The following is a 115,343-nucleotide window of genomic DNA, read 5'->3' as shown; positions in this document are numbered from 1 at the left end:
ACCGCCGAGGGCCACCCAGCGGCCCTGGGCATAGCGATCCGCCCATCGCCGCACCGAACGTGCGACCATCTCCATGGCGTTGACCGACAGCCTCATGTGGGTCAGCGGATCGGCGCGATGCGGGTCGGCACCATGCTGGGAGATGATGATCTCTGGGGCGAAGCGTTGGAGCAGCGGCGGGATGATGCCATGAACCGCGCGCAGCCATTCCCGATCTGTGATGTCTTTTTCCACGGCCACATTGACCGCGGTGCCCAGGGCCTGCGGTCCCCCGATATCCCCAGCGAAGCCGGTGCCGGGGAAAAGATAGAGCCCCGATTCGTGGACTGAGATCGTCAGCACCCGCGGATCATCCCAAAACATCTGCTCCACCCCATCGCCGTGGTGGGCATCGACGTCCACATAGGCCACCCGCTGGGCGCCATGGCGCAGCAGCCACTCAATGGCCGCGGCGGCGTCGTTAAGCATGCAAAAACCAGAAATTCCTCGGCGCTGCGCGTGGTGCAGGCCGCCGGCAATATTGACCGCCCGTGTGCAGTGGCCCTCCCACACCAGCTGCGCAGCGGTGGTCGAGGCGGCCACGATATCGAGCGCCACCTCATGGATTCCGGCGGCGAGAGGATTGTCCTCGGTGCCCCAGCCATAGGCGGGATTGGGGGTGAGCTGGCCGAGCGCCGCCAGATAGTCGGGGTCATGGATCCGGCGCGCCTGTTCGCGGTGCTGCGGCAGCGGAACGGCGGTATCGCAGAGCGGCAGAACGCCAAGATAGTCCGCCAGCTCCACGGCCAGCCGAACCCGGTCTGGGCCCATGGGGTGCTCGCGCCCAAAGCTATAGCTATACAGCGTTTCCGAGTGCAGCAACACAGGTCGGGACATGACGCATCACATCGCTCGAATCAGGGGATCGCGGGAGCGGGACTGTGGCTGCACCACCACGCGCGCGCCCACCACCTGGGCACCGTGGGGGCTGGCGATCACTGGCGTGAGCTCGATCTCCGCGACGCTGGCCAGATCGTCCTTCAACTGGGCGAGCTGCACAATAATGCGCTGCAGCGCGCTGAGGTCGGCCGCCTCGGTGCCGCGATAGCCGGTGAGCAGTGGGGCAGTGGCAAGGTGAGTGATCATGGCGCGGGCCTCTGTCTCGCTCAGGGGAGGGGTGCACCAGCGACGATCCTCATTCAGCACCGCCGCGGCCGAGGTCAGCCCCAGCGAGATCATCGGGCCCAGCACGGGGTTTTCGATACCGCGCACATTCACTGCAGTGCCGGTGGACACCGTCGGCTGCACCACCGGGTGCAGGGCCTGGACGGCCTCCTCGGCGGTGGCGGCCAGCCCCAGCTCCACGCCCAGCTGGCCGAGCGCATCCCAAGCGCGGCGCAAGGAGGCGAGATCGTTGATCGCGCGGTGAATGGTGTGTAGCTCCGGGCGGCCGCGTACCTGGGCGGCGGTGGCTTTCAGCACCACATTCCAGCCGAAGCCCTCGGCGGCGGAGTGGGCCTCATCCACTGTGCGGGCCGGCTCCCAGCGCACCAGCTCAATGCCATAGCAGGACAAGAGCTCCGCACAGTCCTCATCGCTGAGTGCCCCGCCCTCCGGAGCGGCCGCGAGCGCGCGCTCGATCACGGAGGTGGCACGTCCGCGATCGAACCCGGCGCTATCCGGCTGCTCATAACGCTGCTTCGCCTTGATCTCGGCGGTCTCCACGATCACCCCGAGTGCTTCGAGGGCATCGGCATAGTTCCGGAAGAGCGGCACCCCAGAGCATCCAGTTTCCGCAGAGAGGTGAGCGAGACGCTCATCGAAGCCCACCACGGCGGCAAGGAGCGGAATAGCGGCGTCGGCGGCCAGAGCGTGCAGCTGCGGCAGTACGGGGGCGATGATCGGCTCGCTGATCTCTACTGCGGCACACAGCACCGCATTGCAGTCGCTACGGAGGGCCTCTGCGGTGGCGGCGACCAGTCCCGCCACTGGTTCCCCGCGTACGGTGACCGCCTCGGCCACCAGCCCGAAACGGCCTGCGGCCTGGGCCATCTGCTCGCTCAAGCCCGCCGAGTTGGAGATCACCGTCACCCGGCGACCGCCCGGCGCCGGTTGGGAGGAGAGGATGCGCGCAATATCGAACATCGTGTCGCGCCGGGAGACCGCCATCGCCCCGGTGCGGCGAATGACCTCATCGAAGGCGGCGGCAGGGGCGTGCACCTCGGAGTCCTGCGCCGCGGGGTCGTGGGCCGCGGCGGCGGGCAGTGCCGAGCGCAGCGCACGGGAGGGGCTAAACACCACCACATGTTTATCCACGGCGAGGCGGCGGAGCAGCCGGAAGAACTTACGCGGGTTACCGATGGCGTCGAGGCTTAATAGCGCGATGGAGGTAGCCTCATCGGCGCTCCAATACTGGATCACGTCATTGCCGGTGACATCCGCGAAAGCGCCGGAGGCGAGAAAAGAACTGATGCCGATCTTCAGCTCCACTGCGCGGGCGAGAGCCAGGGTGGCCACCCCGGCGGACTGGGTGAATAGTCCCACCGGCCCGCGCTGTGGGAGCGGTGCCGGGGTGGCGTTGAGACTCACCTCGGGGTCAGTATTGATCAGCCCGAGCGAGGCCGGCCCGAGGGCACGTATGCCGCGGGCGCGGGCCGCACTCAGCACGTGGCGGGCATCCTCGCTACTCAAGGAGGGATTCTCCCCCCGCGCCAGCACTACGATGCCCGTTGCCTCTTTCGCCGCGGCAGTGGCCAAGAGCGCGTCAAAGCTTTCTTGCTCATAGTGGGCCACCACCAGATCGATGGGGCCAGGAATGGCAGCGAGCAGCTCGGGGGCTGCGGGAGCCGCCGGGGCTGGATCCTCCGCCGCCGGTGCGGGGGCGTGCACCGGCCCCGTGCTCACATGCACCTGCCCGCGGAAATGCGAGGAGAAGATGCGGCTAATGAAGGCCTGCATTCTGTCGCTATCGCCCACCACCGCTACGGAGCGTGGGCGCAGCAGCCGCGAAATCGCGGCCGCCTCGGATTTATGCTCGCGTTGCAGCATCACCTCGCGGGAACGGTCGGTGGGGTCGATCTGAAAATCGACGGTGATAAAACCGTCCTCCAGTTCAGGGCGAACCTCATAGCCGGCGCGGCGAAAGACGTGCACCATCGCGCGGTTCTGGGTGAGCATCTCCGCAAAGAAGCGCTCCACCTTATTATCGCGGCCCGCTTGTGCCAGATGCTCGAGCAAAATATTGGCCGCCCCCTTGCCTTGGGCGTCGTCCTGAACCAGGAAGGACACATCGGCCACGCGCTGGGGCAGGAGCTTGTCCACCACCCCGTAGTGGGCGGTGGCGATGATCTGCTCGCGCATGGTGAGCACCAGCGTGACCGTATCGCGGTGGTCCACCTGCACCCAGGAGTCCAAATCGCTCTCGCTGAGAGTGGGGTGGGCGCTAAAGAACCGCAAGTATTTCGAGGCATCGGAGACGCGCGTATAAAACTCCACCAGCAGCGGGCGGTCGCTGTCGCGTACCGCGCGGACAGTGGCCACGCTGCCGTCATAGAGGATCACATCCGCGTCCCAGGCGGCGGTGCTATCCGCGCCACGGGAGGGCTGTGCTGCGGGGGCGCTGTGGGGGCTCATAGTTTCACTCTAGCGAAGTAAAAGTATTCTGAGTCACACTTTGCCGGGGCCGGCGGCGGCGCGGATAGCGGGGCGCTGCCATCGCGCGGAGCGCTGGGCTGAGTCCGTGGTGAAAGGCGAAGGACTCGGTGGGTGGCGCTAGCTCTAGCCGTTGCATACAGGCGGCGAGCAGCTCGGCGGTGGCGCGCGCATCAGCAAGCGCGGTGTGCGCGGCGGCATTGTTAATGCCGGCCATCTCCAAGAGCGTGCGCAGGCTTCGCGAAGGAGAGCTGGGATAAGCCGCACGCCCGAGTACGCAGGTATCGAGGTAGTGGCAGCGGAGTGGTGCGAATTCCACCTCCACCGCCGCAAACTCGCGGCGCAAAAAACGCAGATCAAAGGGGGCATTATGGGCGACGAGCACCCGCTGATCGAGCAGCTCGGCCAGCTCGGCGGCTACCTCGGCGAAGCGCGGGGCATCGCGCACATCGGCGGCGCTAATGCCATGGATCGCCGTGGTGGGAATGGCGCAGCCCGGCTGCACGAGGCTTTCCCATTCCCGCAGGATCGTCCCCCGCGCATCGCTGATGACTACCCCGATTTCCACCACCCGATCGCGCTCGCCCAGCCCGGTGGTCTCCAGATCAACCACGGCGAATTCCACATCCGCAGCGGGGCGCGGGGCCGGGTTGGCGGCGGGCATGACTGATCTCCTGAAGCGTTCGGTAGCGGGTCGATATCTGTGAGTGTAGGCCCCGGGGCAGACAGCGTCCGCTCTTGGGCGCACGGGTGTGCGAGGGCCGGTGGGGGTGTGGGGCTGCAAGCGTCGATAAGCGAAGGAACGCTGAGCATATTTGACTTCTACAGCGACAAGGGGATAGGTTAAGCAGTCGAAGTTTGAGCGGCTCGCCTCATCGGCGGGTCGCGACAAGTTTCACCGAAGACCGTCGGTCATCCGCCCAGCCTGGGCGGGTCGAAGGTGCTGAAGTGATTCAGCCGGCCCACGCAGGAGACACTTGGAATCATGCCTTTCAGTAGTGAAAGGGATATGCCCTGTGCTCTTGCACGGGGCTTTCTGCATCTGTGGGAAGCCTCGGCGGAAACGACACAAGACATATTGAGGAAGGAGGCGAAGTAATGGCTAACCCGAAGAACGCATCGGATCTTGCGGAGCTCAAGGCTCGCTTTGAGAACGCAGACTCCATTTTCGTCAGTGAGTACCGCGGCCTGTCCGTGGCTCAGATGACTGAACTGCGTCGTTCGCTCGGCGAAGATGTCCAGTACTCCGTCGCCAAGAACACCCTGATGAAGCTGGCTCTTAAGGATGCCGGCGTCGAGGGCCTCGACGATGTTTTCACCGGACCCACCGCAGTCGCCTTCGTTAAGGGCGAGGCAGTTGACGCTGCCAAGGCGATGAAGAAGTTCGGCGAAGACAACAAGGCTTTCGTCATCAAGGGCGGCTTCATGGACGGTGACGCGCTCAATGCTGAGCAGGTCTCCGCTATCGCTGACCTGGACAACCGCGAGGTCACCCTCGCGAAGCTGGCCGGCGCCATGAAGGGCAGCTTGGCAAAGGCCGCTGGCCTGTTCAACGCTCCCGCTTCTCAGGTGGCTCGACTCGCTGTCGCGCTGCAGGAGAAGAAGGAAGACTAACCCTGAACTTTTGCAGCTTGTCGACGCCATCCCGGCGGCGAGATACCGCGAAAGTACACACTCATTACACCTAGATTCACCTCGGCGGCCGCGCACTGGCGCCACCGCTGGGGAGGAACACTACCGAAAGGATTGCCATCATGGCTAAGCTCACCAAGGACGAGCTCATTGAAGCTTTCAAGGAAATGACCCTCATCGAGCTCTCCGAGTTCGTTAAGGAATTCGAAGAGGTCTTCGACGTCACCGCTGCTGCTCCGGTTGCTGCTGTTGCTGCTGCTCCGGGCGCTGAGGGTGCCGCTGCTGCTGAGGAGAAGGACGAGTTCGACGTCGTTCTCGAGGACGCTGGCTCCAAGAAGATCGGCGTTATTAAGGCTGTCCGCGAGATCGTCTCCGGCCTGGGCCTGAAGGAAGCCAAGGAGCTCGTTGAGTCCGCTCCGAAGGCTATCATCGAGGGCGCTAACAAGGACGACGCTGAGGCTGCCAAGACCAAGCTCGAGGATGCCGGCGCTAAGGTCTCCCTCAAGTAAGGTCATTTCCTTTTCTCCGCTGCCGCCGCGCGTGGCAGCGTGAGAAGGTACATGCCTAAAAACCTCCCCGCACTGTAGGTGCTGGGGAGGTTTTTGCTGTGCCCGAGGGCCTGCGGCTAGCGCTCCACGGCGTGCAGCGTGGCGGTGTCACTGATGAGCGGGGCCGCGAGATTCGGCACCGGGGAGTTGATGATCTCCATGGTGTTCGGGGTGACCTTCAGATACACCTGATGGAACTGCTCATCGCCCAGATAGTCCCGCAGGAAGCGCGCCAGGGCGGGATCGTTGGCCGCGGCGCTGCGGGTGGCCTCGGGCACCTCAAAGGCGGCCATATAGTTGCGCGGCACAGCCTGCACCAGGCCTGCTGGGCGTGGCCCAAACTCGCCCTCGATGGGCAAGGTGCGCATACTCAGCGCCGAGCCGAGACGGCCATCGATAGTGTGCAGCACGAGGGGATAGCGGCGCCCGTTGATCTGCAGGTCCACCTCGCGGGAGGGCGAGGCATAAGCAAACTCATCTACCTCCAGGCGGGCGGCGTCGCTGAGCGATCCCGCATAGGAGAAGGGCGAGGCAGGGGCGAGAGTCTCGTGGGAGCGATCATAGGAGGAGTTCTCCAGCAGCGTGCCCTGCAAGGGCGCGTCGGTGGGGGTGAACTCCCACTCGCTGGCGCGCAGCTGCTTATGCCAGTAGCCGGTGCGGCCTGCGTGGCGGCCCTCGACCCGCAATTCCCGCTGCGCCGAACCAGCGGCGGTGGAGTGGATAGAGATGCGGTCGGTGATCTCGCCGGGGATATGCGGCTGCTGGGCCCAGTCCTCGGCCGGCAGCCCAATCGGGGCGGTGCGAGGATCCAGCCGGTGGCGCAGCGCATCGGGCGCGGCGGGGCGAGCATCCTCGCCCCACGTGTAGCGGAACTGGGCCGGATCGGAGCCGTTGATATCAAAATCCGACAGGCGAGTGTACATATCGCCATACTTATTGGTGACAAAGATGACCGAGCCGCCAGCACTGATGCTGTGCACGCGGAAACGCGAGTTCAGTGGGGTGCCCACCTCATAGGAGTAGTCGCGGGCCAGCCACGGATCGAGGGTGTAGATCCGCGAGCCATCCTCGCTCAGCGCCACCACCTGGGTGACCTTCGCCAAAGAGATCGGCTGCTGCTTGCCATCGGGGGTGTCATACCAGCGGTCGGTGTGGGTGCCGATCACGCTCAGCGCCCAGCGGCCCGGTTCCGTGGTGGGGGAGCGGTGCCCCTTCCCCAGCCAGACCGGCCCGCCCCACGCCCGGATCCAGCCCCAGCGGCTGGGGCTGGATAAGAGATTAGACAGGGTGTACATCCACCCCGCGTCATCAAGGGCCACTAGCGCATCTTCGTTGAGCGAGATGCCCACGATTTCCCCACGCAGGCAGTCGGGAGTAGGCAGCTGCCGCCAGACCGGATCGCCCACATGGCGCACGGCAAGCTCGCCGTGGCGCAGCGCCACCTCCACCTTGTCATTAAAGCCCTGGGTATTATCGCGCAGCACCACCTGCTCGGGAAGTCCTGCAGGATCGGCCACCGGCAAGTCCTCATAGCCCTCATCACCGAAATCCGGCGGCACCAGCCCCAAGGGGAACTGCCCATAGCCCTGGGCCGGATTACCCAGATGCGGCACACAGGCACGGGGGCCAGCCGAGTCGGGAAGAACCGGCTGCGGGCTATCGCCCACGGCCTGGGCGGTGGCGGTAGCGGTGGGTACGAGCGCGAGCGTGGCGCAGAGGGTGAGCAGGCGGCGGCGCAGTGTCGAGGTCATGGGAACAACTCCTTGGTCGCGAGCGGCGCGGATGGTGGGCGCAGGGCGCAGGGCTAGCCGATATTCTCCCGCTGCACATCGTGCAGCTCGGAGTCAGACGCCAAGCCCTCACCGGTGTAGATGGCCTGGGTGCGCTCCGAATTGCTCAGCACGTACTCGCTGAAGGAGAGCACCAGACCGCCGTACACGTTGTGCTCCGGGGCATCCACGAAGGTGCCATGGAAGGCATTGTTCACGGTGGCGCGCCACTTGGGGCCGCGGGCATTGGTGTAGAGCAACTCAGAGATCGGGTGGGCCACCAGGGTCTCGTGCTCGGCGAAGAGCACCAGCGCGGGCTTGGTGGTGGGCTCGGAGGCGAGCCCGAAATCCGCGGGGCCGGGGTTGACGGCGGTCACGCCACGAACGGCGAAGTTCTCATCGCCCACGGCGTGCATCGCCGGCCCGAGGCTTTCGGCCACGCGCATCACAGCGCCGCCGCCGGCCGAGTGGCCGACGAGCACGGTGCGGGAGGTGTCAATCTTGCCCTGCAGCGGGCCCGGGCTGGTGGTGGCGTCGATCGCGGCGGTGGCGGCCAGCTCCACTTGGTAGCCGAACCAGTTGATCCAGGTGTAGCCGATGGCCACCACATAGCCGTGGCTGGCGTAGAGCTCGGCTTGGCGAGAAACCATGCCCGGCTCGGCGCCGATGCCGGGGGAGAGCACGATCAACGGTGCGGGATCAGACTCGGCGATGTCTGCCGGGTAGACCAGCTGGGAGCCGATGGGGGATTCCGGTCCAGAGGGCCAGGTGCCATAGCAGGGCGCCTCCGAGTTCGCGCCGTTCTGGTAGCGCAATATCGAGTTGTAGAACACATAAAAAGCGTCGGTGCACTGCCGCGCTACCGTGGTGGCGGCCACCTCGTGGGGGCCGCGCTGACCAAAGGTGCTGCGGATCGCGCCGGGAGCCTCGTTATAGGGGGCGGTGAGCCGCAGCCCAGTGAGGCCGGCCTCGCGCAGCGGCTCCGGCACGAAGGGCGGCGCGATGTCCTCCGGCAGATCCGGCCAGCCGGAAGTGGAGGAGCTTACTTCTGGGGCCGGAGGAAGCAGCGGGGCGGCGACGGCGTGCTGGGGCAGCAGCAGGGCAGTGGTGGATACCAGCGCGAGTGCGGCGCCGCGGCGAGAGATAGGGGCCATGGGATCCAGCTTTCTATGTCGATGAAAAATAGATGAACGCTATAGAAGAGAATCCTAAGTGCGTTGCGGGTCACATAGAAGAGCTCTGACGGAACCGTAGGTAGTTTTCACCAAGAAGGGGGTATGGCGCGGTGGGCGGTGCGCGCCCCGGATATAGCAGCGCCGGCCGCCCCAGTATTCGGGGTGACCGGTGCTCAGGGCAGCGCGGGGCGCAGCCTAAAACTCCTCATAGACTGCGGGGTCTTGGGCTTTACGACGCCCATCCGCCCGGCCCAGCGCCGTGATGGACTCTACCTCGGCCGCATCCAAGGTGATCTCCAGAGCGGCCAGGTTCTCCTGCTGCCGCTGCAGGGAACTGGCCTTCGGAATGGCGAGTGCGCCGATGGCGCGATGCCAGGCGAGAACGACCTGCGCCGGGGTCGCATCATGGGCGCGGGCGATCTCTGTCAGCACCGGTTCCTCGAGTACCTCGCCGCGGTTGAGCGGGCTCCACGACTGGGTGATGATGCCGCGCTCGCGGTGATAGGCGCGGGCCTCGACCTGGGGAAAGTAGGGGTGCAATTCGATCTGGTTCACTGCGGGAAGCTCGCCGGTGGCGGCTTCTACCTGCTCGAGGTGCTCCGGCAGGAAATTGCACACGCCGATGTGGCGAATGAGTCCCTTATCCCGCGCGGCCATGAGCCCGCGGTAGGCGTCGATAAACAGCCCCTGCGAGGGATTGGGCCAGTGGATCAAATACAGATCAATAAAGTTCCGTCCCAAGCGATAGAGGGACTCTTCCACGCAGGTGACGGCGTCGCTGTGATAGCGCCCCGGCAGCTTGGAGGTAATGAGCAGCTCCGAGCGAGTGGCGCTGCCATCTGCACGCAGCGCGGTGCGCACCGCCCTGCCCACGGTGCCCTCATTCTCGTAGTTATAGGCGCTGTCTACGAGCCGATACCCCGCAGAGATAGCGGAGCGAATGGACTCCACTCCCGCCGCGCCTTTGAGCTTATAGGTGCCCAAGCCCTGCACGGGCAGCCGTAGTCCAGAATGTGATCGAAAGGTATCCATGGCGCCAGCCTACCGACAGCTAGACGGGGCGGCTCTTGGAGCGGCGAGCCGAGATCACAGCAAAGACCACCAAAGCAAGCGTGATCCACAGGGCATAGCGATTGATCTGATCCACCACCCCGATCACCTGCTCGCCATAGCGGATACCGATATAGGCAAAGATGCTGTTGCGTACCAGCACGCCGGCGGCGTTGACCGCCAGAATCATGCGGAAGGATACTCCGCGGATGGTGGCCAAAAGATTCGCGATGAGGCGAATCGGCATGAAGGGAATATAGGAGATAAAGATCGCGCCCAGCAGCAGGGGAGGACTCAGCCGCCCCAGACGGTCCAACCAGGTGCGCATCCGTGGCGACTGTTCCACCACCATGGCGAGGTATTCGCGGCCCCACCAGCGGCCAATCATCCACCACAGGGGGATGGAGCGCAGCCCGCCCACCAGGGCGCACACCACGATCACCCACGCGGCAGTGCCACCCACGGTGGACTGGGCGCCGCCAATAATCGCGGAGGTATAGCCGCCCACGAGCAGCGCATAAGGGAGCGGATTGTTGAGCAGCCACACCCGAAGCGGGATCATCGCCAGGCTCAGCATCATATCCGCGAAGAGATAGACAAAAAGCCACTTATCGCGCGTCGTCGGCGAGGCAATAAACGCCGGGGTGGGCGGGGTCGAGCTCTCGTCGTCCGAGTCGCCGGGGCCGGCGCTGCTGGGGGCGGCGGCGCTATCGGGCTGCTGCTGGGCGGCGTGATCGGCGCGCGCCTGCTCCTCAGGGTGCTGAGGCTGGTGCTGAGGATGGGGATCAGACACGGCGCAGAAAACGTCCTTCCATACAACGAGGTCAGTGGCAATAGTGGGAGGAAAACGAGCGCTTCGGGCGGCGGCGCTCAGATACTAGGGCAAGCCTACAAGATGGCCCGGACACCGCCTGGTTCAGACACTGCCGCCGTGCGCATGGCCGCGGTGCTCTCCTCGCCTTCGGAGCAGGAGGGGAGAGGGCCCCGTGCCTGAGATAGCCGGGGTGGTGCGCTGCGCATGCGCCTCGGTCCCACTGCGCAAAGGGCGGCGGCTACACTCTTTAGGCATGCTGCCAAAGTCTCGCATCGCCGCCTCCCTTGTTCTCGGGTTGGCCGCCGCCCTCATCGCGGCGGGGCTCTTTTTGCCGCGCGCACTGCACACCGATTCCCGCATCGCCCTCGACACGGGCCCGGTGACGTGGACGCTTCGCGATGACACGGCACAGTCACGGCTGCTCAGCTCGCCCGAGGGACGGGTACTGGATGCGCCGGTGACCAAGCAGGTGCACTTTGAGTTCGTAGATCCCGCCGATGCGGACACCGTCACCGTCAAAGCCGGCTCGACGCTCATGCGCGAGTCCCGCCAGGCGGACCAAGACCGCCTGATCACCGCCGATATCACCAGCTATCGCATGAACCGGCTCACGGGGCTCGCGAGCTCCCCTGCCACCGTGGCGGATCAAATGGCCAGCCCCACCCGCAGCTTTGATATCGGCGGCCAGTGGCTCAAGTTCGAGCCCAACCCCGCCAATCACGGCCTGGAATTCTATGACTCCACCCTGCGCCGCTCTTTTCCTCTGGAGTTTGTGGAGAACTCCGAGATCGCCGGCCGTGAGGTGAAGGTCTATCACCAGTACATCGAGCCGCAGAACGTGGCGCAGTCCTACCCCGGAATCTTCAACACCGCACGGCTGCAGGATGACTCGGCCGGCTATCTCTACCACGAGGTCGATCGCCGGATCTCTGTGGACGTCGAGAGCGGCTTGGTGCTCAATATCGAGGAGAATATTAACGACTTCTACGCCGACGCCAAGCGGGAAAAACCCGAGTTGGTGCTGGTGGGAGAGTTCCGCATGAGCGAGGAGAACCAGCAGGCACTCGCTGCCGCCGCGGAGCACACGCGCGGTGGACAGGGTATTCGGATCGCGGGCTGGGTGCTGCTAGGATGCGGTGAAGCTCTGGCGCTCCTAGCGCTCATCGGGGTATTTATCGGCGGACGCCGGGCGCGCCGGGAACAGGCGGGCCGTGAGGAGGTCGGCACCGGCGCGTGAGATTTTCACGCTGCCACCTCGATCCACTCCGATGTTTATACAGGCCGCCTGCGGCGTGAATGCCAGTCTCAGCACTGCTGTCCCATTCGCCTCATCGCCCACGGCCTTTACAAGCGTGCAGCTGTGGTATAAGCTGATTCTTTGCGCTGGAATCCGTCGACCCCAGATTTTCACGAGACCTTGTTTAAATGGTTTGGAAAAACCGAATTGACAAGGTCGTTTAGTGCTATCGCGGCCGGTTGGGCGAGGTTCCTATAGCAGACCGAAATGCTCAAAGTTAGCGGCGGCTCGGGGCTAGGCATTGGTGTGTGTCCCACTATTAACACACTGAAGCACATCCCTGTAGTTGTCGCGTGAGGTGCTGGAAGGACGCATCTTGGCAGTCTCCCGCCAGACCAAGTCAGTGGCCGAAATCCCCGGAGCTCCGAAGCGATATTCATTCGCGAAAATTCAGGAGCCCATCGCGCTGCCGGGTCTACTCGACCTACAGCTCGAATCCTTTGCTTGGCTTATTGGCACGCCCGAGTGGCGCGCCCGTCAACAGGCCGAGGCACCCGAGGGTGCCCGTATTACCAGTGGTCTTGAGGACATCCTGGAAGAGTTGTCCCCGATTCAGGACTACTCCGGCAACATGTCTTTGTCGCTCTCGGAGCCGCGCTTCGAGGACGTGAAGAACACCGTTGATGAGTCCAAGGATAAGGACATCAACTACTCCGCTCCGCTGTATGTGACAGCCGAGTTCATTAACAATGAAACGCAGGAGATCAAGTCCCAGACGGTCTTCATCGGCGACTTCCCGATGATGACCGACCGTGGCACGTTCATCGTCAACGGCACCGAGCGTGTCGTGGTCTCGCAGCTCGTGCGTTCTCCCGGTGTGTACTTCGATCGCACCATCGATAAGTCCACCGAGCGTCCCCTGCACTCGGTGAAGGTTATTCCTTCCCGTGGCGCATGGCTCGAGTTCGACGTGGATAAGCGCGATAGCGTCGGCGTGCGTATCGACCGTAAGCGTCGTCAGCCCGTCACCGTGCTGCTCAAGGCCCTTGGTTGGACCACCGAGCAGATCACGGAGCGCTTCGGTTTCTCCGAGCTGATTATGTCCACCTTGGAGAATGACACTGTCTCCAACACCGATGAGGCACTGCTGGAGATCTACCGCAAGCAGCGCCCGGGCGAGCAGCCGACCCGCGATCTCGCGCAGTCCCTGCTGGACAATAGCTTCTTCAAGCCCAAGCGTTATGACTTGGCCAAGGTGGGCCGCTACAAGGTCAACCGCAAGCTCGGCCTCACCGGTGCTGATGAGCGCACGATGACCCTCACCGAAGAGGACATCGCCACCACCATCGAGTACCTGGTGCGCCTGCACGCCGGCGAGACCTCCATGGTCTCCCCGGACGGCGTGGAGATCCCGATCGATACCGACGATATCGACCACTTCGGTAACCGTCGTCTGCGTACCGTTGGCGAGCTCATCCAGAACCAGGTCCGCGTGGGCCTGTCCCGTATGGAGCGCGTGGTCCGCGAGCGCATGACCACCCAGGACGCGGAGTCCATCACTCCGACCTCCCTGATCAACGTGCGCCCCGTGTCGGCTGCCATCCGCGAGTTCTTTGGCACCTCTCAGCTCTCGCAGTTCATGGACCAGAACAACTCCCTGTCTGGTCTGACCCACAAGCGTCGTCTCTCCGCGCTCGGCCCGGGTGGTCTGTCCCGTGAACGCGCCGGCATTGAGGTGCGCGACGTGCACCCGTCTCACTATGGCCGTATGTGCCCGATTGAGACCCCTGAGGGCCCGAACATCGGTCTGATCGGTTCGCTCTCCTGCTATGCCCGCGTGAACCACTTCGGCTTCATCGAAACCCCCTACCGCAAGGTGGAGGACGGCAAGCTCACCGACGAAATCGTTTACCTCACCGCCGATGAAGAGGATCGCGCCGCCGTGGCGCAGGCCTCTCTCCGCGTGGATGAGGAGGGCACGATTCTCGACTCCCGCATCGAGGTGCGCGTGAAGGACGGCGACATTGAGGTCGTGGGTCCTGAGGGCGTGGACTACATGGATATCTCCCCGCGCCAGATGGTGTCGGTGGCGACCGCCATGATTCCCTTCCTCGAGCACGACGACGCCAACCGTGCCCTCATGGGTGCGAACATGCAGCGTCAGGCTGTGCCGCTGGTGCGTTCCGAGTCCGCCTATGTGGGCACCGGTATGGAGCTGCGCGCCGCCTATGACGCCGGCGACCTGGTGATCAACAACAAGGCCGGCGTGGTCGAGAACGTCTGCGCCGACTTCATCACCGTGATGGCTGATGACGGCACCCGCGAGACCTACATGCTGCGCAAGTTCGAGCGCACCAACCAGGGCACCTGCTACAACCAGCGCCCCTTGGTGAACCTCGGGCAGCGTGTGGAAGAAGGCGAAGTGCTGGCCGACGGCCCCGGCACCCACGAGGGCGAAATGGCCCTCGGCCGCAACCTGCTGGTTGCGTTCATGCCGTGGGAAGGCCACAACTACGAGGACGCCATCATCCTCAACCAGCGTCTGGTGGAAGAGGACGTTTTGACCTCGATCCACATCGAGGAGCACGAGATCGATGCCCGCGACACCAAGCTCGGTGCCGAGGAGATCACTCGCGAGATCCCGAACGTCTCTGAGGATGTGCTCAAGGACCTCGACGAGCGCGGTATCGTGCGCATCGGCGCCGATGTCCGCGACGGCGACATCCTGGTGGGCAAGGTCACCCCGAAGGGTGAAACCGAGCTGACCCCGGAGGAGCGCCTGCTGCGCGCCATCTTCGGTGAGAAGGCCCGCGAGGTGCGCGACACCTCCATGAAGGTGCCGCACGGTGAAACCGGCAAGGTTATCGGCGTGCGTCGCTTCTCCCGCGAGGACGACGACGATCTCTCCCCGGGCGTGAATGAGATGATCCGCGTGTACGTGGCTCAGAAGCGCAAGATCCAGGACGGCGATAAGCTCGCCGGCCGCCACGGTAACAAGGGCGTGGTGGGCAAGATCCTGCCCGCCGAGGACATGCCCTTCATGGCCGATGGCACCCCGGTGGACATCATCCTGAACACCCACGGTGTGCCCCGTCGTATGAACATTGGTCAGGTGCTCGAGGTGCACTTGGGCTGGCTGGCAGCCGCTGGTTGGAAGATCGACCCCGAGGACGAGAAGAACGCCCAGCTGCTCAAGACTCTCCCCGAGGAGCTGTACGACGTTCCCGCCAACTCGCTCACCGCGACCCCGGTGTTCGACGGCGCCTCCAACGAGGAGCTGGCTGGTCTGCTGGCCAACTCGCGCCCGAACCGCGATGGCGATGTACTCATCGACGGCGACGGCAAGGCTCGACTCTTCGATGGTCGTTCCGGCGAGCCCTTCCAGCACCCGATCTCGGTCGGCTACATGTACATGCTGAAGCTGCACCACCTGGTGGATGAGAAGATCCACGCCCGCTCCACCGGCCCGTACTCCATGATCACCCAGCAGCCGCTGGGCGGTAAGGCACAGTTCGGTGGCCAGCGCTTCGGTGAGATGGAGGTGTGGGCTATGCAGGCCTATGGCGCCGCCTACACCCTGCAGGAGCTGCTCACCATCAAGTCCGATGACGTGGTGGGTCGTGTGAAGGTCTACGAGGCGATCGTCAAGGGCGATAACATCCCCGATCCTGGCATCCCCGAGTCCTTCAAGGTGCTGCTCAAGGAGCTGCAGTCGCTGTGCCTGAACGTGGAGGTTCTCTCCGCCGATGGCACTCCGATGGAGCTGGGCACTACCGACGATGATGAGTTCGATCAGGCCGGTGCCTCCCTGGGCATCAACCTTTCTCGCGACGAGCGCTCGGACGACATCGCCTAAAAATACGGTGCTTTCATTCCCACCAGCTCCGGCGCGGCCACAGGCCACGCCGCGAGCTCGGGGAATAAGCGCAAGAAACTGACACTTCAAGTTCTTTACAAAAACTACGACACCCCACCACCGCGTGGGGGAAAGGGAGTTTGCGTGCTCGACGTCAACTTCTTCGACGAGCTCCGTATTGGTCTGGCCACCGCCGACGATATCCGTCGTTGGTCCAAAGGCGAGGTCAAGAAGCCGGAGACCATTAACTACCGCACCCTCAAGCCGGAAAAGGACGGCCTCTTCTGTGAGCGCATCTTCGGTCCTACCCGCGACTGGGAGTGCGCCTGCGGCAAGTACAAGCGCGTCCGCTACAAGGGCATCATCTGTGAGCGCTGCGGCGTTGAGGTGACCAAGTCCAAGGTGCGCCGCGAGCGTATGGGCCACATTGAGCTGGCCGCGCCCGTGACTCACATCTGGTACTTCAAGGGCGTTCCCTCTCGCCTGGGCTACCTTCTGGACCTCGCTCCGAAGGACCTGGAGCGCATTATTTACTTCGCTGCCAACATCATCACCTCGGTGGACGATGAGGCACGCCACGCCGACCTGACCACTCTGGAAGCTGAGATGCTGCTGGAGAAGAAGGACGTGGAGGCCGATGCCGAGTCTGAGATCGCTGAGCGCGCTCAGAAGATGGAAGAGGACCTCGCGGAGCTGGAAGAGGCCGGTGCGAAAGCCGATGCCCGCCGCAAGGTGCAGAATGCTGCCGAGAAGGAAATGCAGCATATCCGCGAGAAGGCCGAGCGGGAGATCGATCGTCTCGACGAGATCTGGCAGACCTTCACCAAGCTGGCCCCGAAGCAGATGATCATCGACGAGACCATCTACGAAGAGCTCGTCGATCGCTACGAGGATTACTTCACCGGCGGTATGGGCGCCGAGGCCATCCAGACCCTCGTGCGTAACTTCGACCTCGACGCCGAGGCCGAGAGCCTCCGCGAGATCATCAATAACGGCAAGGGCCAGAAGAAGATGCGTGCCCTCAAGCGCCTGAAGGTGGTTGCCGCCTTCCAGCGCTCGGGTAACGATCCGGCTGGCATGGTGCTCGACTGCATCCCGGTGATCCCGCCGGAGCTGCGCCCGATGGTGCAGCTCGACGGTGGCCGCTTCGCCACCTCGGATCTCAACGACCTCTACCGTCGTGTGATCAACCGCAATAACCGCCTCAAGCGCATGATCGATCTCGGCGCGCCCGAGATCATCGTGAACAACGAGAAGCGCATGTTGCAGGAGTCCGTGGACGCGCTCTTCGACAACGGCCGTCGTGGCCGCCCCGTCACCGGCCCGGGCAACCGTCCGCTGAAGTCTCTGTCTGACCTGCTCAAGGGCAAGCAGGGCCGCTTCCGTCAGAACCTGCTGGGTAAGCGCGTGGACTACTCCGGTCGTTCCGTGATTATCGTTGGTCCGCAGCTGAAGCTGCACGAGTGTGGTCTGCCGAAGCTCATGGCCTTGGAGCTGTTCAAGCCCTTCGTGATGAAGCGTCTGGTGGAGCACGACTACGCCCAAAACATCAAGTCCGCGAAGCGCATGGTGGAGCGCCAGCGCCCCGAGGTGTGGGATGTGCTGGAAGAGGCCATCTCCGAGCACCCGGTGATGCTTAACCGCGCCCCCACCCTGCACCGCCTGGGTATTCAGGCCTTCGAGCCAGTGCTCGTCGAGGGTAAGGCTATTCAGCTGCACCCGCTGGCCTGTGAGGCCTTCAACGCCGACTTCGACGGTGACCAGATGGCTGTGCACCTGCCGCTGTCCGCCGAGGCTCAGGCCGAGGCCCGCATCCTGATGCTCGCCTCGAATAACATCCTGTCCCCGGCCTCCGGTAAGCCGCTGGCTATGCCGCGTCTGGACATGGTGACCGGCCTGTACTACCTGACCCTGGAGAAGACCCCGGATCAGCTCGGTGGCGAAGGCGCCTACAGCGCTGCCACCGAGGATGGCCCCGAGCAGGGCGTGTACTCCTCCTACGCGGAGGCCATCATGGCCCGCGACCGTGGCGTATTGGGGCTGCAGGCCCCGATCAAGGTGCGTATCTCGCACCTGCGCCCGACCGCCGAGGTCGAGGCGGAGCACTTCCCCGATGGCTGGCAGCCCGGCCAGGTGTGGACCGCCCACACCACGCTGGGACGCATCATGTTCAACGAGCTGCTGCCGTGGAACTACCCGTACCTTGAGGGCATCATGGTGCGTAAGGGTGGCGGCCAGGACAAGATCATGCTCGGCGATGTGATTAACGATCTCGCTGCCAAGTACCCCATGATCACCGTGGCCCAGACCATGGACAAGATGAAGGACGCTGGTTTCTACTGGGCAACCCGCTCCGGTGTGACCATCACCATGTCCGACGTGCTGGTGCTTCCGAACAAGCACGAGATTCTCGAGCGCTACGAGGCCTCGGCCCGAGAGATCGAGAAGAAGTACTGGGAGAAGGGTGCTCTCACCCCGCGTGAGCGCTACGACCGTCTGGTGGAGCTGTGGAAGGACGCCACCGACACCGTGGGTCAGGCCGTGGAGGACCTCTACCCGGACGAGAACCCGATTCCGATGATCGTGAAGTCGGGCGCCGCCGGTAACATGCGTCAGATCTGGACCCTGGCCGGTATGAAGGGCATGGTTGTGAACTCGAAGGGTGACTACATCACCCGCCCGATCAAGACCTCCTTCCGTGAGGGCCTGTCGGTGCTCGAGTACTTCAACAACTCCCACGGTTCCCGTAAGGGCCTGGCCGATACCGCGCTGCGTACCGCCGACTCGGGTTACCTGACCCGTCGTCTGGTGGACGTCGCCCAGGATGTGATTGTGCGCGAGGATGACTGCGAGACCCGCCAGGGTATTCGCGTGGCCATCTCCGAGCCGGTCACCGATGCTGCCGGCGAGATCACCGGCTACACCCCGGATCCGCTCAACGAGACCAGCGTGTATGGCCGCGTGCTCGCCGCCGATGCCACCACCGACGAGGGCGAGGTTGTGCTGCCCGCCGGTACCTACATCGGCGAAGAGGAAGTGACTACCCTCATCGATGGCGGCATCCAGGTCATCAAGCTGCGTTCGGTGCTCACCTGTGAAACTCCGGCCGGCGTCTGCGCCAAGTGCTATGGCAAGTCCATGGCCACCGGTAAGCAGGTGGAGATCGGCGAGGCTGTCGGTATTATCGCCGCCCAGTCGATTGGTGAGCCCGGTACCCAGCTGACCATGCGTACCTTCCACCAGGGTGGTGTCGGTGGCGACATCACCGGCGGTCTGCCCCGTGTGCAGGAGCTCTTCGAGGCCCGTGTGCCGAAGAACCGTGCTCCAATCGCCTCGGTGGCTGGTTCCGTCAAGCTGGAAGACACCGGTAACTTCTACACCCTCACCATCGTGCCGGACGACGGCTCCGATGATGTGGTCTACGAGAAGCTCTCCAAGCGTCAGGGCCTGGCCCAGGTGCGCGTACCCATGGAGTCCAACCCGCAGTCCACCATCGAGCGCACCCTGCGCGAAGGTGACCGAGTGGAAGTGGGTCAGCGCCTGCTCCGCGGCCCGGCCGATCCGCACGATGTGCTCGAGCACCTCGGCCGACGCGGCGTCGAAAAGCACCTTATTGATGAGGTGCAGGCGGTGTACCGCACCCAGGGTGTGGCGATCCACGATAAGCACATCGAGATCATCATCCGCCAGATGCTGCGCCGCGGCACCGTGATCGAGTCCGGCTCCACCGAGTTCCTTCCCGGTACCTTGGTGGACCTCTCCGAGGCGAAGGCTGCCAACCTCGAGGCCCGCAAGTCGGGCGGCGAGGCCGCACAGCTCCGCAGCGAGATCATGGGTATCACCAAGGCCTCGCTGGCTACCGAGTCGTGGCTGTCCGCCGCGTCCTTCCAGGAGACCACCCGTGTGCTCACCGATGCCGCTATTAATAAGCGCTCGGACAAGCTCATTGGCCTCAAGGAGAACGTGATCATCGGTAAGCTGATCCCGGCCGGCACCGGTATTTCGCGCTACCGCAACATTGCGGTCAAGCCCACCGAAGCCGCCAGCAGCCCGGCGTACTCGATCTCGCCCTTCGGCGATGCGATCTACGATCCGGACGGAAGCTACCAGGAGTTCACCGGCGCCAATGTGCCGCTGGAGGATACGAACTACCACGCCTAGTTCGGCCCTCGGTCTGCATCAGTACACAGCCCTTCTACCTTTCATCACCGTCACCTAGTTCGGCGGGGAGCGGCTCCTCAAAGTGGGAGAGGAGCCCTCCCATCACCGCTGAGTATGAGGACGGCCGGAATGGGTAGGAGGGCTGTTCTGTGTGTTACGACACCTACGGTCTAAGCTAGTGCCGAACCCGGAGCACACAGACAAGGTGAGATATGAGAATTTTATGGCCGTTGCGCGGCGGAATGGCGGTGATCGCGGCGTGCGCCCTCGCCGGCTGCACCATCGGTATGGACCCCGACAGCCCCGTCACAGAGTCCAGTTCTTCGAGTTCACGGCCCTCCTCCTCATCCACTCGCGCCGAGGTTCCGCGCATCGATCATGCAGCGCTTGACGACGCTGTCTCGCAGCTAGAGAAACGCTATGGCCCCGTGGGTATCGCCGTCGATGGCGAGGTGCATGGCAGCCTCACCACGGGAGCCGCATGGTCCACCTCCAAGGTGGCCATCGCCATTGCCGCCGAGCGCGCCGGTGTGGCTGATCCGAGTGTGGTGGAGGCAGCTATCGCGGTCTCGGACAATGCCGCGGCAGAGATTCTGTGGAATGCCATCGGCGGTGGGGAAGAAGCGGCCCTCGCGGCCAACGAGGTGCTGCGCGATGGCGGCGATACCGAGACCGATTACAACGCCTTCCACCAGGGCCAATTCACCCCTTATGGCCAGACCGAGTGGGCGTTGAAGGATCAGGTGCGTTTCGGTGCCAGCCTGCCCACCCTGGAAGGGGCAGAAACCACCTACGAGGCCATGGGTGATAGTGCTGAGCACCAGCCCTATGGGCTTGCCGTCCTGCCCGAACCGCGTTTCAAGGGCGGCTGGGGCCCCGATGATGCTGGGCGCTATCTCGTGCGCCAATTCGGGATCGTGCTGGGCCCCGATAACCAGGACCTGCCGATCGCCATCATGGCCGAGCCTAAGGATGGCAGCTATGAATCCGGGCAAGAGGCGCTCACGGCGCTTGCTCGGGAGCTCAAAGATAGCGCGCACACCAAGAGCTAAGCCGCGGAATTACTCCTCGATGGGAAGCGGTGCTCAGCGATTCTGCAGGTGGGGCGCTTGATTGTGGGATGGGTGTGAACTATACTTGCCCAAGCTTGAAAAAGATTTTTTGGGCGGCTTGCCATACAGTGCCTGTGTGCTGCAAGAACCATCCCTGACACACCACCCAGTAGGCCAGCGAGAGCGGCTGACTGGGTTTGCCGTGTCTTGATTATTGGCTCTTTCATCGCCGGGTTGCGATGGCAAGGAAAAAATAAAGAGAACACCCGAAGACTGCGTAGAGGGCACAGTGGGCGCAAGCCCGCAGTGTTCACTGAGGGACTGCTAGGCGGACGCCTCCTGCGGCCGCCGGTGATGTCCTTGTGGAGTAGCTCCAGCACCATAGCCTCACCATGGGAATCCAGGTAGCTGTCTATTCGACGCGCTAGTCAGATACAGAAAGAAGTTCATGCCAACTATTCAGCAGCTGGTCCGCAAGGGCCGACATGATAAGACCGCAAAGGTGAAGACCGCGGCTCTTAAGGGCTCTCCGCAGCGCCGTGGCGTGTGCACCCGTGTGTACACCGTCACCCCGAAGAAGCCGAACTCCGCACTTCGTAAGGTCGCCCGTGTGCGTCTGACCTCCGGTATCGAGGTGTCCGCCTACATTCCGGGCGAGGGCCACAACCTGCAGGAGCACTCCATGGTGCTCGTGCGTGGTGGTCGTGTGAAGGACCTCCCCGGTGTTCGTTACAAGATCGTGCGCGGCGCACTTGACACCCAGGGTGTGAAGGACCGCAAGCAGGCACGTTCCCGCTACGGTGCGAAGAAGGAGAAGTAAAATATGCGTAAGGGCAAGGCACCTGTACGTCCTGTAGTTAAGGACCCGATTTACAACTCCGAGCTCGTCACCCAGCTGATCAACAAGGTTCTGCTGGACGGCAAGAAGTCCACCGCTGAGCGCATCGTCTACAGCGCTCTCGAGATCTGCAAGGAAAAGACCGGCACCGATCCGGTGGGCACCTTGGAGAAGGCTGTTGGAAACATCAAGCCCGACCTCGAGGTTCGTTCCCGCCGCGTGGGTGGCGCCACCTACCAGGTTCCGGTCGAGGTTCGTCCCGGCCGTGCAACCACTCTCGCGCTCCGCTGGATGGTGACCTTCACCCGTCAGCGCCGCGAGCACACCATGGTTGATCGTCTCGCTAATGAGATCCTCGACGCCGCAAACGGCCTCGGTGCTTCCGTGAAGCGCCGCGAGGACACCCACAAGATGGCTGAAGCTAACCGCGCATTCGCCCACTACCGCTGGTAGTGTCATTTTTCGTGTCCTGCTTGATGGGCGCCCCACTGGGAGATGCTTGGCATCTCACTGGTGGGGGCGAGCCCGAACAGCACGGGCGATGAGCCGCCATAGAGATGGCGTCGACTAGCTAACGGGCGATACGCTCGCGCGGATAGCTGAGAATGAGACAACTGTATCCACTCAGGGCGCCATTTGGCGGCCTACACCAACCAACAATTGGGGATTTACTGTGGCACAAGAAGTGCTTAAGGATCTAAAGAAGGTCCGCAATATCGGCATCATGGCCCACATCGATGCCGGTAAGACCACCACCACCGAACGTATTCTGTTCTACACCGGTATTAACCGTAAGGTCGGCGAGACCCACGACGGTGCCTCCACCACCGACTGGATGGAGCAGGAGAAGGAACGCGGCATCACCATTACCTCCGCAGCAGTGACCTGCTTCTGGGAGGGTAACCAGATCAACATCATCGACACCCCGGGTCACGTTGACTTCACCGTTGAGGTGGAGCGCTCCCTGCGCGTGCTCGATGGCGCTGTTGCTGTCTTCGACGGCAAGGAAGGCGTTGAGCCGCAGTCCGAGCAGGTGTGGCGTCAGGCTGCAAAGTATGACGTTCCGCGTATCTGCTTCGTGAACAAGATGGACAAGATGGGTGCGGACTTCTACTTCACCGTCCAGACCATCGTGGACCGCCTGAACGCGAAGCCGCTCGTTATGCAGCTCCCGATCGGTGCTGAGGACGACTTCGACGGCGTCGTCGACCTGCTCGAGATGAAGGCCCTCACCTGGCGTGGCAAGACCGATATCGGTACCGAAGCCACCGTCGAGGAGATCCCGGCCGATCTGCAGGAGAAGGCCGAGGAGTACCGCGAGAAGCTGCTCGAGGCCGTGGCTGAGTCCGACGAAGAGCTCATGGAGAAGTACTTCGGCGGCGAAGAGCTGACCATGGACGAGATCAAGGGCGCCATCCGCAAGATGACCGTCAACTCCGAGATCTACCCCGTGTACTGCGGTACCGCCTACCGCAACAAGGGTGTCCAGCCGCTGCTCGACGCTGTTGTGGACTTCCTGCCGAACCCGCTCGACGTGGGCGAGGTCGTGGGCCACAAGGTGGGCGAGGAAGAGGTCAAGCTGACCCGCAGGCCCTCCGACGATGCCCCGCTGTCCGCTCTTGCCTTCAAGATCGCAGCGCACCCGTTCTTCGGTAAGCTCACCTTCATCCGCGTGTACTCCGGTACCGCCGAGCCGGGCGAGCAGGTCCTGAACTCCACCAAGGACCGCAAGGAGCGCGTGGGCAAGATGTTCCAGATGCACGCCAACAAGGAGAACCCTGTTGAGAAGGCACACGCTGGTAACATCTACGCCTTCATTGGCCTGAAGGAGACCACCACTGGTGACACTCTCTGTAACGCCAATGACCCGATCATCCTCGAGTCCATGGACTTCCCGGATCCCGTGATCCAGGTGGCCATCGAGCCGAAGTCCAAGGCCGACCAGGAGAAGCTGGGTACCGCTATCCAGAAGCTGGCCGAAGAGGACCCGACCTTCACCGTGAACCTGGACGAGGAGTCCGGCCAGACCGTCATCGGCGGTATGGGCGAGCTGCACCTCGACGTCCTGGTGGACCGCATGAAGCGCGAGTTCAAGGTTGAGGCCAACGTGGGTGCCCCGCAGGTGGCGTACCGCGAGACCATCCGCAAGCCCGTGGAGAAGCTCGAGTACACCCACAAGAAGCAGACCGGTGGTTCCGGTCAGTTCGCGAAGGTCATCATCTCCATCGAGCCCTACGCACCCGATGCAGAGGAGCTCGAAGAGGGCGAGTCCGCAACCTACGCATTCGACAACCAGGTCACTGGTGGCCGCATCCCGAAGGAGTACATCCCCTCCGTGGACGCCGGTATCCAGGACGCTATGCAGTACGGCTTCCTCGCTGGCTTCCCGCTGGTGAACATCAAGGCCACCCTGCTCGACGGCCAGTACCACGAGGTTGACTCCTCTGAGATGGCCTTCAAGCTCGCCGGTTCCCAGGCGCTGAAGGAAGCTGTTGCCAAGGCAAAGCCGGCACTGCTCGAGCCGCTGATGGCCGTCGAGGTCATCACCCCCGAGGAGTACATGGGCGAGGTTATTGGCGATATCAACTCCCGCCGTGGCCAGGTTCAGTCCATGGACGACCGCTCCGGCGCGAAGGTTGTCAAGGCCCTCGTTCCGCTGTCCCAGATGTTCGGTTACGTCGGTGACCTGCGTTCGAAGACTCAGGGTCGTGCTAACTACACGATGATCTTCGATTCCTACGCAGAGGTTCCCACCAACGTGGCGCAGGACATCATCGCCGAGCGCACCGGCGCCTAAGCTCCGGCTGTGCCCTGGTTTCCAGCTAGGTTTATGCCAGACCTAGCCGGGAACTGCGGGTAACGGCCCGCTGAGCGGGCACTCTATCCATGAGAGACCCGTTGAGCAGGCCGTTACCTGCGTTGGCCCACACGCACCCATATCCTTATCCATCAGGGACGAAGGACGATGGTGGCGATGGGCCGGAATGGAAGTGAGGATGGTTTGAAATCTGCCATCACCACACCTATTATCATGTAACTGGCAATAAATGACCCGCTATATCTTCTTCAGCGAGATGCAACCGCATTGAGCCAATGAGGAAATAGCAAACAACTTGTGGCTGCGAGAGTCGTAGCCACCGCGAAGTCCAGGAGGACACAGAAGTGGCAAAGGCTAAGTTCGAGCGTAACAAGCCGCACGTAAACATCGGTACTATCGGTCACGTCGACCACGGTAAGACCACCACCACCGCAGCTATCACCAAGGTTCTGGCAGAGAAGTTCCCGGAGCTGAACGAGGCTTCCGCTTTCGAGGCGATTGACAACGCCCCCGAGGAGCGCGAGCGCGGTATTACCATTAACGTTTCTCACGTTGAGTACGAGACCGAGAAGCGCCACTACGCACACGTGGACGCCCCGGGCCACGCCGACTACATCAAGAACATGATTACCGGCGCTGCTCAGATGGACGGCGCAATCCTCGTGGTTGCCGCTACTGACGGCCCCATGCCGCAGACCCGTGAGCACGTGCTGCTCGCTCGCCAGGTTGGCGTGCCCTCCATCCTCGTTGCACTGAACAAGTGCGACATGGTGGATGACGAGGAAATCGTCGAGCTCGTCGAGATGGAGGTCCGCGAGCTGCTGGCCGACCAGGAGTACGACGAGGAAGCACCGATCGTTCACATCTCCGCTCTGAAGGCTCTCGAGGGCGACCAGAAGTGGGTTGACTCCGTTGCTGAGCTCATGCAGGCTTGCGATGACTTCATCCCGGATCCGGTCCGCGAGACCGACAAGCCCTTCCTGATGCCGATCGAGGACATCTTCACCATCACCGGCCGCGGCACCGTGGTTACCGGTCGTGTGGAGCGCGGCAAGCTCGAGGTCAACGACGAGGTCGAGATCCTGGGTATCCGCGAGAAGTCCCAGAAGACCACCGTCACCGGTATCGAGATGTTCCGCAAGATGATGGACTACACCGAGGCTGGCGACAACTGTGGTCTGCTTCTGCGTGGTACCAAGCGCGAGGACGTCGAGCGTGGCCAGATTGTGGCCAAGCCGGGCGCCTACACCCCCCACACCCAGTTCGAGGGTTCCGTCTACGTCCTGTCCAAGGACGAGGGCGGCCGCCACACCCCGTTCTTCGACAACTACCGTCCGCAGTTCTACTTCCGCACCACCGACGTTACCGGTGTCGTGAAGCTTCCCGACGGTGTCGAGATGGTTATGCCTGGCGACAACGTTGACATGTCCGTCGAGCTGATCCAGCCCGTCGCCATGGACGAGGGTCTGCGCTTCGCTATCCGTGAGGGTGGCCGCACCGTGGGCGCTGGTCGCGTTACCAAGATCATCAAGTAATGATCCTCGCCTCCTAGCCGGCACATAGCTGCTCGCTAGAGCGAACTAATCCCCCTAGGTTCTCCTAGGGGGATTTTTCATGCCCGGACGCCGCCGCTCGCACCAGCGCAGCAGTCACGTGCCCCGCGCACCATCCTGTGGCGCGGTGCCAGTGTGGACACGGCAGAGGGAGATGGCCCAGCACGCCCATGCAGCCGCCACGGGGTATCTCAGCGCCGCTGAGTGGTTGCTGGTGGTTCCCAGGGGTCACCACGAGAGAGAAATACGCAGAGAGCATCGCCCACGCGCATGTGCGGCGGACCATGCCCCCACACCATCGCGGCTGCGCGGCGCACAGGCGCAGCCTCGCGGCGGGCACTGTGACGCAAGGGGAGTACGCACTGCACGCGCGGGCCGCCGCAGCTGCGGTGTGCGGGCCAGAGACGCAGCAGCGCCCCTGCTCGCCGTAGCGAGAGGGGCGCTGGTGGTACAACACCACCATCTGAGGAAGCCCGAGGGCTCCTAGACGGTGCTATTGGTGGAGATGCGGCGCTGATTCGGCAGCATCTCTAGGATGTAGCGGATCGCGATCTTGGTTTCCGGCAGAGCCTCGTCGAGGCTGTGGCGGATGGAGTCGAGCTCCGGGAGCAGGCCGCTGTGGAGCGAGGCCGGCTTCGCCAGGATCGTGAACTGCATGGTGGGCTCGGAGCGATCGAAGTACACCTTGGTGCGGACGCGCTCCACGCCGTCGATGGTCTCGATGGAGTCTGCGGCGGCATCGGCGAGGTCAGCGACCTCGACGCTAATGCGACCGTGCAGATCCTCGGTACCGCCGAGTCCCGTGCCGGCAGCCTCTACCGAATCCCGGGAGGCAGTGCCTCGGGAGAAACGATGGGTGCGCAGGTTGGCGATGATCAGCGGCAATCCGATGAGGACGGCCACGGCGATGGTCACGGCCAGACCGATGATCCAGCCGGTGCCCTCCACGGCGTCGGGCCAATTGGGGATGTCCAGCCATGCGAAGATGTCTTGGGCCCACTGGGCGTCGAAAAGCGCACCGATAAACGGGGCAGCGAAGGCGCCGAGGAGCAGAGCTACGAGGAACACCACGAGACGGTCAATAAAAGAAAGGCGGGTAGTCATCTAGCTTTCCTTTCCGTCGTTGTGAGTGGTGATCTTCAGCTTCATGGAGGAGGAGAGGGCATGAACGTGCTTCTCCTCTTCCGCGCGCAGCTTGTCCAGCATGGCTTCGTCGGCGAAGTCAGTCTGTACCTGCACGCCTGCCTTCTTCTTCCGCACGGTGCTCTCTGCGGCGCGCACCCCAGGAATGCTGAGGGCGGTGGCGGTGAGCAGGCGGGCGAAGTCCACGCGACGAATATGCAGGGTGGTATCACCGTAGCTGTATTCGAGGTGCGTGGTGGAGCGCGGCTTGAATGCGATAAACAGCAGGATCAGGGCAAGTGCGGCGCACGCCCCGGCGACTGCAAACATCCACGTGGCCCACTGATCGACATCGCGCAGATAATTCAGCACGGGTTCGATCCAGCTGCTCTGGTTGGTATCGGAGAGCAGGACCCAAAGTTCCCGGCCGGCGATAGCGCCGGCGGCGACGAGGAGCAGGCCGATGAAGATCGCTACTCCGCGGGCTGCGGGTTGTGCTTTCATCGTGCGGACCTCCTCTGCTGGGGATTGGGCTGGTACACCGCAGTGGGATTAACCACAGGACGGATGGTGGGCTTTTGCGGGTTACGACGCGGCTCGATAAGACGCGGACGCTTCGGCGCGCTCGGGCGGTAAGGCTCGATCGGCTTCGGCGCACGCACCTCCACCACGGGCACGCGGCGGGCCTGCACTGGTGTCAGTGCGGCGCGCTTCGGAGCGCTGGGGTGGAAGGGCTCGGTCGGCTGCGGGCGCTGCGCCGGACGCACGGGCACCGTGTTCACTCGCACCGGAGTGATATCGGGGCGCGGGCGGACACGCGGCGAGTGCGGGGTGGCGCGTTTCGGCGCCTGTACCGGCACCGCGGTGATGCTCTTGGGAGCTTTCACCACGATCGGCTCCTGGCGCTGCGGCGCGCGTACCGGACGCGGCTCGGCGCTGCGATTGACCTCGATGGGCTGCAGCGGGGAACGCTCAGCTACCTCGATCTCAGCGAGCGCAGCACTGTGCTTATCGACGCTCACCTCGCGGCCTTTTACGCCGGGGTAATAGTCAGCGGTGGTGATGGCGGTCAGCTTTTCGGGGCGGCGATTCACCAGCTCCACGGGGGTGGGGATGGGATCGTAGTGGCGTAGCTCCTCGAGAGAGAGTCGCTGTTCGCCACGGACCACGGTGCCAACAACCACGGAGACTGATTCACACTCGTAGTCGAGATAGGTCTTCACCGCGCCGGCGATAGCGCGGCGGGCCATCTCTGCCACAGAGGTCACTGGGGCAGGGAAGGAGCAGGCGATGAAGGCCTCCACAGAGACGGTGCGGTACTCGTTGTCCACGAGGGCGTCGATACGCGGGAAGCTGCGGCGGCCGAGCCGCTCGAGCTTCACTGTGCCGGGGACAGCGTTCAGCGCTTCGAGGATGATCGTGCGAGTGACGCGTTCGTCGATGCTGGTGCGGCCGCGGCCATCAGTAGTACTGGGGGCCGTCACGTGCTATCCCCTTCCGCGATTGTTCACGGAGTCGAATGCGCGTCGCAGGTCGATCTCGCCACCGAAGTGGGACCCGAGGACGCCGCCGAGGGCGCCCAGCGCGAGCGCAAGGAAGAAACCGCCGAAGCCGCCGACAATGCCAGCGAAGGCAAGCGCGAGGCCAATGACGATTCCGAGTTGAAATTTACTCATGGAATGTGTCCTTGAAGTCTAGAAATGATGTGGGGTCCACGCCCTGGGAAGGGGTGAACCCGCTACGCGGCGACGTCGGCGATGGTGACATCGATAGCGCCAGAAACATAAGGGGATGCAACCTCGCGGCACCGTTGTGCCACGCCCTGTAGATCAGAGAGGGCATCCTGGGTGACCACGAGATGGATCTCCAGTCGCTGGTCGCCATTATCGGACGTGCGCTGAGCCAAACCCGGGTAACGAACACCGGGATAAAGAAGCGCAATCTGCCCGTATCGCCCGGAGTGGAGGGAGTCAACCCCGTCCACTCCGAGGAGAGCATCGCTCAGTTCTGCCGCGTGTGTCTGGTCAAGACGATGCGGTGTATGAGACATATGGTTATGAACGCTGATGAGGCTGTTCGCAGTCGCGTTTAGTTGACGCGAGGAGCGGCGGACTCTTCCTCGTCCTCGTTCTCGTCCTTGGGGAGGTTGACGTCGTGAACCACAACGTTGACCTCGGTGACCTTCAGGCCGGTCATGGACTCGATAGCGTCGATAACGTTCTGGCGGATAGCCTCAGCCAGCTCGTGGATGGCTACGCCGTACTCGGCGATGATGGCGACGTCGGCAGCAGCCTCGGTCTCGCCAACCTCAACGTCCACGCCCTGGCGAACGTCGGTGCCAGCGTTGAAGGAGTCGCGCAGAGCGCCAACCATACGAGCAGCGCCGCCGCCCAGGTCGTGCACACCGGAGACCTCACGGGCAGCGATGCCAGCGATCTTGGCGACGACGACGTCGTCGATGCTGGTGCGGCCGCGCTGGGTGTCCAAAACGGAATCCTTCTTGACGTCGATGTCGGTGCCGGTCTTCTTCTCGTTCTCAGCCATGAGAAATTCTCCTTTGTATAAAGTATCGAAAATTCTATGCCGGATCCTTTCTCACCAGAGAATCAATCCTTCGGTGAGACGGCCCAGTATGCAGGGCCGACGGTGTTCGGCATGCGTGCGGACTTAATAATTAAGGCCGCCCTCGCCATCTTAGACCTACCCTGCTGGTTTGGCACCCTTCGCTAGGTATCAGTTCAGTAACGAAGAAAAATAGGCGAAAAAAGAACGCCTTTTACACCTCATATCGCTATTCTTCAATGTTCTTAGTGGAATTCTGTGCGGTTTACCCACATCCGAACGACACGGGATAAACACAACGAAACCCCCGACCATCGCAGGGATGATCGGGGGCGAGGTACGCGGTCGCGCGGCGCTATTTAGCCAAACAGCGGGAAATGGCTCGGGTCCGAGAAGGAATTGACGAGCAGGATGGTGCCGCCGGACAGGGCGCCAATGACGTGGCGCTTTCCGTCCGGGCCGGCCACGTGCAGCGGGCCGCCGGAGTCGCCCTGGATGGTGGGCACAATGGCCACCACGGTGGAGGACTCGGGATCGGAGTAGACGATCACGCCACAGGTACGGCCCAAGGAGCCGCCTTCCTGGCAGACGGTACGGCCGACGAGATCAGGAGTGATGGCCTGCGGCTCGCCGAGCTCCCACGGGGAGTTCCATGCATCGTAGAAGGGATTGCCCTTGACCAGCTCGCTCAGGATGGGGCGGTGGTGCGAATAGGAGTGGATAGTGGTGGTGTCATAGTCCACGTCAGCGGCGAGTGGGAATACCGCAACGTCTTCTACCTGCGGGGGAAGAAGCTCGTTATTGTGGCCGTAGAAGGTCTTGAGCTCAGCCAATTCGGCGTCGGTAGCGAGCACCTGGTTATCGCCGGCGGAGCGCACGGAGACGACATCGGCTTCCTCGAAGCAGTGGCCAGCAGTGACGCCCCAGGCGCGGCCGTTGTTGTCGTGGCGAATATCGGTGAGGGTACAGCCATAGGTGCCATCGGCGGTGTCCATCAAAATAGAATCACCGGCGTGGGTGGTGGCGCTGGCGGCAGGAGCGAAAACGGCGGCTGCGGCCATGATGCCGGCGGCAACAGTGGCGAAAAGGGAGGAGGGCTTCATTAATTTCATTCTGTTCGTTAGCGCCGTGCCGGGCGACCACGTCCCGAGGGGCGTGGGGTGATGTCGCCCTGGAGGGCACGAAGGCACGGCGGAATAGGTAGACGGTCGCGCGCCGCGATGTAGACGGCACATAAGCTGAAACGCGCGCGGGGTACGAAGCGTTACATCGCCCAGTGTTCATAGCTTCTCGGGCGGGGCGTGAGGGCGAGGGGAGGGCGGCGTCGATAAGCGTGCCGCGGAGCGGAAAAGTAGCAACTACTTGCGCTTATCGGGAGCTCTGTGTTTTAATACTTGAGTTGCCTTAACACGGCGGCGCCTCAAAACTGCCCTCTAGCAGGGTGGATAGAGGTTGGCCGACGCTGGTAGGGCAAGCATGAACCACCTTCTGTCGCATCTTCGGATGCGGCCGTAGAGATGGAGTCCGCGCACAAGGTTGCGCGGAGACCGGATCGCGAAGAAGGGGCATGGTAAGTAAACAGCGGCAGTATGGAAACCGGATGAACAATCCCTTCCAGCTTGGATAACTACGGTCATCGTCTCGCTCTCATCCAGTGTGAACTAGGGGGAAGCGGAACTAGCACGTAGGGATACAAAGCACTGGGCGTGATGTTTGCATCATGCACCCAACTTTCTTTCCTACTTTGTGAGAAACCGACAAGTAACACTGGCGTTGCGACCAGCCCCAACTGACCGGCCGGACAACGTTATAGAGAACATGAAAGCGATTCCCACCACTCGAATTCGATGTGGGACAAGCGAGGAAGAGGATTAGCGTGGCGGGACAAAAAATCCGCATTCGGCTCAAGGCCTATGACCATGAGGCGATCGATGCGTCTGCACGCAAGATCGTGGAGACGGTCACCCGCACAGGCGCCCGTGTTGTCGGCCCTGTGCCACTGCCCACTGAAAAGAACGTGTACGCCGTTATTCGTTCTCCCCACAAGTACAAGGACTCTCGCGAGCACTTCGAGATGCGCACGCATAAGCGCCTGATCGATATCCTCGACCCGACGCCGAAGACGGTTGATGCCCTCATGCGCATCGATCTGCCGGCCAGCGTCGACGTGAACATTCAGTGATCGACGAAACTTTTTGGCACGGAGAATAGATAATGAGTGAACAAGAGATCAAGGGCATTCTGGGTACCAAGCTCGGCATGACCCAGGTCTTCGACGAGGAGAACCGCGTTGTACCGGTGACCGTCGTCGAGGCTGGGCCCTGCGTGGTTACCCAGATCCGAACCGTTGAAACCGATGGCTACAACGCCATCCAGATCGCCTATGGCGACATCGACCCTCGCAAGGTGAACAAGCCTGGCGCTGGTCACTTCAAGAAAGCTGGCGTTACCCCTCGCCGCCACCTCACCGAGATTCGTCTCGACGATGTGAGCGGATATGAGGTCGGCCAGGACGTGACCGTGGAGATCTTCGAAGGCATTGACTTCGTGGATGTCACCGGCACCTCCAAGGGCCACGGCTTCGCCGGCGGTATGAAGCGTCACGGCTTTGCTGGCCAGGGCGCAGCCCACGGTAACCAGGCCGCTCACCGCCGCGTCGGTGGCATCGGTGCCTGCGCTACCCCGGGTCGCGTTTTCAAGGGCAAGCGTATGGCTGGACGCATGGGTAACAACCGCGTCACCACCCAGAACCTGAAGGTTCAGAAGATCGACGCCGATTCCAACCTGTTGCTCATCAAGGGTGCTATCCCTGGTGTACGCGGTGGAATCGTAACCGTTAAGACCGCAGTGAAGGGCGGTGCACACGCATGACCAATCTCAAGCTTGACGTCCACACCGCTGACGGTGGCACCGACGGCCAGGTTGAGCTGCCCGCATCCATTTTCGACCAGGACGCCAGCATTGCGCTGATGCACCAGGTTGTGAATGCACAGCTCTCCGCCAAGCGTCAGGGCACTCACTCCACCAAGACCCGCGGCGAAGTCCGCGGCGGTGGTAAGAAGCCGTGGCGCCAGAAGGGCACCGGCCGTGCTCGCCAGGGTTCCATCCGTGCTCCGCACTGGACCGGTGGCGGCATTGTCCACGGCCCCAAGCCGCGTAACTACGCTCAGCGCACCCCGAAGAAGATGATCGCCGCCGCTCTGCGTGGCGCTCTCTCGGACCGCGCTCGTCACGACCGCATCCACGTGGTCTCCGAGCTCGTGCCGGGCCAGGTGCCTTCCACCAAGAAGGCCAAGGGCTTCCTCGAGCGTCTCACCGACCGTCGTCAGATTCTGGTTGTCGTGACTCGCGAGGACATCACCGCGCGCAAGTCCGTCAACAACCTGCCGCACGTTCGTACCCTCGTCGCCGATCAGCTCAACACCTACGATGTGTTGTACTCCGACGACGTCGTCTTCTCGGTTGAGGCACTGAACGCCTTCGTGACCCGCGCACAGCGCGTCGAGAAGGAGGAGAAGTAATGGCTAAGATCGCCAATCCCCGCGACATCATCATCGCTCCGGTTGTCTCCGAGAAGTCGTATGAGTTGATGGAGCAGAACACCTACACCTTCCTGGTGGACCCCCGCGCCAACAAGCGCGCTATCGGTCACGCCATCGAGGAGATCTTCGGTGTCAAGGTGGCTCGCGTCAACACCGCCAACCGTGAGGGTAAGCGCAAGCGCACCCGCACCGGCGGCTACGGCCAGCGCAAGGCAACCAAGCGCGCCTACGTGACTCTGCGCGAAGGCAGCGACGCAATCGACATCTTCGGCGGTTCGGCCGCGTAACCCGCGAGTCGAGACATTAAGGACTGAGAAAGTATGGCTATTCGTAAGTACAAGCCGACTACGCCGGGTCGCCGTCAGAGCTCTGTCTCCCAGTTCGAGGAAATCACTCGTTCCACCCCGGAGAAGTCTCTGCTGCGCCCGCTGAGCAAGACCGGTGGCCGTAACGTACACGGTCACATCACCGTTCGCCACAAGGGCGGCGGACACAAGCGTCGTTACCGCGTGATTGATTTCCGCCGTAACGACAAGGACGGTATTCCGGCCAAGGTCGCTCACATCGAGTACGACCCGAACCGTACCGCCAACATCGCTCTGCTTCACTACGCCGATGGCGAGAAGCGCTACATCGTGGCGCCGAAGAACCTGAAGCAGCACGCGATCGTTGAATCCGGCCCCCATGCTGATATCAAGCCCGGCAACAACCTGCCGCTGCGCAACATCCCGACCGGTACCACCATTCACTGCGTGGAACTGAAGCCGGGCGCTGGTGCCAAGCTGGCTCGTTCTGCTGGTGCCTCGATCCAGCTGCTCGGTAAGGAAGGAAAGTACGCCGTGCTGCGTATGCCCTCCTCCGAGATCCGCCGCGTGGATGTGCGCTGCCGCGCCACCATCGGCGAGGTCGGAAACCAGGATCAGATCAACATCCGCTGGGGCAAGGCTGGCCGTATGCGCTGGAAGGGCGTACGTCCTACCGTCCGCGGTGTCGTGATGAACCCGGTTGACCACCCGCACGGTGGTGGTGAAGGCCGCACCTCTGGTGGTCGCCACCCTGTGTCGCCTTGGGGTAAGAAGGAAGTTCGTACCCGCAAGCCGAACCGTTACAGCAACGACATGATCGTTCGCCGTCGTCGTTCCAACAAGAAGCGTTAAGAGGAGGGAATTTAGATGCCACGTAGCCTCAAGAAGGGCCCGTTCGTCGATGAGCACCTCCTCAACAAGGTGGATGTTCAGAACGAAAACGGTACCAAGAAGGTAATCAAGACCTGGTCTCGTCGTTCCACCATTCTTCCCGATTTCATCGGTCACACTTTCGCCGTCCATGACGGTCGCAAGCACGTGCCGGTGTTCGTGGATGATTCCATGGTGGGCCACAAGCTAGGCGAGTTCGCACCGACCAAGACCTTCAAGGGTCACGTCAAGGATGACAAGAAGGGACGTAGGTAAGCGATGAGTGACCAAATCACTACCGCCCGCGCTACCGCGCGCTTCGTCCGGGTCTCCCCGATGAAGGCACGTCGTGTCGTGGACCTGGTCCGCGGCAAGTCCGTGTCCGAAGCACTCGCGATCCTGAAGTACGCCCCCCAGGGCGCTTCCGATCCGGTCGCGAAGGTCGTTGCTTCCGCTGCGGCTAACGCAGAAAACAACTTTGGTCTGGACCCGAAGACCCTGGTTATCTCCCAGGCATGGGCAGACGAAGGCCCGACCATGCGCCGGATCCGTCCGCGCGCCCAGGGTCGTGCTTTCCAAGTTCGCAAGCGCACCAGCCACATCACTGTGGTTGTCGAGAGCCAGAAGGAAGGTGCCTAAGCATGGGCCAGAAAATCCATCCCCACGGCCTCCGGCTGGGTATCACTTCTGACTGGAAGTCCCACTGGTACGCCGACAAGAACTATGCAGACTACCTCGCTGAGGACATCAAGATCCGCGAGTTCCTCTCCAAGGGTCTTGACCGCGCTGGTATCGCCGATGTTGTCATCGAGCGCACCCGCGATCGCGTCCGCGTCGACATTCACACCGCCCGCCCCGGCATCGTGATCGGCCGTCGTGGTTCCGAGGCCGACCGCATCCGCGGCCAGCTGGAGAAGCTGACCGGCAAGCAGGTCGCCCTCAACATCCTCGAGGTCAAGAACATCGACGCTAACGCTCAGCTGGTGGCTCAGTCCATCGCCGAGCAGCTCGCTAACCGCGTTGCTTTCCGTCGTGCTATGCGCAAGGCCATCCAGTCCGCGATGCGCCAGCCGCACGTCAAGGGCATCAAGGTGCAGTGCGCCGGTCGTCTCGGCGGTGCCGAGATGTCCCGCACCGAGCGCTACCACGAGGGTCGCGTTCCGCTGCACACCCTGCGCGCCGAGATCGACTACGGCACCTACGAGGCCCACACCACCTTCGGCCGCATCGGCGTGAAGGTGTGGATCTACAAGGGTGACGTCGTCGGTGGCAAGCGCGAGTCCGAGCTCAACGCACCGCAGGCCCGTCGTGGCCGCGGCGACCGTCGCGAGCGTCCGCGCCGCGGTGGCCAGCGCCGTCAGCGCGCAGAGAAGAAGGAGGGCTAAACCTCATGCTTATTCCCAAGCGCGTGAAGTACCGTCGCCAGCACCGCCCGCACCGTCGCGGTATGGCCAAGGGCGGCACTCGCGTAACCTTCGGTGACTACGGAATCCAGGCTCTCGAGCCGGCCTACGTCACCAACCGTCAGATTGAGGCCGCACGTATTGCCATCAACCGCCACGTCAAGCGTGGTGGCAAGGTGTGGATCAACATCTTCCCGGATCGCCCCCTGACCCAGAAGCCGCTCGGCGTGCGTATGGGTTCCGGTAAGGGCCCCGTGGAGAAGTGGGTCGCCAACGTCAAGCCGGGTCGCATCCTCTTCGAGATGAGCTACCCGAACGAGGCAGTTGCCCTGGAGGCACTGCGTCGCGCTGGTCAAAAACTGCCCATGAAGTTCCGCATCGTTAGGAAGGAGGACCAGTTCTAATGGCTACCGGTACCCCTGCACACGAATTGCGTGAGCTTTCCGCAGAAGAACTGACCACCAAGCTGAACGAGGCCAAGGAAGAGCTGTTCAACCTGCGCTTCCAGTTGGCTACCGGTCAGCTGACCAACAACCGCCGCCTGCGCACGGTCAAGCGCGACATCGCCCGCATTTACACGGTTATCCGCGAGCGTGAGCTGGGCCTGTCCGTGGTTCCGGGAGCTGAGGCTTAACAATGAGTGAGGCAAACGTGAACAAGAAGGAAAAGGGCGCTCAGAAGGTCCGTCTCGGCTACGTGGTTTCTGACAAGATGCAGAAGACCATCGTGGTGGAGCTCGAGGACCGCAAGCAGCACGCCCTCTACGGCAAGACCATCCGCACCAACTCCAAGGTGAAGGCACACGATGAGAACGAGATCGCCGGCATCGGCGACCGCGTCCGCATCGAAGAGTGCCGCCCGCTGTCCAAGGACAAGCACTACCGTCTCGTCGAGATCGTCGAGAAGGCCCGCTAAACCTGTAGCGGCATAAGAAAAACCGGCCCCGCCTTTCGAGGTGGTGGCCGGTTTTTTGCGCTTATCGACGCCACCCTCCCCGGCACCAGACCTCGCCGCCCAGGGCACCCCACGTGACGCGCGCCACCTCAAGCCCGCGCGCGATTAGCGTACCCTAACCGTGAAATGCACTCGCCCTCGTGGTGAATCTGAAAAGTGATTATTGCCACGTGGGCGATGTGAGTGTGGTGGACCGCCTCCCCATACTGAACAGCACAGCCCGCAGCGTGGTGGGCCTAACGTGCTAGGAGGCGCAATGCTTGAGAACTTTATCAACAATCGTTTCGTGTCAGCGGAGACCTCCGAGGCTTTTGACCTCATCAGTCCCGTGACCGAGGAGGTGCTTGGGCAGTCGCCGATCTCGGGCCAGCAGGATATCGATGCTGCGGTGTCCGCGGCCGAGGCGGCCTTTAGCCAGTGGAGCCGCACTACTCCCAGCGAGCGGCAACGCTACCTGCTGCAGATCGCCGATGCTATCGAAGAGAACTCTCGCCACCTGGCAGAGGTGCAATCCCGCGAAACCGGCCAGCTCATTCACATGATCGAGGCCGAGGAGTGCCAGGTGGGCGCCGACCAGGTCCGCTTTTTCGCCGGCGCCGCTCGGACGCTGTCGGGGTTCGCGCAAAGCGAGTACATGGAGGGACACACCTCCTCGATCCGCCGCGAGCCGCTGGGCGTGGTGGCCCAGGTAGCGCCGTGGAACTACCCGCTGATGATGGGACTGTGGAAGATCATTCCCGCCATCGCCGCCGGCAATACGGTGGTATTCAAACCGAGCGATACCACCCCTTCCTCCACTGTGGCGCTCGCGAAGATCCTCGCAGATATTCTGCCGGATGGTGTCGTCAATATCGTTCTCGGCGATGCCTCCACCGGTGCGGCGTTGGTGGCGCACCCGACGGTGCGGATGTGTGCGATCACCGGCTCGGTTCCGGCCGGGCGCGCCGTGGGGCGCAGCGCCGGGGAGAACCTCAAGCGCTCGCACCTCGAGCTGGGTGGCAAAGCCCCAGTGATCGTCTGTGCTGATGCCGATCTCGCCGCTGCTGCCGAAGGTATCGCCCAAGCCGGCTTCTTCAACGGCGGCCAGGATTGTACTGCCGCCACCCGGGTGCTGGTCGAGGCGAGCGTGGAGGAAGAATTCACGTCCTTGCTGGTGGAGCAGGCCGAGAAGTTGCGGCCGGGCGCACCGGAGGACACCGAGGCCTTCTATGGCGCGCTCAACAATCCCCGCCATTTCGAGAAAGTACTGGGTGTGCTCAACGACCTTCCCGAGCACGCCCACATCGCCACCGGCGGGGAGCGCGTGGGCAGCACGGGGTTCTATCTGGCCCCCACCGTGATTACGGGGCTGCGGCAATCGGATCACGCCATCCAGGAGGAGAGCTTCGGCCCGATTCTCACGGTGCAGCCCTTCGCCGATATCGATGAGGCGCTCACCTTGGCCAATGACGTCTCCTATGGTCTGGCCTCCAGCGTCTGGACGAGCAATGTGCGGGTCTCGGATCGCGCCAGCCGCGAGCTGGACTTCGGATGTGTCTGGATCAACTGCCATATCCCGCTGGTGGCAGAGATGCCCCATGGCGGCTTCAAGGACTCCGGCTATGGCAAGGACCTCTCCCTCTACGGCTTGGAGGAATACACCCGTATCAAGCACGTCATGAGCGCCCACTAGTGGCTCATCGCCGCGGCGTACGACGCCGTATCCACGGGCTGTATCCACGGCCCTCCTTATTAGGGGCGCTATCCCGTCCCCCTGCGTTATCGAAGGAGTTTCATCATGTCTGAGCACCGCACTGTCGATGTTGCGATCATTGGCGCCGGTCCTGCCGGCTTGTCCGCTGCACATCGTCTCACCCAGGCCGGCCACAGCGTGGCCGTTCTCGAGGCCCGCGACCGAGTGGGCGGGCGCACCCGCTCTGATGTCATGGATGGCGGCTGGTTCGAGATCGGCGGCCAGTGGGTGTCGCCGGATCAAACCGAGCTGCTCGCCACCCTCGATGAACTCGGCTTGGAGACGTTTCAACGCTACCGCGAGGGCGAGAACATCTACCTCGGCCCCGATGGCGAGGTGAAGCGCTATACGGGCGATCTCTTCCCGTGCGCCGAATCCACGCAGCGCGAGATCCTCCGCCTTATCGCGCTCATGGATGAGCACGTCTCCGACATGGATCCGGCCCGGCCCTGGGAGCATCCGCGCGCCGAGGAGTGGGACAATGTGACCTTCCAGCACTGGCTGGAGCAGCAGTCCGATGATGAGGAGGCGCGCAAGAACATCGGCCTCTTCATTGCCGGCGGCATGCTCACCAAACCGGCCCACACCTTCTCCGCGCTGCAGGCGCTGCACATGGCCGCCTCGGCGGGCTCGTTCAGCAATTTGGTGGATGAGGACTTCATCCTCGACGCCCGCGTGGTGGGCGGTATGCAGAAGGTGTCTCTCACCCTCGCCGAGCGGATTGGCTCGGAGAATATCCTGCTCGGCACCCCGGTGCGCACCATCGAGCGCAGTGATGAGGGCGTGGTGGTCTATGGCGATAACGACACCGTGGTGGAGGCCGCCTATGCCATTCTTGCGATCCCGCCGAATCTCTACAATCGCATCTCCTATGTGCCGGAGATGCCCCGCACCCAGCACATCATGCACCAGCACCAGTCCATGGGTTTGGTGATTAAGGTGCACGCCACCTACGCCACTCCCTTTTGGCGCGACAAGGGCCTCTCGGGCACCTGTTTCTCCTCGGAGCATCTGGTGCAGGAGATCTACGACAACACCAATCACGGCGATGCCCGCGGCACCCTCGTGGGGTTCATCATCGATACCCGCGCGGAGGAGATGTTCGCGCTGCCCGAGGAGGAGCGCAAGCGCACCATTCTCGACGCCATGGCCGTGATGCTCGGCGAGGAGGCCCGCGAGCCCGAGTCCTTCTACCTCTCCGATTGGGGCGCCGAGGAATGGACCCGCGGCGCCTATGCCTGCTCCTACGATATGGGCGGGCTCTTCCGCTGGGGGAAGTACAACGAGGAACCAGTCGGGCGCATGTACTTCGCCTGCTCGGATATTGCCGGCGCGGGCTACCAGCACGTCGATGGCGCGATCCGCATGGGGCATAAGGTTGCGGCCACGCTCCACGATCTGCTCGAGGAGTGATTATGCGATGTGTTGTCGGCTATGAAGCCACCCCGCAAGGGCTCGACGCGTTGAACTTGGGCATCGATGTGGCCCAGTCCCTCGATGCCGAGCTCACCATCGTGCTCGTATTGCGCCGCCACGATGTGTTTAGCCACGAATACCCGCCCACCGGCGATGCCCACGACATTCTGCTCAACCAAGGGTTCCGCTGGCTCAAAGAAGCGCTTGCCCTCGTGCCCGAGGACGTGCGCACCTGCGCCCGTCTCTATTCGGGGGCCACGACCGCCGCAGGTCTCAGCCGTGCCGCCGAGGAACTCGAGGCGGATCTGCTGTGCGTGGGTGGGGCGTCCTCCAGCCCGCTGAAGCGGCACAAGCTGGGAACCGTGGCCACGGACTTGCTCTTTGGCTCGCCGGTGCCGGTGGCCTTGGCGCCGCGAGGCTATCGCCGCCACCCGCTCAGCCGCATTACCTGCGCGGTGGGCACCCGTCCCGGCTCGGGCAGTCTCGTCGAAACAGGGCTGCTCACGGCGCGCCGGGCCGAGGTGCCGCTGCGGCTGCTGGCGCTGCTGGGGGTCAATCACGATGAAGCCCGAGAGTCCTTCGCTCAGGAGAACGCCCAACGGGTGCTCGATGATGCACGGGTGACCCTCGGCATCGCCACCCGCGCGGTGCCGGTGGCGATTGAGATGGGCAAGAGCAGCGAGATCACCAACGCGGTGGACACCGTGGAGTGGTGCGAGGGGGATCTGCTGTGTGTGGGCTCCTCGCGGGTGGAGCAATCCCGCTCCGTGTTCGCCGGCTCCATCACCATGCGCATCCTCAAGCACCTGACGGTGCCGATGATCATTGTGCCTCGCGGCCATCGCGTGCGCTTTGCGGTGGAGGAGGGGAGGACATCATGAGCGAGACTCCCTCTCTGTCCGTATCCAAGGGGCTGAGCTCCGGCACCGTCGGCATCATCGGTGCTGCGGTGATTGGTATCTCCTGTATCGCCCCGGCGTACACCCTCTCGGGAGCGTTGGGGCCCACCGCCAGCGAGGTCGGCGAACACATGCCGGCCGTGCTCTTGGTGGGCTTTGTGCCCATGCTTTTGGTGGCCATCGGCTATCGCCAGCTCAATGAATCGATGCCGGACTCGGGAACCACGTTCACCTGGGCCACCCGCGCCTTCGGCCCGGTCATCGGTTGGCTGGGTGGCTGGGGATTATTGGCCGCCACCATCTTGGTGCTGTCCAACCTCGCGGGTATTGCGGTGGACTTCTTCTACCTGCTGCTTTCCCAGGTATTTCTCCGCCCCGAGCTGGCGGCGCTAAAAGATAATGTGCTGGTCAATATTCTTACCTGCTTGGTGTTTATCGTTATCGCTTCTGCCATCTCCTATCGTGGTCTCGATACCACCAAGACCATCCAGTATGTGCTGGTGGCCGTGCAGATCGGGGTGTTGCTGCTCTTTTCTGGGATGGCGCTATACAAGGCAGAAACAGGCAGCGCTTTCGATAGCACCCCCTTTAGTTGGGAGTGGCTCAATCCCTTCGGGGTGAGCTCCTTCTCGGCCTTCGCCGCAGGTATTGCGCTGTCGGTGTTTATCTACTGGGGCTGGGATGTGGTGCTTACCATGAGTGAGGAGACCCAGGGATCCAATTCCACCCCGGGCAAGGCAGCCACCGCCACCATCTTGGTGATCGTCGTGCTTTATCAAATCATCGCGATTTCCACGCTGCGCTATTCCGGTCCGGGTAGCGGCGAGTTCGGTTTGGGCAATGAGACGATTCAGGAGAATATTTTTGCCGAGCTGGCTGGTCCGGTGATGGGGCCGGTGGCGATCCTCATGTCTATCGCGGTGCTCGGGTCCTCGGCGGCCTCGCTGCAATCTACCTTCATTGGCCCCGCCCGTACCATGCTGGCCATGGGGTTCTATGGGGCGCTGCCGCAGCGTTTCGCGCAGGTGACGCCCAAGTACCAGTCCCCGGGTTTCGCCACGATCGTGGCCGCGGTGGTCTCCTTTGGTTTCTATGCGATCATGCGCGTCATCAGCGAGGCCGTGCTGTGGGATACCATCACGGCGCTGGGCATGATGGTCTGCTTCTACTACGGGGTGACGGCCTTCGCCTGCGTGTGGTACTTCCGCCACCAGTCCTTGCAGAGCTGGTCCACGGCGCTTACCCAGTTTTTGGCGCCCCTCATCGGCGGCGCGTTGCTGCTCATTTTCTTCTTCCAGACCTCCCACGACGCCATGGATCCCGCCTATGGCTCGGGATCGGAAATCTTCGGCATGGGCCTGGTGTTCGTGCTCGGAATCACCATTTTGGTGCTGGGCGTGCTGGTCATGGCGCTGACATGGTGGCGCAATCCCGCCTTCTTCCGCAGCGAGGGGCTGAAGCGGGGCCTGCCGAGCGATGAGATGGTCACCGTCGATGATGTCCTCGACCTCGATCCCTACTAAAGGGACTCGCGCGCTTATCGACGCCGCCCTCCCCGTCCCCCTAGCGCATGGGCCGGGGAGGGCGTGGCGGTGATGCGGCCTATTGCCAGGCCTCCGGAACGAGGTGCAGCAGCAGCGCGATACTGAAAAGGAAGGCGGCCATGTAGACCACAACGATGGTGCCTTGGATCAGTGGATGCGCCTGCCAGGTGGTCTGCCATGCGGCGGGCTTATCGCCGTGGGTGCGGGCGATATTGAGTAAGAGCACCGGCACGATCGACATGATTGCCCCGGCGAAGCCGCCGGCATAGCTGAGCGCACTGACGAAGCCGCCGAAGCCCGCCAGAGAGATAAGTAGTGGCGGGAGCACGGTGATGCCGACGGCGGCGACGCGCTGCCAGCCATATTCCGGCCAGTGGGCGATATTGAGCACATTGCGCATTGTGGTGAAGCCGATGGCCAAAAAGGAGGTCAGCATAGCTAGCAGGGCAAAGACATTGGCCAGCAGGTAGGCGACGTCGCCAAGCTTCTCGCCCCAGGCGAGGGTGACCACCTCGGTGACATCGCCGCCGAGCAACCCGAGCGCGGCGAAGGGCACGAGCGTGAGGGTGAAACCGGTGATGCACATGCCGGCAACAATGGCGTGCGGAATGGCGGAGGGGTTATCCTCGGCGAGCCCGCGCGCCAGCTCGGGCACCACGTACTGGGCGAGGAAGGTAAATACCGCCAGGTTCATGATCGGCACAATGTAGTAGGGGCGCAGGATCCACAGATTGTTGAGATCAATGCCAGGGCCGAAGAAGGTCCAGCCGCAGAGGATGGCGATGATGGCGGCCATGCCGGTGGTGATCGCGCCCTCGGCGATGCCCGTGGCGTGCAGTCCCTTCCACATCACCACCGAGCCGAGGAGGAAAAATAGCAGCGTGCCGAGGGTGGGGGAGATGTCGAGGAGATTGTGCAGGAGCCGGCCCGAGCCGGCGGCGTAGGCGATCAGTGCGCCGATGCCGTTGATAAGAATGGCACTAAACACCAGCCAGCGGCCGAGATTGCCGAGGTATTTCTCGGCGAGGCCGGAGAGCTGCAGCGGCTCTTGGGTGCGCAGCGATACCTCGGCCACATAGAGCATGGAAATGGTGGTGAGAGTGCCGGCGATGAGCAGCGCGATCACGAGCGCTAAGAACCCACCATTTTTGCCGGCATAGGGCAGAGAGAGGATGCCGGCACCGATATTGGTGCCGAAAATCAGCGCCACCCCTTGGAGCGGGGTGATGCGGTGTTCTCTCTCCGCGGTGGTGCGAGTCTGTGTGCTCATAGATCACTCCTTAAGAAGATCGAAAAGGTATATGGGCCTAAGAGAAACCGCACTAGGTGCCCGCGTGGGGCCTCTGGTGCGGTGTATGTGGGGCGCTGGTACGCGCCCCGGGCTGGTGGGGGCAATAAAGGGGCTAGGAACGGGTGCGGATTTCGGCGGCGAGAATCTCCAAGCCCTCGCGGAGCAGCGCCTCGCTGATCACGAGGGAGGGCAGCAGGCGAATGACATTGCCGTCGATGCCGCAGGAGAGAATGAGAATGCCCTGTTCCTTGCAGGCGGCAGCCACCTCACTGGTGAGCGCACCAAGGGGCTGGCCGTCACTGGTAGCCAGCTCGATGGCGATCATCGCGCCGCGGCCGCGGACCTCAGCTACGGTGTCGAGCTCGGTGAGGGGCTCCAGGACCTCGCGGATGATGCGTTCCATCTCCCGGGCGCGCCCCGCGAGATCGTGCTCCTCCATCTCGCCGATGGCGGCCAGCGCGGCGTCGCAGGCGATGGGGTTACCGCCATAGGTACCGCCAAGCCCGCCGACCACGGGCGCGTCCATCATCTCGGCGCGACCGGTCACAGCCGAAAGCGGCAAACCGCCGGCCATGGCCTTGGCCATGGCCACGAGATCCGGCACCACCTGCTCTTCCTCGCAGGCGAACCAGTGGCCCGTGCGGCAGAAGCCGGCTTGGATCTCATCGGCCACGAAGACCACATTGTTCTCCCGGCACCACGCCTGTAGGGCGGGCAAGAAGCCGCGAGCCGGCTCGATGAAGCCTCCTTCGCCCTGGATCGGCTCGATCACTACGCAAGCGAGGTTCTCGGTGCCGATCTCCTGCTCCATCATGGTGGTGGCGCGGGCCGCGGCGGCAGCCCCATCGAGGCCATCGCGCAGCGGATAGGACATCGGGGCGCGATACACCTCGGAGGCGAAGGGGCCGAATCCCGTTTTATAGGGCTTGTTCTTAGCGGTCATCGCCATGGTGAGATTGGTGCGGCCATGGTAGCCGTGGTCGAAGACAACCACGGCGTTCTTCCGGGTGTGGGCGCGGGCGATCTTCACCGCGTTTTCCACAGCCTCGGCGCCGGAATTGAGCAGCACCGACTTTTTCTGGTGCTCGCCTGGGGTGAGCTCGGCCAGCTTCTCGCACACGGCTACATAGGACTCATAGGGCGAGACCATGAAGCTGGTGTGGGTGAAGTGGGTGGCCGACTCGGCCACCGCCTCCGCCACCTTCGTATTGGAGGCGCCCACCGAGGTGACGGCGATGCCAGAGGCAAAGTCGATAAAAGAATTGCCGTCGGCGTCGACAAGCACACCGCCATCAGCGTCCACGACGAAGCCGGGAAGTCCCGGGGACAACGCGCGGGCCACCGCAGCTTCGCGACGCTCACTCAAGGCAGCAGAACGCGGCCCCGGCAGGCTAGTACGCACGGCGCGTTCCTGGGGGAGGCGATAGGTGAAATCGTGCATGGGCAACTCCTTTGAGCGTGGTGGGGGACGATGAAAGCGTGATGCGTGGGGCGCGAACCCACTATTGACTGTGACCTATATCGCGCTCACGCCGATAGCCTTGAGTATGCACCCCGCGCCCACCAAAGAAATATCGCCATCTAGTCCAAAAAATTTATATAGATTGGACGCCATGGCGAATCCTGTGCGTGCGGCAGAACCGGCGCTGGCCGGCACCGCAACCTCCCCGTTGACTACTGACTGGCTGCTGCAACGGCAGAGCCTCGAACTCACCCCACACAACGGGTGGAGCACCCAATTTTTAGATATTCAGACCAATGAGCTGAAGAAACCCGCCGATTTCATCATCGCCAACTCCATCATTCTCACCCTCGGAATGTCCTTCACGGATACCCCAGAAGCGCTGGGCGACTATGTGGATACCCTCGTCCACGCGGGTGCGGTGGCCATCGGCTTTGGCACGGGCTATGCCTTTGAGACAGTGCCGCAGCCGCTTCTCGACGCAGCGGAGCGGCACCGTATCCCCGTCTTTGAGGTTCCCCCGCACATCCCTTTTATCTCGGTGATCCATGCGGTGCACAAGGAGCAGGCGCGCCGGGCCGCCCAAGGGGAGCGCTGGCAGCAGCGCGTGCAGCAGCAGCTCAATAAGGATGCCGTCAGCGGTGATGTGCACCGGCTTCTCGGCAGCGCCTCGGCCTCGCTGCAGGCGGCCATCGCGATTGCGGATAATGACGCCCGGGTGCTGGTGAATGTGCCCTTCGATGGCATTGACGCGGGGGAGCTTGTGGTGGCCGATATTGCGGCCGGCCACCGCCACTCGCGGGCTGGGCGGACAGGAGAACTGGTGCACCTTACCCAGCGGCTTTCTGAACAGGGAGATCGCGTGAACCTAATGATGGTGGTGCGGCGCAGCAGCTTCCACACCCGGGAGCGCAGTGTGCTCCAGCACTGCGGCGGTCTGGCGGATATCTTATTGCAGCGTCCCACCTTCCTGCGGGCCGCCCGCTCGGAGATGAACTCGCTGGCGCTGGCGCTGCTGCTCGGCATCGACCAAGAGGGCTCCTCGGTGGCGCATGCCATGCGCCATGCCGTGGATTCCCAGGGCCGGGTTCGCGCCGTGGTGGTGCGCGCGGATGATCCCGCAGCCCTGATGGCGGCGCGTACCACGCTCGACTCACGGCTACAGGCCCATTCCCGGGCGCTCTTTAGCCTGCCGCTGGAGACGGACATGCAGCTCTTCCTCTTTCGCGGCTCCCGCGATGATCACGACATTGTGGAACACTTTGGCCCAGAGGCGCGCGAGGTAGCGATCGCCATGGGAGCGGCTATCCGGTGGAATGAGCTCAGCCGCGAGCATGTGGCCGAGTTGATGCGCCGCGCCCGGGCGACAGCCACCGGCGCGCATGTGGGCCCCTTCAATGTAAAAGCCTCCTGGCTGCATCGGCCCGAAGTGCTCAGCGCCTTGCAGGCCCGCGGCGCGGAAACCTTCGATGTGCTCAGCGCCGCCGATGAGCGCGACGGCACGGAATATGCCCGCACCCTCGAGCTGTACCTACGACTCGGTGGGCATATTGGAGACACCGCGGCGGCGCTGGGGGCGCATCGCCACACCGTGCGCAGCCGGCTCGCGCATATCAGCGAGACGTGCAACGTCGATCTCTCCGATGCCGTGATCCGAGCCGAGTTGCTTTTTGTGGTGATTGCGCGGGACTAGGGGCTCTCATCTGCTATCCGCCGCGCTGCCATAGCTATAGAAACCGCCCCGCAGCAGCTGTGCCTGCGGGGCGGTGGTGAGTATTGCGGAGAACTACTTAGGGGTGGCCTCGGCCAGGGGCTCCTGAATGTTGTCGAGGGCATAGTTCAGGCTGAGCACAGTCTGCCAGCCGAAGGCTTTTTCAAGCTCGCCTTCGAGGTACACACTGTGGCCATTTTTCACCGCGTCAATATTGTCAAAGAGTGACTCCTCGGTGACGGATTCCTTGCCATTCGGGGCGTAGGAGAGCTGGTCCCAGATGATGACATCGGCCTCGTTGAGGACGTCCACGTTTTCTGGAGAGATGGAGGCGTTGAAAGAATCTCCCGCTATCTCGTCAATAGAGGAAGGAATAACAAACCCGAGTTCTTCGAAGAATCGGCTACGAGGATCCTGAGAGGAGAAGGCATAGAGCTTGTCACCTTTCCAGATTGCCACAATCGCCTTCTTGCCCTTCCATTCCGGACGTGCAGCATCGCTGAAACGCTTCTCGAGTTTTTGCACCATCTCCTCGGCTTCGGCGCCCTTTCCGACCGCCTGCCCGATCTCTTGAGTGGTGACCTGCCACGGCTGCTGGTAGTCGGGGTACTCCCCCTTCTGAGCGATCACTGGAGCGATGACCGAGAGCTTGTCGTACATCTCTTGGTCAATGCCTGAGTAGGTGGCGACGATCAGGTCAGGTTTTGCCTCTGCCACCTTCTCCACATTGATTTCTTTGCCCGTGAGCATCTCGGTCTCGCCATCGGCACGGTCGGAGGCCCACTCGCCGGCAATTTCTCCTTCCGGAGCCATGCCCTCCCATTCGCGAATCAGAACAGGGGTGATACCGAATGCGAGGAGCGCATCTTGGTCGGTATAGCCCACCGACACCACCCGCTGTGGGGCCTCATTGACGATGCTTTCTCCGAACTTGTGCTCGATGGTGACGGGGAACGCCGAGGCATCGGCGACAGCGTCGGAGCTTTCCGAGGAGCTCGAGGGGGCATCAATGGTTTCCCCAGCGCATGCGCTGAGGGTGCTGATAGCGAGGAGAGCCGCGAGGCCTCCCATAAGGGTCTTCTTCATAGTGCGGTCCTTTCCAAGGACTAGGTTGAGGGGAGGTGGTCTGTTCACCAGCGCGGTGCGTCGGGAACAACGAGGGGACTGCCGGTGGCGGGATCATCAATCACGAGCGCATCGAGATTGAAGACATCTTTCACCATCGCGGGGGTCACGATCTCCCCCGGTGGGCCGGCAGCCCGTATCTCTCCGTCGTTCACCACGATGAGATGGTCTGAGTAACGAGCCGCGAGGTTAAGATCATGCAGCACCATCACGATGGTTGTGCCCGCATCGCGCAGGCGAGCCACCAAATTGAGAACGTCGATCGAATGGGTGAGATCGAGGTAGGTGGTTGGTTCGTCGAGGAAAATCATGGATGTTTCTTGGGCGAGCACCATGGAAATCCATACGCGCTGCCGTTGCCCACCCGATAGCGAATCCAAGCGACGATCAGCCAGCTCTACGCAGTGCGTGAGCTCGAGAGCTTTATCCACATGCTCGGCATCATCATCGGACCATTGGCGTATCCATGACTGGTGCGGATGGCGCCCGCGCGCCACCAAATCGGAGACGACCACGCCTTCCGGGGCAATAGGAGATTGCGGTAACACAGCAATGGTGCGGGCGAGGGTTTTGCGCGGCAGCGTCCGCAGGTCTTTGCCGTCGAGCTCGATCGCGCCGGTGGAGGGGATGAGGCGCGAGAGTGCTTTCAACAGTGTCGATTTGCCGCAGCCATTAGGGCCGATGATGGTGGTTATGCCGGAGCCAATGCTGAGATCGACGCCCTTGAGCACGTCGGTGCGTCCATAGGATGCATGAAGGGCGCGCGCGATAAGGCGAGTCATAGGCCAACCTTTCGGCTTTGGTGGATGAGGATATAGATGAGGAAGATGCCGCCAATCGTGGAGGTCACCAGCCCCACCGGCAGTTCCCTGGGCAACAAGCGGGTGATGATGTCTGCGAGAAGAAGTAATGCGGATCCGGTAGCCGCCGAGGCGTAGAGCGGCGGGGTGGGGCGTCTACTCAGTCTTAAGGCCACTTGTGGTGCGACGAAGGCGATAAAGCCAATCGGGCCGGCAGCAGATACCGCCACAGCGGTCAGCGCTACCGCAAGACCGAGAAGGCCGGCGTGAGCGGGACCTAAACGTAGGCCGAGAGCCATAGCCGTGGTGTCACCCAAGGCTAAGGCCGACAAGGTGAATGTCGCCCATGCCAGTGCAGGGACAATAACGATGATGAGCACGAAGAGAGGGAGGCTGCGTTGCCAGCTGGCGTTAGCGATGGATCCCGACAGCCATAGTTGTGCGGTGGCGGCATCGCGAATATGCGCCCGCACCAAGAGGAGACGAATATAGGCGTGGAGCAGGGCGGAGATCACAATGCCATAGAGCACCAAGCGGTAGGTATCGATGCCGCGCTTCCATGCCAACATCCACATTGCGAGAGCAGTGATCACAGCGCCACACAACGCGGCCAGGGGAATACCTGCCTCAGCGAGCCACATAACCAGGGCATTCGAGCTACTGGATCCCAGGGTGATGACAGTGACAGCGGCGGCAGATGCGCCCGAAGTGATTCCTAGGATATCGGGACTAGCTAGGGGATTGCGCGTGACGTTCTGGAAGATCGCGCCAGCGATACCAAGGGCAGCTCCCGCTGCTACTCCTGTGAGGGCTCGGGGTAGGCGCCAGCCAAACACCACAGCCTGCTCAATCTCTCGGCCAGGGGCGCCGCTGAGAAGCTGAAGGACGCGCCACGGTGACAGGGAATAATCCCCTTCTCCGATGGAGATAGCCACGAGAAGGACGGTAACCACCGTGAGTACGAGCGACATGAGGAACACCCACGGCCGCCACCGAACGCGCATCGGCCAGATACTGATGCTTGTCATAGTCGTGACACCTTCTTTCTAGCCATGATGGCGATGAAGAAGGGCGCCCCGACAAAAGCGAGAACGATACCGACTTCCAGTTCTCCCGGCCGGGCGATTACTCGCCCGACTACATCCGCGCTGAGGAGCAAAACGGCACCACAGAGCGCGGAATAGGGGATGATCCAGCGATAGTCGGGACCCGTGATGGTCCGTGCAATGTGCGGAACGATGAGCGCTGCGAAACCTATAGGTCCGGCAACTGATGTAGCTACGCCGGCAAGCAGGGCGATGAGTACCATGCCGATAGCGCGGGACCGCTCCGGATTAGCTCCGAGTGCTCGAGCGGCGTCATCGCCCAAGTTCAGCAGGTTGAGGGTGGGGCCGATAGCGCTGGCGGCAAAGGCCAGAAGCACCAGAATGGGCGCCGCGGTGGTCACAAAATCCATGCTCCGCCCGGCGATGGAGCCTACTGTCCAGAGCCGCAGCACATTAAGGTGAGCGTCGCTGAAAAGCACCATGGAACCGGTGATGGAGTTCAGCACTGCGGATAACGCGGCGCCACCCAAGATGAGCGTGAGGGGGTTGATGCGCCCACCGCCGAGCGCCGCCACCGTGAAAATAGCGAGCGTGGCCAGTCCGGCGCCCACAAAAGCCCATCCAGCGGTTGCATAGATGGACTGAGGTCCTAGCACCGCGAAGCTGAGGACTACGGCGAGAGACGCTCCCGGTGAGATACCAAGAATTCCGGGGTCGGCGAGCGGATTGCGGGTAAGCCCTTGGATGATGGCGCCAGCGGCGCCGAGCGCGAGGCCTACGGCTATACCTAAGAGGGTGCGGGGAGCCCGTAGTTCACGAATAACTTGAGCATCGATGGGATCCACTCCTGAAGGAACGCCCCTTCCTCCGAGCCATGCCTGGAGGGAATCGCTAACGGCTGCGAAGGGGATCGTGCGGGCGCCGAAAAACAGGCTCGTCACCACACTGGCGAGGAGCAGGAGCCCCAGGAAGCCGAGTCCCGCGAGTCGTCGCAGTCGCATACACATGATCCTTAGGTAGAGCCACACTAAGCGAAAATATTAGCGTAGGGATACCTTAATGAGCTAAGGGTAGGCTAGTCAAAGGATAAGAGTCTTTTTGCTGATGGGCTATGGGTGCTGAGGCGGGCGAGCTACGCCTCGTGTGGTGGGTCATTCTCGCGCTCGCAACCAGTATGGCCGGCGCTCCCTGCCCAGCGGACCGCCTTGGTCGACTGAGTCGCTATGTCTATAGAGCCTGTGCAGTATCCGGTGAAATTAATGGACGTCTATTTGTGAATGTCTAGAAGTATCACAGGGTTTCTCATTAGAAATCTGAGAGTGGCGCCTAGATGGGGAAAGGGGTCTGTTCAGGCTCGTGAAATGTCGATAGCATGGTGGAACAGTTCAGTAGCGCTCGTTCTTAGATGGCCGTGCGGACATTCGCGGGGCTCCTCGCGGATATATCCAAAGCTATCTATATATAAATGTGAGAAAGGGTTTTTATGGCTCGGACACATAGACAACAAGATATATTTCCCATTACCCTGCGCGACCTCGAGGTGGTGCAGGTTCGTGATATTACGCCCAATCTCCGGCGCATCACTCTCGCTGGTGAGCAGCTCCAGGCCTTTGCCGGGTATGGCGTAGATAATCCGGAATTCATCAGTACGGGTTTTGATGATGACGTCCGATTGGTCTTTCCCCACCCTGTCACCGGCGATCGTCCCTATCCGCCGCCACTGGGTAATGGAGCCCTTGATTGGACGGAAGAAGTAAAGAACCTCTTCCGCACATATACCGTGCGCCGATTCGATAAAGGGGCGGGCACCGTTGATATCGATTTCGCCCGCCACCACGATGGTCTCGCTGAGGCTTTTAGTGCCAAGGCGACTATTGGCGACAAAGTATATGTGGTGGGCCCGAAGAGATGTGCCGCGCTGCCGACACACACGGACTGGCTTCTCCTCTGCGGCGATCACACCGCGCTGCCGGCTATCTCCCGGTGCCTTGAAGAGCTGCCGCAGGGGCATCGAGTGATTGCGGTGATTGAGGTTGCTGAACGCTCGGACATTATGACGCTTCCGAGCGATGCCGATGCAGACATCCACTGGGCCGTGGTTGCGGAAGGGGAGTCCTTCGCGGATCTGGCTCTTAGCCTGCGAGATAGCCTGCCTGAAGGCGAAGGCTTTGTGTGGGCGGCCGGGGAAGCCGGTGCTCTGAAGCAGATTCGCGGCCTCGCGAAGGAGCTGGGCGTGGGGCGAGAGAACACCGAGATTGTCGGCTATTGGCGGGAGCACACATCCACCGTGGCCGAGGATGGCACGCCGCTCAACACGCTCATGGCTATACGAGAAAAGCTTTTGGGAATGAGCAATCTTCTTCCCATCTTTGCAGCGCAGGCCGCCCTCCGTTCGGGTGTGCTGGCGCGGCTGTGCGAACTCACAGATGGTGCTACCCCAGCGCAGATCACTGAGTCCGGCTGCGAACTTGATGCGCATGCCGCACAGCGCTTGCTCCGTTATCTGTCCACTACCGGCCTTATTATCGAGCAGGATGGGCGCTTCGCTCTGAGTCCCGAGCTTGCAGAGGTGGTGGATTATGAAATTATGAGTTATCTCCTGGTCAAGGACTTTAAGCCTGAAGTTATGGGACTGGGGGAGGCGTTGCGCGGTGGACAGTCTCGCGGTGCATCTCCCGCAGCCGCCGGCGCCCAGCGTCATCCGCTGGATAGCTCCACCGCGCCGTGGACAGCGCCCGCCGTGGCGGCCGCGATCTCTCCGCAGCGCACGCTCAGTATCGGCGGTCCCGATGCAGAGGTCTATGCCGCCGAGATCGCGAGCCGCACGGGCGTGGCCGTCACGGTCGTTGTCGGCGATGAGCGCGAGCTGGACCAGCGCGCTCAGGCTGGGCAGGGCGAGCCCGAGCAGGCAGGCATCACCCGTGCTGCGACATGGCAGGGGGATAGCGCGATGGTCATTACTCCCTGCGCGCAGGGTCCGATCGAGCAGCTCGGGGAGCTGCTGGAGCGCATCGCGGCGGCAGGAATCTCCACGTGTTGGATCGTGGAGGAGCTCATGGTCACGCACAGAATCCATGCGGAAGCATGCGAAAACGATTTGCAGCGGCTCTGCGAGAGCGGAGGCTGCGTTCCCACCCAAGAGGAGATGACGGCCGTGGCCACAGACGCGGGGTGGCGAGTCGATGCGGTCCAGCCGGCCGGCTGGGGCATGCAGCTGCTCACCTTGAGCCGTTAAACCGCCGCCCCCACAGCCCCTCAACACACAGCACCGCCCCGCTGGATATTCGGCAGCGGGGCGGTGTTGGTGTTTTTAGAAATCGGGCGATTCAGGCAGGATCTGGCCGCCATCGACCACAATGCCCTGGCCGGTGATATAGCGGGCGGCATCGCTGGCGAGGAAGGCGACGGTGTGGCCGATGTCCTCGGGGGTGCCGAGGAATCCCAGCGGCACGGTGGCTTCCATGTCCGCGATGTACTTCTCGCCCATCTCCTTCAGGCCCGGGGTGAGAATATTGCCGGGAAGCACGGCGTTGACGGTGATGGACTGCGGTGCCAGCTCGATGGCGGCGCTACGCACAAAGCCCATCTGGGCGGCCTTGGTGGCGCCATAGTGGGACCACAGCGGATAGCCGGTGTAGTTACCCGTGATCGAGGAGGTAATCACCACGCGCCCCGCACCGGAGGCCGCGAGCAGCGGGGTAGCGGCCTGCACCATGTGGATGGTGCCTTTGACGTTGACGTCGAAGATGAGGTCAATGTCCTCATCGCTCATCTCCGCAATGGAGGATTGTGGATAGATGCCGGCATTGCTGGCCAGGATGTCCAGGCTGTCGAAGCTCTCGAGGAGCTGGGTGCAGGCCGCGGCGTCGCGCACATCGAGGACATGTGCCTCAAACTCGGAGGCGGCGCACTCCTCCTCGGTCAGGCCGGTGACGATCACGTGGGCGCCTTGGGCGGCGAGGGCGCGGGCGATTCCCGCCCCAATGCCGAGGGTGCCGCCACTAACGAGTGCAGTCTTGCCATTCAAGGTATTCGGTGAGGTACTCATACTTCTTCAGTGTAAGTATTTTCGTTAAGAATGGAACCCCCTCCTGAGCGCGTGGGCGGGGCACGCTTATCGACGCCACCCTGGGGCCTCTGTGCGCATCTGAGAGGGGGTGTGAACGCCTCGATGGGGTTACACAACTCAGGCCCCTGTAATACGAATCGAGGCTCTAATGTACACCCCTTCGCAGTTTATAATATGCACCACCCTGAATAGTGGTGAAAAGTTTTGTGGTCCCCATTGAGAATAGGTCGCTCTAATCTGCGCTATTGTTGTTTTTTGGAGCGGGAGTTCCATGCTGAAGGGCTATACGCAGGAAAAATGCTGCATGTTCAACAATCTGTCCAGCGCAGCACGGCTAGCCTTACAGTTTCTGGTGACGCGTTGTGACGTGTCCCCGTGAGTGCGTAGAGAAGAAAGGCGACGTTTTATGCCGACAGGGACTGGCGATATTGACGCTGCAATCTTGGATGCTGCGCGCCAGAGTGTGCTCGAGGAGGGTCTCGAACGCACCACAATGTCTGGTGTGGCGCGCCGGGCCGGCATTTCTCGGCCCACTCTCTACGCCCGCTATAAGGCCCTGTCGGATCTGACCACCACACTGCTCACCGAGGAGCTGTTGAGTGTGGTCTCCGCACTCAATCCGGCCCCGGAGACCGTGGAGGATCTCATCGCCGCGCTTGTGGCCTCCGCTGAGCAGGCCTCCGCCAGTGAGCTGCTGGAGGCGGTGCTGCGTGCGGACTACTCCCACGCCTATACCTTCACTATTGAGCGCCTCGGCAGTGGCCAGCTGCGCATTGTCGCCCTGCTGGAGAAGATCATCCAACGCATCCAAACCGCCGATGAGGTTCGCCTCGGCATTGGTGGGCGCGGCGCCGCCTCCGATGTGCCGTGCATCTCTGCCCGTGATCCGCGGGTATTGGCGCTGGTGAGCTACGGCATGGTGCGCCATGTTGCCGTCACCTCCACGCTCGCCGATAACGCCCTCGAGGGGCTATCGACTTGGCAGGAGGAGCTGGCCCGCAGTCTGCGCGGCTACCTGGTGGATCCCGAGCCGCAGCATCAGCGGGCTCGCCGCGCTTAACCCGCCCTGCAGTGTAAGCCCCGCGGGTGCGGGTGGGGTGGCTGCGAGTGGGCGTCGACAAGCATCTGCGTGTGGCAAGAAAAATTTGGTGCACACGGTGGGCATGTGGTTGAATATTCGGGTTGCAACCGTCACGCGACGGCATACATTCGGTGCGTTCCGAGCCGGATGGTCGTTCCCCGCTCGCTAGGGCGGGTAGTAGTGGTTGTACGCAGAAAGACATAGACCGTGCGTGTACAGGACGGAAATCTGACACGCGTTATATCCAGGTCAGGAGAGACCCACTGTGATTCAACAAGAATCGCGTCTGAAGGTCGCCGACAACTCTGGTGCACGAGAGATTCTCTGCATCCGTGTGCTCGGCGGTTCCACCCGACGCTTCGCAGGAATCGGCGACGTCATTGTCGCCACCGTCAAGGAAGCTGCTCCGAATGGCAACGTGAAGTCTGGCGAGATCGTCAAGGCTGTCATCGTTCGTGCCAAGAAGGAGACCCGTCGCCCGGACGGCTCGTACATCAAGTTCGATGAGAACGCTGCAGTGATCATCAAGAACGACAACGAGCCCCGCGGTACCCGCATCTTCGGCCCCGTTGCTCGTGAGCTGCGCGACAAGAAGTTCATGAAGATTGTTTCTCTCGCTCCGGAGGTGATCTAAGACTATGAAGATCCATAAGGGCGATAACGTCATCGTGATCTCTGGTCCGGATAAGGGCGCTAAGGGCAAGGTCATTCAGGCTTTCCCGAAGCGGAACAAGGTCCTCGTCGAGGGCGTCAACCGCATCAAGAAGCACGTCGTCAACTCCGCACCCGAAGCTGGTGCTGAGTCCGGCGGAATTGTCACCCAGGAGGCCCCCATCCACGTGTCCAACGTGATGGTGCTCGACTCCGATGGCAACCCGACCCGCGTTGGCTACCGCTTCGACGAGAACGGCAAGAAGGTTCGTATCTCCAAGCGCAACGGGAAGGACATCTAACAATGGAGAACTACACCCCGCGTCTGAAGACCCGTTACCGCGAGGACATCAAGCAGAAGCTGGCTGAGGAGTTCAACCACTCCAACGTCATGGAGATCCCCGGCCTGACCAAGATCGTGGTCAACATGGGTGTGGGCGACGCCGCCCGCGACTCCAAGATGATCAACGGTGCTCTCGAGGACCTCACCGCTATCACCGGCCAGAAGCCGCAGATCCGTCGCGCCAAGAAGTCCATCGCGAACTTCAAGCTGCGTGAGGGCATGCCCATCGGCGCCCGCGTCACCCTGCGTGGCGACCGCATGTGGGAGTTCCTGGATCGTCTGCTGACCGTGGCTCTGCCGCGTATTCGTGACTTCCGTGGTCTGTCTGACCAGCAGTTCGATGGTCACGGCAACTACACCTTCGGTCTCACCGAGCAGTCCATGTTCTACGAGATCGACGTGGACAAGATCGACCGTCCGCGCGGTATGGACATCACCGTGGTCACCACCGCCACCAACAACGAGGAAGGCCGCGCCCTGCTGCGCCACCTGGGCTTCCCGTTCAAGGACAAGGATGGCAAGATGCAGCGCCCCTAAGGCGTTCATCGCTCGGCGCCGGCTAGTGAGTAGTCGCTAGGCAGCGCTGGGCATCTGTCTCAAGATTAGAAACCCGCCCCTTCTTTCCGGATCCGTTCCGGGGAAGGGGCGGGTTTTCTCTATGTCTATCGTCGTTATGGCTGTGGCTGGGGGCGGGTATTAAAGACCAGCGCCATGGCGATGAGAGAGACGGGCAGGGCCAGGATGGGCCAGATATAGATCGCGCCCACCACGTTTTTGCTGATGATAAGCAGTGCGCCAATCCAGGTGCTGATGGTGCCGAGCGCCGCGATGCTCAGTGCCACGCGCTGGGTGAAGTTCCAGCGGTAATAGCACACCGCGGCCACGAATCCGGCCCCGAGAACGAGCAGCAGGATTGTGATGGGAAGGGTGAAAGCGAGCATGCCCAAGGCGGCGAGCGCGACGTAGCCCATCATGAGGAAATAGGCGATGGGTGGCGCAGGCGTGGGGGAGGGGTGCAGCAGCCCGCCGCGGGGAGCTCGCCGTCCTGTGCTGCGGGTGGCTCCTGGCCCCCAGAGCTCCGCCCACGTGCCGAGCAGCGAGCCGCCGCAGGCCAAGGCGGCTACCAGTATGCCTATCCAGACGTCGTAGATGCGTTCGGTGGCCACGATGGTGATGCCCGCTGCGACAAAAAGCGAGAAACGGGCGAGCGGCGGGAAGGTGGGGACCAGCGCGGCGTGAATAACCATCGCCAGCCCGCAGAGCACACAGAGCACCGCCGAGCCATCCGAGTAACCCTCCTTGAGGGCCATAATCGCTAAAAAGAGCACACCGGCAGTGATACTCAGGGCTCCCGTGGACAGCCCGATGGCGGGAATATCTTTGGTCCTTTGATACGTCATACCTTCAGCTTAACGATCCGCCGCCAACGGGGATGCGATGATTAATCGCTATCGATGCGGCGGTAGCATACACACTGTGCCTACGTGCGCGGGGAAGCTCGCGTCGTTAAGCGATGCAAGGAAGGGGACCACCGCCACCGTGTCCGACGAGGATCTGCCCGCCCGCTCACTCGCCCACCCTGGCGCGCACTCGCAGCGCTATCCCTATTACTCCGGCCCCTTGGGGGTGGTGTGTGACCGGCATGATCCGCACGCGGGGGCGGATTTTTATCTCTGGGCACCGACCGCGCGTTCGGTGAGTCTGCAGCTGGCGCCGCCGCAGCAGCCGCGCCGCAGCCCGGCTGCGGGTGCGTCCTCGGCTGCGCGTGTGGCCGCGGCCGAGCCGGCAGTCTATGCCCTGAAGCGCGGTGCGCACGGTAGCTGGCACTGCCGGGTAGATAGCGATGTGTGGGGCTGGGACTACCACTATGTGCTGGAGTTCGCCGATTACAGCACCACCGCGGTGGATCCCTATGCCACCGCGGTCACGGCCAATGGGGTGCGCGGTGTCGTGCTGGATCCGGCCCATCTGCTGCCTGCGGTGCAGCGGGCTCCCTCCTTCGGGGCGCTCGAGGATGCGGTGATCTACGAAGCACATATTCGGGATCTCACGATCGGCGCGGATAACGGCATCACCCACAAGGGAAAGTTCTTGGGCCTGACAGAGGAAGGCACCCGCACCGCGGCGGGTTATCCTTCGGGCCTGGATTATCTCTGCTCGCTGGGGGTGACGCATGTTCAGCTCCTGCCGGTGAGCGATTTCGCTACCGTCGATGAAACTGCGGACCTCGGTTTCAATGCCCAATACAACTGGGGCTATGATCCGGCGCACTATAACGTCCCCGAGGGCAGTTATTCCACCGATCCCACTGACCCCGCGGCCAGGATAGGCGAATTCCGTGCACTCGTGGACGCCCTGCACGCCCGTGGCCTGCGGGTAGTGATGGATGTGGTGTACAACCACGTCTACGATGCGACACAGCATCCTTTGCAGCGCACGGTTCCCGGCTACTTCTTCCGCACGGACGCCGAGGGGCAGCTGAGCGATGGGTCCTTCTGCGGCAATGAGACGGCCTCGGAGCGATCCATGATGCGCCGCTATATTGTGGATTCCTTGTGCTATTGGGCCAGCACCTATGGCGTCGACGGTTTCCGGCTGGATCTGATGGGGCTGCACGATGTCGCCACCATCAGGGCGGTGCGCGCCGCACTGGATGCGATCGATCCCGGCATCGTGCTGCTGGGGGAGGGCTGGGAGATGGGCAATCATCCGCCCGAGTCGCTCGGCGCGAATCAAAATAACGCGCGGCTGCTGCCGCGGGTGGCGATGTTCAATGACACCTTCCGCGATGTGATCAAAGGCGGGGTGTTTCACGCGGACTCTCGTGGATTCATCTCCGGTGGCGGCGGGGGACAGACGCTTATCGACGCCCACCTGGGTGCCCGCACCACCCGCACGTATCTCAGCGCGGCCCAATCGGTGGTGTACAACGAGGCGCACGACAACCTCACCATGTATGACAAACTCCTGGCCACCGGGGTCAGTGATCCGGCCCGGCGGCATGCCCTCGCCACCGAGATTCAGCTGCTCTCCCGCGGGGTGATGTTCCTGCATGCCGGGCAGGAATTCTGCCGCACCAAGCACGGGGTGGAGAACTCCTATAAATCCCCGGATACGATCAACGTCTTCGACTATGACCGCGCCGCTGGCTTCCCGAATATGGGGCATGTTGTGCGAGATATGCTGCGGTTGCGGCGCGAGCACTCCTGGCTACGAGAAAGCGACTATGCCCAGATCGCGGCCCGCACCACGGTGCTGCACTGCGGCGAGGAGCGTCTGGCCTATGTGGTTCGCGGCGCCTTCGGCGAGCACGCCGCCCTGGTGCTCATCAACGGCTCCGAGGAGGCGTGGGCCCCCGCGGCGGAATGGGGCTTGGGCGAGGTGGTGACGCTGCATCTGCATGACCACAGCGTGCGGCGCCAGGCGGTGCGCGCGGATTCAGTAGCGGAGCTGAGCATCCCGCGCCTGAGCGTGACCCTGGCGGAGCTGCAAGAACAAGCGCAGCCCTGGCCGGTGGGGCAGTGGCGGCGCTAGCCGGAATTCACCCCCGCTGCGTAACGGTGAGTTTAAGGAAGGTTAACGCGGCGTAAAACCTTGGAGGAGCATAAGAGAATACGGTGAAAACCCAGCTCAGTTGGGGAATTGTCCTGTTAGCCTCAGCCGAGTGAAACGCCGACACTTTCTCGCATTAACCTCCGCCACGGGCCTTGCCGCGGTGGCGCCCCGCAGCCGCGCTGTTGCGAGCGAACCCGCCCCACCCGAGGGCTATTTTCAGCACTCAGTCGCCTCCGGTGATCCGCTGCCCCATGCGGTCATCATCTGGACGCGGCTGACCCCCACCGCCGAGTCCCTGCCTGGCTCAGGGCTAGGGCCTGCCGCCGAGGTGTCCTGGGAGGTGGCCAGCGATGAGGCTTTTCGCCACATCGTCGCCACCGGCGTGGCCCATACCAGCGCGGAGCGAGACCACACCATCTCGGTCGACGTCTCTGGTCTACACCCAGCCACCGAGTACTACTATCGTTTCGCCTACCGTGAGGCACATTCTCCCATCGGCCGCACCCGCACAGCGCCCGCAGCAGGGGCGATGGATCCCGTGCGCTTCGCGGTGTGTTCCTGCTCCAACTACGAGGCCGGCTATTTCCGCGGCTACCGGCACATCGCCGAGCGCACTGACCTCGAATTTGTGCTGCATTTAGGTGACTACACCTATGAGTATGAAACCGGCGGCTACACCGGCGCCTTCGATACCGTGGTGCGCCGCGTACAGCCGCCGCACCGCACCACCAGCCTGCAGGATTTCCGCATTCGGCAGGGGCACTATAAAAAGGACCCCGATCTCGCGGCCGTGCACGCTCGGCTGCCCATGATCTGCATCTGGGACGATCACGAGTTCGCCGATAATGCCTATAAGGATGGCCAGGGCGGCGGCGCACCGGAGTTCGGCGAGGAGTATCAGCAGCTGCGCCGCAACGGCATGCAGGCCTATTACGAGTGGATGCCGGTGCGCACCCACGACGGCCGCGAGACGATCTACCGCAGTTTCTCCTATGGCAGCCTTTTCGACCTCATCGTTCCGGACCTGCGCACCTTTCGCGACGCCGCGCTCGTGCACTCTGGAGACAATAAGGATCGCAGCGACCCTCTCTTCTGGGCCCACGCGAATGATTCCGAACGCTCCATGCTGGGACGAGAGCAGTTCGAGTGGTTTAGCGAGCAGCTGGCCAATTCCACCGCCCGCTGGCAGGTGGTGGGCAATGAGGTGATGATCGCCCCCATGACGCTGCCCACCGGGCTCGATCCCCTGCTGCGCTCTTTCCTGCAAAAACAGGTGGGGCTGCCCGAAGAGGGCGTGGCGCTCAATACTGACCAATGGGACGGCTTCATGGCGGAGCGACAGCGCCTTGTCGATAGCATCGTCGGCGCGGGCGGCCGCAACGTGGTCTTTCTTACCGGAGACATCCACAGCAGCTGGGCCAATGATGTGCCGCTCGATCCCCAAGGCTACCGCGATGGCAACCGCCGAGCGGCGGCGACGGAATTCGTCACCACCTCCATCAGCGCGGCCGGCGCCTATGACACAGTGAGTCAGAAGCTCCCGCAGCACGAGGTAGTGAAAAACATGATGCGCGCCGGGGAAACCACGCTCACCGCGATTAATCCCTGGTTTAAGCACATCGACTTCTCCCGGCACGGCTATATGGCCGTAGAGATCACCCCGGACTATGCCCACGCCGACTGGGTCCTAGGCGATAGCGTGCTCGAGCCGGACGCACCGCTCTGGGTGGAGATGAGCTACCGCACCTATGCGGGCAACCCAGGGGCCCAGCCCCATCCCCACGCCCTCGCCTAGGCGAGAGCACCAGCACATACCTCCGCGCCCCCGTGTGGGCGGCGCGGCCACACTGAAATGTTCTAAGGAGAAAAACACTCATGGTCAATCCTCGTCGAGGTCGTGTCCTTAGCCTCGCCGCCGCCCTCGGAAGTGTCATGATGATTGCCGCCCCGCTCGCTCAGGCGGAGGTAGCAGAGCCGAGCCCGCAGCCTTTCGCGGCCAGCGACTACGTGGGATATATCTCCGATATCAGCTCCTATCCCGGTGGGGTGTACCTGCAGCCAGTCGCGGGATTCTGGGATCTCGAGCGCAACCACCCCGAGGTGATGCAGGACAACCTCGCGCGCACCATCGCCATCAATAACGCCGCCGCCGATGACCCCGAGCTCATCGCCGCCGCCCAAGAAGGGGCGCTCGCCGACAAAAGAGGACTGCTGCCGGTGGTCACGGACGCGCTCGGGCCGACGCTTGCCCAGCATGTGCGCGAGGCACTCGCGGCGGGCCGGCTACCCAAAACGGAGATGCTCCTCGGGCGCGGCTGGCTGGCGCGCGCCGGCGGCCCCGCTAGCTCCACCTTCGCCGAGAAGGCAGCCTTCGGCTATGACCGCCCCTTTAAAGTGGCTCCCGAGCGGATCAACCGCTACAACCCCGAGGGCGAGAACCTCTATAAAGACAGTAAATCCTTCCCCTCGGGGCACACCAACCAGGCCACGTGGACCACTACTCTGCTGGCCTATATGCTGCCCGAATTTGCCCCGCAGCTCATCGCCCGCGGTGCCGAATCCGGCTATCACCGCGTGGTGCTCGGGGTGCACTATCCCCTCGACGTGATCGGCGGGCGCATCACCGGCACGGCCGCGGCCGCAGACCGGCTCAATGATCCACGCATGCGCGCAGCCCTCGATGCGGCCGCCGCGGAATTGCGGGCGGAGCTGGAGTGGCGCTGCCAGTCCAGCCTCTCCGCATGCGCTGCGGACCTCGCCCCCAGCGCGGCGATGGTAGATACCTATACTGAGCGCCTCGACTATGGTTTCGCACCCGTGGCCACCACCACGGCCCCAATGATCGTTCCCGCGGCCGCACCGGTACTGCTGAGCTCCATATTCCCCGAGCTCACCTGGCAGCAGCGCGCCGAGGTGCTGCGCCAGACCGCCGCTGCTGCCGGCGCCCCGCTGGACGATCAGTCCGCCGCCGGGTCCTGGCAACGCCTCAACCTTGCCCGGGCCGCCGCCGCGACAGTGCACGTCCATGACGATGGCTCGGTGAGCGTCGAGGGATAACCCCAGCGATGTCAAGGGTGCACCCATTATTTCTCTAGCTGATAATAGAGAACATCTAAGGTAGGGGGTACCTAGGGTGCTCTCGCTTGCCGCCCGCCCCGGCACGGACTCCGTATCGCGTCGGGGCTATGCTCGTGTCCAGACCAGCGGTGCCGTCTCGGGGTAGTGAGCTCCGACGCCGCGGGGAGCGAAAGGAGGGGGACGTGGACCGCGATCCCACGCGTATCCCGATCATCCTCGAAGAGCTGCGCCGTACCTGGGAGGCCCAGCCGGAGATGCCTTTCGCCCACCTGCTGCTGGGCTTAAACACCCATGGTGTCAGCGCCACGAGCACCGATGAGGAAGTGGTGCAGGCGCTGCGGGCGGTACGCGGCTCGCGCCTGTCCGCGCTGCCCTCGGAGCTCGCGGCCACCGATCGCTTTGTGCTGCGCTTCGCCGACCACCCGCGGCTGCTTAGCCTGCGTGGCAACACGGTAGTCAGCTGGCAACGGCAGAGCTCCGGGCGCGCTTCTCGACGCTCCGCTGCCGGCCCGGGACACGCCGACACCACCCCGCGCACCCCGCTGCGGCCATCGGTGTGGACGCTCTCCGAGGTGCGCCGCGCCGAGGTATCCATGCCACTCGTGCTGCTCGACACCGAAGGCGTGAGCCACCGCTTGGGTGTGATTGAGCGTATTGAGCGCCTCGCAGACATCGAGCGCAGCCCCGAGGGCCTGCACCGCAGTGAGCGCGGTGAGGGCTATTGGTGCATCGATGTGGAGGATGATGTGCGGCTGCAGCTGGGCCGCGAGCTGGTGGAGTTTCGCCGCGGGCGGCGCACGAGCTCAACGCGCAGCTATCGCTGGGAGCAGGTGCTCGAGTGCAGCCCCGGTGCCCCGTTGCGGGTGCGCACCGCGGGCGGAGAGATACGTCAGTTCGGTGCTGTCGTCACGTGGGTGCAAATAAAGGATCAGTAGGAGATACCAATGCGAGCACAACCGGTTTTTTATTATGACGGCGACTGCGGTTTTTGCCAAGCCTGCGCGCTCAAGCTCGCCCAGCTGGCCCCGCAGGTCGCGGTGGAGCCGGCCAGCCCCAGCGATGAGGGACTGGCACGTGTCGTGCGCGCGGAAATCACCGACCACGCCCTCTACACCACCGGCTTGCGGCTCTATCGCGGGAACGCCGCTATTGGCATGGCCCTGCGCCAGCACGGGCGCAGCCTCGGTGTCCGCACCCTCGGGCTTGCGTGTCTGCTGCCTGGGGCGGGGATCGTGTATCGCTGGGTGGCGCGCAACCGCCGCCATATCTCGCGGCTGCTGCGCCTGCGCTAAAACGCGCTAGTTCATCCCGACCTTCTTGGCGGAATCCTCCCACAGCCGGGCGGCGGTCCGGCTATCTCGGCCCTTCGGCGGCAGCGGGAAGCGGCGATTGCGCACATAGTAGCCACCAGGCTCTACGCCCTCGCCGAAGGGTGTTTCTGCGAGATACACCATGCGCGTGGCCGAGGTCTCCGGGGTATCCATCACCTTGGGTGCGAGGCGACTGTTATAGAACGCCCCCATGAGATTGCTGGCGTCGCGGGCAAAGGAGGTAGACACCACACCGGGGTGGAGCGACAGCCCAGTGATGCCGCGATCGCCTAAGCGGTTGTTGATCTCGGCGCAGAACAAGGTGGTGGCCAGCTTGGAATCTGGATAGGCCTTACGCCACGAGTAGTCTTCTGTGTGCATGAGGTTAGAGAAATCCACCTTGCCCACGAGCGCGGCGATAGAGGAGGTGCCCACCACCCGTCCTTCCCCGGCCGCGAGCTGCGGCACTAAGAGATTGGTGAGCAGGAAGGGGGCGAGGTGATTGAGCTGATAGGTGCGCTCATAGCCATCGGCGCTGAGCCCATAGTGCTGGAACATGCCACCCGCATTGTTCATGAGCACATCGATGCTGTCCCAGTGGCCGGCAATATCCGCGGCGAGACGGCGCACCTGGTCGAGCTCAAGATAATCCGCCAAAAAGTAGGTGCAGTCCAGCTGGGTGGCCAGCCGGATTGTTTTCTCCTCGTTGCGGCCCACGATCAGCACCCGGTGGCCACGCTCCACGAGCTGGCGGGCGGTGGCCGCCCCCACCCCATCACTGGCACCGGTAATCACAATATTTTTCATGTCCTCTAGCCTAGCGGGATGCAGTGGCTGCGGGATGGCGTCGATAAGCGAAAAAATCCCCGCCGAGGCGGGGAGAGACGCTATGAGGAGGGCGTAGTCGGGGTATTGGAGGCGATAATCTGCTCCGCCTCATCCGAATCGGAATCGATGTCCACCTCGGTGAGGATCTCGGAGATGAACTCCTTTTCCGGAATATTGGAGTTATAGGCGATCGAGCGCAGCTCCCGGGCCTCGGTGCGGGTGAGCTTCTCATCGGAGGTGACCCGCTTGCCCAGCAGCTCGCGGGCGCGGCGGCGCAGCTCCGTCTCCGACTCGAGCTCGCCGCGGTGCTTCCACCAGGCCCAGCCGATGATGATCATGATGAGGATGCCCATATAGCCCAGAATCGGGTAAATCCAGCCGATCAGGTTGGAGAAGCCGATGAAGCTGAGCACGAAACCGATGAGCACGGCAATGCAATAGGCCTTGTAGAAGTTCTGCGGCTTGTTCTTGGTCACGCGTTTGGCGAAGGCGTAGAACATACTGATCGCCGTGTTGTAGATCATGCCGTAGATGGCGAAGGTCATGATGAAGCCCAGCGTCGGGTGGATGTCATTGATCATCGCCAGGGTAGGCATGTCCGTTTCCATGACGGTGTCCACGGACATGTACATCGAACCCACCAGCACCGCCAGCAGGAAGAGGAACACGAAACCGCCCACGATGCCGCCGATACCCACCTCGCGGGAATCGAGGAAGTTACCGCCGATCACGATGGCCATCGACACCACCACGATCACCTGCAGGCCCAGGTTATTGAGCGCGGAAATCCACCAATTGGGCAGCGTGGTGGGGATCTGGGTGGCCTGCTCGTGCAGCGTCGAGAAGTCCGGGTTGGAGTGGAAAATCGTCCACAGGGTGGCGGTACTGATCAACACGATGATGAAAGGGGTGATGGCGCCGATGACGATGGTCACCTTATCCACGTCCAATAATCCTGTGAGCAGCACCAGAATGAGCATCGATATCGCGCCCACCCACACCGGCCAGCCGAATTGCTGCTCGAGATTCGCGCCGGCGCCAGCGAACATGGCGAAGCCGATACAAAACAGGGTGATCATGGTGGCACCATCCAAGATCTTGGAGGTGACCGGGCCAGAGATCGCGTCGAAGACGTTGGTGTGCTCCTTCGCGCGGTGATAACTGCCCAGCTGCAAAATGGTGACACCGGCAATCATCATCGCCAAGGAAGCCAAAACAGCCCCCAAGATGCCCCAGTTACCGAAGGCCACATAGTATTGCAGCGCCTCGCGGCCCGAGGCGAAACTGGCTCCCACCAGCACGCCAATGAAGGCCATGGCGATTTCAAGTGAGCGGCGAATCATCGTTTCTTCTCCTTTATTCAATAATGAAGCACTATCGGGCAGTGTCTTCTCTCCGCGCGGCACTGCTGCGGCGCGGGTGGCCCCGCCGCGGTGGCGGGGCGAGGACATGTGCCTTCCCATTCATCTCACGCTGTGGCCGGACGGGCGTGCTGCTTCCTGCCCGTGCGCGGCGCGGGGCCCGCTGGTGTGCACAGGCCCTGCGGCGCCGTGAGACCTTGCGGCGGCGTGAGGCCCTGCGGTGGCGTGAGGCCCTGCGGTGGCTGCCGCCTCGTGGACGCGAGGCCTCGCTGGCACAACGACACGATCGCGTTGCCGGCAGCGCCGAGGCGCTGCGTGCTGCGCCCTAGCGATCCTGGAAGGACCGAAAACACAAGCAGGGCGGAGGTAGAGAGCCGCGGGCAGCGTCCTTGTGGGTGGCACCGTGCTGGGTGGGCCGGCCGCTCGCGGCGGTCGCCTTGCAGCAGCGTACAGCCTTATACGCAGATCCCATACGGCCGTCGCTCGGTGCCAGCGTCCATGACATAGAGTAGTGCCCCGCGCCCAGCAACGAGGGCAGCGGGGGTAGGGGTGTGCGGGATGAATCGCGGCGGCAGGGGATCAGGAACTGATCAGGGTGTGATGTGCCCGCCCTGCGGCGCGCGGAGCGAGAGCAGAGTCAGCAGCTAGCTCTCTGTGTTCACCGCGGCCAGCTCGCCGGAGTAGAGGTTGAAGCGATCGCCCCGGTCAAACCCCACGAGCAGCAGCCCGGTGGCGCGGGCGAGGTCCACTGCCAGACTGGTGGCGGCCGATACGGCGACCAGTCCCGAGCACCCAGCCAGCACGGTTTTTTGTACCAGCTCGAAGGAGGCGCGCGAACTCATCACCATGATGTGCCCGGCGAGGGGAAACTCCATGCCGGCCAGCAGCGCCGCCCCGATCACCTTGTCGCAGGCATTGTGCCGGCCCACGTCCTCGCGGATAAACAGCGGCGTGCCATCGGGGGCGAAGAGCCCGGCGGCATGAATGCCCCCGGTTTTCTCAAAGGCTTTTTGCTCGGTGCGCAGCGCCTCCGGCAGCGCGGCGATAAGCCGGGGGTGCGGGGCGATGGGGGTGATGGGATAGCGGGCGGCGCGGGTGATCTCCTGAATGGAGTTGGTGCCGCACACCCCGCAGGCGCTGGTCATGGTGCCCAGCCGGGGCCGCAGCGGCAGCACGCTGCTTAAGGAGCACTCCAGCACGTTATAGGTGTTGGCGCCGTCTTCTCCGGTGGCCCCAGCGCAGTAGCGGGCTTCCTTCACATCCTCCGCGCTGCTAATGAGCCCTTCGCTGTAGAGAAAGCCGTGCATCCACTCGATATCGTTGCCGGCGGTGCGCATGGTGGTGGTGTAGGTGGTCCCGCCGACGCGCAGCTCGAGGGGTTCTTCTACCGCCACCGCATCGCTACGCTCGTTCATAAAGATCTCATCGTCGCGCAGCACCACCCGAGTGATGCGGGGATTATCAATGATTCTGCCCACAGCTGTGCTTTCCACCTTGTCAGGTAGTGGGCAGGGCGCTTATCGACGCTGCGCTCCTGCCCACTACTACGGACTGGTTTAGTCCTCGATCAACCCGATGAGCCGTTCGGCGCGCTCCCGTACCGCAGCGCGCACCTGCTCGGGATCCAGCTCGCTGCTGTCTCCGGCGGTGTCCGCCCCCACGGCGAGGCCGAGCAGGAAACAGCTCAGCGGCGCGCCGGGGCGGCTGGGGCCGTGGGCGATACGCCCAGTAAGCCCCAGGAGCTGATCGGTGTTATCGCTGGCCAGGGCGCGATCCACGCCCAGCTCGGAGCACACCTGATCGAGCCAGCGCTGCATGGCCGCCATCTTCTCCGGGTCGTCCTTCTTGCCCTTAGCGGGGGAGGAATTAGTCATTGACATTCCTTCCCAGCGGCTCGATGAACACGCGGCAGGACTTGGACACCGGGGTGTGGGAGATGTGGGCGTGGGAATCCAGCGGCACCAGCACATTCGCCTCGGGGAAGTAGGTGGTCACGCAGTCCTTGGCCACGGGGAACTCCACGATGCGGAAGTTCGGGGCGCGGCGCTCGCTATCGGAGTAGCGGGAGACCAGATCCACTAGGTCGCCATCGCGGACCCCGCGCTCGCGGGCGTCCTCGGGGTTCATGAACACCACGCGGCGGCCATTCTTGATGCCGCGGTAGCGATCGTCCAGGCCATAGATGGTGGAGTTGTATTGATCGTGCGAGCGGACGGTGTTCATCAGCAGCTCGCCCTCACGCAGGTCGATCACATTGGTCTCGTTGACGGTGAGGTGGGCCTTGCCGTCGTGGGTGTTGAACTCGCGCTGGCGCGGACCATTAGGCAGCATGAACCCGCCTGGGTTTTCGATGCGCTTGTTGTAGTCCTCGAAGCCCGGGATGGTGGCCGCGATGTGGTCGCGGATCACCGAGTAGTCGTCGATCATCGGCTGCCACCACTCGTCGCCGCACACCATCTTGCCGATGGTGCCCAGGATCTCGATTTCGCTGCGCAGCGAGAGATCGTGGTTGGCGGTGCGGTGCCCCTCAGAGGCGTGCACGGCACCGGCGGAGTCTTCCACGGTGACCTTCTGCGGGCCGGAGGGCTTGTTATCCACATCGGTGCGGGCCAGAACCGGCAGGATGAGGGACTTCTCGCCCGGCCAGGCGTGGGAGCCATTGGGCTTGGTGGACAAGTGCACGGTCAGCTCATTGGAGGCCATGGCCTGCTCCACCACCGAGGTGTCCGAAGCCACGCGCACCAGGTTGCCGCCGAGAGAGAGGAAGAACTTGGTTTTGCCACTGCGCATCGCCTGCAGCGAGGGCACGGTGCCCAGGCCGTCCTCGGCGGGGCAGTCGAAACCGAAGCGCTCTTCGAGGGCGAGGCGGAAGGGCTCCTTGATCTTCTCCCACACGCCCATGGTGCGGTCGCCCTGCACATTGGAGTGGCCGCGCAGCGGCGCGGTGCCGGCACCCGGCTTGCCGATATTGCCGGTCAGCAGCAGGAAGTTCACCATCTCGCGGATGGTGTACACGGCGTTCTCGTGCTGGGTCACGCCGAGGGTCCAGGTAAGCACCACGGTACGGGCTTCCTCCACCATGTCGGCGGCCTTCTTGATATCCGCCATGCTCAACCCGCAGCCGCGCAGCAGCTCGGCATCGTCGAGGGAGTTGAGGTGCTCGATCGTCTCCTCCACACCGGAGCAGAAGTGATCGAGGAACTTATGATCGAGGGCGTCGCGACGGATCAGTTCCTTGTTGAGGGCCTGGAAGAAGGCGCGGTCGCCATCGAGGCGCACCTGCAGGAACTCATCGGCCAGCTTGGCGGGCTTGCCCACCAGAGCAGTGGGCTCCTGGGGATCGCGGAAGCCCCGGAGGCCGGTCTCCGGCATGGGGTTAATCGCGAGGATCTTACCGCCGTTTTCCTTGCACTTGGAGAAGGAGCCGAGGGCACGCGGGTGGTTGGTGCCCGGGTTCTGTCCCACCGAGATAATCAGGTCGGTGCGGGAGAAGTCTTCAATCACCACGGAGCCCTTGCCCAGGCCGAGAGTTTCGCCGAGGGCGGCACCGGTGGAGTCGTGGCACATATTGGCGCAGTCGGGCAGGTTATTGGTGCCGAAGCGGCGGGCCAGCAGCTGAATCATGTACGCCGACTCATTCGAGGCGCGGCCGGAGGTATAGAACACGGCCTCATCGGGGTGAATGGTGCTCAGCTTGTCCGCAATGAGGGAGAAGGCATCCTCCCAGGAGATCGGGCGGTAGTGCTCATCGCCGCTGGAGCGATCGTAGAGCAGCGGCTCGGTAATGCGGCCGCGCTTGCCCAACCAATAATCGGTCTTTTCGCGCATCTCGGGCACAGAGACGGAGGCCCAGAAATCACGATCGGCGCGGTTCGGGGTGGTCTCTTCTGCGATAGCCTTGGCGCCGTTTTCGCAGAATTCCACAATGCCCAGCTCGTGCTGCGGCGGCTCGGGCCACGCACAGCCGGGACAGTCCACGCCGCCAGGCTTGTTCATGGTGAGCAGCGGCAGCAACCCGCGGTTCGGTACTGCGTGCTGCATAGCGTGCGCAACACCGGGAATGCCCGCAGCGTAGGGCTTGGGCTTGCCGGTCGATTCGGGATTATCAAACTCGTTCGCCACGGGGTTGACGGGTGCAGGCTTGAAACCGCCTGCGGGAGGGCGGAAACCAGAATCAATATGTGCGATAGTCATAGAATTGAGTATATAAGTCCTCCGAGCTTGCCCCTATATGGGGGAAATAGCTGGGGGTGGCTCCCTCACTCGGGGCTACGCCGAGGCGCGCCGGAATCGCTGCATAGCCCGCCTTCACCACCGCGTATCCGGCTGCGGCATGGGGCTCGCGCGCGGCGGGCATCTAGACGCCGCGCACCTCAGCGAGGGCGGCGAGAAGGGCGTCAATATCCTCATGTTCCATCGTCGCCTGCACCGTGAGGCGGAGCATGGCGGCGCCGCGGGCCACGGTGGGGTAGCGAATGGCATTGCAGAAAATCTGGCGTTGTTTCAGTGCCTCGCTGACAGCCATGGCCTCGCGCTCATCCCCGATCACCACCGGCACGATGGGCGAGATCCCAGGGCTGGGCAGCCCCTGTTCGGCCAGGCCCGCGCGCAGATAAGCAATATTGTCGTGCAAGCGCTGCTGGTGCTCCGGCTCCTGCGTGAGGATCTCCAGGGCGGTGCGGGCGGCGGCCACCGTGGCCGGCGGGGAGGACGTGGAAAACACGAAGCTGCGGGCCCGATTGCGCAGCAAGGTGGCGGTGTCTTCATCGCAGAGCACATAACCGCCGGAACAGCCCAGCGCCTTCGACGCGGTACCGATGAGCACATCGGGGCGAGAGATACCGTCGAGGCTGCCCCGGCCGTGTTCGCCGAGGGCGCCCACACCGTGGGCATCGTCCACCAGTAGCCACATGCCGCGGCTGAGCGCGATCTCCTCCAAGCGGGCGTGATCGGCGACCGCACCGGACATGGAGAACACCCCATCGGAGACAATGAGCCCGAAGGTGGTGGGGCAGGTGGCAGTCAGCTCGGAGAGCGCGTCATAGTCGGCGTGCGGGAAGACAGTCACCCGGCAGCCGGCGGTGTGCCGCGCCATGCGGATGCCGTCGATAAGGCTGGCGTGATTGAGCGCATCCGAGAAGATCGTTAATTCACTGCCGGCAAGCTGAGCCAACGTGGCGATGGTGGAGAGATTGGCCTGGTAGCCGCTGCCGAACCACACTGCGTCCTCATAGCCGAAATGCTCGGCCAGCTCCCGCTCGAGGGCACCGTGCATGGTGGTGCCGGTGGTCAGGCGCGAGCCGCCCGAGCCGGTGCCATAGTGCTCAATGGCGGTGGTGGCTGCCTCGCGCATGCGCGGGTGAGTGGAGAGCCCCAGATAGTCCGAGCTGGAGAACTGGAGATAGTACTCGCCGTCGATCGTGCCGCGCGGCTGCTGCGAGCCGTCGAAGGTGTGAATCTGGCGTGCCAGGCCCTCGGCGGACCACACCTGATTGGCGGCGCGGGAGTGGTGGGAGAGTGTGCTCATAATTCAACTAATACTGGGATGTTCTCAAGATAGTTAATTGTCGCCGCGAGATCCGCGTCCGTACCCCTATATATAAGGACGCGGGTACCACGTGTGCTGCCCTGCTCTTTCATGTTCAACAGGCGCCGGTAGTGGCCCGCGGTGGCGATATAGCCGGTGGTGTAGTCGGGGTCATCAGACATGCACAGCTCCGCCACAATGCCGGGTGCGCTCAGGGCTTTGGAGGCGAGGGTGAGTGCCTCGCGATAGTGTTCTTTCTCCGCAGACATCGAGCTGGCGGTGGCGTCGAAGGTGGATACTCGCACCCCGCGCTGGGGATCGGGTTCGCGCCGGGCGCCGGTGGCGGCGTCGGCGATCATCGCTCCGCGCAGCCCCGAGACCTCGCGCAATAGCCGCACGAAGGGGGCGGCATCCGCCACGCCCACCTCGCTGAGAACCTCGGCGATCACCGCGTCGGCCGCGGCCGGGGAGTCGGTGGGCACCGTGCTGGTTTTTAGCGCGGACACGGTGACGATCTGCTCCTCTGCTACCGCCGTGGCGTGCAGCGAGATCTCCGCAGCCTGTCCCTTGGGGTGGGTCAGCGCGCGCGTGACGAGGATCTCTGCCATCTCCGCGAGCTGCTCCTTCGGCAGGATGCGCTCAGCTCCCGAAATGTGCTGGCCGTGCGCACTGGCGTGCATTTTGATGCTGTAATAACCCACGTGTGGTGACTATACCGGCGATGATTGAACAGCGTTAAGGGCGGCGCGGCGCGATGCTGTGCGTGCCGCGCCGCCCAGGGCGCTTCTCGCTGCGGCGCTAGGTGCCCTTGATGTTGAGCACCTGGCGCAGGGTGTGGCGGATGTGGACCAACTCGGCGGAGTCGGCCATCACCGCGTCGATGTCCTTATAGGCATCGGGAATCTCGTCCACCCAGGCATCGCCGTGGCGGTAGACGATCCCGCCCATGCGCTGGTCCAGATCCTCGACGGTGAAGCGCCGGCGCGCTTCGCTGCGAGAGAAGCGACGTCCCGCCCCGTGGGGTGCGGACCGCAGCGCTACTGCATTGCCCTTTCCCTCCACGACATAGCTGGCCGTGCCCATCGAGCCTGGGATGAGGGCGAGACTGCCCGCATCGGCGCGGATGGCGCCCTTGCGGGTGAGCCACACGGTGCGCCCGAAGTGCTCCTCCTTCTCGGTGTAGTTGTGGTGGCAGTTAATGCGCTCCTCCTCCACCACCGCGGCACCGAGGAACTCCCCGAGGCAGCGGGCAAAGCGATCCATCATTTCTTCGCGGTTGAGATAGGCGAAGCGCTGCGCCCAGGTGAGATCCTTGATGTAGCGATCGAACTCGGGCGTGCCATCGACCAGGTAGGCCACATCCTTATTGGGCAGCGGAATCCACCAGCGGTCCATGAGCTGCTGGGCGATACGGATGTGCATGCGGGCGATCTGGTTGCCCACGCCCCGCGAGCCGGAGTGCAGAAACATCCACACCCGCTCCTCCTCGTCGAGGCAGAGCTCGATGAAGTGGTTTCCGCCGCCGAGCGAACCGAGCTGCTGCCGCCACTGCGGGGAGTGGCTCAGATCTACATCGTCGGCCTCGGCGAGCTCGTTGAGTTCGCGGCAGCGAGCATCGGCGCTGTCCGCAAGCTGCCAGTCGTTGTAGTTTCCCGGCGAGAGGGGAATGGCGGCCTCGACGGCGTCGCGCAGCTGCTCGAGGTTGCGGCCGGCAAGATCGGCGGCACTGAACTGGGTGCGCACGCCGATCATGCCGCAGCCAATATCCACGCCCACGGCTGCGGGGATGACGGCGTCGATCGTGCCGAAGACGCATCCCACAGAGGAGCCGAGTCCGATGTGGGCATCTGGCATGAGTGCCACGTGCGGGTGCACGAAGGGCATCGCGGCCAGCTGCTGGGCCTGGAGCAGAACCCCGTCCTCGATCTCTGAGGCGAAGTTCTTCACGATGGGGGAGTGCGGCTGCAGCGAACGGATCTCGGGATCTCTTCTGCGGCGGCCGCGTCGTCTGCGCTGTGGTGACATAGGTGCTCTCCTTCGATGAGCTAAGTGAGTATCGGTGGGTGGTGACCACACCGCTGTCTCGGTCCTGTGCCGCAGTAGCAGGGCCGCTTATCGACGCCACCTCGCCTGCTCGTCTCGCGCAGCGGCAGCAGAGACGATGCTGAGGAGGAGGTAGACGGGGAGCGGAAAGAAGAAACCGCGGGGAGGAGACAGTCGGTGTGTGCTGTCTGCCGTACCCCGCGGCGGAATGTCGATCTAGATAATCGAGCTCTGAATCCGCGTGAGAACAAGGTACGGCGACAGCTTCTGCTTCAACTGTTGTTGGTCAAACATAGGGGCCGTCGCTCCTTCCTAGTGCGGATAAAAATAGTGTGTCCTGCGTGTCCCGCTAGCGCCTCGGGCGGAGAAGAACACGCGCTCTTTCACTTCTAGCAGCTCGTCCCACCCAAGGCAATGGTGATATGAGACACAGTGGAGGCCGCATTTAGCTCAGCTGCGTCTGGGCGCGGGAGTAGGTGCGGCTCGCGCCGATGAGGAAGATCACCCCGGCGCCGACCGCCCACGCGAGAGCAATGAGCAGGTGATTGCCAGGATCGCTATCAGCGCTGAGGGCAGTGACTCCCTCCACGAGATGCGTGATGGGGTTATGCCGCACGAAGGGTTGTACGGGCTCGACAAAGCTGTCTGTTCCCACCACTCCAGCCGAGAGGAAGAGCAGCGTCATCAGCAGTGGGGTGACCATCATCAGCGATTCCGGATTGGTGGTGGAATATGCCATCCACGTGGCCATGAGCGCCGACACCAGCGAGGAGATCACGATTGCCAGCAGCACAACGGTGATGGTCGCCGCGCCGTGGAAACGCGCCCCAGCAGCCACGCCCACTATGAGCGTCGCCAATGCTGCGGAGAGGAAGCGAATCGCATAATAGAGGGTCTCGCCGCACACCAAGGGGACGGTGCCGCCCGGGCTAACGGCGATGCGGGCCGTAAAACCGGAGGTGCGCTCGCGGACGGTCTCGGAGGCGCAGTAGGTGGAGTTCATCCACTGGGCACCGAGCACCATGAGCAGGCACACCGCCGCGAGATCGGGGCTGGTGCGGCCTTGGGAGGCGGCGATGAGATCCCCAAAGAGAATGCGCATGATCAGAAACATCACCACGGGGGTGAGCAGTGTTGCGGACATGCTGGCGCGATCTCTGATGGTGCGCAGAATACGGCGTCGCGTATGCAGCATGAGAGACGTGAGCTTAAGAGACATGGCCCCTCCTGAGCGCAGTACTAAATCCCCAGAATCCAGCCGCGCTGAGCACGATCAGCCACACTGCGGCCTCCACTCCGGTGGAGCCCAGTGGTTCGGCCGCGGCGAGTGCGCGCAAGGAATCCAAGATGGGAGAGAGCGGAATATGGGCGACTACCGTCCCCACATGCCCCGGCAGGGCGTCCGCGGGGACGAAGGCGGTGGATAGCAAGAGTATCGCGATGGTGAGCCCTTGGAAGGTGAGTGCGGTGGACACCGGATGGGCGGTGATGAGCACCAGCCCGTCGATCGCCGCGGAGAGCACCACAGTAATGAGGGCGAGGGCGAGCAGGAAGAGCGCGGCGGCACCGATGCCGCCGTGAAAGCGTGCCCCAAGCAGAAATGCGAGCGCCAACGGTATCGCCCCAGACCAGGTCATGCGGGTGAGATCGGCCAAGAGCCGGCCGGCCACAATCGACCAGGAGGGCACAGGCATGCTGAGCAGGCGAGAGTAGAAACCATCTTCCTTATCCTCGGCGACGGCTAGGCAGGAGCCACCGGCCGTGAAAATGATCGCCTGGGTGACGGCGGACGGAAGGATGAAGTCGGCATAGCTATCCATAAAGTGCTCCGCGGAGCGAGCAAAGGACGCATAGAACGCGAGCATAAATATCGAAGGAATCATGATGCTGGAGATCATCGCCGCCTGATTGCGCAGCAATCGCAGCATGTCTCGTTTCCAGATGCTGGCGATCGCCCCGAAGGGCCGTGGAGTCGCCTCGAGGGGATGGTGGATGCGCGTGGAGCTCATGGCCGCCCCCGCCGGTCGCTGCCTGCATCCGCAGGCTGCTCGCTGCTGGAGGAGGACGTGATGTGCTGTCCGGCCACATCGCCGCTATCGGCAATGGCGGCGTAGACATCATCGAGCGAGGGCGGGGTGAGTGCCACGTCCACGATGCTGCTGTCCTCGCCCTCCCAGAGGCCGAGCAGGCGAACGAGATCGCGGTGCCCACGGGGTGCTTCAGCCCGCACGCAGGTGTGTTCCACTTGGGCGGATAGCCCGGCCTTGTGGGCCTGCATGCAGAGTTTCTCGGCGTGGGCGGCGCTATCCATGCTCACCTCGCAGATGAGCATGCCATAACGGCTCTTGAGTTCGGTGGGAGTGCCCTCATCAATCACCACGCCGTCGGCAAGCACCGCGATGCGATCGGCGAGACTATCGGCCTCGTCGAGATATTGCGTGGTGAGCAAAATGGAGGTGCCCTCATTGCTGAGCCGGGTGATGAGTTCCCACACATGGGCCCGCGCCGTCGGGTCGAGGCCGGTGGTCGGCTCATCCAGGAAGAGCAGCGTGGGCGGGACGGCGAGAGAGATGGCGATGTCCAGCCGGCGCCGCATACCGCCGGAATAATCCGCCACCCGGCGATCGGCGGCGGCGTCCAGCTGGAACTCGCTGAGCAGCTCGGTGGTGCGGGCGGTGGCGGCGCTGCGAGACAGCCCCGCGAGCCGGGCGAAGTAGATGAGGTTTTCCGCTCCGGTAAGCCGCTCATCCACCGTGGCGAACTGCCCCGTCATGCTGATGTGACGCCGCACCTCGGCGGGCTGGGTCATGACATCGAGGCCCGCCACCCGCGCCGTGCCGGAGGATGCGGGAAGGAGAGTGGACAGCACATTGATGAGAGTGGTCTTACCGGCGCCATTGGCACCTAAGACCGCAACAATCTCCCCAGACGCTATGTGCAGGTTCACGCCTTTGAGTACGGGGACGCGCTTTTTCGCCGAGCCTCGCTCGCAGCGAAGGTCCGTGACCTCAAGGGCGAGCTGAGAGTCGTGGGAGCGGGGATCAGGCACAAGTACCACCTCACTGAACTAGGAAAAGTATTCATACGCACCTAATTTCAAGGTTAGGCTACGCTAATACTTAGGGCTAGGGATGTGGCCGTGGAGACACGGGGAATGCCCCTCTTCTGGTGTATGGCGCGGCGGCAGGGTGGCAGCAGATGCGCGGCCCGCGAGCTCCGGGGCGGGGTGTGAGGGTGTGCTCGCGGGTGGAGTTTGCTCGGAGAGCTCTGCACTAAAAGGCCAGAACAGCCGTTCTTAATCGTTCAAGAAATAGCGTATGAGCTGGGCAAACGCATTTGACAGCGGGGAGGGCGCTTCCGTTGAATCAATAGTTATGCTAGGTCTTTCCCACCGTGTGTCCGTGCCTTTCTCGCGGCACGCCACCTCCCCCGCCACTATTCTCATGGCCCTCCTCGGGGTGCTGGCGCTGCTGCTGAGCGCCTGCTCTTCTACCGGCGGCGCCCCGCGTCCCAGCGACTCCGGCGGCGGCACGGGCGGCGGCCCCGGCTTCGGCGGGGCCGATACCGATCGCGCGGTGGTGGCGATGGTCAGCCACGGCGCGCCGGGCGATACCTTCTGGGATCTGGTGCGCAAGGGCGCGGAGGACGCGGCCAAGAAGAGCAATATTGAGCTGCGCTACTCCTCCGATCCGCAGGCGCCCAATCAGGCGAACCTGGTGAAGTCGGCGGTGGATGCCGGGGTAGACGGCATTGCTGTCACCCTGCCGAATGCGCAGGCGATCGGCCCCGCCGCCCAGAACGCCGTGGATGCCGGCATTCCCGTCGTGGGACTCAATGCCGGCATGAACGAGTATCAGAACTACGGGCTGAGCGGCTTCTTCGGCCAGGATGAATCCGTGGCCGGCGAGCTCGCCGGCGAGCGCCTTGCCGCAGATAATGCATCGAATGTGCTCTGTGTGATTCACGAGCAGGGCAACTCCTCTCAAGAGGCGCGCTGCGAGGGCGTGAAGAAGGGCCTCGAGAAGGCCGGTGCCGGCGGCTCGGTGGAGATTCTCTATGTCAATGGCATGGACCTCACCTCCGTCACCTCTACTCTGCAGGCGAAACTCACGGAGGATCCGAGCATCGATTGGGTGATGGGGCTGGTGGCCCCGGTCGCGCTGGCCGCCGTGAAATCCAAGGAGCAGGCCGGTTCCGAGGCCACGATCTCTACCTTCGACACCAACGCGGAACTGGTGAGCGCCATCACCGCTGGGGACATCGAGTGGGCGGTGGACCAGCAGCCCTATCTGCAGGGCTATCTGGCCGTGGATTCGCTGTGGCTGAATATGCGCAATGGCACCACCGTGGGCGGTGGCCGGCCGGTTTATACCGGCCCCTCCTTCGTGGATGCCAGCAATGTTGATGCCATCGCCGCAGCGGCAAAGGCGGGCCTGCGATGAGCGACACCGCCGCGGCGAGCGCCGCCGATGAACGCATGCTGCAGCGCTCCTTCTTTCAGAAACTCATTCGCCGCCCCGAGCTAGCGAGCCTGCTCGGCGCCATCGTGATTTTCACGCTCTTCATGATCGTGGCCCCACCCTTCCGCTCTTTTGAGTCGCTGGCCACGGTGCTCTATGCATCGTCCACGATGGGCATCATGGCCCTGGCGGTGGGCATGCTCATGATTGGCGATGAATTCGACCTCTCCTCCGGTGTCGCCGTGACGACCGCAGCCTTGGCCGCCACGATGCTCAATTACAATCTGCACCTGAACTCCTGGGTGGGGGCGGGGATTGCGCTGCTGATCGCGCTGGCCATCGGCGCGCTCAACGGCTATCTCACGACCACCACCGGCATCCCCTCCTTTCTCATCACGCTGAGCGCCTTCCTCATGCTGCAGGGGCTCAACCTGGCCATCACCAAGCTCGTCACCGGCGCGGTGGCCACCCCCACCATCGCGGATATGGAGGGTTTCTACTCCGCGAACATGGTGTTTGCCTCCAATGTCAATGTCGCTGGGGTGCAGGTACGGGTGACGGTGTTCTGGTGGATCGGCTTCGTGGCGCTGGCGTCGATCCTGCTGTTTAAAACCAAGTTTGGTAACTGGATCTTCGCCGTCGGCGGCAACCAAGACGCCGCCCATGCCGTGGGCGTGCCGGTGCGCCGCACCAAAATCATTCTGTTCATGTTCGTTGGTTTCGCCGCGTGGTTTGTGGGCATGCACAATCTCTTCGCCTTCGACTCCATCCAGGCGGGCCAGGGCGTGGGCAATGAGTTCCTCTATATTATTGCGGCCGTTATCGGCGGCTGCGCGATGAATGGCGGAAAAGGCACCGCCGTGGGCACCGCTATCGGCGCCCTGATTTTCGGCATGACCAACCAAGGCATCGTCTACGCCGGGTGGAACCCGGACTGGTTCAAGTTCTTCCTCGGCGCCATGCTGCTGTTCGCCGTGATGACGAACCTCGGCGTCGCGAAATACACGGAAAAGAAATAGCCCATGGACCCGATCATTGAGCTGCACGACGTCAGCAAAAAATACGGCGCCTTCGACGCGCTTCGCTCGATCAATCTGCAGGTGGTGCCCGGCGAGGTCACCTGCGTGCTGGGTGATAATGGCGCCGGCAAATCCACGCTGATCAAAATTCTGGCCGGCCTGCATCCCCACACCTCGGGCACGATGCTTGTCGACGCCACCCCGACGCACTTCACCTCCCCGGCCGATGCTCTCGCCGCCGGTATCGCCACCGTGTACCAGGACTTGGCCGTGGTGGGCCAGATGAGTGTGTGGCGCAACTTCTTCCTCGGCCAGGAAATCAGCAATCGCTGGGGGTTGATCAATGAGGGAAAGATGAAACGCATCGCCGCCGCGGAGCTGGAACGCATGGGCATTGTCATCCCCGATATCGATGCGCCCGTCTCCTCGCTGTCTGGCGGCCAGCGCCAAGTGGTGGCCATCGCTCGGGCCATCTACTTTGGCGCCCGCGTAGTGATTTTGGATGAGCCCACCGCCGCGTTGGGCGTAAAACAGTCCGGCATGGTGCTGAAGTTCATTGCCAAGGCCCGAGAGCAGGGCACCGCCGTCATCTTCATCACCCACAATCCCAAGCATGCGCTGCTGGTGGGGGATAGGTTTGTGGTGCTCACCCTCGGCAAGCAGACGCTGCAGGCGCGGCGCGAGGACGTGGATGTCGACACCCTTACCCTGGAGATGTCCGGCGGCGGGGAACTCGACGCCCTGCAACACGAGCTCCAGCGTTAGATACCTCGCCCCAGACGAGAGCGGTGACGTGCTGAAACGTCTTGACCCGCTGGCTGGGGGTGTGTATCATTTCATTCTTGGACTCGCGAGATCCCGCGAGATCCTTTTATTTTGTACGTTCCTACTTTGTTGTAGGCCTTAATATTCGCCCCATAACGTCCAGCGTTCGTGAGCGCAAGGCAGCGAGCTTTCCCACTATTGAGTGCGTGGAAGCGCCAGAGTCGCCGGCTCCCTAGTGACAGCTGACAACGGTTCTTGGGTGAATTAGGAACCGCAACGAGAAAGGTATCAAGGTCTAAGTCTTATGACCATGACTGATCCCATTGCAGACATGCTGTCTCGCATTCGTAACGCTAATCACGCGTACCACGAGACCGTGTCCATGCCGTCTTCCAAGCTGAAGGCGAACATCGCGGGCATCCTCAAGCAAGAGGGTTATATCAAGGATTACAAGGTGGAGGACGCCAAGGTTGGCAAGACCCTCACCCTGGATCTGAAGTATTCCTCCGCCCGTGAGCGTTCCATTTCCGGCGTTCGTCGCGTGTCCAAGCCCGGTCTGCGCGTGTACGCAAAGTCCACCAACCTGCCGCAGGTTCTCGGTGGCCTCGGTGTGGCGATTATCTCCACATCCCAGGGGCTGCTCACTGACCGCCAGGCTCACGAGAAGGGCGTAGGCGGAGAAGTCCTCGCCTACGTCTGGTAAGAGGGAGGGAATCTAAATATGTCTCGTATTGGTAAAGCTCCCATCGCCATCCCCAGCGGCGTTGACATCAAGATCGACGGCCAGCACGTTGAGGTCAAGGGCTCCAAGGGCACTCTGTCCCAGGACATCCCGGCCCCGATCACCGTTGCCGTGGAAGACAACCAGATTATTGTCTCCCGCCCCGATGATCACCGTAAGCACCGTTCCCTGCACGGTCTGTCCCGCTCTCTCGTGAACAACATGGTTGTGGGTGTGACCGAGGGCTACACCATCAAGATGGAAATCTTCGGTGTTGGTTACCGTGTGCAGGCCAAGGGCCAGAACCTCGAGTTCTCTCTCGGCTACAGCCACCCCGTGCTGGTTGAGGCCCCCGAGGGCATCACCTTCGCGGTCGATGGCAACACCAAGCTTTCGATCTCCGGTATCAACAAGCAGCAGGTCGGCCAGGTCGCCGCTAACATCCGTCGTCTGCGTAAGGATGACCCCTACAAGGGTAAGGGCATCCGCTACGAGGGTGAGCAGGTCCGCCGCAAGCTCGGAAAGACAGGTAAGTAATGAGCAACACTGCAGAGAACAAGCGCGTTCCTGTCGGCAAGGACATCTCTACCCGTCGTCGTCAGGCTCGTGCCCGTCGTCACTTCCGTCTGCGCAAGAAGCTGCGCGGTACCCCCGAGGCACCGCGTCTCGTCGTCCACCGTTCCTCCCGTCACATGCACGTTCAGGTCATCGACGACCTGGCCGGCCACACCCTGGCCGCTGCATCCTCGATGGATCAGTCCATCCGCGAGATGGAGGGCGACAAGAAGGCCAAGGCCACCGCTGTGGGCAAGCTCGTCGCCGAGCGCGCCAAGGCTGCCGGCATTGAGAAGGTTGTCTTCGACCGTGGTGGTTACCAGTTCCACGGCCGCGTTGCGGCTTTGGCCGATGGCGCTCGTGAAGGTGGTCTGAACTTCTAATGATCACCGCAGATAAGTTCAACAACGGAAGGATCGCGTAATGCCAGGACGTGAACGGCGCGACGGCGGACGCACCGCCGACGAGAACCAGAAGAACAACCGCAACGACCGCCGCGGTGGTCGTCGCAATGACCGCAACCAGCAGGACGAGCGCTCGCAGTACTTGGAGCGCGTTGTCACCATCAACCGCGTGTCCAAGGTCCAGAAGGGTGGTCGTCGCTTCAGCTTCACCGCTCTCGTGATCGTCGGCGACGGCCAGGGCATGGTCGGCGTTGGCTACGGCAAGGCCAAGGAAGTTCCCGCCGCTATCCAGAAGGGTGCCGAGGAAGCTCGTAAGAACTTCTTCCGCGTCCCGATGATTGCCGGCACCATCACCCACCCGGTTCAGGGTGAGGCCGCAGGCGGCGTCGTTATGCTTCGCCCCGCTGCCCCCGGTACCGGTGTGATCGCTGGTGGCGCTGCCCGCCCGGTGCTTGAGTGCGCTGGCGTGCAGGACATCCTGTCCAAGTCTCTCGGCTCGGACAACGCCATCAACGTTGTCCACGCCACCGTGGATGCCCTCAAGCAGCTCGTGCGCCCCGAAGAGGTCGCTGCCCGCCGCGGCAAGAGCATCGAAGAGGTCACCCCGGCCCGTATGCTGCGCGCACGCGCAGGTCAGGAGGCTTAAATCATGGCCCTCAAGATCACCATGACCAAAAGCACCGTCGGTGCTAAGAAGAATCAGCGTGACACGCTGCGCAGCCTCGGCCTGAAGCGCCCGAACAATGTTGTTGTTCGCCCGGACACCCCGATCGTTCGTGGCTACATCAACACCGTTCGCCACATGGTCGAGGTCGAAGAAGTAGCAGGGGAGTAGATAACTCATGAGCGAACCTATTAAGCTCCACGATCTGCGCCCGGCGAAGGGCGCGAAGAAGGCCAAGACCCGCGTGGGTCGCGGTAATGCCTCCAAGGGCACCACCGCTGGCCGCGGTACCAAGGGCACCAAGGCTCGTAAGCAGGTGCCAGCAGGTTTCGAGGGTGGCCAGATGCCCATCCACATGCGCCTGCCGAAGCTCAAGGGCTTCAAGGCCCGCAACAAGGTCATCTTCCAGGTGGTCAACGTTGCAGACATCGAGAAGGCTTTCCCGCAGGGCGGCGACGTCACCGTTGCCGATCTCGTGGAAGCCGGCCTGGTGCGCAAGAACCAGCCCGTTAAGGTGCTCGGCAACGGCGAGATCTCTGTGAAGGTCAACGTGACCGCCCAGAAGTTCTCCGGTTCCGCCAAGGAAAAGATCGAGGCCGCCGGCGGCTCTGTCGCCGAGGCTCAGTAGCACCCCTCAGTCCCGCGCCGAGCGCGGGGCGTGAAGAGTGTGGAAGCCGCCAGTCCCAGCAGTAGCTGAGGCTGGCGGCTTTGTTATCTCCCATACGATGGCCGAGCGAGGGCTGCGTCGATAAGCGCGCGGCCCTGCTGAGCGGGGATTCCCCCTCAAGGTTAGGGTGTGGTGAGTACGCAATATCGGTGCCGGCGAGCATTGCTGGTAAAGTGGCACCGTTGTTAACTCTTGATCTCAGGCACGCGAGCTTGGTGCGTGCGCTGATTCGTCCAGTTAGGTATTTGTTACTACGTCCCTGATGTCCTCGATCGGGCGCGGCATAGCCGCCGCAGATCGAGCTAGGGGTGTACAGGAGGATTATTAGTGTCCGCCATTGTCTCGGCCTTCAAGGACGCTGATCTGCGAAAGAAGATTCTGTTCACGCTCGCGATGGTCGTGCTGTACCGCATCGGTGCACAGATCCCCTCGCCCGGCGTGGACTATCGCGAGATCAGCGCACGGCTGCATGAGATCGCCTCGGAAAACTCCGGCGTGTACTCGCTGATTAACCTGTTTTCCGGCGGTGCGCTGCTGCAGCTCTCGGTGTTCGCCATCGGCATCATGCCCTACATTACGGCGTCGATTATCGTGCAGCTGCTCACAGTGGTGATCCCGCGATTCGAGGAGCTCAAAAAGGAAGGCCAATCAGGCCAATCCACGATGATGCAGTACACCCGCTACCTCACGGTGGCGTTGGCGCTGCTGCAATCCGCCGGCATCGTGGCGCTCGCCGATCGCGAGCAGCTACTGGGCCAAGGCCAGCGCGTGCTGGTGGAAGATTCGAATATCTTCACCCTGCTCATGCTGGTTGTGGTGATGACCTCCGGTGCGGTGCTGGTGATGTGGCTCGGCGAGCTCATCACCGAACGCGGCATCGGCAATGGTATGTCGCTGCTGATCTTCGCCGGTATCGCCACGCGTCTGCCCACCGACGGCATGAACATCCTGCAATCCTCCGGTGGGGTGGTCTTCGGTGTCGTGCTCGCCGCGGTGATCCTGCTGGTGATCGGCGTGGTCTTCATCGAGCAGGGCCAGCGCCGCATCCCGGTGCAGTACGCCAAGCGCATGGTGGGCCGCCGCCAATACGGTGGCACCTCCACCTATCTGCCGCTCAAGGTGAACCAGGGTGGCGTGATCCCGGTGATCTTTGCCTCCTCGCTGATTTACATGCCGGTGCTGATCACCCAGATCGTGAACTCTAATAACCCCACGCCGCCGGATAACTGGTGGATGCGCAATGTGATCGCGCACCTGCAGACCCCCTCCTCCTGGCAGTACATCGTGCTCTACTTTGTGCTCATCGTGTTCTTCTCCTACTTCTACGTCTCGGTGCAGTACGACCCCTACGAGCAGGCCGAGAACATGAAGAAGTACGGCGGCTTCGTGCCGGGCATTCGCCCCGGGCGTCCCACCGCCCAGTACTTGGGCTATGTGATGAACCGACTGCTCTTCGTGGGTGCGGCCTATCTGGGCATCATCGCCGTGTTGCCGAACATCATGCTGGACCTCGGAGTTGGTAACATAGACGCAGGTGCAACTCCCTTTGGTGGTACCGCACTTCTGATTCTTGTCTCGGTGGCTCTGACCACCGTCAAGCAGATTGAGAGTCAGCTCCTGCAAAGCAACTATGAAGGATTCTTGAAGTAATGCGACTCGTTCTCCTAGGCCCTCCCGGTGCAGGCAAGGGCACCCAAGCTGCGATTCTCTCCGAGAAGCTGGGTGTTCCGCACATCTCCACCGGTGATCTATTCCGAGCAAATATTGGCGAAGGAACCCCGCTGGGCGTGGAGGCGAAAAGCTACATCGACGCCGGCAAGCTCGTCCCCACCGAGGTGACCGCCCGCATGGTGGAATCCCGCCTCGCCGAGGACGACGCCAGCGAGGGCTTCCTGCTGGACGGCTTCCCCCGCACTACCGAGCAGGCCGACCTGCTGGCTGAAATGCTGCAGAAGCAGGGCGTGGACGTCGACGGCGTGCTGAACTTCCAGGTATCCGAGGACGTCGTGGTCGAGCGCATGCTCGCCCGCGGTCGCGCCGACGATAACGAGGAGACCATCCGCACCCGCATGGAGGTCTACCGCGAGCAGACCGCCCCCGTGATCGACTACTACGGCGACAGCGTCTACACCGTCGAAGCTGAAGGCAGCATCGAAGAGATCAACGAGCGCGCCATGAGCGCCCTCGGCAAATAAGTTCATCTCTCGCCTCCGCCGGCCTCCTCTCCTCGAGAGGATGGTCGGCGTTGTGCTGTGCCGACCCCCCTAACCGAGAACCAAAGGAGAACGCCGCCCATGGCGCGTCGCAAGAACAACCGAAAGATTCCCGCCAAAACCCCCGAGCAGCTAGAGAAGATGGCGGCCGCGGGCGCTATCGTTGGCCACGCCCTGCACGAGGTGCGCGCCGCCGCCCGTGAGGGCATGAGCACCCTTGAGCTCGACCGCATCGCCGAGACCGTCATCCGCGATCACGGCGCCACCCCCACCTTCCTCGGCTACGAGGGCTTCCCGGCATCCATCTGCGCCTCCGTCAACGACGCCATTGTGCACGGCATCCCCAACACGGAGACGATTTTGCAGCCCGGCGATCTCGTCTCCATCGACTGCGGCGCGACCTATAACGGCTGGGTCGGCGACTCCGCCCTCAGCTTCGGTATCGGGGAGCTTGACGACGCCACCTCCGCGCTCAATGAGGCCACGGCATGGGTGCTACGCCAGGGCATCGAGGCCATGGTGCCGGGCAATCGGCTCACCGATATCTCCCACGCCCTCGAGATGGCCACCCGCGCGGCCGAGAAGAAGTTCAATGTGGAGCTGTTCATCGTGGATGGCTACGGCGGCCACGGAATCGGGCGCACCATGCACGAGGATCCCTTCCTTGCCAATGAGGGTCGGGGCAATAGGGGGCCGCTGATCCAGGAGAGCTCCGTGCTGGCGATTGAACCCATGCTTGCTGGCGGCACTGCCTATTCGGAGGTGCTGGAGGATAACTGGACGGTGGTCACCGAGGACGGCTCGGCCGCCGCCCACTGGGAGCATACTGTTGCCGCCACCGCTGCGGGGCCGCGCATTCTTACCACGCGCCCGGAGGGGGACTTCTCCTAAGGCGTGTCCCCTTGACTGCACTGCACGATAAGGGGATAAGATTCCACAAATATGGCCCAACCTGAGTGTAATCAGATAGGGTGGGCTTGAAATACACATCGCGGCACCCATCGGAGGTGTCGCTTGAAGAAAAGGACGTCTACATTCCTATGGGCTCTCGTCACTCCTCGGGCCGCGGTGTTGGTGCTCGACTCGTGCGCGGCGCTACCGCCGTCTGTGCCACCCTCGCTGTTGCTCTCCCGCTGGCTCCGTCCGCGCAGGCACAGCTTCCCTTCGGCCTCGACAACATGGTGCCGGATTTCGGCTCCTCCCAGTTCCAGCTGCCGGGTCTCGATGATTTCACCATCCCCACCCAGTCCGATTTCCGTGCCCAAGGCGAGGCCCAGGCATGGCGCACCCGCGGTGATCTGCACCGCAGCGCCGACCAGCTGCTGCCGGCACCGCTGGCACAGCAGGCCAAGGACGCCGTAGACCGCACCCTCGAGGCCGTCTATCCGGGCATCATCGCCCGTCACTCCGGCCCGCGCCCCGCCCCGAACCCGGCCCCCGCTCCGGCCCCGCAGCCCGCTCCGGCGCCGAGCCCGCGCCCCACTCCCAGCCCGTGCCCGAAGGAGGCACGTGCCTGCGTGGACGCTGATAAGCAGGTGGCATGGCTGCAAGACGGCAAGGGTCACCGCGTCAGCGACGTCATCCGCATCTCCACCGGCGCCGATGGCTATGACACCCCACCCGGCCGCCATTATGTGAACCGCAAGGTCAAGGACGAGGTCTCGCGCGAGTTCTTCAACGCTCCCATGCCGAACTCCGTGTACTTCACCTACAACGGCATCGCCTTCCACGGCGGTGACCCCGAGGTGCTCTCCCACGGTTGCGTGCACGTGCCGATGCGCGAGTCCGAGCGGTTCTACAACCACCTCAACATCAACGATCTCGTCTACGTGTGGGGCGATGTGGACTACGGCGTTCCCAACGGGCCCGTGCGTCGATAAGCGTCCTTTGACGCGCGGCGGGGCCAGCGCTCCGGCGCTGCTGGCATCATAGTGTGGCCTAGATCGCTACACTGGATAGTCATGCAGGACTATACGATCCGCCCCGCCCGTGACACAGACATCCCTGAGATCCTCGATCTCATCCACTGCCTCGCTGAACACGAGGGTGCTCCCAATGGCGTACGTGCCAACGAGGAGCGTCTCGAGCAGCACCTCTTTAGCCCGCACCCTTTGGCGCGGGTGACTGTGCTTCAGGAAGACGGCGCCGAGCGGCTCGCCGGCTTCGCCCTGTGGTTCTATAAATTCTCCACTTGGGAATCTACGCCCGTCATTCACATGGAAGATCTCTATGTGCGCGAGGAGCACCGCGGCAAGGGCTATGGCCAAGCGCTGCTGAGCTCGCTGGCCGCCGAATGCGTGGACCGCGGCTATGCCCGCATGGAGTGGAATGTCTCCAAAGACAATGACAATGGCCGCGCCTTCTACACCAGGATGGGCGGTGGGGCGCTGGAGGATCAAGAAATCTTCCGCCTCGAAGGCGATGCCCTCCTCCGCGCCGGCAAGAAAGACTAAAACTCGCCGGCCCCGAGCGCGTGATGGCGCCGCCATTTTGCGATTTCCAGCAGAAACGGTATGCTTGCGCTTTGGTGTGACTGCTTTGGCTGTCGCACCGATGTAGCAGACGACCATCAAACCGGCCACAGCAGTGGCTGGGGAAATGTTTGAGGATATGGCAAAAGAAGGCGCAATTGAGGTCGAGGGTCGAATTATCGAGCCTCTTCCGAACGCAATGTTTCGAGTAGAGCTGGACAACGGCCACAAGGTGCTCGCGCACATCAGTGGCAAGATGCGTCAGCACTACATCCGTATCCTGCCCGAGGACCGCGTGGTTGTGGAGCTGTCTCCCTATGACCTGTCCCGCGGCCGCATCGTCTACCGCTACAAGTAAAACTCACAGCCTCCTAACTCTACCGAGTGCCCCGAGGCGAGACGGAACCCGACGGTTATTTCACGTTGGGTTCTTGCTCATGTATGCGCCTTCGCGGCGGTTGCAGCTTCGGCACTCAACCAACCTTCGGCAATCGGTGGCTGAAGCCCTACGTATCTTGGCCCACAGTCCGGCACCGCATCCGGGCGAAGCGTCAACTGGTGGGGACGAGTTGGGAGAAAACCACCGTAACAACCGGAAAGGTAATGCCTCATGGCACGTCTAGCTGGAGTTGACCTCCCGCGCAATAAGCGCATGGAGGTCGCTCTCACCTACATTTACGGCATTGGCCCGGCTCGCGCCGCCAAGCTGCTGGAAGAGACCGGCATCTCTCCCGACCTGCGTACCGACGCTCTGACCGACGAGCAGATCTCTGCTCTGCGTGACGTCATCGAGAACTCGTGGAAGGTTGAGGGTGACCTCCGCCGCCAGGTTCAGGCTGACATCCGTCGCAAGATCGAGATCGGCTGCTACCAGGGTCTGCGCCACCGTCGTGGCCTGCCCGTGCGCGGTCAGCGCACCAAGACCAACGCTCGTACCCGTAAGGGCCCGAAGAAGACGATCGCAGGAAAGAAGAAGTAATGCCTCCAAAGACTCGCTCCGGCGCTCGCCGTTCTGGCCGTCGCGTCGTAAAGAAGAATGTGGCACAGGGTGCCGCTTACATTAAGTCCACCTTCAACAACACCATCGTGTCTATCACCGACCCGAATGGTGCCGTCATCTCCTGGGCCTCCTCCGGCCACGTCGGGTTCAAGGGCTCCCGTAAGTCCACCCCGTTCGCTGCGCAGATGGCTGCCGAGAACGCTGCCCGTAAGGCAATGGATCACGGCATGAAGAAGGTTGACGTCTACGTCAAGGGCCCGGGTTCGGGCCGCGAAACCGCAATCCGCTCCCTCCAGGCCGCCGGCCTTGAGGTTCTCTCGATCTCGGATGTGACTCCGCAGCCGCACAACGGTTGCCGTCCGCCGAAGCGTCGTCGCGTTTAAGAATTCGGGAAAGGAAGGTTAGAAACTCATGGCTCGTTATACCGGCCCAGCAACCCGTAAGTCCCGCCGTCTCCGCGTCGACCTCGTCGGTGGAGATATGTCCTTCGAGCGTCGCCCGTACCCCCCGGGACAGGCAGGCCGCGCTCGCATCAAGGAGTCCGAGTACCTCCTGCAGCTGCAGGAGAAGCAGAAGGCTCGTTTCACCTACGGCGTCATGGAGAAGCAGTTCCGCCGCTACTACGCAGAGGCGAACCGTCAGCCCGGCAAGACCGGCGACAACCTGCTCATCCTGCTCGAGTCCCGTCTCGACAACGTTGTCTACCGTGCCGGCCTTGCCCGCACGCGTCGTCAGGCTCGTCAGCTTGTCTCCCACGGTCACTTCACCGTGAACGGCAAGAACATCAACGTTCCGTCTTTCCAGGTTTCTCAGTACGACATCATCGATGTCCGTGAGAAGTCCCGCAAGATGGTCTGGTTCGACGAGGCCCAGGACAACCAGGTGGACGCCGTCGTTCCGGCATGGCTGCAGGTCGTGCCCTCCACCCTGCGCATCCTCGTGCACCAGTTGCCCGAGCGCGCCCAGATCGACATTCCGCTGCAGGAGCAGCTCATCGTCGAGCTTTACTCGAAGTAATAGCAGCCACTCGCTGGCCCATAGCGGCCGGCGGGGCGCCATTACCGAAGAGGAATCTTCACGTGCTCGTGCTGGTGCGATGCCACCTAGGTGGTTGTTGCACCGGCAGCACAACAACGTCATATGTTCCTTATCTCAGGCGTCATATAGCGGTCGCCACACAAGGAGTTCTATCCCATGCTCATTTCGCAACGCCCTACCCTCACCGAGGAGTTCGTTGAACAGGCTCGTTCACGCTTCGTGATCGAACCGCTGGAGCCCGGCTTCGGCTACACCCTCGGTAACTCGCTGCGTCGCACCCTGCTGTCGTCCATCCCGGGCGCCGCCGTGACCAGCATCAAGATCGACGGTGTGCTCCACGAGTTCACCACCATCTCGGGTGTGAAGGAAGATGTCTCCGACATCATCCTCAACATCAAGGGCCTAGTGCTGTCCTCCGACTCCGACGAGCCGGTTGTGATGTATCTGTCCAAGGAAGGCGAAGGCGAGGTCACCGCAGCTGATATTCAGCCGCCGGCTGGCGTGGAGATCCACAACCCGGATCTGCACATCGCCTCGCTGAATGAGCAGGGTCGTCTGGACATCGAAATGGTGGTGGAGCGCGGCCGCGGCTACGTTCCCGCCACCATGTACAACGGCAGCAAGGAAATCGGTCGCATCCCCGTGGACCAGATTTACTCGCCGGTGCTCAAGGTGAGCTACAAGGTTGAGGCAACGCGTGTTGCGCAGCGCACCGACTTTGACAAGCTCATCATCGATGTGGAGACCAAGAACTCCATCACCGCCCGCGACGCTCTTGCCTCCGCCGGCAAGACCCTGGTGGAGCTGTTCGGTCTCGCCCGCGAGCTGAACACCGCCGCCGAGGGAATCGAGATCGGCCCCTCCCCGCAGGAGACCGAGAACATCGCCGCCTACAGCGTGGCCATCGAGGATCTGAACTTCTCCGTTCGCTCCTATAACTGCCTGAAGCGCCAGGACATCCACACCGTCGGTGAGCTCGCAGAGTGCACCGAGTCGGATCTGCTGGATATCCGCAACTTCGGTCAGAAGTCCATCAACGAGGTCAAGGTGAAGCTCGCAGGGCTGGGCCTGACCCTCAAGGACGCACCGGAGGACTTCGATCCCACCCAAATCGAGGGCTACGACGCCGAGACCGGCGACTTCGTGGACACTGACGCCTCCGACGCTGAAGATTCCGAGTAAGACATATCCGGGCGAAACCGCCGCCCACCAGCGCTAAACGGCTGGGCCCGCGGCGGGAATAAGCTCACAACATTCCTATACGAGGAGAACCATTATGCCTACCCCGAAGAAGGGTGCCCGTCTGGGCGGCTCGGCTTCTCACCAGAAGAAGATTCTGGCGAACCTGGCAGCCCAGCTGTTCATGAACGAGCAGATCGTTACCACCCACGCCAAGGCCAAGCTGCTGCGCCCCTACGCGGAGAAGCTCATCACCAAGGCCAAGAAGGGCACCGTCGCGGATCGCCGCAACGTTGCTAAGCACATCCAGGACAAGGATGTCATCTTCCACCTCTTCCACGAGCTGGCTCCCCAGTTCGAGGGTCGCGAGGGCGGCTACACCCGCATCATCAAGCTGGAGAACCGTCGCGGCGACAACGCCCCGATGTCCCAGATCTCGCTGGTGCTCGAGCCCACCGTCTCCACCGAGGCAGAGCGCGCCACCCGCGCAGCAGCCTCCAAGAAGGCTGAAGAGGCTCAGGCTGAGGAGACCGAGGTCGAGGAGACCGAGGCCGCTGAGACCACCGAGTCCACCGAGGACAAGGCTTAAGCGCTTCCGCTAAAGCCCGACACTCGTCGGATTCAGATAGAAACACCGCAGGGATTTCCCTGCGGTGTTCGTCTTTTCCTAGGCCCGGCCGCACTGGCTCGGCTGTGTCAGCCGCGGCCGCGCTACGGGCGCCTAATCCTGAGCGCGGGAGACGTCCCGGCTCGTACCCATCGCCTTGCCGGCAATCCAATACGCGTGGTTGTGCATGTCGGCTTTTTTCATGCCCACGTTTTTCAGCAGGTAGCGTCGCGTAGCGAGCAGCACCTTCGTTTCGCAAACAAGGTGCGGATACCAGCCCTCCCAGTCGAAGCCGCGGGCCTTTTCCAGCAGTGCCTCGCTGGTGGGAGCCACCCATTCCACCGAGATATTCTCATGCTCCATGATGGGGATCTCATGATCGGTTGCGTGCCAATCAAGCATCCACACCTGCATAGGGAAGCGGGGCGCTAAGTCCGCGGCAAGGGCGTTGACATAGGGGATACCTGCGGCATCGGCAATGAATACGAAGCCATCGGGGTCTGCACCCTCCACGTGAAAGGGGCTGGAGCCATAGTAGGCGGCATCGAATGTATCGCCCTCTGTAGCGGTCTGGGCCCACGCACACGCGGGCCCGGCAGGTTCGTGGAGCAGGAAGTAGAGGGTGAACTCCCCGGTGTCATAGTCGATATCGGTCAGGGTGTAGCCGCGCATCACTTCTTTAGCCGGGTTGTTCAGCTCTGGGAACCAGCAGCGCAGGTACTCGCCCTCGGCGGGCCGGTGGGCGCGAATGAACTCGGGCGAGCTGATGCGCAGCGCCTTCATGGTGTCGGTGTGCATCCACACCCGCTCGACCCTGCACTGCAGATCCTCCGCCCGCAGCAGCTTCATGATCGTGCCGTATATTCCCTTGCCCATGCTGCACTGTCCTTTACGCGTTCGTGGCTCGTCATGGCGTGTTAGTCACGTCGATGCTATCGGAGACAAGAATATATAGGCAAGGCGGCCCTAACTATCTAGGCGGCGCAGGGCAGTGGTGGTGCCCGCACGCGTGCTCGAGGTTTCTTCCTCGTGGTCGCTAGTCGGTCGCAGTTGATCGGTTAGGGTAGAGGCGTGAATGAAACCAGCGGCGCCCCGCAGTCCCCGCAGCCACCCGAGGAGGGTTCTCGTGCTGCGGATATGTCGAACGCCGCTACCTCCAGCACCACGCCGAGCGCCACCCCGAGCGCCACGTCGAGTACTGCGGCCGCGGGCAAGGAGCAGCGTCCGCGCCCCCGCTATGAGGATCGGCCTTCCAATGCCGCGATGCAGTGGTCGCGCATCCGCACGATCGGCTGGATGATCTTCCTCGGGCCGCTCCTGATTTTCCTGGCCCGCCTCTATGCCGCGCGGGTCTATCTGGGCGATTTCAATATCGAGACCAACCGTGTCGATGATCTCGGTGCCCGCACCTGCGGCTCCTTGCCCATGGAGATCCCCGCGGTGGAGATCTGCTCCCCGGGATTCTTCGTGTTTAACGGGGCGCTCCTCGCCACCGGGGTGTTGATGCTCACCGCCTCATTGATGTGCGAGCAGCTCCGCATGGGTATTACCCGCCTCCACCCGCTCTTAGATGCCCGCGTGACCCGGCTGATCGGCGTGTGGGGTGTGGGAGTGGGCCTAGCAGGGCTGGCGCCTCTCGATATCACCCGGTGGGTGCATGAGGCCATGCTGGGGCTGATCTACATTTCCGCGTGGTCTACCTTGGTGGTCACGTTTATCGTGATCGTCGGCGCCCGCGCCGCGCACGGGGTGAAGGCTGCCGGCTGGGCGTTCATCATCACCACCGCGCTCATACTCTTTTTCTCCGTTGTCTCCGCGATGATGTTCCTCGTGGCGGTCACCGGCGCCTCGGGAGGTATCTTCCAGCGCATCTCGCTCGATACCCTCGGGCTGTGGCTGCAGTTTTATGGTTTGACGGTGGTGCTCACCGGCTCTAAGCGTTTCACCAAGTATTTTATGAACAACTAAACGGCCGCGTCACCGTGGCCACGTCTCGCTCATCCCGCAAGGAGGATTATCTCCCGTGTCTGAGATCGACACCGCGCAGTCTGATACTGTCCGCCTGCGCTTTGACCTCGCCTATGACGGCACGGACTTTCACGGCTGGGCCAAACAATTCAACCGTGCGCGCCCCGATGCCCCGCGCCCGCGCACGGTGCAAGAGGAGCTGGAAGAGCGGCTGAGCACGATCTTTCGCCAGCCCATTGAGCTGGTGGTGGCTGGCCGTACCGATGCGGGAGTCCATGCCCTCGCCCAGGTCGCCCATGCCGATGTGCCGGCTGCGGCCCTGGAGTCCCGCTCCATCAATGGCGATCCCGCGCGTTTGGTGACGCGGCTGAATAAGATGCTCCAGGGCGATATCCAGGTTCGCGATGTGCAGCTCGCCCCGCAGGGTTTCGACGCGCGTTTTTCCGCTTTACGACGCCACTACGTCTACCGTCTCACCTGTGCCCGCGCTGGAGCCCACCCGTTGCGTCGCCGCGATACCGCGCAGGTCCGTCACGAACTGGATCTCGAGCTGATGCAACAGGCCGCGGACCGAGTGCTCGGCCTGCACGATTTTGCGGGCTTCTGCAAAGCCAAGCCCCACGCCACCACGATCCGCACTCTGCAGTATTTCCAGTGGGAGGATATCTCCACCGTCCTGGAGCCTCGGCTCTTGCAAGCGTCGCTAAGCGCGGATGCGTTTTGCTGGAACATGGTGCGCGCTCTCGTCGGCGCCTGCATCGAGGTCGGTCGCGGCGCCGAACCGGTGGAGTTCGTGGACGATCTGCTTCTCCGTGATACCCGCTCCCCGCGGCTGCGGCTGGCCCCAGCACGAGGGCTGGCGCTGGCCGGGGTGGACTATCCAACAAGCGTCGAGGAGCTACAGGCGCGCTCCCTCGTGACCAAAAAACGCCGCGATCACTAGCGGTGTGCAGCGCGGGCATACCGGCTCGTGGGGTAGTGGGTCTAGGATAAAAGTCCGTGCAGTATCCCTCATGCGAGTAATGAAGGCAGGGTAGACGCGTTGTTGTTCTCGGTGCTCACCATCACCAGTCTGGTCTTTCTGCTGCCCGGCTTTATTTTCGCCTTGATCAGCGGGCTGCGTCCCTCGAGCGCAGCTGCGATGTCCTTGCCGCTGAGCTTCGGTATTTACGGGTTGTTGGCGTGGTTGGCCGGCGCTATCGATAAAGACTACGACGGTGGATTTATCCGCGGCGGCATCATCAGCATGTGGGTGATCGCAGCCCTATGGGGCGTGGCGCGGCTCGTGATTGCCCAACGGCGCTTCGCGCGGGCGCGCGGCGGCGAAGGCTGGGGCGATGCCTCCTCGCGTATTACCGATGCGGTGCGACGCCGCGTGCGCGATAGCCGCACCTACACCTGGTTGATCGCCGCGGCCGGTGTGCTCCTGGGCGTCAGCATGTTCCTCCGACGGGGGCTGGAGATCCTCACCGACACACCCGAAGGCTTGGGCTCGATCCACCAAGGCTGGGACGTGGAATGGCACGCCAATGTGGTGCGCTATATCGCGGAGAACCACATGGCGTCGCCGACCCGCATGGGCGAGGTGCTCTCCCGTGAGCCCGAGGTGAGCCAGTTTTATCCCTCCGGCTGGCATGCCGGGGTTTTTGCGCTTGTCGACGCCAGCAACTACTCCGTTATCGAGGCACTGAATATATCCTCCATCATGCTCCCAGCACTGGGCTTTGTGATGGCCGCAGCCTATGTGGCATGGCGCATCCTTGGCTCCCGCGGCATGGCGGCGGGCATTGCGGCCGCCTTCGCCGGGATCATTGTTTACGCTATTCCGGCTGTGTTCTGGATCGGGCACTATGTGGGGGCCTGGCCGTATATCGCGGGTGTAGGCATGGCGATGATCGCTGGCTGCGCGATGATGAAGGTGCCGGAGAACCCTGGCCGGGCGTTGGCCGCGGGGATGGCTTTTTTGGGCGCGGCCCAAGTGCATTCCTCGGTCGTCACGATCGTGGTGACACTCGTGGCCTGTTATTGGCTGTTGTATCTGCTGTGGTTGCCGTCGACGACACCGGAGAATTGGCGGGAACGCATTCTCGTCCGATTGAAGGATGTGGGGTTGCTTGCCGCGACTGGTGCAGGCGCAATGCTGGTGCTCTTGCCCCAGATTGTGGCTGGTTTCGGCGCGACGAAGGAAGTGGAGGCCTTCGGGGAGGACTTCGGTTTCTCCCGTTCGGAGGCGTGGTATCACGCCGCTACGTTGCAGACCCGCCACACCGAGATTTTTGAGCTCCACATGGGGCTGCTCTGGCTGGCATTGGCCGGCGGCATTGTGGCACTGCTGTGGCGTCGCGCGCTGTGGGCCGCCGCAGCCTATGGAGTGTTCTTGGCGGTCACCACCGAAGCCTTCGAGCCTTTCGATACCGGCGTGGGAGATCTGCTGCACATGATCTCGGCGTTGCACTACAACGGCCCGCACCGGCTGGTGATGCCGGTGGGGATCTTCATCGCCGCCGGGGCCGGCGTGGCCCTCGCTGCCGCGGTGCGGCTCGTGTCTTTGGCCCCTGTGACCTGGTGGCTGCGTCGTTCCCAGATACGCCGCGCCCGTGCCGCGGCGGGGGAGCATGCCCACTCCCCAGACTATGACGATCCCGCCCCAAGCAAGCAGGTACGTACCTGGGCGGCGGCCTCTGCCGCGGTATCGCTGCTCTTCAGCGGAATCGTGGCACTCGTGGCCGTCGACGAGGCCGAGGCGGCTGTGCGCGGCGGCGACCAGTGGGCGGTGGGCTCCACCTACCGTGTAGAGCGCATGGTCACCCCCTATGATCGCCACGCCTTTGACTGGCTGGCCAAGCAGCCCGGTGCCTATGAGGGAACGATTATTGGTGAGCCGGCGGATGGTCATGGGTGGATGTACGCCTATAACGGGCTGCCCGCGGTGTTTAAGCACTATCAGTGGCCCGAGCCGCCCATTGGTTCGCCGACACACATCGCTCATGATTATCCGAACCTGGTGGGCGCTGGCACCACCTATGATCCGGATGAGGAGAACTTTGCCGATGAGATGGTCAAAAAGCTCAACGTGAAGTACTACATCTCCTCCCCGCCGATCTTCTGGCCCTTCCAGCACCCGCACCTGCGCCTCGACCACGGCAGCTGGGAATCACCCGGGCTCACCCCGGTGTACAAGGACCACGACACAGTGATCTGGGCGGTGAACGCTAACTTCACCGACAAGGAGCTGCTAGAGATTCGCAAGAACTCCCGTTTCTCCCCAGAGAAGCTGCCGCCCTTGCCCACCCGCGTCAACGACGAGGGCGAAGAGGTGCCCTATTTCCATCGCCCCTCTAAACCCAATAAGAATCGGGACCGCGATCCGAAGGAGCTCTCTGCCACCATGCAGGGCTGGCGCTTCAAGGGCAATCACCTCGATGATCCGCCCCGCGGCCCAGCACCCCAGCCGATCGCAGCCGCTGATCCAGAAGACAAGGACTCCTAACTCGACGACAGCACGGAGGTGCGCAACCATGGGCGCAGGCGACATCCTCATCATTGTTCTCATCTTCCTCATCACCTTGGTGACTCCCACAGTGGTCGTCGCCGCCAAGGTCCTCGGCAGAGGCCCGCGCCCATCGCAGCGGCGGGACTCTGGCGATGGCGCAGACGAGCGAGATGATGTGCGCTAGTTAGCGGGGTGGGGAGCAGTGGCGGATAGGTGTGGATTCTTATCCATGGGGTGTAGGTGGCCGCGCTCCTCGCCGGTGAACGTTGCCCGATCCGGATACCCTGACAGCAGTACCGTTGTGCCAGTGTGTGCGGGGACATAGAATTTTCGGTGATAGATCCTCAGTCAGGCCTCTTCCCCTTGTGGGTAATGCACACATGACCGGGGCCTTTTATTTCTATGGAGGCATACACGATGCCGAAAGGTTGGCTGAGCTACGAGCACTAGGTAGAACCGCTCGAGCAACGCGGCATGCGCATCGACGACAAGGCAGCTGCAGCACAATTCCTCGCGCGGCTTAACTACTATCGCTTGTCCGGATAGCGGTTTCCGATGCGGCGCTTCGCTCCGCCCGATGACACCGCGCACGAAGAGTTTGATGAGGGAGCCGAAGTGATCGAGGACGAGATCGGCAGAGCCGCGCATAGTGGGGCACTACCCAGTCGCCCAGCTAGATCGGCACTCTCATAGAACTCACCGCACCTTGGTGGCGCCGTTAAAGAGGTACGAAAAAGCCGCGCCAAGAGGCTGCACAGCTAGTGGGTGGTAGCTAGAGACCCACAGCTGTTGCCTCCACTAATCGCCGGTACGTGCAGACCGAAACGATTGGCGCGGCTTAATTCCTGAGCGCGATTGGTTGGGGTGTACGTAACCCCCTCCGCGCGCGGGGCGTTAGGCCTTGTTTCGCGGGTTGGCTTCCATGAGCTCGACGAAGCGCTGGACGTGGCCCTGGAGGAATTCCACCGTGGATTCCACAGCGATCTTGTCATTGTCGTCGAAAAGCGTCGGCGACTGGCCGAGGAATACCTCCGGCTGCCCCAGCATCGGCATGTCGAAGTAGGAGAGTGCCAGCTTCAGGTTCTTTTGGGAGGAGTAGCCGCCCATCCGGCCAACGGAGTGGCTGATGATCGCAGCGGGCAGGCCCTTCCATGCCACATCGGAGTTGGGCTTGGATCCGATATCAACGGCGTTCTTCAGTGCCGCGGGGATGGTGCGGTTGTTTTCTGCCGTAACGAAGAGAACGCCATCGGCTTGCTTGAGCCGCTCGCGGAACTCGGTGTACTCCTGCGGGGTGGTCTTGTCCTCGACCTCGGGGTCGTCATAATCGAAGTCGTACAAAGGCAGGTCCCGGATCTCCACGATCTCGGCGGAGATGTCCTCGGGGAACATGGGGATCACATTCTTCGCGATCTTGCGGGCGAAGGATCCACGTCGCAAACTTCCGACAAGTACTACTACGTTCTTGTTAGTCATACATACTCCTTAAAGCGTGTGTAGCTGGTGTTGAGGGGCTGCTCGGCGCTTCCCGCAGTGGAGGACGATCCTGGTGTGGGGGCCGTGCTGTGGCATAACCACGCTGAGGCACGTGCCGCTGAGACGATGAGCACGCGACGGGAAAGCTCCATCGCGGAGGGGGCCGTGCGGGCCCGCTCAGAAAGGCTCGTACTCATGCATTCGCAGCGGTGGTAATCCACTTTGAGCTGCACAAATGCGCTAATCCGCCCCGCCCGCAGCGACCGCGGGCACCAATGTGTAGTTATCCACGGCAATTATGAGCGCTTGTGATAGGCTGTGTCAAACATTTAACTTCGGCTAGGCGAACACTGTGGCTCTGTTGAGATCTGCAGTACGCGAACCGAAGACCATGCACATGTTCACCGATATGGGCAGTGGCTGTGTCCTTGACGCAGCCGGTGCCGGTGCGGTGGATGGACACTTCTCGTCATACGAGGGAGGAAGAGCGATGGATGCACAACCAGCCTCCGATGGTCACTGGATAGAAGCCGTAGGCATGTTTAGTGATCTCAAAGAGGGAAACCCCGCATCGGCTACGCGCATCTTGGCTAGCTCCCATGCGCCTGAAGAGGTCATGGAATATTTCATGAGGATGGTGAGCCTCTACCTGCGCAACGCCGATCAAGACGACGTGACTCGTTTTGTGGATGCAGCGTGGCAGATGGGACCGCCACCCCGGATCCCAGATGCGCTCCGCGGATTCTTCTGATCGCGCGGCGCAGCATAGTTAGTCCTGCGGCTGCGAGGGAATAGCGAAGATCGACTGCGCTATGGTGCTGCTGATAGTGAGCGCCTCCTCGCCGTCGTGCGGGGTGATAGTAATCGACTCACTAAAGGGCGGCCCCGCCGTGACCTGAACGCGCGTATCGAGGCCGATGTCATGTTCGGCAAGGTACTGCAAAAGCTGCGGATCATCATCGGCAATGCGGGCAATGGTCACCACGGAATGCGGTTCGCATTCCGTTAATCGCACCGCGGGCGGGCGGATAATAGTGCCCTGTGAGTCAGGAATTGCGTCCCCGTGCGGGTCGCGTTGTGGATGGCCAAGGTGCTCATCCAATCGTTCGATCATCAGATCAGACACCACATGTTCAAGAGCATCCGCTTCGCGATCCACCTGTTCCCAGCGATATCCCAAGGTATCCACGAGGAAGGTTTCGATCAGGCGGTGCCTGCGCACCATGGCCACTGCGTACTCTCTGCCCAGATCCGTGAGAGTCACTGCTGAATAGCGCGAGTGCTCGACGAGGCCGGCGTCACTAAGCTTGCGCAACGCATCGGAGACCGTGGACTTCTTCACCCCAGCTTTGTCCGCGATCATTCCCGTGGTGATGGGCGCCGTACTCCATTCGCTCAGCCCCCAAATGATCTTCACATAATTCTGGGTACTGGCAGATAACGAGCTAACAGACATGGTTCCAGACTACCCGTACTTCGGGGCTCCCAACTCAGAATTTCGTTTAGTCAGCGATATCGCTAACGGCGCTGGGGCGATGCTGGCTATTCTCCAGCGAGAAGATGGTGTGTGCCCTCACCCTGCACCCCGCCTGCGCAGCGTTTAAAGTGAGAGCAGCGTCGCTCAGCGCAGGTACACAGCACAGAATCTGCAGGCCTTGAGGCCATCAGCACCCGTCGGGGGACGGGGTGCGTCGAAAAGCCACGTAGAGGCTTTCGCGTGAGTGTGTGTGCGAGGGCGCAGTTCCAATAATCATTCTCGGGGGAGGAGTCTGGTGCCACATGGGTGAGCACTCCGATACACATCATCAGCCGCTGCGATCGATCCTGCAGCCCACCACGCAGGCGCAGGTGAGCGGCTATAAGTTTCTGCTCCGCCGCGCCGAGCTCGGGGCGGTGATGGGCGATATTCGAATGATCCACGATCCGCTCGGGGCGCGGAATAAGGCGCTGGCCTTTGGTGCTGCCGCGGCTGTGGTGGTGGGGTTGGGCGCCGGCGCGATGGCGCTATTTTCGCCGCAGCGCGATCCAGGGGAGGCGCCGATCATGGTGGCCGAGTCGGGGGCGCTCTATGTGCGCTCTGAGGAGGGCGTTCATCCCGTGACGAATCTGGCCTCGGCGCGGCTGGTGGTGGGCGAGGCCGCCACCCCGGCGCGGATTTCGGATGCGGTGCTGGCCACGCAGCGTTTCGCGCATGAGGTGGGCATCGGTGTGGCGCCGTCGGCCGTGGCGGATTCGGCGCCGGAGCAGCCTTTGGTGGCCTGCCACGAGGTGCGTAGTGATGAGCTGCACGTGGGTTCGGGGATTGCGTATCGGCCGCTAACGGAGGAGGAGGCGTTTGTGGCCCGCGATGAGCGCGGTACGCAGTGGTTGATCACCTCCGAGGGGCGTCGCCGGCTGCCTTTTGCGCGTGATGAGCTGGGGGCCGCTACCCGCCAGGCAGTGGGGGTGGATAGAGACACGCCGGTGGTGGAGACCACCAGTACGTGGCTGAATACTGTGCATGCGCTGCCGGATTTCGCGGTGCCCTCGGCCCCGTGGGAGATCGCGGATGTGGGTGAGGCCGCCTATCTCATCCGCCGCGAGAACCTGATAGAGCTCACGGATACGCAACGCAGCATTCTCGTGCAACTGGGGGCGCGGACGCGTGAGCGCACGCGGGAGGAGATCAGTGGTTTCGGCGATAGTGGGCAGACACTGCAGCTGCTGCGTCGCCCCTATTCGCTTATCGACGCCCCCTTCCTCGGCGCGCCCGAGTCGCATCCAGCGGCGGTGTGCTCGGCGGGGAAACAGCGCGGCCCTGGGGTGCGGATGCGCGCGCTGGAGGGTTCGATCCCCGTGTTGGGCGCCCATGCCACCCATTACCGTCCGGCCTATGAGGATGAGCAGCGCTCGGGCCTAGCCTTTGGGGTGGATACCGCCCAGGGCACGCATGTGATCTCGGAGACGGGGCGGCGGCATGCGGTGCCCTCAGACAAAGAGCTGGCGGTGGTGGGGGTGGAGTCCACCACGGCGGCCTCGTGGTCGGTGGTGTCGTTATTGCCGGAGGGCGAGGTGCTGTCTTTTGAGGCGGCCCGTGCTCCCGCGCATCGCCGTATAGAGGAGTAATTCGGCGCTTAAAGTACCCCCTCGCCCTCGCCGCAGTCTGTGGGCGAGGGGCGAGGGGTTTTAGGCCTCGCGGTCGCTGCGCCAGCCGCGGATAATGGCGCGGAGTGCGATGGCGGCGAGGGCCACCGCTGCCATGATCGCCACCCGGTTGCGGGTGGGATCGCTCTGCGCGGTGCGGATAGTGATATCCCGCTCCGCTGCGCTGGTGCGGGTGTCGAGATCGAGATGAGTGAGTACGGCGTGGATATCGAATTCACCCCGCGCTGGGTCGGCGATAGTGGCCAGTCGCGCTCGAATCTCCGCTGGGCTGGCGTGGCGGTCGCGCTGCAGCAGGAGTGCCACCGCGCCAGAGACTATCGGCGCGGCGAAGCTGGTGCCGATATAGCCGTGTACTTGGCCCTCATCGCGGTATACCCCAGAGGCGAGGCCGCTTCCTTCCGAGTGCAGGGCTATGGGAACATCGCCGGTGGCGCTGAGCTGCAGCCCGGTGTCCTCGGCGGCGGGGAGCGTGTACTCGGCGAGGCTGCGCGCGGAGTGATCGACGGCGCTGACCGCGATCACGGTGGGCAGATGCGCCGGATACACCACATCACCGGGGGAGCACCTCTCGGAAGCATTGCCGGCCGCGGCGACCACCACGACGTTGCTGGCCTCCGCCCGCCGTACCGCGGCGCGGAGCGCTCGCGTGTTCAGCCCCGCGGCGCGGGCGGGAGAGACACAGGACACCACCGACACATTGATCACATCCGCCTTGGCGTCGATAGCCGCATCGATAGCCTCGGCGAGATTCGCGAGATTGCCGCTGCTGTCGCGCTGCGGGCTGCGATAGTGGGCGCTGGTGTGGCGGATGCTGAGGATCTCGGCATCCGGGGCGATGCCGGTGAGTTCATCGCTGCTGGGGTCGGGGCGCATGCCGATAATCCCCGCCACTACGGTGCCGTGGGAGTCACAATCATGATCCGCGCGCGGCTGCTCGGGGTGGATAAAATCCGCACCCGGGGTTATGCGCAGGCGCGGATGCTGCGCCACCCCGGTATCGACCACGGCGACTTTTACCCCAGCGCCGGTGGCGTGCTGGTGGGTATCGCGGAGGGCGAGGGAGCGTCGTAAAGCCTCATCCCACGCGGCACGATCGCCAGCGGAGTCGCTGATCTGTGCGGGCTGAGCGCAGGCAATGTCTGGGGTGTTCGGTGCGGGCGGCGATTCCTGGGCGACGGTGAGAGGGGCACAGCCAACGAGCAGCACGGCGGCCAGCAGGGGAGATACGAAGCGCATCACGGCCTACCACCCCCAGGTGCGGATCGCGGTGAATACGCCCATGAGGTGCGCGGAGAGCGGAATGATGGCGGCCAATGCGATATGCTCCACCCGCTCGAGGCGCCGCTGCCATGTGGGCTCCATGGTCGATAGCGGCCCGGTGAGCAGGGGAGCGGCGCCCGCGAGCGCGAGCACAGCCCCGGCGATCACCAGCGGCCAGATAATCCACGAACCCTGGCCGGCAAGCTCCGCGGTGGCCATATGCAGCGCGCAGAGCGCGAGCGCGGCCACCCCGGCGCAGCTAGAGACCCACAACGCCCACATGCTCCAGACATCGTGATGACGGGCGGCATGCACCACCACGGACCCCACGGTGCAGGCCACCAAGGCGAGGGCGAAGGCATCGGCGCGCTGGGCGAGCACCAGCAGCAGCGGGCTCAGCACCACCGTGAGCCCGAGGTAGAAACCGCCTAGGATCTGCGCAGTCCTGCGGGCCTTCTTCTCCGGCTCGGCGATCGTATGATCGGCCACCTCGAGGTCCTGGCCGGCCGATGGGATCAGCGGCACCCGCAGGCCCGCGGTTTTGAGTGCCACACTGGGCGCGGCGCTCATAGCCACCATGGCCACCGCGATGGTGCCGGCGCTGGCAGCCACCCACTGGCCGCTCGCGGCCAGCAGCCCGCCGCACACCGTCAGTAGGGCGACCGTGGTGATCGCCGCGGCACAGTGTCGAATATGCAGGGCCTTCGCGCCGAGGGCGGTGGCGGCGGCCAGTCCACCCGCAGCAGCCACCAGCGTCCACCCCGCAGCGCTACTCGAGAGCACCAAGGACTCCACACCGCGCTGCTGGGCGGCGCTGGCCCCGGCTATCGCTGCGCTGAGCTGGGCAATGGCCGTATAGCAGGCGGTGGCCTCTGGGCTGAGCCGGCGGCGCGCCCGCAGGGCCACCGCGCTGGCCGCCAGGGCGAGGCTGGCGCACCACCACGCCACTGCGGTGGGGCTTAAGGGTGCGGCCACCGCGCCGAGACACAGCACCAGGCCCGCCACCAGCAGCGGTAGCGTATCGAGGCCGCGCCGGCAGGGCGTGCTGGCGGCGTCGGCAAGCGCATGGGCGGTGTCTTTGACCACCGGCGCGGCGTGCTGCTCATAGGGGCCGAGCACCAGCACGCCCCCATGTAGGAAGGGCACGGTATGCAGCGGCCGGGTGGCGTCGATAGGCACCCCCGCGGCGGTGCGCCCCTGCCAGGGCACGCTGATACTCGGCGCATCGAGGAGATCTAAGACCTCATCGAGCACCTCCGCCAGTGAGGAACGCGGCGGCAACACAATATCGAGCTGGCGATTGCGCTCGGGCTGCTCCGGCACGTCGAGACGGATGGTGGTGGTCACCGCCGTGGTGGCGGGGCGCGGCTCGGGCGGCGGCGCCGATGGTGAGTGCAGTGACAGCGTCACAAGAAATTCCCCCTGAGTAGATAACACGATCACGCCCACAGACGGCGCAGAGAGATAGCTAGGCTCGCGCGCGCAGATGATAGCGCCGAGTACTGCTGCGATGGTTCCCCCGAACCATCTCCCCCTCCACCCTCCATGGGGTGCTGGCGAGCTGCAGGCACGCAACCGTTGGCCTGCAGTGCCCATCAGCTTGGCTTAGGATCAGTGCCGTGTCCACTCGAGGCGCACCCCGCCGCGGCCGAGCAGTGCTGTACCGGTGGGGCTGAGCGATCGAGCGGGCGACGTCGATCATGCATGCGGCGCGGGGATGGGGGACATGCCTGCGCGCCGGGTGCAGCCAGTATCCGTGCTACGGGGGGAGTTTGAGATATGGCTGTCGCATTTCCGCAGGCAGTAGAAGAAACCAGAGCGATCGAGCGGATCGCCGCACCACCGCTGCCCAGCGGCAGCATCCAGCCGGAGGCCGTACCGGATGCCCCGACGCGGCAGCCCGTGCCGCTGGTGCGCATCATCATCCCAGTGGTGATGGTGCTGGCCATGGTGGGCATGGTGGCGCTGATGCTCACCGGGGAGCGGCAGCTTAATCCCATGATGCTGCTCTTTCCGCTGATGATGGGCGCCTCGATGCTGGCGATGTTTCTGCCCCAGGGCGGCGAGGACAGCGATGACACCCGCCGCACCTACCTGCGGCATCTCTCGCATGTGCGCCGCGCCGCGCTGAACAACGCCGCCGCGCAGCGCGCCCACGAGCTGCACCGCCACCCCGATCCGAAGGCGCTCTACGCCGCCGCCGGCTCGCCGCGGATGTGGGAGCGCAGCCTCGGCGATCCCGATGTGGGGGAGGTGCGCATCGGGCGTGGCACCACCGCGCTGTGCACACCGATCGAATTACAGAACATCAACGCCACCGAGGACCTTGACCCGGTGTGCGCGGTGGCGCTGCGCCACATGGTGACCGCCGTGGACACCGTGCCCGCCATGCCGCTGGTGGTGCAGGTGGGATCGTTTAGCGTGATCTCACTGCACGGGGAGAAGGCCCGGGCTCTCGCGCGGGCACTCATCGCCCAACTGGTTTTTCACCACGGCCCCGAGGCCATCGGCATCGAGGTGCTCAGCGGGGCGCGAGCCACTACCGCCGACGCCGAGGGGGAGTGGCAGTGGCTGAAATGGCTACCGCACACCCGCACTCCCAGCGAGGCCGCCTGCCGGGTGCTCATCGTGGATATCGACGATGCCGAGCAGCCCGCCCACCTCGTGGGCTCGCGCCGCTGGGATCTCATCATCGCCATCGACGCCCACCAGGCCACACCGCTGTATGAGGCAGCCTTCAATGATGGGCTGATCCTGCGCGCCGATGCCGCGCTGGTGGTCTCGATTCTTGGCGGCGAGGAAAACATTGGGGTGCCCGATACCCTCAGCATCGCCGAGGCCACCTGCCTAGCCAAGGCCCTTCATCCCCACGATCGACCCGAGCGGCAGAGCAGCGCCCCTTCGGGAGAGCTCCTGCCGCTGCTCGGCTACCACGAGCGGGAGCATGTGCGCGCCGAAACCCTGTGGGCGCCGCGCGCCCCGGGCGATCCCACCCGTCTCAATGTGCCTATCGGCGTGGGAAGCGATGGCCAGCCGCTGCTGCTCGATATCAAAGAATCCGCCCACGGCGGGGTGGGGCCGCACGGGCTGTGCATCGGTGCCACGGGATCGGGAAAATCCGAGCTCCTGCGCACGTTCGTGGTCTCTCTCGCCCTTAGCCACTCCCCAGCGGAGCTGAACTTTGTGCTGGTGGACTTCAAAGGTGGCGCCACCTTCCTCGGCCTCGATGGCCTGCCGCATACCTCCGCGGTGATCACCAACCTGCACGCCGAAGCTGATCTAGTAGAGCGCATGAGCGACGCCATCTCCGGGGAGATGAACCGCCGCCAAGAAGTACTGCGTGCGGCCGGCAACGTGCCCAATGTGGAGGCCTTCAACGCCGCCGCGGCCGCCGCTGGCACCGAGCCGATGCCGGCGCTGGTGATCGTGATCGATGAGTTCTCCGAGCTGCTCGGCCAGCACCCCGACTTCGCCGATCTCTTCGCCGCCGTCGGCCGGCTGGGCCGCTCCCTGCACATCCATCTGCTGCTCGCCAGCCAGCGCCTGGAGGAGGGGCGGCTGCGCGGGCTGGACTCGCACTTAAGCTACCGCATTGGGTTGCGCACCTTCTCGGCCATGGAATCCCGCCACGTACTCGGCGTGCCGGACGCCTATGAGCTGCCCAATCAACCCGGCCGTGGCTTCATCAAAGCCGATGCCGCCGAGGTGCGCGGCTTCCAAGCCAGCTATGTCTCCGGCCCGGTCAGCGCCAGCACCGGCCCCGCTGCGGAGGCGATCGGGCGGGTGGGCCGCTTCGATACCCGCGCCGATACCCTGCCCGAGCCGTGCCTGCCCGCCGCCAGCGCCAGCTCGCAGCAAGACCCCTCGAGCACGCAGACGCTCGTGGATCTCACCGTGGAACTCACCACCGCTCGCGCCGCCCAGCTGGGGCTAAAGGCGCACAAGGTGTGGCTGGATCCGCTGCCCGCCGCCATCCCGCTCGGCGGGGTGGTGGAGGATCTCGGCCCGCTACGCGCCCCGGTGGGTGTGATCGATCGTCCCTATGAGCAGCGCCAAGATCCCCTCGTGGTGGACTTCACCGGCCAACACGGGCATGTGGCTGTCTGTGGCGGGCCGCAGAGCGGCAAAACCACCATGCTGCGCAGCATCGCCACCGCGCTCGCCTCCACCCACAGCACCGAGACGCTGCGCCTCTACGCTCTGGACCTCGGCGGCGGTGGACTCGGCACCCTCGATCGCCTGCCGCATACCGCCGGGGTGGCTGGCCGCGAGCAGGAAGAAACCATCGCCCGCGTGGTGGATGAGGTGCTCGGCTTCATCGATGAGCCGGAACAGCGCCACACTTTTTTGCTTATCGACGGCTGGCAGGCACTCACCACCGACTTCGAGGAGCTCACCCCGAGCCTGCAGCGCATCGCCAGCGAGGGCCTCGCGGCGCGGGTGCACCTGGTGATCTCTACCTCCCGCTGGACCGCCCTGCGGCCATCGGTGCGGGATCTCATCGGCCAACGTTATGAGCTGCGCTTGCCCGAGGCCATGGACTCCATGATTGATCGCCGCCGCCAAGAAAAACTCCCCGCCCTGCCCGGCCGGGGGCTGAACGCGGCAGGGGAGAATATCCTCATCGCCCAATCCAGCGCCCAAGACATCGCCCATGTGGCCCAGCAGAGCGAGGAGGCCGGCATGGCGGCCGTGCCCGCATTAAAAACCCTGCCCCTCACCCTGCCGGCCGCCAGCCTGCCCGACTCCGAGCAGGTGCTGCTAGGTATAGGCGGGGCCCGACTCGAGCCGGTGGCGGTGGACTTCAGCGACACCCAACACGTGATTGCCCTCGGCAACAAGGGCTGTGGCAAATCCCAGCTGCTCAAGGTCGTGGGCCGGCAGCTCGCCCAGCTGCTGCAGGAGCAGGCACGGCTGCTGCTCATCGATCATCGCCGCCGCCACCTCGGGGTAGTCCCCGAGCACATGCTGGCCGGCTATAGCGGCACCACCGACGCCAGCCGCAGCCTCATCAGCGATCTCTGCACCACGCTGCGCCAACGCCTCCCCAGCGAAGACATCACCCCGCAGCAGCTGCTCGAACGTTCCTGGTGGAGCGGACCCGAGCTATATCTGCTGATCGACGACGCCGAGCTGCTGCCGCACGGGCTCCTCGATCCGCTCGCGCCCCTGCTGCCACACGCCACCGATATCGGCCTGCACCTGATCTACGCCCGCAAATCCGGCGGTGCCTCCCGCGCCTTCTACGCGCCCGGGCTCGCCGAATTGAAGGACTCCTCGCCGCTGGTGCTGCTCTTCGACAGCGACAAAGACGAGGGCCCGCTCTTCGGGGCGCGGCCTGCCACCCTCGCGCCGGGTAGGGCCCAGTTGATCCGCGGCGGCAGTGCCGAGGGACTCATTCAGGTGGTGAGTGACTAAATGATGCCCCGTTGGGAAGTCTCCGTCACCGATGCGCTCACCATCGTGGTCGAAGCAACCACCGCTAAAGCGCACTATTTCTATGATCTTGGCGCCGCCGCCTTAAGCGAGCCCGATCAGGCCCGCCGCTTAGTCTCTGAGCTGCGGGATCTGACCGGTAGCCAGTGGCCGCAGGTGGAGGTGATTATCGACGCCGCCGAAGAACCCGGCGAGTGCCTGCTCGAGCAGTGTCACACCGCCCGCGTGCGGGCCTGGCGCTATGGCGAGCCGCCACCCGAGCCAGCAGAGCCTACAGAGCCTACGGCGCCTGCCGAGGTGCCTGCCCCAAACGCCTCCGCGCCACGATCTGCCACCGCGCCGCGGCCGGAGCCCGAGGACGGCCCGTGGCCGCAGCCGCCACAGGGCGTGCGCCGCCGATCTCTTCAGGGTGGCGGCATCGCCCGGCTGCTGGAGCGGGTCAATCTCTTTAGCGTGGCCATCGTGGCCGTGGTGCTGCTGGTGGTGGGGGTGAGCTGGTGGTCCACCCGCCAGTCATTAGAACCGGCGCCGGTACGCACGGTGGCGGAACCGGAGCAGTCGAGCTCCAGCCCGCCGCCGAGTGACAGTGCCGGGGAGGAGACGTCGACAAGCGCGGAGGCGCCGCGAGAGATCGTGGTAGAGCGCGGCCCAGTGCGGGTGCGCACCCCAGAGGGATTTGAGATTAGTGACCGCGGGGACAGTAGCTTTCAGCTCAACGGTGCCGATCCCGAACTGCGCATCCTCATCTCCTTCGATGAGGTTTATTCCGTGTCGGCGGCGGCGGTGATCGCTGAGATAGAGTCGATGGTGGCCGTGGATGAGACACTGCGCACCGAGGCGGCGGTATTTCGCCGGCATGGGCAGCCCGCCCAGACCAGCTATGTGGAAGAACCAGGCGATGGCTCGGTGGTGCGCTGGACCGCCTGGGTCGAGCAGGGGACGTTGATCAGCGTGGGCTGTCATTCACGGCACCAGCCCAGCCATGCGCATACCGCCAGCTGCCGCATGGCGGTGGATAGTCTCGAGCACCGCGATAACACCACCGGCGATGGGGAGAAGCTTTTTTAGCCGGGGCGGAACCTCAGCCGCTGTGCCTGACGTCTATATCCCATGAAGCCACTTGGTTTCACCATCACAGGGGGGATTGTGTGGAGCACTCGGGGGAGCATCACATCCGATCACTGTGCAGTCCATTCCCTATATATCCGGCAGCAGCTGCTGCATCAATGCACACAGGATTATCTTTCAAGGAGTATCTATGACTGGGCATTTTCGCACAGAATCACAGACCATGGTCGCCACCGCAGGCAAGGTGGATCAGACCAACCACGACGTTCAGGCCGAGCTAGCGCGGCTGCGCGGCACCGTCGACGCCATCGGCGGCAGCTGGCAAGGCAGCGCGCAGCTGGCTTTCACCAATCTCATGAGCCGCTGGGACGCCTCGGCACGCCAGCTGCAGGAGGCGCTGAGCTCCATCTCGGAGAATATCCGCGCCAATGCCCGCGCCTTCGACGTTTCCGAGACCGAGAACGAAACCGCATTCCGTCAGGTCGGTGGCGGCTTGGCGCTCTAGCGCACCCGCATCCCACTCACCTGCATCAGCACACCTCATAAGAGCGCAACACAGAAAGGCTAGTGCCACTCATGGACACGATTCGTTATCAATTCGGCGCCATCAGCCAAGCGGCTGAGGATATTCGCGCCACCTCCGCCAAGATCAACGCCAACTTGGAGGACCTCAAAGCCCAGATCGCGCCGATGACCGCGGCGTGGGAAGGCGAATCCTCCTCCGCCTACCAGGAAGCCCAGCGCGCGTGGGATGCCGCCGCACTGGAGATCAACACTATTTTGACCACCATCTCCCGCACTGTGGCAGAAGGCAATGAGCGCATGAGCGATGTCAATCGCCGCGCTGCCGCTAGCTGGAGCTAGCCGCCCGCCGCCGCAGAGGCTCGGGCCGGTGTGTCTCGCGCGCGGGCGTGTCCGTGGAATCCCCGTGTTCTCCGTGTATCTCCAAAATCCAGGGACGCAGCCAGCCACTCGCGTGAGCGCACCGCCTCGTGCCCCGCGGCGCCTCAAACCACCACCTCATCGAGCAATACCCAGCCACACCCCGCGTAGTAGCACCAGCCGCCAGTGATGAATGGGCGGCACGCTACCGCGGGGTGTGTGTTGTTTCATGCCCCAGAGAGCTGTCCGGTATTAGCTGATCTGCGAGTAGTCTTCAGGCACCTCGGCGAGGGCCTCGGCGATAGGGGTGGAGCCATTGATAAAGGGGATCACCCGGTGGATGGTGGCGGGCTGCTGCAGGGCGGCGGCCGCCACCTGTGCGACGTTGCCGCGGGAGGTCGCGGAGGACATCCCGTGCGTTATCGGCGTGACGCGCACCGTCCCCGTCGCTGGCTCATCGTCCAGTGCGCCAGGGCCCAGGATGGTCCAGTCTAAGTCGCTATCCACCAAGTAGGTATCGGCCGCGAGCTTGGCCACGGCGTAGTCGTAGAGGGGATGATCCTCCGGGATCTGGAGTGGGGAGCGCGAACCATTGAAGGAGACCATAATATAGCGCTTCACCCCGGCGGCCTGGGCGGCGTCCATGCTGCGGATAGCCGCATCCCGATCCACGGCGTAGGTGCGCGCGGCCCCACCAGAGCCGCCGGCACCGGCGGACCACACCACGGCATCGGCGCCCCGCAGGGCCGCGGTGAGTTCCGCGGTCGAGGATTCTTCCACGTCGACCACCACCGGGCGCGCTCCGGCGGCCTCCACATCGGCGGCATGGTCGGGGTTTCGGATCAATGCAGTGACGCTATCGCCGCGTTCGCTGAGAATCGGGGCCAGCTCAAGGGCAATCTTTCCGTGGCCACCAATAATGACGATATGAGACATAGCTGTCCTCCTTAAAGCTATAGACGCGTGGTTCCACCCCAGGCGAGAGCCTGCGGTGGTGCAGTGCGGTTCCAACGACACAGCCCGAGACGATATTCCCGAGCGAGCCGGAGCAGTGATGCTGCGAGGAGTTTGCGCTGCGCAGGCAAAGGGGGCTAAAATTCACTCTTCGTGTGTACTCGCCGTAGTAACGCCTGCCCTCGTGGGGTAGGGAAAAGCTGCGAAGAGTACTGATAGCGCGGGTCTCCACCGGCCGCCGCGCTATCCATAACTGACACGTTTGGCTGGCAGCGAGCAGAATAGACTTTGAAAGGTTTTGCATTGTCTACTTATCACCCGAAGAGCGGTGACATCACCCGCAAGTGGTATGTCATCGACGCCACTGATGTGGTGCTGGGTCGCCTGGCAGTGACCGCCGCAGGCCTCCTGCGCGGCAAGGGCAAGCCCCAGTACGCACCCAACGTCGACTGCGGTGACCACGTCATCATCATCAATGCTGACAAGGTTGCTGTTTCCTCCAACAAGCGCGAGCGTGAGTTCCGCTACCGTCACTCCGGCTACCCGGGTGGTCTGAAGACCATGTCCCTGGGTCGCTCCCTCGAGCTGCACCCGGAGCGCGTTGTGTTCGAGTCTGTTGAGGGCATGATGCCGCACAACCGTCTCTCCCGCGCCTCGGTGAAGAAGCTTCACGTCTTCGCCGGTTCCGAGCACCCGTATGCAGCCCAGAAGCCCGAGACCTTCGAGATCAAGCAGGTGGCCCAGTGACCGAACAGAATCAGAACGAATCCCAGGTAGCCTCCGCTGAGGACATCGCTGCAGCGCAGGCCGCAACCGAGGAGTTCACCAACACCATCGGTGACTCCCTCGTGGACGAGTCCGCCGAGACCGCCGAGGCTCCCGCAGCCGAGGGCCCGGCCGATCTCAGCCAGCCGATCCAGACCGTTGGCCGTCGTAAGCGCGCCGTCGCCCGCGTCACCATGACCCAGGGCACCGGCAAGATCACCGTCAACGGCCGTGAGTTCGAGGAGTACTTCCCCTCCAAGCTCAACCAGCAGGACATCAAGACCCCGCTGACCCTTCTGGAGCGCGAGAACCAGTTCGACATCCGTGCCCGTATCTCCGGTGGCGGCCCCACCGGTCAGTCCGGTGCTATGCGTCTGGCTATCGCCCGCGCCCTCAACGAGTACAACCCGGCTGAGCGTAAGCAGCTGAAGAAGGCTGGCCTTCTCACCCGCGACGCCCGTGCCGTGGAGCGCAAGAAGGCAGGTCTGCACAAGGCCCGTCGTGCTCCGCAGTACTCCAAGCGTTAAACACCAACGCTTCTTCAACGCCCGTGGCTTCGGCCGCGGGCGTTGCTCGTTTCTGGGGCACCGCTAGCAGCGCCCGGCCAGACACACCCGCCGCGATGCTGCTAGCTCCACTTCGGTCTCGGGGCGGTCCAGGTGCGCATGGCTTGGAGAATCTCCTCGGGGCTATCGCCGAGGATGAGCGCGTCATAATCCTCTGCCCGCACAAAGCCCTCCTCCACCATGATGCTCAGCGCCCGCAGAGTAGGAGCCCAATAGTCGCTGTCTAATAACGCGATCGGCTTGGCGTGGTAGCCGAGCTGCTGGCCGGTCCACACATCGAAGAACTCATCTAATGTGCCGGTGCCGCCGGGCAGGCAGAGGAAGGCGTCGGCACGCTCGCTCATGCGCTGTTTGCGGGCGTGCATTGTCTCCACCACCTCGAGCTGCGTCAGCCCTGGATGGGCGATCTCGCCGTGCATCAGGCTCTGCGGGAGCACCCCGCTCACCGCTCCGCCGGCCTCGAGAGCCGCCGTGGCCACAGCCCCCATCAACCCCACCGCGCTGCCACCATAGACCAGGCGCATGTCATTGCGCGCCAGGCTTTCTCCCACAGCGCGGGCAGCCACGAGGTGGCGCCCATCCTGTCCCGCGCGGGCGCCGCTAAACACCGCCACCGAGTGAATCGGATGGGCCTGAAGATAATCCAGCACATGCTCTGTGAGCAGCGGCGCCAGCGGCACGGAGCGATCATCTGGTGCGAGCCACTGCCGCTCGGGGCCGAGCCCCTGCCCCTCGGCAGGAGCTGTTGTGTCCTGTGAGGCTGCGTCGTGAAGCGGCGAGCCAGGAACGATCCATAGTTGGGTGGTGCTGCTAGTGCGGGTCGTGATCTCTCCGCAGGGGGTGAGCTCCGCTGCCGCGAGGGTGATGCCGAGTTCCTGCAGCGCTCTGAGTGCGGTTTGTACGGGGGATTCTCCCGGCCGCGCTACAGCCTGGGGGAGGGTCAGCGCGGCGCCGTCGGGCTCGGGCACGGTGAGGAGACGGCGGCGGGGATCGCGAATAATAACGGCACTCATTGCGCGGGCATCGACAGACATGGCTGCAAGGCTACTAGCTGTCAGCCCCGGCGCACGGGCAGCTATGCCCACACGGGCACCGGTCATACGTCTGAGCACCACCGCAGGGGAATGTCTGGCGTGGGATCGGGGTAGCCGAGCGTGCATAATGGAGGAATGACTCGACTCTTCGGAACAGACGGTGTACGTGGATTAGCCAATAAGAAGCTGACGGCCCCCTTGGCGCTGCAGCTTGGTGCAGCGGCTGCGGAGGTACTAACGAAGGAGTACCGCAACTCCAAGCGCCGCCCCGTCGCCATCGTGGGCCGCGACCCGCGCGTCTCCGGCGAGATGCTGGCCGCGGCGATTTCCGCGGGCATGGCTTCGCGCGGTGTGGACGTATTGCGCGTCGGCGTGATCCCCACCCCGGCGGTGGCATTTTTGACCGATGATTATGGCGCGGATATGGGCGTGATGATCTCCGCCTCCCACAACCCCATGCCGGATAATGGCATCAAGTTCTTTTCCGATGGCGGCCATAAACTGCCCGATGAGGTAGAGGACGAGATCGAGCGCCGCATGGACAATATCGCCGACGAAGGCCCCACCGGCCACGGTATCGGCCGCGTGATTGAGGAAGCCTCGGACGCCCAGGAGCGCTATCTGATGCACCTGGCCCAGGCCGTGCCGCAGGATCTTTCCGGAATCAAGGTGGTGGTGGACTGCGCCAATGGCGCCGCTGCCGAGGTAGCCCCCTTGGCCTATGGCGCCGCCGGTGCCGAGGTGATCCCGATTCACCACAAGCCGAATTCCTACAACATCAACGATGGCTGCGGCTCCACCCACATCGAGGAGGTGCAGCGCGCGGTGCGTGAGCACGGCGCCGATATTGGTCTGGCGCACGACGGTGACGCCGATCGCTGCCTCGCCGTGGATGCCGAGGGCACCATCGTTGATGGCGATCAGATCATGGCGATCCTAGCCGTTGCGATGAAGGCCAATAGCGAGCTGCGCAAGAACACCCTGGTGGCCACCGTGATGTCGAATCTGGGGCTGAAGCTGGCCATGGAGGACGCAGGCATTGAGGTGCTCACCACCCAGGTGGGCGATCGCTATGTCCTCGCCGAGCTCAACCGCAGCGGCTATAGCCTCGGCGGCGAGCAGTCTGGCCACATTGTGATCCCCGATCATGGAACCACCGGCGATGGCGTACTGACTGGTCTTTCGCTCATGGCCCGCATGGCCGAAACCGGCTCGAGCCTGAAGGAATTGGCCACCGTGATGACGGTGCTGCCGCAGATGCTCATCAACGTTCCGGTCTCGGACAAGTCCGTGATCATGGATCATCCGCGCGTCAAGGAGGCCATCTCCAAGGCCGAGGCGGAGCTGGGCGACACCGGCCGGGTGCTGCTGCGCGCCTCCGGCACCGAGGAGCTCTTCCGCGTCATGGTGGAGGCCGCCCACGAGGAGCAGGCTCGGAAGGTGGCCGGCCGCCTGGCCGCCGTGGTGGCCGAGATCTAAACCCGCCTGAGCCCGTCAATCCCGCGGGCGGCGCAGAATACTTCCGCGCCGCGGGAACCTCCCAGGTGCGAATGTGCGTCTAACTCGGTGAGAAGGTGCGCCCTGCTAGGGTGCACGCCGCCGTTTCTTTGACCTCGCATGGGGGAGGCTATGACGCACACTGACATAGATGTCGATCCACCAACCGCGCTGGCGCATACCGCCGAGTTGCTCCGCACTCTCGCCGAGAACACGAGCGCGCACCAGCGCCACGCACCACAGTTTCCGCCCGCCGCGGCGGGGAAGGGGCTGC

General features: G+C 63.2%; 110 protein-coding genes (2 of these 110 cut by a window edge). 70 read left to right on the top strand and 40 right to left on the bottom strand.

Features of this window, described 5'->3' with window-relative positions; genetic code table 11:
* The 3 genes in view from KR227_RS06830 to KR227_RS06820 are tightly spaced (at most 6 nt apart) and all read right to left on the bottom strand, a layout consistent with a single transcriptional unit that may run on beyond the window.
* Positions 1-876, bottom strand: the 5' portion of a protein-coding gene (locus KR227_RS06830) for an acetoin utilization protein AcuC (RefSeq protein WP_218364568.1). It extends 282 nt beyond the left edge of the window; 876 of the gene's 1,158 nt are visible here — the first part of the coding sequence; the start codon lies at positions 874-876; its stop codon lies beyond the left edge, outside the window.
* A 6-nt stretch (positions 877-882) separates the two neighbouring features.
* On the bottom strand, positions 883-3,612 hold the full coding sequence (locus KR227_RS06825) for a GNAT family N-acetyltransferase (protein ID WP_218364566.1): 2,730 nt from the start codon (positions 3,610-3,612) through the stop codon (positions 883-885).
* Between the two features lie 4 nt (positions 3,613-3,616).
* Positions 3,617-4,294, bottom strand: coding sequence for a PolC-type DNA polymerase III (locus KR227_RS06820; protein ID WP_218364564.1), 678 nt, complete (start codon positions 4,292-4,294; stop codon positions 3,617-3,619).
* 434 nt (positions 4,295-4,728) lie between these two features.
* Between KR227_RS06820 and rplJ the strand changes: the two genes are divergently transcribed.
* A complete protein-coding gene (rplJ, locus tag KR227_RS06815) occupies positions 4,729-5,244 on the top strand; it encodes a 50S ribosomal protein L10 (protein WP_151528984.1) in 516 nt (171 codons plus the stop codon).
* A 140-nt stretch (positions 5,245-5,384) separates the two neighbouring features.
* Positions 5,385-5,771: a 50S ribosomal protein L7/L12 gene (gene rplL / locus KR227_RS06810; protein WP_151528983.1), complete on the top strand. Its 387-nt coding sequence runs from the start codon at positions 5,385-5,387 to the stop codon at positions 5,769-5,771.
* A 116-nt stretch (positions 5,772-5,887) separates the two neighbouring features.
* Here the strand turns inward: rplL and KR227_RS06805 are convergent, their stop codons facing one another.
* The 4 genes from KR227_RS06805 to KR227_RS06790 form a co-directional block, all read right to left on the bottom strand.
* Positions 5,888-7,561, bottom strand: a complete 1,674-nt coding sequence (locus tag KR227_RS06805; RefSeq protein WP_218364562.1) for a hypothetical protein — start codon at positions 7,559-7,561, stop codon at positions 5,888-5,890.
* Positions 7,562-7,614: 53 nt separating this feature from the next.
* Entirely contained in the window at positions 7,615-8,733 is a 1,119-nt protein-coding gene (locus tag KR227_RS06800; protein ID WP_218364561.1) for an alpha/beta hydrolase, read from the bottom strand.
* A gap of 216 nt (positions 8,734-8,949) precedes the next feature.
* On the bottom strand, positions 8,950-9,786 hold the full coding sequence (locus tag KR227_RS06795; protein WP_218364559.1) for an aldo/keto reductase: 837 nt from the start codon (positions 9,784-9,786) through the stop codon (positions 8,950-8,952).
* Positions 9,787-9,805: 19 nt separating this feature from the next.
* Entirely contained in the window at positions 9,806-10,597 is a 792-nt protein-coding gene (locus KR227_RS06790) for a DedA family protein (RefSeq protein ID WP_218364557.1), read from the bottom strand.
* A 274-nt stretch (positions 10,598-10,871) separates the two neighbouring features.
* On the opposite strand from KR227_RS06790, the gene KR227_RS06785 reads away from it, so the two are divergent.
* The 8 genes from KR227_RS06785 (at position 10,872) to tuf (ending at position 26,115) form a co-directional block, all read left to right on the top strand.
* Positions 10,872-11,855: a DUF3068 domain-containing protein gene (locus tag KR227_RS06785; protein WP_218364555.1), complete on the top strand. Its 984-nt coding sequence runs from the start codon at positions 10,872-10,874 to the stop codon at positions 11,853-11,855.
* Between the two features lie 358 nt (positions 11,856-12,213).
* Positions 12,214-15,711 (top strand): DNA-directed RNA polymerase subunit beta, encoded by a 3,498-nt coding sequence (locus KR227_RS06780; RefSeq protein ID WP_218364553.1) that lies wholly within the window; start codon positions 12,214-12,216, stop codon positions 15,709-15,711.
* Positions 15,712-15,855: 144 nt separating this feature from the next.
* Positions 15,856-19,872: a DNA-directed RNA polymerase subunit beta' gene (locus KR227_RS06775; protein ID WP_218364551.1), complete on the top strand. Its 4,017-nt coding sequence runs from the start codon at positions 15,856-15,858 to the stop codon at positions 19,870-19,872.
* A gap of 212 nt (positions 19,873-20,084) precedes the next feature.
* On the top strand, positions 20,085-20,924 hold the full coding sequence (locus KR227_RS06770) for a hypothetical protein (protein ID WP_218364549.1): 840 nt from the start codon (positions 20,085-20,087) through the stop codon (positions 20,922-20,924).
* A 448-nt stretch (positions 20,925-21,372) separates the two neighbouring features.
* A complete protein-coding gene (gene rpsL / locus KR227_RS06765; protein WP_151528973.1) occupies positions 21,373-21,744 on the top strand; it encodes a 30S ribosomal protein S12 in 372 nt (123 codons plus the stop codon).
* A 3-nt stretch (positions 21,745-21,747) separates the two neighbouring features.
* Complete coding sequence (gene rpsG, locus KR227_RS06760) at positions 21,748-22,215, top strand: 30S ribosomal protein S7 (protein WP_151528972.1); 468 nt, start codon at positions 21,748-21,750, stop codon at positions 22,213-22,215.
* 220 nt (positions 22,216-22,435) lie between these two features.
* Positions 22,436-24,559 carry an elongation factor G gene (gene fusA / locus KR227_RS06755; RefSeq protein ID WP_218364547.1) on the top strand — a complete coding sequence of 708 codons (2,124 nt, stop codon included), beginning with the start codon at positions 22,436-22,438 and terminating at the stop codon, positions 24,557-24,559.
* A gap of 365 nt (positions 24,560-24,924) precedes the next feature.
* Entirely contained in the window at positions 24,925-26,115 is a 1,191-nt protein-coding gene (tuf, locus tag KR227_RS06750) for an elongation factor Tu (RefSeq protein ID WP_151528970.1), read from the top strand.
* A 501-nt stretch (positions 26,116-26,616) separates the two neighbouring features.
* Here the strand turns inward: tuf and KR227_RS06745 are convergent.
* The 7 genes from KR227_RS06745 to KR227_RS06715 all read right to left on the bottom strand — a co-directional run bounded on the left by KR227_RS06745 (position 26,617) and on the right by KR227_RS06715 (position 30,920).
* A complete protein-coding gene (locus KR227_RS06745; RefSeq protein ID WP_218364545.1) occupies positions 26,617-27,237 on the bottom strand; it encodes a hypothetical protein in 621 nt (206 codons plus the stop codon).
* Complete coding sequence (locus tag KR227_RS06740) at positions 27,238-27,759, bottom strand: DUF6286 domain-containing protein (protein WP_151549460.1); 522 nt, start codon at positions 27,757-27,759, stop codon at positions 27,238-27,240.
* Complete coding sequence (locus KR227_RS06735; protein ID WP_218364544.1) at positions 27,756-28,739, bottom strand: hypothetical protein; 984 nt, start codon at positions 28,737-28,739, stop codon at positions 27,756-27,758. Before KR227_RS06735 ends, KR227_RS06740 begins: the two co-directional genes overlap by 4 nt.
* A gap of 3 nt (positions 28,740-28,742) precedes the next feature.
* Positions 28,743-28,931, bottom strand: coding sequence for a hypothetical protein (locus tag KR227_RS06730; RefSeq protein ID WP_218364543.1), 189 nt, complete (start codon positions 28,929-28,931; stop codon positions 28,743-28,745).
* Between the two features lie 62 nt (positions 28,932-28,993).
* The gene (locus KR227_RS06725; RefSeq protein WP_151549463.1) at positions 28,994-29,305 is read right to left on the bottom strand and encodes a hypothetical protein; all 312 of its coding nucleotides are present in this window, start codon (positions 29,303-29,305) and stop codon (positions 28,994-28,996) included.
* Between the two features lie 38 nt (positions 29,306-29,343).
* Entirely contained in the window at positions 29,344-29,799 is a 456-nt protein-coding gene (locus KR227_RS06720; protein ID WP_218364542.1) for an Asp23/Gls24 family envelope stress response protein, read from the bottom strand.
* A gap of 377 nt (positions 29,800-30,176) precedes the next feature.
* A complete protein-coding gene (locus KR227_RS06715; protein WP_218364541.1) occupies positions 30,177-30,920 on the bottom strand; it encodes a trypsin-like serine protease in 744 nt (247 codons plus the stop codon).
* 773 nt (positions 30,921-31,693) lie between these two features.
* Here KR227_RS06715 and rpsJ point away from each other — a divergent pair.
* From rpsJ to KR227_RS06640, 15 genes are all read left to right on the top strand, one after another.
* Entirely contained in the window at positions 31,694-31,999 is a 306-nt protein-coding gene (rpsJ, locus tag KR227_RS06710) for a 30S ribosomal protein S10 (protein WP_003854291.1), read from the top strand.
* A 32-nt stretch (positions 32,000-32,031) separates the two neighbouring features.
* Positions 32,032-32,688 carry a 50S ribosomal protein L3 gene (rplC, locus tag KR227_RS06705; RefSeq protein WP_151528962.1) on the top strand — a complete coding sequence of 219 codons (657 nt, stop codon included), beginning with the start codon at positions 32,032-32,034 and terminating at the stop codon, positions 32,686-32,688.
* Positions 32,685-33,338: a 50S ribosomal protein L4 gene (rplD, locus tag KR227_RS06700; protein ID WP_151528961.1), complete on the top strand. Its 654-nt coding sequence runs from the start codon at positions 32,685-32,687 to the stop codon at positions 33,336-33,338. Before rplC ends, rplD begins: the two co-directional genes overlap by 4 nt.
* Positions 33,338-33,646, top strand: coding sequence for a 50S ribosomal protein L23 (gene rplW, locus KR227_RS06695; RefSeq protein WP_151528960.1), 309 nt, complete (start codon positions 33,338-33,340; stop codon positions 33,644-33,646). Before rplD ends, rplW begins: the two co-directional genes overlap by 1 nt.
* A 33-nt stretch (positions 33,647-33,679) precedes the next feature.
* Entirely contained in the window at positions 33,680-34,516 is an 837-nt protein-coding gene (rplB, locus tag KR227_RS06690) for a 50S ribosomal protein L2 (RefSeq protein WP_218364540.1), read from the top strand.
* A 15-nt stretch (positions 34,517-34,531) separates the two neighbouring features.
* Positions 34,532-34,810, top strand: a complete 279-nt coding sequence (rpsS, locus tag KR227_RS06685; protein ID WP_018018662.1) for a 30S ribosomal protein S19 — start codon at positions 34,532-34,534, stop codon at positions 34,808-34,810.
* Positions 34,811-34,813: 3 nt separating this feature from the next.
* Positions 34,814-35,173 carry a 50S ribosomal protein L22 gene (gene rplV, locus KR227_RS06680; protein ID WP_151528959.1) on the top strand — a complete coding sequence of 120 codons (360 nt, stop codon included), beginning with the start codon at positions 34,814-34,816 and terminating at the stop codon, positions 35,171-35,173.
* A gap of 2 nt (positions 35,174-35,175) precedes the next feature.
* On the top strand, positions 35,176-35,919 hold the full coding sequence (gene rpsC, locus KR227_RS06675) for a 30S ribosomal protein S3 (RefSeq protein WP_018018664.1): 744 nt from the start codon (positions 35,176-35,178) through the stop codon (positions 35,917-35,919).
* A gap of 5 nt (positions 35,920-35,924) precedes the next feature.
* Complete coding sequence (gene rplP / locus KR227_RS06670) at positions 35,925-36,341, top strand: 50S ribosomal protein L16 (protein WP_018018665.1); 417 nt, start codon at positions 35,925-35,927, stop codon at positions 36,339-36,341.
* Positions 36,341-36,571 carry a 50S ribosomal protein L29 gene (gene rpmC, locus KR227_RS06665; protein WP_018018666.1) on the top strand — a complete coding sequence of 77 codons (231 nt, stop codon included), beginning with the start codon at positions 36,341-36,343 and terminating at the stop codon, positions 36,569-36,571. The genes rplP and rpmC overlap by 1 nt, the downstream gene beginning before the upstream one ends.
* Before the next feature lie 2 nt (positions 36,572-36,573).
* Entirely contained in the window at positions 36,574-36,852 is a 279-nt protein-coding gene (gene rpsQ / locus KR227_RS06660) for a 30S ribosomal protein S17 (RefSeq protein ID WP_218364538.1), read from the top strand.
* A gap of 295 nt (positions 36,853-37,147) precedes the next feature.
* A complete protein-coding gene (locus KR227_RS06655; protein WP_218364536.1) occupies positions 37,148-38,563 on the top strand; it encodes an aminobutyraldehyde dehydrogenase in 1,416 nt (471 codons plus the stop codon).
* A gap of 105 nt (positions 38,564-38,668) precedes the next feature.
* Positions 38,669-40,036 (top strand): NAD(P)/FAD-dependent oxidoreductase, encoded by a 1,368-nt coding sequence (locus KR227_RS06650; RefSeq protein ID WP_218364534.1) that lies wholly within the window; start codon positions 38,669-38,671, stop codon positions 40,034-40,036.
* Positions 40,037-40,038: 2 nt separating this feature from the next.
* Complete coding sequence (locus KR227_RS06645) at positions 40,039-40,920, top strand: universal stress protein (protein ID WP_218364532.1); 882 nt, start codon at positions 40,039-40,041, stop codon at positions 40,918-40,920.
* On the top strand, positions 40,917-42,461 hold the full coding sequence (locus KR227_RS06640; protein WP_218364530.1) for an APC family permease: 1,545 nt from the start codon (positions 40,917-40,919) through the stop codon (positions 42,459-42,461). Before KR227_RS06645 ends, KR227_RS06640 begins: the two co-directional genes overlap by 4 nt.
* A 79-nt stretch (positions 42,462-42,540) precedes the next feature.
* On the opposite strand, the gene KR227_RS06635 is transcribed toward KR227_RS06640, so the two are convergent.
* Positions 42,541-43,752 (bottom strand): amino acid permease, encoded by a 1,212-nt coding sequence (locus KR227_RS06635; RefSeq protein WP_218364528.1) that lies wholly within the window; start codon positions 43,750-43,752, stop codon positions 42,541-42,543.
* A gap of 133 nt (positions 43,753-43,885) precedes the next feature.
* Positions 43,886-45,214, bottom strand: a complete 1,329-nt coding sequence (gene gabT, locus KR227_RS06630) for a 4-aminobutyrate--2-oxoglutarate transaminase (RefSeq protein WP_218364526.1) — start codon at positions 45,212-45,214, stop codon at positions 43,886-43,888.
* A gap of 172 nt (positions 45,215-45,386) precedes the next feature.
* Between gabT and KR227_RS06625 the strand changes: the two genes are divergently transcribed.
* A complete protein-coding gene (locus KR227_RS06625) occupies positions 45,387-46,928 on the top strand; it encodes a PucR family transcriptional regulator (protein WP_218364524.1) in 1,542 nt (513 codons plus the stop codon).
* A gap of 93 nt (positions 46,929-47,021) precedes the next feature.
* Here KR227_RS06625 and KR227_RS06620 read toward each other — a convergent pair whose 3' ends face one another.
* From KR227_RS06620 to KR227_RS06605, 4 genes are read right to left on the bottom strand one after another with little or no spacing between them, the layout of a single operon-like run.
* A complete protein-coding gene (locus KR227_RS06620; protein ID WP_218364522.1) occupies positions 47,022-48,032 on the bottom strand; it encodes an iron-siderophore ABC transporter substrate-binding protein in 1,011 nt (336 codons plus the stop codon).
* 44 nt (positions 48,033-48,076) lie between these two features.
* Complete coding sequence (locus KR227_RS06615) at positions 48,077-48,853, bottom strand: ABC transporter ATP-binding protein (protein WP_218364520.1); 777 nt, start codon at positions 48,851-48,853, stop codon at positions 48,077-48,079.
* Entirely contained in the window at positions 48,850-49,899 is a 1,050-nt protein-coding gene (locus tag KR227_RS06610) for an iron chelate uptake ABC transporter family permease subunit (protein ID WP_218364518.1), read from the bottom strand. The genes KR227_RS06615 and KR227_RS06610 overlap by 4 nt, the downstream gene beginning before the upstream one ends.
* On the bottom strand, positions 49,896-50,924 hold the full coding sequence (locus KR227_RS06605) for an iron ABC transporter permease (RefSeq protein ID WP_218364516.1): 1,029 nt from the start codon (positions 50,922-50,924) through the stop codon (positions 49,896-49,898). Before KR227_RS06605 ends, KR227_RS06610 begins: the two co-directional genes overlap by 4 nt.
* 476 nt (positions 50,925-51,400) lie before the next feature.
* On the opposite strand from KR227_RS06605, the gene KR227_RS06600 reads away from it, so the two are divergent.
* Positions 51,401-53,152, top strand: a complete 1,752-nt coding sequence (locus tag KR227_RS06600) for a siderophore-interacting protein (RefSeq protein WP_218364514.1) — start codon at positions 51,401-51,403, stop codon at positions 53,150-53,152.
* A 75-nt stretch (positions 53,153-53,227) separates the two neighbouring features.
* On the opposite strand, the gene fabG is transcribed toward KR227_RS06600, so the two are convergent.
* Entirely contained in the window at positions 53,228-53,965 is a 738-nt protein-coding gene (gene fabG, locus KR227_RS06595; RefSeq protein WP_218364512.1) for a 3-oxoacyl-ACP reductase FabG, read from the bottom strand.
* 427 nt (positions 53,966-54,392) lie between these two features.
* On the opposite strand from fabG, the gene KR227_RS06590 reads away from it, so the two are divergent.
* From KR227_RS06590 to rplE, 4 genes are all read left to right on the top strand, one after another.
* Positions 54,393-55,046: a TetR/AcrR family transcriptional regulator gene (locus KR227_RS06590; RefSeq protein WP_218364510.1), complete on the top strand. Its 654-nt coding sequence runs from the start codon at positions 54,393-54,395 to the stop codon at positions 55,044-55,046.
* A 286-nt stretch (positions 55,047-55,332) separates the two neighbouring features.
* A complete protein-coding gene (gene rplN / locus KR227_RS06585; RefSeq protein ID WP_151528946.1) occupies positions 55,333-55,701 on the top strand; it encodes a 50S ribosomal protein L14 in 369 nt (122 codons plus the stop codon).
* A gap of 4 nt (positions 55,702-55,705) precedes the next feature.
* Positions 55,706-56,020 (top strand): 50S ribosomal protein L24, encoded by a 315-nt coding sequence (rplX, locus tag KR227_RS06580; protein ID WP_151528945.1) that lies wholly within the window; start codon positions 55,706-55,708, stop codon positions 56,018-56,020.
* A 2-nt stretch (positions 56,021-56,022) separates the two neighbouring features.
* Positions 56,023-56,598 carry a 50S ribosomal protein L5 gene (rplE, locus tag KR227_RS06575; protein ID WP_151528944.1) on the top strand — a complete coding sequence of 192 codons (576 nt, stop codon included), beginning with the start codon at positions 56,023-56,025 and terminating at the stop codon, positions 56,596-56,598.
* 134 nt (positions 56,599-56,732) lie between these two features.
* On the opposite strand, the gene KR227_RS06570 is transcribed toward rplE, so the two are convergent.
* The gene (locus KR227_RS06570) at positions 56,733-57,461 is read right to left on the bottom strand and encodes a hypothetical protein (RefSeq protein ID WP_218364509.1); all 729 of its coding nucleotides are present in this window, start codon (positions 57,459-57,461) and stop codon (positions 56,733-56,735) included.
* A 139-nt stretch (positions 57,462-57,600) separates the two neighbouring features.
* Between KR227_RS06570 and pulA the strand changes: the two genes are divergently transcribed.
* The 5 genes from pulA to KR227_RS06545 all read left to right on the top strand — a co-directional run bounded on the left by pulA (position 57,601) and on the right by KR227_RS06545 (position 63,986).
* Positions 57,601-59,595, top strand: a complete 1,995-nt coding sequence (gene pulA, locus KR227_RS06565) for a type I pullulanase (RefSeq protein ID WP_218364508.1) — start codon at positions 57,601-57,603, stop codon at positions 59,593-59,595.
* Positions 59,596-59,725: 130 nt separating this feature from the next.
* A complete protein-coding gene (locus KR227_RS06560) occupies positions 59,726-61,411 on the top strand; it encodes an alkaline phosphatase D family protein (protein ID WP_218364507.1) in 1,686 nt (561 codons plus the stop codon).
* 80 nt (positions 61,412-61,491) lie between these two features.
* Entirely contained in the window at positions 61,492-62,673 is a 1,182-nt protein-coding gene (locus tag KR227_RS06555; protein WP_370625194.1) for a phosphatase PAP2 family protein, read from the top strand.
* A gap of 203 nt (positions 62,674-62,876) precedes the next feature.
* Positions 62,877-63,629: a hypothetical protein gene (locus tag KR227_RS06550; protein ID WP_218364505.1), complete on the top strand. Its 753-nt coding sequence runs from the start codon at positions 62,877-62,879 to the stop codon at positions 63,627-63,629.
* 9 nt (positions 63,630-63,638) lie between these two features.
* The gene (locus tag KR227_RS06545) at positions 63,639-63,986 is read left to right on the top strand and encodes a DCC1-like thiol-disulfide oxidoreductase family protein (RefSeq protein ID WP_218364503.1); all 348 of its coding nucleotides are present in this window, start codon (positions 63,639-63,641) and stop codon (positions 63,984-63,986) included.
* Positions 63,987-63,992: 6 nt separating this feature from the next.
* Here KR227_RS06545 and KR227_RS06540 read toward each other — a convergent pair whose 3' ends face one another.
* From KR227_RS06540 to KR227_RS06490, 11 genes are all read right to left on the bottom strand, one after another.
* Positions 63,993-64,811, bottom strand: coding sequence for an SDR family NAD(P)-dependent oxidoreductase (locus KR227_RS06540; protein WP_218364501.1), 819 nt, complete (start codon positions 64,809-64,811; stop codon positions 63,993-63,995).
* A gap of 80 nt (positions 64,812-64,891) precedes the next feature.
* A complete protein-coding gene (locus tag KR227_RS06535) occupies positions 64,892-66,283 on the bottom strand; it encodes a hypothetical protein (protein ID WP_255549174.1) in 1,392 nt (463 codons plus the stop codon).
* Between the two features lie 554 nt (positions 66,284-66,837).
* The gene (fdhD, locus tag KR227_RS06530; protein WP_218364499.1) at positions 66,838-67,671 is read right to left on the bottom strand and encodes a formate dehydrogenase accessory sulfurtransferase FdhD; all 834 of its coding nucleotides are present in this window, start codon (positions 67,669-67,671) and stop codon (positions 66,838-66,840) included.
* Positions 67,672-67,749: 78 nt separating this feature from the next.
* A complete protein-coding gene (locus KR227_RS06525) occupies positions 67,750-68,067 on the bottom strand; it encodes a DUF6457 domain-containing protein (RefSeq protein ID WP_255549173.1) in 318 nt (105 codons plus the stop codon).
* Entirely contained in the window at positions 68,060-70,387 is a 2,328-nt protein-coding gene (locus KR227_RS06520) for an FdhF/YdeP family oxidoreductase (RefSeq protein ID WP_218364495.1), read from the bottom strand. Before KR227_RS06520 ends, KR227_RS06525 begins: the two co-directional genes overlap by 8 nt.
* 163 nt (positions 70,388-70,550) lie before the next feature.
* Positions 70,551-71,720, bottom strand: a complete 1,170-nt coding sequence (locus KR227_RS06515) for an 8-amino-7-oxononanoate synthase (RefSeq protein ID WP_218364493.1) — start codon at positions 71,718-71,720, stop codon at positions 70,551-70,553.
* The gene (locus KR227_RS06510) at positions 71,717-72,421 is read right to left on the bottom strand and encodes a 6-carboxyhexanoate--CoA ligase (protein ID WP_218364491.1); all 705 of its coding nucleotides are present in this window, start codon (positions 72,419-72,421) and stop codon (positions 71,717-71,719) included. Before KR227_RS06510 ends, KR227_RS06515 begins: the two co-directional genes overlap by 4 nt.
* Positions 72,422-72,518: 97 nt before the next feature.
* On the bottom strand, positions 72,519-73,745 hold the full coding sequence (locus KR227_RS06505; protein ID WP_218364488.1) for an RtcB family protein: 1,227 nt from the start codon (positions 73,743-73,745) through the stop codon (positions 72,519-72,521).
* Positions 73,746-74,208: 463 nt separating this feature from the next.
* A complete protein-coding gene (locus KR227_RS06500; protein ID WP_218364486.1) occupies positions 74,209-74,982 on the bottom strand; it encodes an ABC transporter permease in 774 nt (257 codons plus the stop codon).
* On the bottom strand, positions 74,972-75,772 hold the full coding sequence (locus KR227_RS06495) for an ABC transporter permease (RefSeq protein ID WP_218364484.1): 801 nt from the start codon (positions 75,770-75,772) through the stop codon (positions 74,972-74,974). Before KR227_RS06495 ends, KR227_RS06500 begins: the two co-directional genes overlap by 11 nt.
* Positions 75,769-76,812: an ATP-binding cassette domain-containing protein gene (locus KR227_RS06490; RefSeq protein ID WP_370625193.1), complete on the bottom strand. Its 1,044-nt coding sequence runs from the start codon at positions 76,810-76,812 to the stop codon at positions 75,769-75,771. The genes KR227_RS06495 and KR227_RS06490 overlap by 4 nt, the downstream gene beginning before the upstream one ends.
* A 394-nt stretch (positions 76,813-77,206) precedes the next feature.
* Here KR227_RS06490 and KR227_RS06485 point away from each other — a divergent pair, with 394 nt between their 5' ends.
* From KR227_RS06485 to rplQ, 20 genes are all read left to right on the top strand, one after another.
* Positions 77,207-78,205 carry a substrate-binding domain-containing protein gene (locus KR227_RS06485; protein WP_218364876.1) on the top strand — a complete coding sequence of 333 codons (999 nt, stop codon included), beginning with the start codon at positions 77,207-77,209 and terminating at the stop codon, positions 78,203-78,205.
* A 35-nt stretch (positions 78,206-78,240) separates the two neighbouring features.
* The gene (locus KR227_RS06480) at positions 78,241-79,242 is read left to right on the top strand and encodes an ABC transporter permease (protein WP_218364877.1); all 1,002 of its coding nucleotides are present in this window, start codon (positions 78,241-78,243) and stop codon (positions 79,240-79,242) included.
* 3 nt (positions 79,243-79,245) lie between these two features.
* Positions 79,246-80,007 carry an ATP-binding cassette domain-containing protein gene (locus KR227_RS06475; protein ID WP_151528928.1) on the top strand — a complete coding sequence of 254 codons (762 nt, stop codon included), beginning with the start codon at positions 79,246-79,248 and terminating at the stop codon, positions 80,005-80,007.
* A 304-nt stretch (positions 80,008-80,311) separates the two neighbouring features.
* Positions 80,312-80,710 carry a 30S ribosomal protein S8 gene (rpsH, locus tag KR227_RS06470; RefSeq protein WP_151528927.1) on the top strand — a complete coding sequence of 133 codons (399 nt, stop codon included), beginning with the start codon at positions 80,312-80,314 and terminating at the stop codon, positions 80,708-80,710.
* Positions 80,711-80,728: 18 nt separating this feature from the next.
* A complete protein-coding gene (gene rplF / locus KR227_RS06465; protein WP_218364480.1) occupies positions 80,729-81,265 on the top strand; it encodes a 50S ribosomal protein L6 in 537 nt (178 codons plus the stop codon).
* Positions 81,265-81,666, top strand: a complete 402-nt coding sequence (gene rplR, locus KR227_RS06460; RefSeq protein WP_151528925.1) for a 50S ribosomal protein L18 — start codon at positions 81,265-81,267, stop codon at positions 81,664-81,666. Before rplF ends, rplR begins: the two co-directional genes overlap by 1 nt.
* Before the next feature lie 40 nt (positions 81,667-81,706).
* Positions 81,707-82,333, top strand: a complete 627-nt coding sequence (rpsE, locus tag KR227_RS06455) for a 30S ribosomal protein S5 (protein WP_151528924.1) — start codon at positions 81,707-81,709, stop codon at positions 82,331-82,333.
* Positions 82,334-82,336: 3 nt separating this feature from the next.
* Complete coding sequence (gene rpmD, locus KR227_RS06450; protein ID WP_151528923.1) at positions 82,337-82,522, top strand: 50S ribosomal protein L30; 186 nt, start codon at positions 82,337-82,339, stop codon at positions 82,520-82,522.
* 7 nt (positions 82,523-82,529) lie between these two features.
* Positions 82,530-82,979, top strand: a complete 450-nt coding sequence (rplO, locus tag KR227_RS06445; protein WP_151528922.1) for a 50S ribosomal protein L15 — start codon at positions 82,530-82,532, stop codon at positions 82,977-82,979.
* A gap of 366 nt (positions 82,980-83,345) precedes the next feature.
* On the top strand, positions 83,346-84,668 hold the full coding sequence (gene secY, locus KR227_RS06440) for a preprotein translocase subunit SecY (RefSeq protein ID WP_151528921.1): 1,323 nt from the start codon (positions 83,346-83,348) through the stop codon (positions 84,666-84,668).
* Positions 84,668-85,213 (top strand): adenylate kinase, encoded by a 546-nt coding sequence (locus KR227_RS06435; protein WP_151528920.1) that lies wholly within the window; start codon positions 84,668-84,670, stop codon positions 85,211-85,213. Before secY ends, KR227_RS06435 begins: the two co-directional genes overlap by 1 nt.
* A 99-nt stretch (positions 85,214-85,312) precedes the next feature.
* A complete protein-coding gene (map, locus tag KR227_RS06430) occupies positions 85,313-86,122 on the top strand; it encodes a type I methionyl aminopeptidase (protein ID WP_218364478.1) in 810 nt (269 codons plus the stop codon).
* A gap of 149 nt (positions 86,123-86,271) precedes the next feature.
* Positions 86,272-87,111, top strand: coding sequence for a L,D-transpeptidase (locus KR227_RS10855; protein WP_218364476.1), 840 nt, complete (start codon positions 86,272-86,274; stop codon positions 87,109-87,111).
* An 81-nt stretch (positions 87,112-87,192) separates the two neighbouring features.
* Entirely contained in the window at positions 87,193-87,684 is a 492-nt protein-coding gene (locus tag KR227_RS06420) for a GNAT family N-acetyltransferase (protein WP_151528917.1), read from the top strand.
* A gap of 157 nt (positions 87,685-87,841) precedes the next feature.
* Positions 87,842-88,060: a translation initiation factor IF-1 gene (gene infA, locus KR227_RS06415; RefSeq protein WP_012359610.1), complete on the top strand. Its 219-nt coding sequence runs from the start codon at positions 87,842-87,844 to the stop codon at positions 88,058-88,060.
* Positions 88,061-88,312: 252 nt separating this feature from the next.
* Positions 88,313-88,681, top strand: coding sequence for a 30S ribosomal protein S13 (gene rpsM, locus KR227_RS06410; RefSeq protein WP_018018724.1), 369 nt, complete (start codon positions 88,313-88,315; stop codon positions 88,679-88,681).
* Entirely contained in the window at positions 88,681-89,085 is a 405-nt protein-coding gene (gene rpsK / locus KR227_RS06405; RefSeq protein ID WP_018018725.1) for a 30S ribosomal protein S11, read from the top strand. The genes rpsM and rpsK overlap by 1 nt, the downstream gene beginning before the upstream one ends.
* 28 nt (positions 89,086-89,113) lie before the next feature.
* Positions 89,114-89,719 (top strand): 30S ribosomal protein S4, encoded by a 606-nt coding sequence (gene rpsD, locus KR227_RS06400; protein ID WP_151528916.1) that lies wholly within the window; start codon positions 89,114-89,116, stop codon positions 89,717-89,719.
* Between the two features lie 177 nt (positions 89,720-89,896).
* Positions 89,897-90,922 carry a DNA-directed RNA polymerase subunit alpha gene (locus KR227_RS06395; RefSeq protein ID WP_218364474.1) on the top strand — a complete coding sequence of 342 codons (1,026 nt, stop codon included), beginning with the start codon at positions 89,897-89,899 and terminating at the stop codon, positions 90,920-90,922.
* Between the two features lie 94 nt (positions 90,923-91,016).
* Positions 91,017-91,508, top strand: coding sequence for a 50S ribosomal protein L17 (rplQ, locus tag KR227_RS06390; protein ID WP_151528914.1), 492 nt, complete (start codon positions 91,017-91,019; stop codon positions 91,506-91,508).
* A gap of 132 nt (positions 91,509-91,640) precedes the next feature.
* Here the strand turns inward: rplQ and KR227_RS06385 are convergent, their stop codons facing one another.
* Positions 91,641-92,402, bottom strand: a complete 762-nt coding sequence (locus KR227_RS06385) for a siderophore-interacting protein (RefSeq protein WP_218364472.1) — start codon at positions 92,400-92,402, stop codon at positions 91,641-91,643.
* A 195-nt stretch (positions 92,403-92,597) separates the two neighbouring features.
* On the opposite strand from KR227_RS06385, the gene KR227_RS06380 reads away from it, so the two are divergent.
* The 4 genes from KR227_RS06380 to KR227_RS06365 all read left to right on the top strand — a co-directional run bounded on the left by KR227_RS06380 (position 92,598) and on the right by KR227_RS06365 (position 97,171).
* Positions 92,598-93,494, top strand: a complete 897-nt coding sequence (locus KR227_RS06380) for a DUF998 domain-containing protein (RefSeq protein ID WP_218364470.1) — start codon at positions 92,598-92,600, stop codon at positions 93,492-93,494.
* Between the two features lie 64 nt (positions 93,495-93,558).
* Positions 93,559-94,437, top strand: a complete 879-nt coding sequence (truA, locus tag KR227_RS06375) for a tRNA pseudouridine(38-40) synthase TruA (protein ID WP_218364875.1) — start codon at positions 93,559-93,561, stop codon at positions 94,435-94,437.
* 111 nt (positions 94,438-94,548) lie between these two features.
* A complete protein-coding gene (locus tag KR227_RS06370; protein ID WP_218364468.1) occupies positions 94,549-96,984 on the top strand; it encodes a DUF6541 family protein in 2,436 nt (811 codons plus the stop codon).
* 28 nt (positions 96,985-97,012) lie between these two features.
* A complete protein-coding gene (locus tag KR227_RS06365) occupies positions 97,013-97,171 on the top strand; it encodes a hypothetical protein (protein ID WP_218364466.1) in 159 nt (52 codons plus the stop codon).
* Between the two features lie 710 nt (positions 97,172-97,881).
* Here KR227_RS06365 and KR227_RS06360 read toward each other — a convergent pair.
* Complete coding sequence (locus KR227_RS06360) at positions 97,882-98,463, bottom strand: NADPH-dependent FMN reductase (RefSeq protein ID WP_151528910.1); 582 nt, start codon at positions 98,461-98,463, stop codon at positions 97,882-97,884.
* 490 nt (positions 98,464-98,953) lie between these two features.
* Here KR227_RS06360 and KR227_RS06355 point away from each other — a divergent pair, with 490 nt between their 5' ends.
* A complete protein-coding gene (locus tag KR227_RS06355) occupies positions 98,954-99,214 on the top strand; it encodes a hypothetical protein (RefSeq protein WP_151549503.1) in 261 nt (86 codons plus the stop codon).
* Positions 99,215-99,232: 18 nt separating this feature from the next.
* Here the strand turns inward: KR227_RS06355 and KR227_RS06350 are convergent, their stop codons facing one another.
* Complete coding sequence (locus KR227_RS06350) at positions 99,233-99,919, bottom strand: metal-dependent transcriptional regulator (RefSeq protein WP_151528908.1); 687 nt, start codon at positions 99,917-99,919, stop codon at positions 99,233-99,235.
* 323 nt (positions 99,920-100,242) lie between these two features.
* Here KR227_RS06350 and eccB point away from each other — a divergent pair, with 323 nt between their 5' ends.
* Positions 100,243-101,568, top strand: a complete 1,326-nt coding sequence (gene eccB / locus KR227_RS06345) for a type VII secretion protein EccB (RefSeq protein WP_218364464.1) — start codon at positions 100,243-100,245, stop codon at positions 101,566-101,568.
* 60 nt (positions 101,569-101,628) lie between these two features.
* Here eccB and KR227_RS06340 read toward each other — a convergent pair whose 3' ends face one another.
* A complete protein-coding gene (locus KR227_RS06340) occupies positions 101,629-102,843 on the bottom strand; it encodes a S8 family serine peptidase (RefSeq protein WP_255549210.1) in 1,215 nt (404 codons plus the stop codon).
* Between the two features lie 6 nt (positions 102,844-102,849).
* On the bottom strand, positions 102,850-104,277 hold the full coding sequence (gene eccD, locus KR227_RS06335) for a type VII secretion integral membrane protein EccD (protein ID WP_218364461.1): 1,428 nt from the start codon (positions 104,275-104,277) through the stop codon (positions 102,850-102,852).
* A gap of 369 nt (positions 104,278-104,646) precedes the next feature.
* On the opposite strand from eccD, the gene eccCa reads away from it, so the two are divergent.
* From eccCa to KR227_RS06315, 4 genes are all read left to right on the top strand, one after another.
* Positions 104,647-108,285, top strand: a complete 3,639-nt coding sequence (gene eccCa, locus KR227_RS06330) for a type VII secretion protein EccCa (protein WP_218364460.1) — start codon at positions 104,647-104,649, stop codon at positions 108,283-108,285.
* The gene (locus KR227_RS06325; protein ID WP_218364459.1) at positions 108,286-109,371 is read left to right on the top strand and encodes a type VII secretion-associated protein; all 1,086 of its coding nucleotides are present in this window, start codon (positions 108,286-108,288) and stop codon (positions 109,369-109,371) included.
* Positions 109,372-109,561: 190 nt separating this feature from the next.
* A complete protein-coding gene (locus KR227_RS06320; protein WP_151528902.1) occupies positions 109,562-109,876 on the top strand; it encodes a WXG100 family type VII secretion target in 315 nt (104 codons plus the stop codon).
* A gap of 71 nt (positions 109,877-109,947) precedes the next feature.
* A complete protein-coding gene (locus KR227_RS06315; RefSeq protein ID WP_151640686.1) occupies positions 109,948-110,235 on the top strand; it encodes a WXG100 family type VII secretion target in 288 nt (95 codons plus the stop codon).
* Between the two features lie 270 nt (positions 110,236-110,505).
* On the opposite strand, the gene KR227_RS06310 is transcribed toward KR227_RS06315, so the two are convergent.
* On the bottom strand, positions 110,506-111,189 hold the full coding sequence (locus KR227_RS06310) for an SDR family oxidoreductase (protein WP_218364458.1): 684 nt from the start codon (positions 111,187-111,189) through the stop codon (positions 110,506-110,508).
* Between the two features lie 321 nt (positions 111,190-111,510).
* Between KR227_RS06310 and rplM the strand changes: the two genes are divergently transcribed.
* Both rplM and rpsI read left to right on the top strand, forming a co-directional pair.
* The gene (rplM, locus tag KR227_RS06305) at positions 111,511-111,954 is read left to right on the top strand and encodes a 50S ribosomal protein L13 (RefSeq protein WP_151528899.1); all 444 of its coding nucleotides are present in this window, start codon (positions 111,511-111,513) and stop codon (positions 111,952-111,954) included.
* Entirely contained in the window at positions 111,951-112,499 is a 549-nt protein-coding gene (gene rpsI, locus KR227_RS06300; RefSeq protein ID WP_151528898.1) for a 30S ribosomal protein S9, read from the top strand. Before rplM ends, rpsI begins: the two co-directional genes overlap by 4 nt.
* Before the next feature lie 101 nt (positions 112,500-112,600).
* Here the strand turns inward: rpsI and KR227_RS06295 are convergent, their stop codons facing one another.
* Positions 112,601-113,572, bottom strand: coding sequence for a TIGR00730 family Rossman fold protein (locus tag KR227_RS06295; RefSeq protein WP_218364457.1), 972 nt, complete (start codon positions 113,570-113,572; stop codon positions 112,601-112,603).
* Positions 113,573-113,707: 135 nt separating this feature from the next.
* Between KR227_RS06295 and glmM the strand changes: the two genes are divergently transcribed.
* Together glmM and KR227_RS06285 are read left to right on the top strand one after the other, a co-directional pair.
* Entirely contained in the window at positions 113,708-115,051 is a 1,344-nt protein-coding gene (gene glmM, locus KR227_RS06290; RefSeq protein ID WP_218364455.1) for a phosphoglucosamine mutase, read from the top strand.
* A gap of 150 nt (positions 115,052-115,201) precedes the next feature.
* A protein-coding gene (locus tag KR227_RS06285) for a hypothetical protein (RefSeq protein WP_218364453.1) crosses the window boundary here: on the top strand, positions 115,202-115,343 show its start. The gene runs 182 nt beyond the window's last position; only the first 142 of its 324 coding nucleotides appear in the window; its start codon is at positions 115,202-115,204; its stop codon lies off the right edge, out of view.

This window comes from Corynebacterium sp. TAE3-ERU30 (genome assembly GCF_019209925.1).
GTDB classification, from domain to species: Bacteria; Actinomycetota; Actinomycetes; order Mycobacteriales; family Mycobacteriaceae; genus Corynebacterium; species Corynebacterium megadyptis.
Note: the sequence above shows the minus strand (reverse complement) of the source record. Positions and strands in the feature narration are given on the sequence as shown.

Coding starts and splice junctions, on each gene's coding strand:
- KR227_RS06420 (WP_151528917.1), top strand. CDS start 87,193: ATGCAGGACTATACGATCCGCCCCGCCCGTGACACAGACATCCCTGAG.
- KR227_RS06715 (WP_218364541.1), bottom strand. CDS start 30,920: ATGAAGCCCTCCTCCCTTTTCGCCACTGTTGCCGCCGGCATCATGGCC.
- rplD (WP_151528961.1), top strand. CDS start 32,685: ATGACCAATCTCAAGCTTGACGTCCACACCGCTGACGGTGGCACCGAC.
- KR227_RS06505 (WP_218364488.1), bottom strand. CDS start 73,745: ATGTCACCACAGCGCAGACGACGCGGCCGCCGCAGAAGAGATCCCGAG.
- KR227_RS06795 (WP_218364559.1), bottom strand. CDS start 9,786: ATGGATACCTTTCGATCACATTCTGGACTACGGCTGCCCGTGCAGGGC.
- KR227_RS06355 (WP_151549503.1), top strand. CDS start 98,954: ATGGATGCACAACCAGCCTCCGATGGTCACTGGATAGAAGCCGTAGGC.
- KR227_RS06725 (WP_151549463.1), bottom strand. CDS start 29,305: ATGTCTCATACACCGCATCGTCTTGACCAGACACACGCGGCAGAACTG.
- KR227_RS06325 (WP_218364459.1), top strand. CDS start 108,286: ATGATGCCCCGTTGGGAAGTCTCCGTCACCGATGCGCTCACCATCGTG.
- infA (WP_012359610.1), top strand. CDS start 87,842: ATGGCAAAAGAAGGCGCAATTGAGGTCGAGGGTCGAATTATCGAGCCT.
- map (WP_218364478.1), top strand. CDS start 85,313: ATGGCGCGTCGCAAGAACAACCGAAAGATTCCCGCCAAAACCCCCGAG.
- KR227_RS06820 (WP_218364564.1), bottom strand. CDS start 4,294: ATGCCCGCCGCCAACCCGGCCCCGCGCCCCGCTGCGGATGTGGAATTC.
- KR227_RS06535 (WP_255549174.1), bottom strand. CDS start 66,283: ATGTCCTCGCCCCGCCACCGCGGCGGGGCCACCCGCGCCGCAGCAGTG.
- rpmD (WP_151528923.1), top strand. CDS start 82,337: ATGGCCCTCAAGATCACCATGACCAAAAGCACCGTCGGTGCTAAGAAG.
- KR227_RS06315 (WP_151640686.1), top strand. CDS start 109,948: ATGGACACGATTCGTTATCAATTCGGCGCCATCAGCCAAGCGGCTGAG.
- KR227_RS06385 (WP_218364472.1), bottom strand. CDS start 92,402: ATGGGCAAGGGAATATACGGCACGATCATGAAGCTGCTGCGGGCGGAG.
- KR227_RS06310 (WP_218364458.1), bottom strand. CDS start 111,189: ATGTCTCATATCGTCATTATTGGTGGCCACGGAAAGATTGCCCTTGAG.
- rpsL (WP_151528973.1), top strand. CDS start 21,373: ATGCCAACTATTCAGCAGCTGGTCCGCAAGGGCCGACATGATAAGACC.
- KR227_RS06555 (WP_370625194.1), top strand. CDS start 61,492: ATGGTCAATCCTCGTCGAGGTCGTGTCCTTAGCCTCGCCGCCGCCCTC.
- glmM (WP_218364455.1), top strand. CDS start 113,708: ATGACTCGACTCTTCGGAACAGACGGTGTACGTGGATTAGCCAATAAG.
- KR227_RS06605 (WP_218364516.1), bottom strand. CDS start 50,924: ATGTGTATGCGACTGCGACGACTCGCGGGACTCGGCTTCCTGGGGCTC.
- KR227_RS06515 (WP_218364493.1), bottom strand. CDS start 71,720: ATGAGCACACTCTCCCACCACTCCCGCGCCGCCAATCAGGTGTGGTCC.
- KR227_RS06295 (WP_218364457.1), bottom strand. CDS start 113,572: ATGTCTGTCGATGCCCGCGCAATGAGTGCCGTTATTATTCGCGATCCC.
- rplB (WP_218364540.1), top strand. CDS start 33,680: ATGGCTATTCGTAAGTACAAGCCGACTACGCCGGGTCGCCGTCAGAGC.
- KR227_RS06395 (WP_218364474.1), top strand. CDS start 89,897: ATGCTCATTTCGCAACGCCCTACCCTCACCGAGGAGTTCGTTGAACAG.
- KR227_RS06610 (WP_218364518.1), bottom strand. CDS start 49,899: ATGACAAGCATCAGTATCTGGCCGATGCGCGTTCGGTGGCGGCCGTGG.
- rplR (WP_151528925.1), top strand. CDS start 81,265: ATGAGCAACACTGCAGAGAACAAGCGCGTTCCTGTCGGCAAGGACATC.
- KR227_RS06495 (WP_218364484.1), bottom strand. CDS start 75,772: ATGAGCTCCACGCGCATCCACCATCCCCTCGAGGCGACTCCACGGCCC.
- KR227_RS06730 (WP_218364543.1), bottom strand. CDS start 28,931: ATGAGTAAATTTCAACTCGGAATCGTCATTGGCCTCGCGCTTGCCTTC.
- KR227_RS06520 (WP_218364495.1), bottom strand. CDS start 70,387: ATGACTATCGCACATATTGATTCTGGTTTCCGCCCTCCCGCAGGCGGT.
- KR227_RS06435 (WP_151528920.1), top strand. CDS start 84,668: ATGCGACTCGTTCTCCTAGGCCCTCCCGGTGCAGGCAAGGGCACCCAA.
- KR227_RS06320 (WP_151528902.1), top strand. CDS start 109,562: ATGACTGGGCATTTTCGCACAGAATCACAGACCATGGTCGCCACCGCA.
- KR227_RS06785 (WP_218364555.1), top strand. CDS start 10,872: ATGCTGCCAAAGTCTCGCATCGCCGCCTCCCTTGTTCTCGGGTTGGCC.
- KR227_RS06600 (WP_218364514.1), top strand. CDS start 51,401: ATGGCTCGGACACATAGACAACAAGATATATTTCCCATTACCCTGCGC.
- KR227_RS06635 (WP_218364528.1), bottom strand. CDS start 43,752: ATGAGCACACAGACTCGCACCACCGCGGAGAGAGAACACCGCATCACC.
- KR227_RS06590 (WP_218364510.1), top strand. CDS start 54,393: ATGCCGACAGGGACTGGCGATATTGACGCTGCAATCTTGGATGCTGCG.
- KR227_RS06340 (WP_255549210.1), bottom strand. CDS start 102,843: ATGCGCTTCGTATCTCCCCTGCTGGCCGCCGTGCTGCTCGTTGGCTGT.
- rpsH (WP_151528927.1), top strand. CDS start 80,312: ATGACCATGACTGATCCCATTGCAGACATGCTGTCTCGCATTCGTAAC.
- KR227_RS06740 (WP_151549460.1), bottom strand. CDS start 27,759: ATGAAAGCACAACCCGCAGCCCGCGGAGTAGCGATCTTCATCGGCCTG.
- KR227_RS06365 (WP_218364466.1), top strand. CDS start 97,013: ATGGGCGCAGGCGACATCCTCATCATTGTTCTCATCTTCCTCATCACC.
- eccB (WP_218364464.1), top strand. CDS start 100,243: ATGGGTGAGCACTCCGATACACATCATCAGCCGCTGCGATCGATCCTG.
- rplL (WP_151528983.1), top strand. CDS start 5,385: ATGGCTAAGCTCACCAAGGACGAGCTCATTGAAGCTTTCAAGGAAATG.
- KR227_RS06545 (WP_218364503.1), top strand. CDS start 63,639: ATGCGAGCACAACCGGTTTTTTATTATGACGGCGACTGCGGTTTTTGC.
- KR227_RS06540 (WP_218364501.1), bottom strand. CDS start 64,811: ATGAAAAATATTGTGATTACCGGTGCCAGTGATGGGGTGGGGGCGGCC.
- KR227_RS06525 (WP_255549173.1), bottom strand. CDS start 68,067: ATGACTAATTCCTCCCCCGCTAAGGGCAAGAAGGACGACCCGGAGAAG.
- KR227_RS10855 (WP_218364476.1), top strand. CDS start 86,272: ATGGGCTCTCGTCACTCCTCGGGCCGCGGTGTTGGTGCTCGACTCGTG.
- KR227_RS06500 (WP_218364486.1), bottom strand. CDS start 74,982: ATGTCTCTTAAGCTCACGTCTCTCATGCTGCATACGCGACGCCGTATT.
- KR227_RS06480 (WP_218364877.1), top strand. CDS start 78,241: ATGCTGCAGCGCTCCTTCTTTCAGAAACTCATTCGCCGCCCCGAGCTA.
- rplW (WP_151528960.1), top strand. CDS start 33,338: ATGGCTAAGATCGCCAATCCCCGCGACATCATCATCGCTCCGGTTGTC.
- KR227_RS06745 (WP_218364545.1), bottom strand. CDS start 27,237: ATGACTACCCGCCTTTCTTTTATTGACCGTCTCGTGGTGTTCCTCGTA.
- rplO (WP_151528922.1), top strand. CDS start 82,530: ATGAGCGAACCTATTAAGCTCCACGATCTGCGCCCGGCGAAGGGCGCG.
- KR227_RS06655 (WP_218364536.1), top strand. CDS start 37,148: ATGCTTGAGAACTTTATCAACAATCGTTTCGTGTCAGCGGAGACCTCC.
- rpsK (WP_018018725.1), top strand. CDS start 88,681: ATGCCTCCAAAGACTCGCTCCGGCGCTCGCCGTTCTGGCCGTCGCGTC.
- rpmC (WP_018018666.1), top strand. CDS start 36,341: ATGGCTACCGGTACCCCTGCACACGAATTGCGTGAGCTTTCCGCAGAA.
- rpsS (WP_018018662.1), top strand. CDS start 34,532: ATGCCACGTAGCCTCAAGAAGGGCCCGTTCGTCGATGAGCACCTCCTC.
- KR227_RS06770 (WP_218364549.1), top strand. CDS start 20,085: ATGAGAATTTTATGGCCGTTGCGCGGCGGAATGGCGGTGATCGCGGCG.
- rpsC (WP_018018664.1), top strand. CDS start 35,176: ATGGGCCAGAAAATCCATCCCCACGGCCTCCGGCTGGGTATCACTTCT.
- rplV (WP_151528959.1), top strand. CDS start 34,814: ATGAGTGACCAAATCACTACCGCCCGCGCTACCGCGCGCTTCGTCCGG.
- rpsQ (WP_218364538.1), top strand. CDS start 36,574: ATGAGTGAGGCAAACGTGAACAAGAAGGAAAAGGGCGCTCAGAAGGTC.
- rplJ (WP_151528984.1), top strand. CDS start 4,729: ATGGCTAACCCGAAGAACGCATCGGATCTTGCGGAGCTCAAGGCTCGC.
- gabT (WP_218364526.1), bottom strand. CDS start 45,214: ATGCACGATTTCACCTATCGCCTCCCCCAGGAACGCGCCGTGCGTACT.
- rplE (WP_151528944.1), top strand. CDS start 56,023: ATGGAGAACTACACCCCGCGTCTGAAGACCCGTTACCGCGAGGACATC.
- KR227_RS06475 (WP_151528928.1), top strand. CDS start 79,246: ATGGACCCGATCATTGAGCTGCACGACGTCAGCAAAAAATACGGCGCC.
- rpsD (WP_151528916.1), top strand. CDS start 89,114: ATGGCTCGTTATACCGGCCCAGCAACCCGTAAGTCCCGCCGTCTCCGC.
- fabG (WP_218364512.1), bottom strand. CDS start 53,965: ATGAGTACCTCACCGAATACCTTGAATGGCAAGACTGCACTCGTTAGT.
- rplQ (WP_151528914.1), top strand. CDS start 91,017: ATGCCTACCCCGAAGAAGGGTGCCCGTCTGGGCGGCTCGGCTTCTCAC.
- KR227_RS06615 (WP_218364520.1), bottom strand. CDS start 48,853: ATGACTCGCCTTATCGCGCGCGCCCTTCATGCATCCTATGGACGCACC.
- rplX (WP_151528945.1), top strand. CDS start 55,706: ATGAAGATCCATAAGGGCGATAACGTCATCGTGATCTCTGGTCCGGAT.
- KR227_RS06720 (WP_218364542.1), bottom strand. CDS start 29,799: ATGGCTGAGAACGAGAAGAAGACCGGCACCGACATCGACGTCAAGAAG.
- rpsE (WP_151528924.1), top strand. CDS start 81,707: ATGCCAGGACGTGAACGGCGCGACGGCGGACGCACCGCCGACGAGAAC.
- KR227_RS06800 (WP_218364561.1), bottom strand. CDS start 8,733: ATGGCCCCTATCTCTCGCCGCGGCGCCGCACTCGCGCTGGTATCCACC.
- KR227_RS06650 (WP_218364534.1), top strand. CDS start 38,669: ATGTCTGAGCACCGCACTGTCGATGTTGCGATCATTGGCGCCGGTCCT.
- KR227_RS06825 (WP_218364566.1), bottom strand. CDS start 3,612: ATGAGCCCCCACAGCGCCCCCGCAGCACAGCCCTCCCGTGGCGCGGAT.
- rpsG (WP_151528972.1), top strand. CDS start 21,748: ATGCGTAAGGGCAAGGCACCTGTACGTCCTGTAGTTAAGGACCCGATT.
- KR227_RS06350 (WP_151528908.1), bottom strand. CDS start 99,919: ATGTCTGTTAGCTCGTTATCTGCCAGTACCCAGAATTATGTGAAGATC.
- KR227_RS06485 (WP_218364876.1), top strand. CDS start 77,207: ATGGCCCTCCTCGGGGTGCTGGCGCTGCTGCTGAGCGCCTGCTCTTCT.
- KR227_RS06805 (WP_218364562.1), bottom strand. CDS start 7,561: ATGACCTCGACACTGCGCCGCCGCCTGCTCACCCTCTGCGCCACGCTC.
- KR227_RS06570 (WP_218364509.1), bottom strand. CDS start 57,461: ATGACGTATCAAAGGACCAAAGATATTCCCGCCATCGGGCTGTCCACG.
- KR227_RS06625 (WP_218364524.1), top strand. CDS start 45,387: ATGGCGAATCCTGTGCGTGCGGCAGAACCGGCGCTGGCCGGCACCGCA.
- rplF (WP_218364480.1), top strand. CDS start 80,729: ATGTCTCGTATTGGTAAAGCTCCCATCGCCATCCCCAGCGGCGTTGAC.
- KR227_RS06640 (WP_218364530.1), top strand. CDS start 40,917: ATGAGCGAGACTCCCTCTCTGTCCGTATCCAAGGGGCTGAGCTCCGGC.
- rpsM (WP_018018724.1), top strand. CDS start 88,313: ATGGCACGTCTAGCTGGAGTTGACCTCCCGCGCAATAAGCGCATGGAG.
- rplP (WP_018018665.1), top strand. CDS start 35,925: ATGCTTATTCCCAAGCGCGTGAAGTACCGTCGCCAGCACCGCCCGCAC.
- KR227_RS06620 (WP_218364522.1), bottom strand. CDS start 48,032: ATGAAGAAGACCCTTATGGGAGGCCTCGCGGCTCTCCTCGCTATCAGC.
- KR227_RS06645 (WP_218364532.1), top strand. CDS start 40,039: ATGCGATGTGTTGTCGGCTATGAAGCCACCCCGCAAGGGCTCGACGCG.
- eccCa (WP_218364460.1), top strand. CDS start 104,647: ATGGCTGTCGCATTTCCGCAGGCAGTAGAAGAAACCAGAGCGATCGAG.
- rplC (WP_151528962.1), top strand. CDS start 32,032: ATGAGTGAACAAGAGATCAAGGGCATTCTGGGTACCAAGCTCGGCATG.
- KR227_RS06360 (WP_151528910.1), bottom strand. CDS start 98,463: ATGACTAACAAGAACGTAGTAGTACTTGTCGGAAGTTTGCGACGTGGA.